The organism is Coprococcus sp. HCN-4056 (genome assembly GCF_037892645.1).
Lineage (GTDB): Bacteria > Bacillota > Clostridia > Lachnospirales > Lachnospiraceae > Coprococcus > Coprococcus ammoniilyticus.
On record NZ_JBBKBL010000003.1, the window covers coordinates 173,015 to 288,357 of the forward strand.

The following is a 115,343-nucleotide window of genomic DNA, read 5'->3' on the forward strand; positions in this document are numbered from 1 at the left end:
CCCGTGTTTACATAGTCGTATATCTCCCCCTTCTTATAAAGAATCTATTCCATTCCACTTTATTAAGGAGTGGAAAGCATCTATTCCGTTATAACAACACTATATCATCCAAAATCTCTTTTATCATATTTATATAATTTTTCAATATAAATACAGTCAGGAAATTCCGTATTTTTAACTCAAAAGCTTTGTTTACATCTGTATCATAATACTATAACTTTGAATAAACTATTTCTATGAATGATCAATATCATAAGTTATAATCATTTTTTCTATTTCTTTATTCAGTTCATATAACCATTTAGCATTTCGAAATTCCTCTTCTGACATCTCTAAACTTATATCATATTTATTTATATACCTTGTATAATATTGTCTCCATCCTTTTAATATATTGGCTCTATTTTCATCATTTTTCAATTTACTTTCTAAATCAATTTCTTGATTGGTCAGCATCTTTTTTCTATACATTCCCTTTTTCCCAGATTCTATCAGTCCCTTCTTATTTTTTAGATAATTTAGCACAACATATATAAAATTATCGTTCTCTAATAAACTGGAGTCTATTTCATAAATTTTTGCTTTTATTTCCTTAATAGAATGTAAATTATTATCACTCAATAATTCAAGTATTATATCCTGTGTTGTTGCCATTTTATTCATAATTTTTTTCTCCTATATATACAATGTAATTTATAATTAATATTTGCTTTATTTTCTAAATATTAGTCTACTTCTTAATTAAATCATTTAAATCAATATTTAAGATTAAACAAACCTTACAAACTGTACTAATTTTAGAATCTGATGCTCCCGTTTCCAACCTTTGAATCTGACTTCGTGAAATATTCGCGAGCTCGCTCAGCTTATCCTGCGACATATTTAATTCAATCCTTTTGTTTTTTATCATTTCATAATCAATATTTAAATTATCTTCTATCATGGTCACATCTCCTTTTTAATTTTTAAATATTATATCAAAAGATAAAAAGTATGTCAGTATCTTATACGATACATTAAAAGGTTTGTATAAATTAAAAAAGTTTTTCAAATCTAAATTAATGTATTCTTATCTTCCTTTGCCTTACTTTCTATATCAAACTAAGTAATGATTTTTGATATGTTGCCCTCAACAGGGCAAATAAAAAAGCCAGAACTGCCTCCCCTTATCAATTCAAGGTTCCGCTATTCCAGCTTAATCTTGTTTATCTTCTATTAACCACCAATCAAACTATATAACATCCAATTAACTTTATATGGATTATTGATATGCCTTTTCATTTGTTTACTATTCGCTTTCTCCTTACCAAAAACATATTTATATCTATAATACTTATAATTATATCTTCTGTTTAGGTATAAACTCAATCTTGAGAGTCATCCCCATACCCTCTGCTAATCTTTTTAATAAATTAACAGAAGGATTTCTCGTTCCATTCTCAAGCTTACTGATATCTGCCTGATTAATGCCTGTACGCTCTGCAAGTTCTTTCTGCGTCATATTCTGTGAAGTTCTCGCATCTACGATAGCTCTTATAACATCCATCTCTGGCTGAATAGCTTCATATTCTTTTCTAAATTCTTCATCCTGCAATTGTTTAGAAAGCATATCATCAAATGATCTCATTTTTCATCATCCTTTCTATAAAATCTTTTCTTCTCTCTTTTGCAAGCTGTATTTCTTCTTTTGGAGTTTTCTGTGTTTTCTTCACAAATCCATTTGTCATTATAATTTTCCCCTCATAAAAGAAAAAATATAAAATTCTGATAATATCATTGCCAAATTGACAACGTAATTCAAATATACCATCGTCCAAATGCTTGCTATATGGTTCCCTAAGCATATTTCCCTTTTCTTGTAAAATTTCCATTAATCCATACAATTTAGCTCGCATCTTTGGATTAATAGAATCGAGAAACTCCTCTACCGGAACTTCCCCATTTTCTTTTTCATATGCAATCAATTTAAATCCCCTCATATAATCTCCTTTGTAATCATTGTATGGCATATATGCCATAATGTCAACCATTCCTTTATAACAACATCCAATATTATACTATCATAAATGATATTAACATTTAGCGGATCTATTTTTAGATCCGCCTGCATTACTATTCCGTTCCATCACATACCTGTATCTCAATATGTTTCCCCAGTGCCCATGCATATTTCTGTAAAACAACAAATGTTGGAACCCTTGCTCCGCTTTCAAATCTGGCTATATTAGACGCCATCATTCCTGTCAAATCCGCCATATCGCATTGTGTTAAGCCTTGTCTATGCCGTTCTTCTACCAGTACTTTAACAATATCGGACGTCTGGCTCTGTACCTCCTGCTGAATTCCATTCGCATAAGCCGTCAGCCTCTTAACTCTTTCTTCTCGCTGTTTCTCATACTCTATTCTATTATCCTCTATGAACATGAAATAATCCTCCATGAAAATTCTATCTTAATGGTTAATCAAAATTATATCATCAATGATAGTGTTTTACAAGTCTAAAGCAATTTGCATAAATCACATTCATGAAGTCCAGCATCTAATAATTATTTTATCTGTCATAATAAAATAATTCATTCCCCATTAGTCAAAGCAAAGAAACTAAAGAGAATCATTTTTACTTTCGTTGTGAATATTAATATCAAATAATTTTTTATATTCTTGATACTTTTCTTCTCTCACTTTCGTCTCATATCTGTTAGCAAACTTTTCTAATATATTCATTATAACTTTTTTCTTTGACATTAATAAATCAAATAAAGAATATGCTGAGACCGCCGCCAAAAATGCATTAGGAATCCATAACCAATCCGCCCCTTGAAATACCGTTGTATATATTGTAAGAAAAATAAAAATAACTATTGCAAAACCTATAAAAATATTGACTATCATCTTTGCTTTTTTTAATATTTTGTCTCGTTCCTGCTTCGCTATTTCATCAATTTGTTTTCTTATTTTTTCCTGATGTTCCTTTTTACTCTTTTTTTCTTCGTCTTTATATTGACTAAACTCTCTTTTTACTCTACTTGTTTCTTCCTGCGACTCTATTATATTCTGCTGTAACTTTTCTGTTTTGCGAGCATATTTTATATCTTTTTCTTCTAACTCTTGATTTAATTTGCTAATTTGTATACCATAAGCACTGTCTTTATCTTCCAATTCTTTCTTGTGCTTGTCTGTTTCTTCTTTAATTAGTTGCTCTTCGTACTTCTTTTGCGCTTCTTGTACGGTCAACTCACTTATATTATCTACCTCCCCATAAGAATTTTGCCATATTTCATTTTTAAAGCATCTACTTGCCCTCAATACTACAACTTGCTCTGGAGTTATCTGTCCTTGTGATTTCATTTTTTCAAAAATATCTTCTACCTTAGCCATAATCTCAGGTATTGGCTGCATTGCAACATATGCATTTTTTAATAATTGTGTCTCTGATATATTTTCTATCTCTCCACTTTTAACCCAAGTAATAGCAGATAAATTACTATCTGATATAACAATTGGAAACATCTTTTTATTAACATTATCTCTATAGTATATGTTAAATGCATATAAAAAATCCGTATTATTGGTCACAAATAAAAAACGACTTGATTCAACAGTATCACAACTTATCCCTGCTCTTAACCTATGAACTGCCAATGCTGAATTAACATCATTTTCCAGATTATCGTCCAAATAATGTTTAGTATTATCCTTAATATATTGCTTAATTTCTTCTTCGCCTAATATTTTGCTTTCATCGACGGTTTCATCTGATTTCTGCTCGTATAATGGCATAGGATATTCTTCAATTTTAAATTTATTCTCCAGTTTAGTACTTAACAAGCTTATTTCTCTCTCGACATCTAAGGCTTTGTAACCTTTATCATCCAATCCTTCCAAAGTTCTGGATTTGCTTGATTTCTTACTTCCGTCTAAACTATGCTTGTAAGCAGTAAGTATGCTTATAATCTCATCTTTTATATGCGGAAAATAACATATTTTTCCATTCTGTCGTACAATCGCCTTATGTAACGCTAATGCACTATCTTCCCTTTCCTTTCCACTATATCCTAATAAATCTAGCAATAATGGTGTGTCATAAATAAAAATGGTATCTTTATATGTAGCGGAAGCAATATTACCATCTGTAGGTTGAATATATATAGCTAATCTTAAAAAATAGCCTTTTACAAGATCAATAATTTTCTGATATATTGCATTATCCCTATCTTTATTTTCAAAAATAAACTGTGCTATATAATAGTCTATCTCGTATTCCTTAGGCGAAATATGTACATCAGCTAAGCTTTCAATTCCTACCTGTAAACCATATCTTGAAAAAAACTGATGTAACATATTTACTGCATCATTTGGATTTAACTTATGCCCTCTAACTTTACAATGCATATTCAAATATTCTGATAGCTCTTTCCCCAAATCGTCTATTGATTGTTCACATTTTTGACTCCGAAGCGACATATTTTCAACTTCTGAATCCAGGTTTTCTGTCAGATAATATTTTAACTTTTTTCTACTTATCTTGGATGATCTTTCCAACCCTCTCTTTATAATTTCCTCTGGCATATCAGGATATGCAAAATTCTTTTGAACATAATCCAAAACCTTCTTTGTATCTATTTGTTCTCCAGGTGCTGTCAACGTCCCTGTTGCATATAATATAAATGGTGATATCAAATCTACCATATCTTTCTTTCGACTCGCCCACATTGATTCTAACATAACAGCACTTATCATTGCTTGATTATTATTCATAAAGTCCTCTTTTTCTTATATTAATTTATATATTTTCTCTTGATGGATTTTAATTAGATTTGTCCCTTAAAAAGCATAAAGAAATCCCCCCTCTATTCGATTATTTATATTTTACATATTACCCCTATTTATACGCAAAGTCAACATCATTCGACATGTTAACTGCACTCACATTCATACCAAATAAAATTTGGAACAACTTTTCTCTGCAAACTCCTTATGTGTTACAAATAACACATCTTATTATTACCAAGAACGTCTATATTCTTGATACAAAAACTCACTTTAACCTACAAACTATCACTCACAAACCTGTATTTGAATATTAACATTTCGTTTATGAGACTAGTGCTATGAAATGATAAGGGCAATATAACAAAAATACTAATTAATTGATACGCCCCACGGAATCTGATCTTTTCCTTTTCCATCCGGTTTGTTTTTCCATGATGTAAACAGAAATTTATCGAAGGCAGCATATTTGGTTTCCACATAAGGATACTGTCTATCATAATTTCCTATATTCGTAATAAATTCCGTTGATGCGCAACGCAATTCATAATCTCTATATGTAAGTGATGCACACAATTGCTTGTACAAAGCATAGTTAAATGCGTCATCCATTTTCATATGCTTAATAAGCTCTGAGTAATCACCCTTATAATCTACAAAAAGTGCAAGATTAATTGCGCATTGCGCAAATGTCTCATCATAAACTCTTTTAGAATAATATGCTACTCCATCATATCCCAATCTTTTACATGCCATCATTATCGATTGTGAAATAATATACTCTGACTTAAATGTTCTTCCCGTTTCTTTAATTCTGTATGAAGTAGCGATTGTGAGCATATATAGTTTCAACCAACAATGAACTCTACTTTCTTCAAAATTGTTCAAAGCATGAAAATTTCTTATAGAAACCGCTAGATTAAAAACTTTTTGCGTTCCATCCAGAAGAACTGGCGACACATTAAAATCATTTTCAGGTGGAAAACCCATTTCTATCCAGCATCCATATGAAGAATTTGCCAAATATAAACTAGGATTTCCCGGAATACTAAAACGATAATTGCCCGACTTTGCTCTTAATTTTAATGGTAAATGTAGCATATCTTTTGCTAAATAAGCATTAGAAGGATTTCCCGTTCGACCTCTAAAAAACTGTATCTCTGTTCCCGAAATACCAGGGAAAGCACAGCTCTCATTCAATGAACTAACTGCAAATGAATTTTCACCTATATCCTTGATAAGATTTCTTATGATCGTATTACATTTTTCAATATCTGCTTGATAATAATACTTTAATGCCTCCAATATCTTATTTTTGAACTTTTTAAGTATCTTAAGACTCTCCCTATCAGCTTCTGCATCTCCTGCTTGTTTAAGCACAATCTCATATTTCTTTTTCAGATCATCAAGATAATCTGAATCCTTTTCCAACACAAACGGTGCATACAAATCCTTACAAATAAATCCATTGTTCATCCATGTTAAGTCCATATACTATCCTCCTCTTAATAATTTTTGTTCATGAGTTCTTGCATAGCCCCGATGTTATACACTTTTATGGTTACAACAGTATTTTCAGCATCAACAAATGTATTATATCTATTTCTATTCTTTTGCTAATATGTATTGCAAAATTCTCACAACAGAAATAAACATTGATTCAAACTAAAATCTGTCTGACAATATTAATTTAATATAATGAAATAATATCATTACTCCTGCCCAATATATACAGATAAATATTGTAAATGCCCCATATATCGATACCCTAATAAAAAAGCTAGCCCAGCCTCCCCTCTCCACTCCAAGTTTCCGCCGTTCCAGCTCAATCTCATTTATCTCTATTAACCACCAATCTATATATACCTCTGCATATGCTCACAATCATGATAGCACTCACATACCCCAGCGCATCCAACGCCAGATCAAAGGAATCAAAATGTCTTCCGGCAATGAATATCCTAACTGACTGATCGCACAATGATATACAAATACAAGTTAATACTGCCAACACCAACATAGTCCATATATTCTCCGTTGCAAATTTATAAAAAATACTAACACACATACCAATGATCAGGAATTCAAATACATGCGCCCACTGACGTACTGACCAATCAACAAATACGCCGACCCAATTAAGGAAATTTTCCACAAAAGGCAAATGTCCTACTCTTTCCGAAAGGGCAACCGTATCATCCGGTGTCTGGAATGTCAGGTAGAACAATATACATAAAGTAATCAGAACAAATGCAAGTGAAATGACCAATGATATTCTATTATCTACTATCCTCTTCCGCACATATTCTCCCTTCTTTCTTTTACAACACACTTATCTCATAATATAAACCATCTATCCTGCCGGCTCAACACTCCGCAATTCTTATGGTCTTGTCATTACCGGAACATGCGACAAATTCAAGCTCGATTGATTTATCTTCCTGCAGCTGTGCATTCTTCCAATCAACAATCGCCTTGTCAGGATCCTTGAGCTTTGCATTTTGAAGATTCACCCTTATAGGAATCTGTTTCAGTTCCACGTTCTGGATTGTCAGATCTACGAGAACACGATATTGAATATCTATCCCCGCCTTTCGAAATTCATCTTCTGAAGCTGCCTGATTCTGAAATCTGGCTGTCATCTTAAAGGATTCCCATGTGCAATTCTCCGGTATTCCTCGAATACTGTTTGCCAAGAAATGGATAGCTGCCAGATCTTCCTTTTTTAATGGTTCACTAACAGAAAATGTCACACCATACTGTGCTTCTACCAACATAACCGCTTTGATCATATCTAATTCATTTTGCAGATCCTTCATACTGCAGCCGGATATCGAATGTTCAAGTACCGATGACATCAGCTCCTGATTATCCTTCTTTACCCGAATAGACATGGTAGCTCCACGAACAGCCGCCATCTCAAATTCAAGAAATTTCCTACATTCTCTCCACGTCTGACAATTGATCTTATACGAAAAATTCATCTCTCCTGTGTCAGGGTGAAATATTATTTCAGACAAGAAGCCCTCATGTATCTGTTCTGTTACAAGATGTAAAATATGTGCAGCCGGATCTACCGGCTGTATCTGGTATGACAACTGATATGTATCATTCCATCCGGAAACGCCAAGTTCACATTCAATCGGCTTTGGTAATGGTTCCGGAACAATCTCAAAATGAGCTTCGCTCATTTCTTTCTGAAAACCTTCTTGAAAAGGATCCGGATCATCCCCTAACATCTTTGTAATGACTGCTTTATCAATGGGAATCGGGGTCTGTGATATATAAGATTGTCTCTTATAATCATCCAATGAAATTCCTTCCGGAACAGTAATCGTAAACTGACCTTTTACGGACTCCGGATACCTCTCTTTTGCTTCCGGTATCAACGCTTTACTATACAGATAATTTTCACCTTCACACTCCTGTATACCAACTCCGTAATATGGATACAGTGCATGACTCTTCTCCAAAGATCCATTCATATTCCTCATAAACTTCTGAAGCGCGGCCGGATCTCCTTTCAATTCACAAATTACATCTGCCGGATCCTGAAGCACAGTATAGTGAACTGAATTATCTATAATCGTACTTCCCTGCACGATATCTCCATGCATCTCTCCTATACGAATTTGGTTCTTCGTCTTTTGTTTATCGTTCCACATCCTGCCAGATATCCCCCTTTACCTTTTGTACCATAATTGTGTTCTTCTCTGTACTATTTGTCTGTTTCTCATTCTTTTGTTTGTCCGCACCATTTCTTACATTCTGACAAATATTTCCCTGCACCCGGTCAGCCTGAATCTTATTACTCTTGTGACGTTCATATCGTCTGCCACCAATAAATGTACATATCAATCCCGGAACCAGGCTGATCAGAAATGCCTCTAATGCTTTATTCGGATCAAAGAAATTTGAAAACTGCTCATATAAAAAATGAAATATATCCTTCATGATTTCCCCCATATCTACTTTACATTTATACAGCTATGTTTTACAGAATTTTCTATATCTGCACATCCGCAAAAAATTTGTCCATTGGATGAGTATCCTATGTACAAATATCACTAGACTCATACGCATATAGGTAGAAAAACATTGCCAGAAATGACAGCAGGAGTGAAAACCCAAACGGCTCGTACAAAGCAGTCAGGATGTTTGTGAGGATTTTGGTTAATACCTTTATTGCTTCCATTACAGATCACTGAATAGATCAGCCTTGTACACACCGTTCTCCAGCATCTTCTTAAAGCTGTCCTTTACTGCTGCGACATCTTCATGGTAGGTCATACCATACCATGTATCGTTGGTTTTCAGAACTTTCACTGACATCTTTCCTTGCTCCAGCAGTTCGCCGATGAAGATAGGGATCAGATACTCTGCTTTCAGCGGATTGCCCGGTACTTCTTTCTCAAAGAACTCTTTGAAACCTTTCTCCAGCACGTCCAAGAAATCAGAAGTCAAGCCCCACATATTCATGGATACCAAAGAATTTACATCAACAACCACGCCATCTGCCTCTGCTCCATCTGCAGTCTTGGCGATATTCTTTGTCTCAACAACCTCGGTCAAGTTTCCATTCTCATCCATCTTGCAGATGCCACGGGTCACGCCACCATTATCGGACAGAGTATTCTTCAGCACGAAGCCAGCCATACAGGACTTTCCGCCATTCACCAGATACTCATAGACAGCCTTAAAGCCCTCCTTGCCGTAGTAATCGTCTGCATTGATCACAATGAACGGTGTATCAAGAACTTTCTTTGCTGCAAGCACAGCTTGACCAGTTTCCCACGGCTTTGTACGGTCTTCCGGCAGAGTGCCAGGGATATCATTAATATCCTGGAATGCATAATCCACTGTTACGTTATGAGAAGAGCAAATGGAGGCAATGCGATCACCGATAACCTCTTTGAACTCCTTCTCGATATCCTTACGAATGATAAACACCACATGATTGAAACCAGCTTCAATTGCATCATGGATTGAGTAGCCCATGATGATATGGTTTGCATCATCGACCGGCTCCAACTATTTTATTCCTGTCCCAAATCGGCTGCCGATTCCGGCCGCCATAATAAGTAATGCTGTGTTTATTTTTCTATCCTCTTATTGTGCTTTTGCTGCTTTTATCGGACATACCTTAATGCATTGATAGCAACGCACACACTTACTTTCATCAATCTGAGGATACTCAAATCCTTCTTCATCCTCTACCATAGAGATAGCTTCTTTCGAACAGATTGCATAACAGGCAGTACATCCACAGCATTCTTCTTTTCTTTTATATAATACTGGTGCTTCCTTCATCTTTCTTCTCCTGACAATCAAACACGAAATACAAAGAGTAGTCCATATTCTTCATTGTGTTTATACTCTCTGCCCCCCCCCGATTACTCGGAGCATGGATTTAATTATATTTTTTACTTTGGTTTTAAGCGGGACTTTTATCGGCGCAGCATACTTCTTTTCGAGCTCTTCAAATTTCATACTTTGCATATCATCAAAAAAAGTATTTCTCTGAATTGGCCTAGCACATGACTTGTATTCTGCCGGATTACTCCGCACGCCATCTTCATATGAAACTTCTTTCAACTGGAAATCGGTAGCAATTTTCTCAAATATTTTTCTTCCAGCATCTGTCCGAATCAAGATAAGAGACGTTCCATTTCCATCATTCATTTCAGGAGCCACATCATTGATTCCCCAAAAATCGGCAATCGTCATGTCTGCTTTCTTTACATTTTTTGCTGTACATTCATAACATGATGGTCTAAGACAATAGTCGCGTAAAAACATTGTCATATACGGATCTTTATCTTTTGAGACGTAGATTTTCTTCTGGTTCCCCTGTGGTATTCCATCCAAAACTTCTTTCATGCCAAAATCTGTCCAACTGTCATCTTTGCACCGAAAATTAATGCCTCTCAGTTTTCCGCCTAGCTTTTGTTCCTGATGCTCAGCATACTTTCTCCACAACGCTGGAGAAGGGGCTCCATGACAAATCACGTCTACACATAGCAGATTACTATATTCTTTTCCCAAAAAAGCTTTGAGTCCATTTACTTGGCATCCTGTACCACTAAACAGAACCAGCTTATCTGCCAATAAATCTTCCTTGACCTGTTTATATGTATTTCCAACTTTAGCCTGTAAATATTTTGAGCCTCGAAGTTTAGCAAGTTCCAAACTATCTGATACTCGTGTAAACTCTGCTGAATAGCAATCTTCTGACATTTTTACGCCATATACGATGCCCTGCTGTTTAAGCACATACCCTGCCAAAGAAGAAAAGACCGCTCCGGAAGAGCTACTCATACGCATATCTTGATTCTTACTGTACCCTGCATATACTTTCATCGGTTCCACGTACAAACTCCTTTCCTTTTTAGCATTCTGTCATCCCTAATTTAGAAAAAAGACCCTTTAGTTTTCCCTTAGTCATTTTGTTTATCAAAGTAAGAGAATCCTTGAATTCCATTTTCTTTTTATAAGCAGCCAAATAAATAACATTCGGAATCAAAACGCACACAATACCTCGAACGATAAGTGTCGTGAGCAATCCAAAGTTGATTTTTGCACAAATAGCATAAGTTACAACGCAACTGATAAGGATGATGATGCAATAGTATAAAAGTTTTTTCAAATAATCCAGAAGGTACTTTCTTTCAAAAATCACAGTAAATAGATTGTGCAAAAGCCATGGCATTCCAACGCAAATAATAGCAACAACAGTCGAAATCAAAATGCCATAAATGCCAATAAACTGAACAAGGATTAGGTTTAGAATCAAATTTGTTAATGCCGCAACCAATGGTCGGAAACGGTCTTCATGCCACATTCCGGATGCGTCTTTATACATATTAAAAAGAGAATTCATCTGCCTTACAAAGAAATACACTACAAAACAAATAACTGCTGAGAAAGAAAGCATCAGATTCTTACCAACCCACAGTTCCATAAAAGGCTGATACAGGCAAAGTAGACACACCGAACAGAATCCAGCCCCCCAGCAGATAATAAAGGTGAACTTATTAAAATCCCTGTAGTTTTTCTCCTTTGTTTCCACAACAATGCTATTTCCTATTCCCGCTGTACAGGCAAAGAAAACAACTGTAATCAAACTAGTAATAGCGTTGAGAATATAAAAATAATTCTGATATACCGCTAATGCAGTAAGTCCCAAAAAGGAAGAAATCACGATCGTATCCGCAGAATCATATATAATACTACCAATCTTTGAAGTAAAGAGGTCTTTGATTCTTCCATTAATAGCTTTCTTTTCTTCCGTTGCAACCTGACCGGCTGGTTTGAATTGTGGATATAACTTATCCGCGCAAATTGCGGTTGTTATATTGGTTAGAGCCTGGATCGCCAGTAAAACTACTACATACAAATAATAGTTTTTAAATGCCCATAACACAAGTAGCTGCAATGCATATTGAACCGTACTTGTAACAAGCGTCACTTTGCTTACAACATCCACTCTCTGATGTGCCTGCAAAATACTGTTTTTATAAGCAAATAACCAATAGGAAAGTACGGTTGCACCCAAATTCAGGAGATAGAGCACATATATGTTTATCCCCTGTGGGACATCCCCGGAAATCAGTTTAGGAATAAATGGAGTAAGAGCCAGCCCCACTGCAGCAATAATAAATCCAATTATTCTATAATAGGTTCTATATAACTTCATCAATGCGCATATAGCTGTATTGTTGTCTTCCGCAATCGGCTTATACATACTATAAATCATTGCTGATCCAACACCCAGTTCTGCTAGATTAAGAACCTGCAGAACAGAAGCAAATAAAGAATTCAGTCCCAAGTACTGAACTCCCATAAGGTAAATCATAGCTGTGCGCATTAAAAATGGCACAAGTATCTGATACACCTTTAGTATAACTCCAAATATAATATTTCTAGTTGCATTCTTTGTTCTCTCTATCTTTGCCACAACTGAACCTCTTATTCTTGTCTATTCAGTGCTTCCCTTAAAAAGTTCACTGAATCTTTCTTCCTTTTTTCAAGTATCTCATTTACTTTTGAGGAATCACAATCCATCTGAATTTTTGAAAGTTGCTCCATACAACTCACCCTATGTTTTTCTAATTCAAATGTCTCAAGTAATGTATCCAGCCTTGAAGACATTTTACCATAACCATCTTCATACGGTCTCTCAAACACAATAAACGGCTTATGGAAAAGTATTGAAAATACTGTGCCGTGAAAAGAATCTGTGAATACGGCCTCACTATAATATAATAGTGAAACAAATTCTGCCGGACCGATTTTTCTTTTTTGATCTTGGGGAAGCTGCGCAATATCGATCAAATCCGCCTTCATTTCTATTGATTTTTGAGTAATATACGCATCATATTCTGCCGTGCGAATCCCAAGAAAATATGCTACAACATATCGTCCTTTTATCCTCAGCTTACTTTGATTAACAATTTTCTTCCAATCTTCTTCATTTAAAAGCATTGTAGGGTCTAATACCACTTTTGGTCTAGCGCATCCCAAGTTTTCAATAATATCAGCTGCCGTTTTCTCTCGAACCGATACATTTTTAAACGATGAAATATACTTTCGATACCTATTCATCTCATTAATGGGCAATTCATCTAAGCCAATACTAGCAGCATAAGCAAATTTTTTTTCGTTTGCTGTAAAAGTAAGAAATTCTCTATCAGAATTGCACTCAAATAACGGATTCCAGATTTGATCACTTCCAGCAATAAAATAATTATAATGTTCGCTGATATTAGAACTCTCTATCGTGTACTTACTCCATTTTATATTTTGATCAAATATTCCCCAACAAACATCTGAATACTTTTTTATAAAACCAGACGCAACAGTCTTTATCCAAAGTTTTATCTTTCCTTTTATATCGTACTTTATTCTAATCGGTATCGTTTCAACATGGGCATCAAGTTTCTTTAAAGTTTCTTGTAATGCATAATTCTGCAATCTATTTCCATAGTTATTACTGATAATCGTTACTATTGCAACGTTTTCTTTTAATTTCTTTTCCATTTTTTCAAAAAACCAAACCTTATAATATTTATCTTATCTTTTATTGAACACTTTTCATTTAGCAAAACACTGCATCCATATTTACGGCAATTTTGCGTTATTGCGCTAGTTATTGCTTGAAACTGTTTTTCTGTAACATTCTCCACCTTCGAAGCACCAGCTTTTTCAATTGAACGACCTGCATAAACAGACTGTAATACCAATTCTTTTTGCGCCAATGGAATTACCGCGTGTAGGTTTGTGTCCTTTAGTAAATTCAATATTTTTGCTCTAGCCAAAACATTAGTTAACTTTTTCCATGAAAAATCACCAGCGGACAAGCTGCCTTCTTGATAAATATAGTTGTATAAAGCTTTCCTAATATACACAATTTTCTTGCAATGTAATAGATACTCAACAACGAACTCCATATCCTCACAATAATATACTTGCTCGTCAAAGCGAATATTATATTTCCTAATTATTCTTAAATCAAACATCTTGTTCCACAAAAAGCCGCCAACTGTACCATCTGTTAAACAGTGTTGAATGGCTTCTATTTGATTCCAAGCCTCAATATCGCCATCAACTGATGCTACTTTATTGGTAGCTCCATTGTCAAACGAACAAACTGATAGTTGGCATTTCATTTCATGCATGAAACGACTCAATGTACTTATCATTGTTTTTTCCATTGTATCATCTGCATCACAAAACACTACATATTTTCCTTTTGCACGATCCAAACCATATTGTCTGGCCGCCGATGGTCCACTGTTTTTTATAGAGTATACTGCCAATCCTGTGATTCTTTTTTGTAAATTTTCACATATTTCTTTTGAGCTATCTGTAGAGCCGTCATTTACCAATATAATTTCTATAGATGTATACTCTTGTTGTTGTAGAGAATCAACCGTTTTCTCTATCGTATTTTCCGCATTATAAACCGGAACAATCACCGATATTAAATCATCCATTTTCTGCCACCTCTTTTCTATTTTCAATTATCAAAAGCGACAATAAGAAATAGAAATAAAAACCAAAAGTAATTTCAATGACTCCAGCAAAAATAAATGCTATTATATAATAAATTACAGGTCTTATGTCATAGCCATTTTTTTTGATTGCAGATTTAATGGATGATATTGTCATCATAATAAACGCAACCGCTCCAATAACGCCAAATTGAACAATTATATGAAGCAAAGCGTTTTGTGCATTTCCTGCAATCACTTTTGCCACAATATTTGAATTGTATCCATATCCAAGCCACATCTTTTGGCTTATTATATTCGGCAAATAAGTATAAATCTTTGCTCTGCTCTCAATAGTTCCAACTTCACCAACATCATGTAAGAATGTGCTTACTGTTTGTGATGAAATTATATCATCAAATTTCAAGATAATTGCTGTTGTAAAAATTATTAGTGCAAATATAATGAACTTGATATGCTTTAATATGAAGTTCTTTTTGCTTACGCAAAAATGCAATATGCTAATGACCAGCAACATAATAACTGCTGTCGAGCATTTCATTATTAATACTGTTATCAGAGAAAAAAGCCAGCAAAGCCCCCATAACAAACGCGTTTTTTTATTTGGGTTTCTCATTCGCTTCAAATCAAACAAGCAGGTCAGAATAATATAAAAATATGATGCATTAAATTTATTTCCAATAAAATACGGATTATACTCTCCAGCGTCAATTCCCACTTGTGTATAAACCGACACCGTTAAAAAGGCAAGCCAAATCAACGAATAAAATGTAAGCCATTTTATTAGTTCTTTTTCCTTTTTTATTGAAACTAGCACATCCGGTATTAAAAAAATATTCAAAACAAATAGTCCAGGTATAATAATATTTAGTATATTATTTACAGATGTATGCGGATAATTAAAATAAGAACTCAGTACTATAACGGCTATATACATCAAATGCCATACATATTTTTTGCATTTAATTATATTTATATTTGTTAATATATAAGCCGTCCCTAAGCAGACCGCTATAGTCCTTGAATTTGCTGCCATTGCAGTTCCCCATATATATATAGGAAACAAAGAATAAAACAATGTACCCACAGCTAAAAATGGAAGTATATTGCTTTTTTTTATTTCAATCTTCATCTTCATGCTTTCCTTTTTTACATAACGGTAATTAACTTGTCCCTCATGTCACTTTATAGTTCATCAAATATAAACATTTTACAAATAACAGAATACATTATTTTTTCTATTTGCCCCATATCGTGTGCAATAAATATATTAATGCTGTTTATACTCGCTCTATTGTCTTCCATTGATTAATCTTTCGTCTTATGCCTTTCATTCTTCTAAACTCGCGAAAGCAAAGTAGCCTGCATAAACACGTCACTTTTTTTAGCTTATTATCTGCCAAAAATCGTTTTCTATCTATGTCTGCTATGTTTTTATATGTTTCTTGGATTTTTTTGTATTTCGAGCTTGACAAATATGACTGATATTCATCTATTTGGGTTTCTCTTCCACCCCTATAATTTTCTGCTAGCAATTGTGTTATGGCATATTGCTTTCCGCTTTTCTCATGAGAAATACTTTTAGGATTATCTCTATATCGGAAGAGGACTTCAGGTACATTTCCAATTTTATACCCAGCCAATGACGTTCTTATAAGAAAATCATAATCTTCGCATGCATCAAAATTCCTATATCCTCCAAGCTCATCAAATACTTTCTTTCGCACTAGCCATGCTGGATGTGCTGAACAACTCTCATATTGAAGAATTTTAGCACATACCTCACTAGTTTTTGCCACTTCAGCTATGCGTAAAACTCTCTCCTCATAAAAGACTTCATAGAAGCATCCTACAAGATCATATTTTTCTTTGTTCATATACTCAATCTGACGAGTTAATCTTTCCGGCAACGATATATCATCAGCGTCCATTCTTGCCACATAACTACCATTGCATAATGATAACGCTTTATTTAAGCTTTCTACTAATCCAATATTGGAATCATTAACTACAACTTTAACTCTATCATCCTTATCTTTGTAGTTATTCAGTAAAGAAATCAACTCTTTATACGTAGGAGCATCTACAACAATTATAAATTCCAAATTTTTATATGTTTGGTTTAAAATTGACTCTATTGCCCTTCGTATCCATTCAATGGGTTCCTTATATGTACTCATTATAACGCTAATTTTATCCACGTATCATTTCTCCTCTTCTATCCCACACCATTTCAAAAAGCTATCAATATCTGAAAATTGAGGTTTAGATTCCTTATAATACATTTTGCATGTTTCTTCTACTGATGTATCTTTCATCAGCATTTCTAATGACTCCGGTATCTTATTTCTATCTGTAAATATCATTTGATACTCTCTTAATACTTTTTCATCTGGTTTTTTATGGAACTTCTCATAATAGGCTATCGCAACACTTTTAGCGGCTTTCAATTCGTCTCCTTTTCTCTTTTTATAAAGCGATTCTATCGTACAAATTTTAAGTGCCGGAACTCCTGCATAAACGCTATTACTATCACAGTCTTTTGTCACAACAGCTCCCGCCCCGATAATTACATTATTTCCTATCGTTACACCTTTCAAGATTATAGCATTTCTCCCAATAAAAATATTAGAACCAAGAGTCGTTTTCTCAACGCTTCCAACTATATCGCCTTCGACGCATGCTAAAACTGACAAACTGTAATCATGTGTCAAAATTGTTGTTCCAGCTGTAATTCTGACATAATCTCCGATTTCAAGCATTCCAGGATTTTGAGTATCAATATGTGTAGATCTCGGATCATAAACTGTGCACCCTTTACCAATTGTTACACCTTGTCTACGCAACCAATTAATATAATTTTCCGAAGAACTTTTTTCTCTATAAATAGCTTTCTTCAATAATTGTTTTAACAGCATGTATTCCATCTCCATTTAAAGAATACACCTGGATTTTTGTCATAGAATTCCAAAGCAAAATGTTGCTACTATACTTCTTTTGCTGGCACGCCTACAAGACAGGCTCCTTTTTTAAGCAGCTTTTAACCACAACAGCTCCTGCACCAATTTCAACATTATTTCCAATGTGGGGTGCCTTCAACGATACTCCATCATTACCAATGCAATTATTTCCGTGTAATTTGCATCCACATCCTACTACAGCATCACTATTAATGATGATTGAGCCATGATGGTAAATAATTGTTCTCGCTCCAAGAGTATTCGGATTAATATAGAATCCAAGTGTGTTTTCTAATTTATTTTTTCTTCTCGAATATATGAACTCCATCACTTTATTGAATACATGAAGTCCCCCCCCCCGCAGATTTTTTGCGATAATATTCTTCATATCTCAGTAATCTCATATACTTGTTAATTACATAGAAATGACTATTAGTTAAAATCATTTTAATATGTGTTTTTTTTGAATAAGAATTATAAAAAGCCACATCCTTTTCTATGATACTTTTCAATTCATTCCTTGTCATTTAATTTTCTCCTCACGAGATCTCGTTCATTTTTTAAGATTCTTTTTCAAGATCTGCCTAATATCATTTAATAGCAATGCTACTCCATAGTGACCTTTCTGCACTGCCACCTGAAAGATTCTTTGCTGTAAAGGCAAAGTATCAACAGGATACCCTTTCCAGCACTCTTGAATCACCTTGGATTTGGCATATGCATCAACAAAAGTCTTTTTTTCTTTGAGTGAAATCGATGAATCAGCAACCTGTCCAACGTACAACCTACAAATATTCATCGATGCCCTCTTTACACGCATAAGACAATCCGGATCATTTTCCTGTTCTGCTATTTCTTTTAAGGCCACTAAGTAGTCTTCATATTTTTTCAATTTGCTTTTCGAAAAACTTCGCATTATAGATGCTTGGTTTTCATTTCGATAGCAATAATCTGTATCACCTGTAAATGTAATTTTCCTAGCAAATTTGTACGCCGAAATGTTAAATATAACATCCTCCGAAATAATATTTTGAAAATTCAAGTGATAATTGTCAATCAATGTCTTTTTATATATTGCGATCCAAACAGACATTGGAAAAGCTTCTGTTTCCTTATCATTGATGCTACGACCATATAAATTTTTCCGTATTTCATCGATTTCGGATCGTTTTGTTACCGTACTACCTGCTAATGGATGTCGTTTTGTTCTTATTACCTTTCCATATCTCCAATCACAATGTCCACTAACAGCAATATCTGCATCATTTTGTTTTGCCGCATTATAAAGCATTTCAAACATACAAGCATTTGTCCAATCATCCGAATCTACAAATCCTATATATTCGCCTTTTGCGGCTGCCATTCCTGTATTTCGTGCAGGACCAAGTCCGCTGTTTTTCTGATGGATCACTTTAATGCGATTATCCTTTGTCGCATATTCTTCTGCAATTTCTCCACATCTATCCGGTGATCCATCATCAACTAAAATAATCTCAATATCGTGTAATGATTGCACTAACAAACTATCGACGCATTTATTTAAAAATTGCTCCACTCCATACATGGGCACAACAATACTAACCTTTGGAATCATCTATCTCTCTCCAGTTTTCTAATCTATCTTCTCTATAATTTTCAGTTCAAACTATCAAACACACTCCATTAGCAAAGTTCTCCACCTAGCATTTTTCCCCAATATGTACTTTTATCGTCTATAACTTTCTGAAAGTTTATCTTCCACGTCAACTTAAACAACATTGTATTTTCTTTAAGCTTTTCCCAATCTTCAGAATTGTAAACTGTCCCCAGTATTATCAAAAGTTCGTCACAATTTTTATTGTTTGGAATAATTTCATTAAATGCCTGATTTACATAAGCATTTTGCTTTCTTGCAAGAACAATCAAGTAATCCAGAAACAAATAATCTATCATATAATCATATTGCTTCCAGTAATCCAAAAGATATTCCCGCAGAATGGCAAAAACCTTCCGGTATTCAGATGTACATCCGAATGAGTAATTTGCAAACTCTCCACAAGAAACAGAAACATGGCGGTAATCCGGGCGCTTAATAGACCATATTGGTGATTTAAAGCACGGCTCCAAATTCCCTGTGCAAAAGAATGTAGAATCCAACCAAACTCCACCATACCGTGCTAAAAGAGAAATTCTCAACAAATCCGAAAGATGAGTTTTGGTGATAATTCCTCTCGCGTATTTTTCTTCAATCCACGCCGGAAAGCTGATAAATTCCTTATAGTTTTCATCGGTAATCATGATGACTTTATGGTTCCCGGCGTGTTTTTGAATAGATGCCACGCATCTTTTTACAATTTCAGGTGCATTTCCCAGTCCTTGCCACCAGCAAATCCATATGCAATCCTTATAGTTCTCATCCTGTTTTGGAATGTCGAGTGTTCCAATGCGTTCGGCCGTCATCTCTGTAAACACCTTTGCAAAATAAGCATTCATAGCCTCATGCTTTTGCATCAGGTGCTTTTTTATCCTAGGATATTCTATATGTCCATTATGAACCATAATCTGAATATCCACCTTACCTCTAAAAGTTGCAAATGCCCCCTTAATTCCCACGACTTTTGCAACCTCTATCGTTGATTCAAACTCTTCTTTTATACGATGTGATATTCTTTTTAGATTCATATGATTAGCCGACATAATCCAATTTATCCTTTCTATTTTTTATCGCATTTTTCAATGCCACCCTCAATTTTCTCGGAATCGCATTATAAACTCTGTGCATAATAATTTGCTTCTTGTATTTTTTACGAAACCATTTTTCCACACCGTCATATCCGAATTTTTTATAGATTTCCATAACAGTCTTCCGACGTTCAGATTTAGCCGATGGATGATCAAGCTGCCCATTTTTCTTTGCAATCTTCATGAACGAGCTTTCATATAAATACATCCTATCTGACAGCTTTTCACACAATTCAGCAGCTTTTTGAGTATTTACCAGAATGCAGGAGATTCCCTTTTTTTCATCAAACTCGCTCTGTTTTAACAACTCAGGGTGCTCTCGTTCAATTCCCCAGAAATCCCCAATCGTCATATCAGATACGCGCTCTTTACGTGCATACGGGCATGCATAACAATTTTCTCTGTAGACATCACCATCTAAGAACAATGTGTTATATGATGTTAGTCTTGCCGGGATATAAGTACTTTTTTCTTTGCCCGATAAATATCTCAGGTCCAGTCTTGCGTTCATTCCCCAGCCACGTTTTTTATCACGGAAAGAATAACCAGTCGGGACTCCACCTCGTTTTTTTCCTTCTATACTGAGATAATCATCAAAAAATTTTAAATTTGGAACACCATGGCATATCACATCAATTGTCCAAAGATTGGCATATTCTTTTTTCAGATATCCATACAGCCCCGCAATTTGACACGGTGTCCCTGAAAAAAGAACCTTTTTCCCTGCATCCAAATTTTGTTTTGCCTTCTTATATGTTTGCTCGACAGCGCTTTGGACATACTTTGATCCTTGAAGTCGCCATAATTGACTTGCATCATCAATCCCAACCAAGTGAGCTATTGGATGCCCTCCTTCAAAGTCAAGTGCAGCACCGTATACTACGCTTTCGTTTTTCAAGAAGTATGCTGCGACCGCAGAAAAGGCACCGCCAGAAGCTGATTTTTCAAGCTGCTGCTGCGTTTTATTTACTGCCGCATAAGCACGAATCGGTTCATGCAATGAAATGCCATTTTGATACGAGCACACTTTTTTGCATGCCCCACATGAAACGCAACGACTCGAATCGACAACTGGATAGGCATATCCCCATTTATCCGGTTTCATTGTAATTGCCCCTTTGGGACATATATTTGCGCACGCACCACAGCCGCAACACGATTTTTTATTTTCAAAAAGTTCTATTCCCATAATTCCATCCAGCCTGTATATTTTTTATCTTAGTTACCTACTGAATCGCTCTTCTAAGAAACTCTTTGCTCTTATTTCTTCGCTCTTCAAATTTTTTTTCTACCGTAATATAGTCTATCTCATTAGCAAGTGTTTTAATAATTTCAGACGCTTTTCCTTCGCAGCGCCTATCCGTCAAACCGAATTCTTCAAGAAGCGATGATACTTTTCGTATTCTGCTCGGATTCGTCAAATAACAAGCGAACTGACGATGATTCAACATAGAGAACACGGCTCCATGAAAAGTTCCGGTTACTACACAAGCAGCGTTTCGGAACATCCAGACCCATTGGAAAGGTGTGAGATTTACGGTTATATCCGAATACCGTTTATCACATTCACCTGCTCCATACACAGCCATTCCATTTTGATGAGCATAGTCAATAAGTCTCTGCTTTTCTGCCTCAGGCAAACCATCACAATAATAAAACAGCATATACGGTTGTGACACGCTCGAAACTATCTCATCTGGAATATGTACAAGAAATGTTGGGTCTGTAACTCGCTCAATTCCTTCGTTGCGAATTTCTTCTGCTAATTGCTCTGTTAGTTGATCTCTTGCGGAAACTGCTTTAAACTGTAAGATTCCCTCTTTTACATATTCTGGAACATTTAATTCATGCGTTTGCCCCACACTTGGTGCATAGGCAACCAATTTCTCGTTATTTAATCCAATGCCGAACTTAACCCTTGCATTGCCCTTGGTTTCTCGATAATTCCACACCTCGTCACTGCCAACTACAACGTAGTCTAGTCCGAGCTTTTCGATATCTTTTGCCTTATAACATATAGGCGTGAGATTCATATATTTCTTTCGAGCTTTTGCAAATGTTATAGGTAGCCTGATTTTCTGTACCCAATCGGCTAACGACTCTTTATTTTTATAAAATCGGAACCATCCACCAGCATTGATGATAAAATGCTTCAGATTTACATAATCTATGATTTGTACTTCATCATTCGGAAACAATTCTGCAATTGCTTCCCGTAATGCCCATGCCTGTAAAAATGCGCCGTAATTATTGATGTATTGATGTGTTAAAATTCCTATTTTCATTCCACTTCTCCAGCCAACTGTAAATACTGCTCCTGCAATTTTTTAGCCTCAATTTCAATGTTGTAGTGATGTTCCGTTATCAACTTTGTGTTATCGTTACGTTCATTCTGCTGTAAGGCATTACATATTTCAGTTGCCCAAATCGAAATTTCTGCTGTAAGCGGGATAAATTTTGCACGATCTGACAAACCAACCTCACGTGTTACAGCAGAAGAAAAAATGCATGGCAAGTCTGCCGCCTGAGCCTCAACGCCAACAACAGGGAGTCCCTCCCATACCGATGGCAGTATAAAGCAGTCAAATGCCTGATACCACTCATTTGCATTGCCTACATTTCCAACAAATGTCACTCGATCTTTTATTCCAAGATTACTTGCTTTTTCTTTCATGGCATCCATCAGCTCACCGTCACCCAGCAGCACAAGATGTGCTAACGAATCCCTTTTGGAAACCTCAGCAAAAACATCCAGTAAGAATGTGTGATTCTTCTGAGACATAAAGCGTCCGACGTGACCAATGATATGTTTATTTTCCAAATGATTGTCATGTCGGATTCTATTTCTTATCGTTGGGTCGAAAACAAACCGGCTCACCTCGATTGCATTTGGAATCAATTCATAATCGTTTCTTTCTACAATCTTTTCTCCGAAATAGCATCTGGCTGCTTCGATTCCGCAAGAAAAGTGCTGATTCATATTGGACGGCAGCAACGCTTTGCAAACAAGTTTGATTGGCAATTTCCAGTCTTTTGTAATGCTTGCGCCATGTGCGTGAAAAATACGCACTGGGATGTGATTAACTTTTGCAGCATGAAGTGCATATACTCCAAGAGCTCCGTTGTGCGCTTCTACAATTTTGTATTCCGGATGCTCTTCAAAAATCTTCTTCATACATTTTAGATACGAAGAATACTTCGCCGGATTCAAGCCAGGTGTATGATAGATGTTGCCGCCCATTTCCTTTATTTCGGCATCATATGCACCAGGTTTTTTCTTATTGCATAAAAAGTCAAATTGTATTTTTGATCTGTCAATATGGCGATAATAATTCATCAGCATTGTTTCGATGCCGGCACGATCCATATTGCTGACAGAATGAAGGATTCTTATCATTTTTCCTCTCCTATATATTCTTTTGCTTGCAATACAGAACTCCGCATTGCCACGTCTACTACACATTTTATCTGCCAACTTAAATTGCGAATTTGTGACGTTAATACTTGAATATGTTATTTCTATAATCTTGGCGTATCAAATTCTTTGCATTCAACTATTCACTAATATAAAAAATCGGGTTTTACCCCTGAATCAATGCGTTTTCTCATAACGCAGGTATCGTTGTTTTTTCTCCGTGTTCCTCGCTCTGTTTCCCATCCTGCGTTCGTATGATATAGTCATAGTCGTTTCCGAATCTTAATGATTACCGAGGTGCTATATCATAATGCAGGGTGTGATACTTAAAAAGGCTGATGATAACATCATCTGCTCTATACGAAAGTAGGTAGTGATACTGAAAAGAGGTATGCTCGTCTCGCAAAGCCTTTGTTTTTAGCGTATTATCGCTATTTTTCCGCCATTTTCACTATGTACATCTCACTACCTGTGTTTGGTTAGAGAAGATTATTAATCATCAATATACGCATAATTATTACCTTCTATATAGTTGCAATGTTTTATCTACTATCTCATTCCAATCATATTTCTTACATATATAATCGGCTGCCTGCTTCTTATAATTGTCAACCAACTTACTATCATCACATAATTTCTGTAATTTATCCTGCAAGTCTTTCACATCTGATTTTTTAAATGCAACCGCTTTATTTCCAACAACTTCTGTACATTCCTTTATATCCGAAGTAAGACAACAGTTACCATAACTCATTGCTTCTAACAGACTAAGCGGCATACCCTCAAGATCACTTGGAAGTACATATACATAGGCATTACTATACAATTCCTGTAATAGCTGTCCCTGAACAAATCCGGTAAATACAATTCTATCATCCTGTCCAGCCATCTGTTTTAACTTGTCCATATATTCATCTGTATCAGAAGATCCACCGGCTATCAGAAGTCTCTTGTCTGTATCTATATTCTTAAATGCCTCTATCAGATAATGCTCACCCTTTTCTGGTACAATCCTGCCCAGATACAATATATAAGAACCTTTTTTCAAACCAAACTTTTTCTCTATTAGATCAGCTTCTATCTTATCTGGTCTGGTAACACCATTGGGTATATATCTTGTCTTTCTTCCATATGTATCTTTAAAATACTTTTTGACTTCACTGCTAAGCACAATAATTTCATCTGCATATTTGACTGCCATTTTCTCTCCAAAATGAATATATTTGGAGCCAAATCCTGCCTTCCATTTTTCTCTCTGCCAGTCTAATCCATGAACCGTTACTATAACCTTTTTTCTAAATATCTTTGGTATAAAACAAAAAGCTGCTGGGCCTTCTGCATGTATATGCACGACATCATATCCTCCAAATGCACTGCAAAGTGCTGCAAAAAATGACGACGATACTGCCGCAAGTCCTTTCTTTTCTATAGTAGGAACAGATTTGATTCTAACATTCTTATATTCTTTTTTCTCTTTTGTATCATACTCAGAACCACTCACATGATGTCCACGTCTGTTATAGCAAGTCACATCATGCCCTGCCATAGCCATACGAGTGCTAAGTTCTTCTACAACTATCTCAACCCCACCTTCTCTTGATGGAATTCTTTTTTGTCCGAACATCGCTATCTTCATCTGTTCTTATTCTCCACATATGTATTTATCTTCCATATTATATCCAATCAGAATCACATCGACCCTTCGCCCTTCAACACAACACCCACTGTCTTGAACAGTATCTTGATATCGTTTACAAGACTCCATTCATCGATATACTTACGGTCTAATCTTACAACCTCATCGAAATCCGTGATATTACTTCTTCCGCTGACTTGCCAGAGTCCTGTGATACCCGGTTTGATCGCCATACGTCCTCTATGATGGGCGGAATACTTCTCCCATTCGTCCTCTGTTGGCGGTCTGGTTCCGATCAGACTCATATCACCCTTTAACACATTGAAGAACTGCGGGAATTCATCGAGTGACCAGTCACGGATCCGGTTTCCGATGCCCTTCTTGATCGTACCATCCGGCAGCTTCTTGCAGCCAATGATTCGCGGATCATATTCCATCTTGAACATCATGCCATCCTTAACCTGATTCTGCTCCATCAGCTCTGCTTTTCGTGCTTCAGCATCCATATACATACTTCGGAATTTATAGATCTTGAACTTCTTGCCATTCTTACCGATACGGTACTGGGAGAAGAAGATCGGTCCCGGTGATGCGATATAGATACATGGTGCAAGAATGATCGTAAGGATACCTGTAAAGATACATCCTACGATTCCGCCTAAGATGTCTATTGCACGCTTCACAAATGCCTGGTAGGTTGTTATATATGTAGTACTAACGGTCAATACATGATGACCAAGCTGTTTATCGAATACATACTGATAATCGGAGAGCTCTGCCGGAACACGGACACGTACATGAACCGTAATCCCCATATCTGCGAGTTGTCCCAGAAGATTTTCAGGGATATGCCTCTCAAATGGTATATTCACATAGACCTCATCTACCCAGCCATGCATGATCTGCTCCAGAACTTCATCTGTATATGCATATATACCAAGCTCCAGATCCGTATATTCTGTATTATAGCTTTCTGCCTCATCCTCAGTTGCATCTAATAATACTATACCTGCAACCCGATACAGATTATAGTATTCTGTATCCATTTCTGCAAGCAACGCATCCAGATATTCTTTGACTGTCACGATCACAATAGATTTCTTTGCCACACGATGTCTTCGTATATATTCCTTCCAGAGAAGTGTGACCACATAACCTATGACCAGATAAATCATGCCAAACAAAGCCATAACCTTTCTGGAATAGGCCGCACCCATTTTCATCATGAACAGAACGAATACTGCCAGAAGTACAACCAGTACAGACTGCTTCACGGATGCGATTGCTTCACGGAAATGTCCACGTTTCAATACGCCTTTATATATATGACATACTATGGTAACCAATAATTGAAATAATGTCAGAAGTACGGCTATTGTCCGATATAACTTACTATGATACGGATTCTCTGTTCCCATCCGTATAAAATACGCCATACAATAAGATGCATGCAGTGCTACCAGATTCAGCACTGTAAAATCCAGATGTTTTAACCAGCCCTGCGGCCCTTTTCTATACATTCTATTCCCTCATTTCCCTCATAAATGTGTTCATCATGTATCTTTATCAGGTCAAATTATATAAATATAGTTGTTAATGGTTTAGAAATTCTTAACGCTTCTTAACCACTAACAACTATAATTCAATTCCTATTAAAAGTCAATTTTCTAAGCTTAAGTTGAATGTAGAAATTTCTGAAAATAATACTGTTATTTTAGGCAATTTTTCCAAAGTATTCGACGCAGTTCTACAACTTATATCCATTCTTCTTTAACAGCTCTCTCGCCGTCTCCGGTGAATCCACGCCCTCTGCATTCTTGATCGGTGCAAATTCATACTCTCTGATAACTTCAAATGGTAAGCAGTCATTCATAAACTGAAGCATATCAAGTGCAAGGGTTTCAAACTTATAACCATTCGGCTCCGTTGGTTTCACCAGTTCCTGATTCTCATTCATATAAGGTATCGCCTTTTTTGCCATATGAAGCGGCATTTTCTGATTCAAAAGCTGTTTTAACTGATTAACCGGGAAGATATAATTTAAGATCACTCCATAATTATAAGCATACTCGCCCATAACCGTTTTCTTATACCGCATCTCATCTGACAATTCATAATATTCTACTATGTAAGGCTTATTGTCTTTCTTACACAGCACGCCTACCCGTTCATATGGATCTGCTTTCTTTACGACTTTTGCCGCCGACTGGTAATCTTCCATCATCATCGAACCAAGGAATACCGGATCTGCAATCTTCTGTAACACATTGTCCACGGCAAATACATTGATGTACCGAATGCCCTCTTTATCAAGCTGTTCTACCAGTCCTGCCCGTTTCATGGATGAGAACCAGCCACCATTTCCATTTGGTGACAGGCAGATCTTTGATGGTGCTTCCATCAATATCTTTCCATTAAAATCAACGGATGGTACAAGCTCCTGTTTGAAGAAATGCAGATACTCCTCCTTATATCCAAAATTCTTATGCTCTACAAAGAAGGATGTCGTTGCTTCGTAGTTCTTATCACTGGTCATGATATAGAGATGGATCCATCGTCCAAGTGTCCTCACAACAGTCAGGATCGTTTTCACCTGACATTCGAATATATAGAGGTCCCTTGTCTGCCCAAGATTATAGGTTCCTTTCGGTCCGTCAAACCCCAGTCTGGTGCCCTGACCTCCGGCAAGCATAACAAGAGCGAGCTGTCCTTTCTGGATCGCCGTTTCACCAAGCACCTTATAGGCAAATTCATATTCCTTGATCGTGTCAAGTGTCAATGCCTCTGTTGGTGTGATCGTTTCTTCCTTACCGGCTGATTCTTTCTCTTTTAATACATCAAATATAGAGAAGTCGATCTCTTCAATCTGGGAAAGCAGGCTCTGCTTCTCTTCATCGTTTAATTCATCATAATAGGCAAGCACATGCTCCTGCCCGTACTTTTTTAGCACTTCTAAAGCGTTTTCATATGTCATATAATTTTCCCTCATTTCACACTATCTATAATTTTTAACTCGTTTCTTCACCGCAACCGTCTCACCAAACACTTTGAATACATCCTTTAACCCGATCCTTCTTCCGCCCTTGCTGTCATCCCGGCTGTAGTTCAGCTCGATCGGAGCTTCGCAGATCTTTCTGCCATCTTTTGCTGCCATGGCAAGGATCTCAATATCAAATGCATATCCTTCTGCCTGCATCCGGCTGACGATCGGTTTGATCACTTCTTTTTTGAATAACTTAATACCGGTCTGTGTATCGTGGGTGTTCAGATGGAACATCATCTTTAACATCAGATAATATCCATAGCTCATGATCTTACGCAGCATCGGATAATGGAGCTTCGACTCCGGATGCAGCTTGGAACCGATCACGATATCGGCATCCTGCTCCTTCATATCCTTTAAGAATCGTTTCAGCAGGATCGGTGGCAGTTCCAGATCGGAATCCAGAAATGCGATGTATCGTCCCTCTGCTGCTGCGATCCCTGTCCGGATGGCATGTCCTTTTCCACCATTCGGCTGATATGAGATTCCTCTGATATGAGTATCCTGCATTTCTGCCCGGCGGATGCACTCTGCGGTGTTATCTGCACTTCCGTCGTCAACTGCTATGATCTCATACCGTTTGACGAAACCGGACAACACCCTGCTGGTTTCAAGCAGATTATCTGTTATATGTGCTCCTTCATTATAGGCGGGCATGACGACAGATAGTGTCACATCCCCTTCCTTATTTGTTTCCATGGTCAACGTTCTCCTGTCTGACAGTCTTATTCTTCTATGTTCGCCTGTTTTACGATACCGTAGACTGCCTCTCTGACGATTTCCGACATGGATACGCCCTTCTGCTTTGCATATCTTGAAAGCAGTTCATGTGTATCTGTGTCGATCCTAAGTCTTAGAATTGTGTCTTTCCGTTTATCGGTCGGTCTTCCCGGACCTCTCTTGATTTCCTCTGCCATCTCCCTGCTCCGTTTCTTTTTATTTAAAGAAAATATTTCTTTACTCCATGTATCGCATATCCTGCAAAATATCCAAGTGACCTCACTGTTCCAAATCCCATCTTCCGGTATACCTGATATGTCATCTTTGCAGAATGTAATTTGGAACCTGATTTACTGTTCTTCACCATCCGGTAAAGCAATAACGGTTCATTGATGCCTGCTGCCTTCCCGTATTTCTTAAGGATTTGCAGCCAGCAGATATAATCCTCGTGAGCATCATCATCCCCCATCGGGAACTCTGCTGCCACCTCCCGCTTCATCACTACGGATGAGCAGTTGATCACATTCCCATACAGTAGCATCTTGTAAGTGATGTTCTCCGGTACCGGTAAGATCCGTCCGGTATGGGTTCCGTCCTCTTCCATCAGTTCTCTGGCAGTTGAGGATAATACCACTCCGGTCTTCTTCATAACAGCAAGCTGCTTTGAGAGCTTTCCCGGCCGCCAGATATCATCGGAATCTAAGAATGCTACATATTCGCCCTCTGCAAGCTGTACGCCCTTATTTCTCGTTGCTGCTACACCAAGATTGGTTTCATTCTTATATAGTCTGACCTGTGGATTGCTTTTATATTCTGCCAGACACTCCGTCAGATCCTCCGGTGAACAGTCGTTGATCACGATGATCTCTGATATCACATCCTGACAAAGTGCGGAATCGATTGCCTGTTTAATTGTTCTGCTGCAATTATATGCCGGAATGATCACGGATACTTCTGGTTTCATTTATTTCTTTTCCTCTACACTATAGAAGGCATCCTCGGCTTCATCATGCGGATGCTTGATGCCTGTTTTCTTTGTCTTGTCTTCGCGGATCGCTGTCGTCTGATTTGCATCAATTCCCTCTGTATTCTCCTTCTGGAATAAGATCTTGAAGGTCAGCAGGATCAGCTTCAGATCCAGCCATAAGGAATACTGCTCATAATATGTCAGGTCAAGCTTCACCTTATCTCTCGGTGTGGTGTTATATTTACCGTAAACCTGTGCATATCCGGTAAGTCCGGCCTTCATCTTCAGACGATAGTCGAATTCCGGGAAAGTCTCCCTATACTGTGCTGCGATCTCCGGACGCTCCGGTCTAGGGCCTACGACTGACATATCGCCCTTTAAGATATTAAAGAGCTGTGGCAGCTCGTCTAAGTGTGTGGCACGGATCACACGGCCAACCGGTGTGATTCTGTCATCATGCTTTCTTGCAAGCTGTGCGCCATGTTCCTCGGAGTCCATCCGCATACTTCTGAATTTCATGATCTTGAATACCCTGCCATTTAAGGTCAGACGATCCTGTTTATAGAATACAGGGCCTCTGTCATAGAGCTTGATCGCAAGTGCGATCAGGATCATAAACGGTGAAAAGATAATGATCATGATCAGGGATACGATGATATCCATCAGACGCTTGAAGATCATATCTTCTCCTGTCAGTCCCTGGTTTCTGGATAATAATAACGGTGTATCAAACAAATGGATCGGTTCTGCTCCTAAGATAATGATATCCGATAACTTCGGTACCACATACGAACGGATCGAATGCTCGAAGCAGTATTTTACCAATTCGTTTCTGATATATGCCTTTGTCTCACAAAGGATAATACCATCGTACTGTAAGATTTTTTCTTTTAATGCTTTCTCACCTTCACTGACATGAATACGGTCAGCAATGATGTATTTGTCTTTTCTGGCATTGATCTTATCAATGAATTCGGTCGGTGTCTTATATCCGTAGACAAGCAGTAAATGTCTTGGAGGATAAAACTTACGGTACATCATCCTACAGACAAATACCCATATAAATATAACTATGATCTCTAAGAATGTAAGCTCGATCATGTTCAGTGCCGGCAGATAATTACGGGCAATGATACACAGCTCGACATAACCTACGATATTTGCACAGACCAATGATAATATCTGTGAAAAGAGAACATCCATCACCCGGAGGAAGCCTACTTTATAACCACCATACAGCTTCGTAAATAGATAAATGATAATCGCATACATACCGATTACCGCCCAGTTACCTTTGTTCCAGAACGGAATCTGGATAGCCTGAGTATTATCTGCATATTCGGTATACCACATTCTCGCAAACAGCAGTACTTCCGCAGCTAACAGAAGCACGCCTTCCGAAAATGTGATAATACGTTTGTAAATGTCTCTCTTTCTCACATGTCTGGTTTCTTCCATATCAATCTCCATCCCACCATGAGAGGTGGTCATCAGGTGGATATGCCACCTGCTTTCTCTTCATTTTTTTCTATTGGTATCGATTATTTTAACAGTTCACGGAGCATCTGGTTTACGGATGCCGGATCTGCCTTGCCCTTCATTGCTTTCATGGTCTGTCCAACCAATGCGCCAAGTGCTTTTTCTTTTCCGCCACGGAAGTCTTCGATTGCTTTTGGATTATTGGCAATAACTTCTTCTACGACCTTGCGGAGTGCACCTTCATCATTTACGGTGGCGAGTCCATGTTCTTTTACATAGCTTTCCGGTTCAATATCATCTGTAAATATCTTCTCAAATACTTCCTTTGCGACATTGCTGTTGATGGCTTTCGCATCTACCATCTGTATCAGCTTTGCAAGGTGCTCTGCGCTAAATGACAACTCATCTGCATCGATGGAATGTTCTTTCATCAGACGCATGGTCTCTCCCATCAGCCAGTTGGATACCTTCTTCGGATTTGCTCCGAGAGCGATCGTCTCCTCGAAAAGGTCTGCCATCTTCTTTGTATTTGTAATGATATCTATATCATAGTCTGGGATATCATACTCTTCTTTATACCGGATCTTTTTCTCATCCCGGAATTCCGGCTGACGGCTTCGGATCTCCTCCATCCACTCGTCACTGATCTGTACCGGTACAAGGTCAGGATCAGGGAAATAACGGTAATCCTGTGCATCCTCTTTGGAACGCATCGGATATGAATATTCCTTGGTATCATCCCATCTTCTGGTCTCCTGTACAACCTTTTCGCCTGCTTCGATCAGATCGATCTGACGTTCTCTCTCATTCTCGATCGCATGGGCGATAGCCTTGAATGAGTTCAGGTTCTTTGTCTCTGTTCTTGTTCCGAATTCTTCTGCTCCGACTTCACGAACAGACAGGTTGACATCGGCACGCATCGAACCTTCATTTAACTTACAGTCTGATGCTCCGAGATACTGGATGATCAGACGTAATTTCTCAAGATAAGCAATTACTTCTTCCGCAGAACGCATATCCGGCTCAGATACGATCTCGATCAGAGGTACACCGGAACGGTTGAAATCGACCAGTGAACTGTCTGTATATGGATCATGTACCAGTTTACCTGCATCCTCTTCCATATGGATCTCATGGATCCTTACGAATTTCTTCTTGCCCTCTACTTCGATCTCTACCTTTCCATTTCTGCAGATTGGGTAGTACAGCTGAGAGATCTGATAGTTCTGTGGGTTATCCGGATAGAAATAATTCTTACGGTCAAATTTACAGTTCTGTGTGATCGTACAGTTGGTTGCAAGACCGACAGCAACTGCTTTTTCTACTACCCCTTTATTCAGTACCGGAAGGGAACCCGGCATACCGGTACAGACCGGACATGTATGTGTATTCGGTGCACCACCAAATGCGGTACTGCAGCCGCAGAATATCTTCGTCTTTGTCGCAAGCTCTACATGAACCTCCAGACCGATCACGGTTTCGTATACTTTACTCATCTTACAGACCCCTTTCTGCTACAGCGGCAGGCTGCTTGTACTCTCTTGTCTGCTCAAATGCATATGCCGCCTGAATGATTGCTTTCTCGTTAAATGCATCTCCTACCATCTGGACACCGATCGGCATGCCGTCTTTGTCGTACCCGCATGGAAGGGAAATACCCGGAAGTCCTGCAAGGTTAACCGGAACGGTGTATACATCGCCCAGATACATCTTGATCGGATCGGATAAGGATTCACCCATGGTCAGTGCCGTTGTCGGAGCAACCGGGCCGAGGATGATATCGTATTTTGCAAATGCTTTATCATATGCCTGTTTGATCAGGGCTTTTACCTTAAGTGCTTTTACATAGTATGCATCATAGTAACCGGATGACAGGGTAAAGGAGCCTAACATGATACGTCTCTTTACTTCTGCGCCGAAGCCTTCGGAACGTGTCTTCTTATACATGTTGTGAAGGTCTGTGTACTCTGCTGTACGATAGCCGTATTTTACGCCGTCGAAACGTTCCAGATTCGAGCTTGCCTCTGCGGATGCAATGATATAATATGCAGGAATTGCATATTCTACCATACCAAGGTCAAATTCTTCCACGATCGCACCTTTTTCTTTTAACACTTCAGCTACATGGTACACAGCATCCTTGATCTCAGGATCCAGTCCTTCTGTGAAATAGTCCTTTGGAAGTCCGATGCGCATACCTTTTACATCGTCCTTTAATGCGCTTGTAAAATCATTATCCGTACGTTCTACAGATGTAGAATCTTTCTTATCATACCGGGAAATGATCTCTAATATCGTTGCACAGTCTGTTACATCCTTTGCAAGTGGTCCGATCTGGTCAAGAGATGAACCATATGCAACCAGACCGTATCTGGATACTCTGCCGTAAGTTGGCTTGATTCCTGTTACACCACAAAATGCTGCCGGCTGACGGATCGATCCACCGGTATCGGAACCGAGTGCACACGGTACTTCTTCTGCTGCAACAGCGGCTGCTGATCCACCGGAAGAACCACCCGGAACTTTATTTGTATCCCATGGATTCTTTGTCTCGCCATAATAAGAAGTCTCGGTTGTACTTCCCATCGCGAACTCATCCATATTTGTCTTGCCTACGATCACGGCTCCTGCTTCCATTAATTTCACAACAGCATCTGATGTATAGGTCGGTACGAAGTTTGATAAGATCTTGGATGCGCAGGTGGTAAGTACACCGTTCTGACACATATTATCCTTGATCGCGATCGGCACACCTGCCAGCGGGCCTGTCAGCTCGCCGCTGTCGATCTTCTTCTGTATTTCTTCTGCCTGTTTGAGTGCACCTTCTTCATCTACGGTGATAAAACAGTTATATTCTTTGTCGTATGTCTTTATATTCTCGATGCAGGCTTTGGTTGCTTCCATAACGGAGACTTCTCCGGCCTTGATCTTCTTTCCAAGCTCTACTGCTGTCATACTCATCATATCCAATGTCCGTTACCTCCTAATCAAATGTTCTTGGCACCTTATAGCAGCCATCTTTCTGCTCCGGTGCATTTGACAGCATATTCTCTCTGTCGTCGCCATTTGTTACTTCATCTTCACGGAATACATTATTATAAGAAAATGTATGGCTCATTGCTTCCACATTCTCAGTGTCCAGTTCGTTTAACTTACTTACATAGTCAAGCATATCTGACATATCTTTCTTTGCCTGCTCCTTCTCCTCATCGGAAAGCTCAAGCTTCGCCAGAATACCTACATAATCGATTGTTTCGTCTGTAATAACCATGGTATGTCTCCTTGTCTGGGTTTTATTAGGCAATTGCAATACTACTCTTTACTATGTTTGGATACTTTTGACCTTACCAATCAGGGGACGCTTTCGCTCGTTTCGGTCTGCAGCGGTACTAAGATGCCGCTTAATGCGCCATCTAAGGACCGGCGACCTCAAATGCCCCTGTATTAGTAAGTCAAAGTATCCAAACAACATTCAGACTATTGTTTTCGCAATTGCCTACTATTATTTATAGTACCACAAAATTAGTTAGAGTGTACCACATAACTCCGTTGTTTGCAAGTCTACATAAAAAGGAAGGCATACTGCCTTCCTTTTTTCTGTCTTTGTAGCCATTCACACCTCATCATATGCAAAGAGGAGTGTGATGAAAACCACACTCCTCTTTGTATTCTTCATAAAGAGTTTTATGCTGGTTGCCAGCCTCGATATCCAGTTAAGATATCTAAATTGGCGTGGAAATCATTAAGTCCCCCACGTGGACTACAACCATATCCTGATTGCACGGCTCGATATCAATTAAGATATCTAATGAAATGGATTTTTTACCCTGCTCCATTTGCAGCCCAACTTTTTACGATGCTCTTTCATCGAGAATATCTCTATTCTTATATTTATTATACTCAAATCATATTATAAAAACAACATTTTTATAGTTATTTTATAACATGCCCTCTAAGGTCTCACGGATTGCCTTGATGAAGTTCTCGCTGTTTAATACAGTTGGATTCTCAAGGGTTGTGATAAGTGCAAGATCCTTTGTCATCTTTCCGGATTCGATCGTTGCGATCGTCGCTTTCTCAAGCTTGTTTGCGAAATCAACCAGAGCGTCGATGCCATCCAGTTCACCACGTTTTCTAAGTGCGCCTGTCCATGCAAAGATTGTTGCAACAGAGTTTGTGGATGTTTCTTCACCCTTTAAGTGCTTGTAGTAGTGTCTCTGAACTGTTCCGTGTGCAGCTTCGTACTCATACTTTCCATCTGGGGAAACCAGTACAGATGTCATCATGGCCAGTGAACCAAATGCAGATGATATCATATCACTCATTACGTCACCATCGTAGTTCTTGCATGCCCAGATGAATCCACCCTCGGATTTCATAACTCTTGCTACAGCATCATCAATCAGTGTATAGAAATATTCAATACCTGCTGCATCGAATTTCTCTTTGTATTCTTTATCAAAGATCTCCTGGAAGATATCTTTGAATGTATGGTCGTATTTCTTTGAAATCGTATCCTTGGTTGCAAACCAGATTGTCTGCTTGATATCCAGCGCATAGTTGAAGCAGCATCTTGCAAAGCTTTCGATTGACTTATTGATGTTGTGCTGTCCCTGGATCACACCCGGTCCGTCGAATTCATGGATCGTCTCTTTGATCACTGTACCATCTGCACCTGTAAATACCAACTCAGCCTTACCAGCACCCGGAACCTTGATCTCTACGTTCTTATATACATCACCATATGCATGTCTTGCGATTGTAATAGGAGCCTTCCAGTTCTTTACACATGGCTCAATGCCCTTTACGATGATCGGTGTACGGAATACAGTTCCGTCGAGGATTGCACGGATCGTTCCATTTGGACTCTTCCACATTTCTTTCAGGTCATACTCTGTCATACGTGCAGCATTTGGTGTGATCGTTGCACATTTAACAGCTACGCCATACTTCTGTGTTGCATATGCGGAATCAAATGTTACCTGATCATTTGTCTCATTTCTATATTCAAGTCCCAGATCGTAATACTCGGATTTCAGATCGATAAATGGATAGATCAGTTCATCCTTGATCATCTTCCAGAGAATCCTGGTCATCTCATCTCCATCCATCTCTACTAAAGGGGTAGTCATTTGAATTTTTTCCATCTTGCTCGTTCCTCCATGTTCTTTTATTATAGTTCTAATTACTTACCTGTTTTTATACACGCCTAGAATTATACATGAAAAATGTTGCTATTTCCAGTTTTTTGAAAGTTTTTTACACATATCCGTAAATTCCGCGCACGGACACTTCCCCGGATATAATGATCGACTCCTGTCCATCTTTATCCTTTACACGAAGTCCTCCATTTGGTGCAAGTCCGAGGGCTGTGTATTCTGTCCGGTTATATCCTTCGATCACATAGACCTGTTCATCCTTGTTCACAAGGATGGAATTATATTCATCCAGCATGAACTGAAGATCCTGACATTTGACAAATGCGTCATACAGCTCTTCAAAATGATTTGCCACACTGGCGACCAGTTTGCTTCTGTCACAGCCGGTTCCGTTTTCCAGCTTGATCGATGTCGCCTTATCTGCCAGTTCTTCCGGAAATTCCATCATGGATACATTGATACCGATACCTACAACTGCATATTTGATATCCATACCTTCCGAACTCATCTCTGTAAGAATGCCACAGATCTTCTTGCCGCCGACTACAACATCATTCGGCCATTTGATCTGTGCCTGTAAGCCCGCTGTATCGGCAAGAGCACGCGCCGTTGCAAGTGCCGAAAGGATCGTAAGTCTGGATACATTCTCGATCGGCACATCCGGACGGAGCAGAAATGTCATGGCTATGCTGGTTCCCTTCGGGGTGCTCCATGCCCTTCCTCTTCTTCCTCGTCCTGCATTCTGTTCGTTTGCAACAAACAACGCTCCGTGTGTTCCATCTGTCTCTCCTGCAAGCTTTGCCCGTATATTTGTGGAATCCGTCTCATCATAATAATACAGTTCTCTTCCGATCACCGATGTCGTGAGTGCTGCCTCTATCTTCTCTTTCGTAACGATATCCGGCTCTCCGACCAGACGATAGCCTTTATTATTTACAGCATCTATAATGTAGCCTTCTGCCTTTAAGGCATTGATGTTTTTCCAGACAGCGGTTCTTGAGACACCTAATTTCTCACAGATCGCCTGACCGGATATATAATCACTGCTTGTCCGAAGCAACGCAAGGATTTTTTCTTTCATGATTTACCTTCTTTCTGTCTCACTTTCCTGATAAATTCCCATCTTCTTTAATAAATGATAATAGATTGCATCGCACTTATCACGTTTTCCGCTGAACGGCAGTACGAATTGCTCTTTTCCTATATCAATCTTCAATATGTAATATGGCAAATGCGGATCCGGAATGACCAGATTCACATTTGTAATCTTCTCATATGGTGTATGATAAGATTTCTTTCCCTTTTCTATGATCAGTTCATCGTCTTCAAAATGATAGGTCAGATCAAATGCCGATTTTCGAAATGATGATTTCACCAGCACCAGTCCGTATACTCCAAGTGCAAGACCAAATGCCAGCTTAAAAATACGACCACCGGTACTGCCATGGGATTTGATCATCAACAGGATAAATGCTGCTCCGATAACAACAAAAAATACACCAACCATCCGGTATGCAATTCTGGTTGCTCTGTTTTTCTTTACGGTATGCTGCATGTGTTTTCCTCGTTCTTTCTGTATATTTTCTGTTCTCTATTATATTTTCTACAGTCATAAAAAGCAAGCCGGAGTAAACATGACATTTTGCACTAAAACCCCCGACAAAAAACATGATTTTTACCAGATTGATTTTTCTTATAAAAAGAAGTAATATCCAGTATGCATTTAGAATATGGAAGTCGTTGCGGGCAGTTTATTTAATAGAATCATACGACTTGCCAATACAGGGACATTTGAGTCCGCCGGTACTCGATGGCGCATAAGCGGCATCTTAGTACCGCTGCAGGACTCAACGAGCGGAAGCGTTCCCTGTTGGCAATGTCAGTATGATTCGTAAATAAACTGTTCGCAACGACTAAACTAACACAAGGAGGTAAAATCATTGAAAAACTTACTGAAAAAAATTAACGGTTCCAAGGATCTGACTGAAGGCAATCCTATGAAACTGATCTTGAACTTTGGACTGCCATTATTATTTGGGCTTTTATTCCAGCAATTTTATAACATGGTCGATACAATCATCGTTGGTAAATTTCTGGGTGTCGATGCACTTGCAGCCGTCGGCTCAACCGGATCGATCAACTTTATGATACTCGGTTTCTGCATCGGTATCTGCAATGGTTTTGCCATCCCGGTTGCTCAGGCCTTTGGAGCAAAGGACACTGATAATATGAAGAAGTACATTACAAACTGTGTCTGGGCTTCGATCTTCTTCGCTGCCGTTATGACAGTTGCAGTCGGAATTCTTACCAGAAATATTCTGATCTGGATGAAGACACCGGACAGCATCCTGGATCAGGCATTTATCTACATATTTATTATATTTATGGGAATACCTGCAACCTTCCTTTATAATATGGTTTCCGGTATCCTGCGTTCTCTCGGCGACAGTGTAACCCCTGTTGTCTGTCTGATCGCATCCTCCCTGTTAAATATCGTACTGGATATCCTGTTAGTTCGTCCGATGGGTGTCGCCGGTGCTGCTGTTGCAACCGTTGTTGCACAGGCAATCTCCGGTATCGGCTGTCTGATCTATATGTGTAAGAAGCTCGGATATCTTCATTTTACAAAACAGGACTGGGCATTTAGTATGCGCCACTGTCTGACCTTATGCGGTATGGGTGTTCCGATGGGGCTTCAGTACTCGATCACAGCGATCGGCAGTGTTATTCTTCAGGCTGCAGTTAATTCGATGGGTGAATCCGTTATCGCTGCCGTATCCGCCGGAACAAAGATCTCCATGTTCCTCTGCTGTCCGTTTGATGCCATGGGATCGACAATGGCAACCTACGGCGGACAAAATGTCGGTGCTAAGAAAATGGATCGTGTGGATGCCGGCTTAAAGGCATGTATCAAACTCGGTATTGCCTATGCGATTCTTGCATTTGTATTTATCCTGTTATTTGGCAAGAATCTGGCACTGCTCTTCCTGGATGCAGAAGAGACAAAGATCATCAAGCTTGTATATTATTTCCTGCTTGGCAACTCAGGAGCTTACATCCTGCTTGCCCTTGTAAATATCGTCCGGTTTATGATTCAGGGGCTCGGCTATTCCGCCTTTGCCGTTATCGCAGGTATCTGTGAAATGGTTGCCCGTACGATCGCAGGCTTTATCCTGGTACCAAAATTCGGTTATGTCTTTGTAGCACTTGGCAGTCCGCTCGCATGGATATTTGCAGATATCTTCCTGATTCCTGCCTATATCTATGTTGTAAAACGTCTTCGCCGCAAGTTCGGTCAGGAGACCCCGGCGATGCTGAAGCGTTGTCCAAAGAGCCTTGCATAATATATTCTAATACAGATTTTTCTATATAATCAAAAAACCATATCGGCAGCATATATATTTTTTATGTGATTTACCTATTCACCCAAATATATATGCTGTCGGTATGGTTTTTCTTTTTATTTATTATTTATTTCTGTAGATAATATCAGTTCTCTTTGGTCCGTTTGAAACCATAGTGATCGGATATCCGATATGTTTCTCAATGAACTCAATGTAGTTTCTGCAGTTCTCCGGAAGATCTTCGTAGTTCTTGATACCACGGATATCTGTCTTCCATCCCGGCAGAACCTCATATACAGGCTTTGCTTTCTTTAACTTAGCTGTTGTAGGGAAGTCTGTTGTTACTTCACCATCAATATCGTATCCGACACATACAGGAATCTCATCCAGATAACCCAGTACATCAAGTACGGTAAATGCTACATCTGTTGTTCCCTGCATACGGCAGCCATACTTGGAAGCTACACAGTCGAACCATCCCATACGTCTTGGACGTCCGGTTGTTGCACCGTACTCACCGCCATCACCACCACGACGTCTTAACTCATCTGCTTCATCTCCGAAGATCTCGCTGACGAACTCACCGGCACCTACAGCACTTGAATATGCCTTTACTACTGTTACGATCTGCTTAATCTCATATGGAGGAATACCGGCACCGATCGCACCATAAGCAGCCAGTGTAGATGATGATGTAACCATAGGGTAAATACCATGATCCGGATCCTTTAATGTTCCGAGCTGACCTTCTAACAGAATTGTCTTGCCTGCTTTGATCGCTTCATGGAGATATGCGGATACATCACATACATATGGCTCTACGATAGCCTTGTACTCCATCAATGTTTCATATACTTCATCTACTGTAAGAAGTGGCTTCTTATACAGATACTCAAGCAGAACATTCTTGGATGCGATAACTCTGCTGATCTTATCCTTCAATTCTTCCTCTGTGTCAAACAGTTCGCTTACCTGGAAACCGATCTTTGCATATTTGTCTGAATAGAATGGTGCGATACCTGACTTTGTAGATCCGAATGACTTACCGGCCAGTCTCTCCTCCTCGTACTCATCAAACAGAATATGATATGGCATAACCATCTGTGCTCTGTCTGAGATCAGGATCTTTGGCATTGGAACTCCCTTTTCTACGATGCTGTTCAGCTCTTTGAACAGAACCGGGATATTTAATGCTACACCATTTCCGATAACACTTGTTGTATGATCATAGAAACAACCGGACGGAAGTGTATGCAATGCAAATTTACCATAGTCATTTACAATTGTGTGACCTGCATTTGCACCACCCTGAAATCTGACAATAATATCAGATGTTTCCGCCAGCATATCTGTTATTTTACCTTTTCCTTCGTCGCCCCAGTTGGCTCCGACAACCGCTCTTACCATATTTTTATCCTCGCTTTCATGGCATTTTTCCGGAAATATCTTCCGAAATTGAACTCAATTACTTTTACATTATAGCATGTATGTATTATAAGTAAAATCGATATTAATTATATATAGCATAAGTAGTGCTTATATTTATTCTTTACAAATACATTGATTCGGTTTACACTTTCAATATAACAATTAGCATAACTGCATTTCTATATTTGATATCGTGTATACATATACCCAATATATGCATATGCATGGCCTTAATAACGTTTTTACAATTATCTGTAATAAAATTAACCGGGAGCTTCGATTATGAATATTAATTATGAATATTATAAAATCTTCTACTATGTGGCAAAGACAGCGAGTATCTCTGCTGCCGCCAAAGAGCTGTGCGTATCCCAGCCCGCTGTCAGTCAGGCGGTCAAATCTTTAGAACAGGCAATCGGTATCAACCTGTTTATCCGGACGAAAAAAGGTGTATCCCTGACAGGTGCAGGCGAACTTCTCTACAAACATGTAGCCGAAGGATACGAGGCAATCTCCATGGGCGAACAGCAGCTTGCCCGATTGATGCACTTGGAAACCGGCGAGATCCGGATCGGAGCCAGTGATATGACACTCCAGTTCTATCTGCTTCCGCATCTCGAACGCTTCCACCAGCTCTATCCCGGCATCAAGGTACATGTAACAAATGCTCCGACCCCAAGTACGATCGATCACTTATTTGCAAATAACATTGACTTCGGTATCGTTACAACTCCTCTCCCACAGAATCCGAACATGGAGATTCGAAACGCACGGGAGATTGAAGATATCTTTATAGCCGGTCCAAGATTTAACGACCTGAAAGGTAAAGTTCTCGACTATCCGGATCTGCAAAAGCTTCCGATCATCTGTCTGGAAAATGACACCAGCACAAGAGCCTATGTGGATCAGTTTCTTGCAAATGAAGGCGTCACGCTAACCCCTGAATTCGAGCTTGCAACCAGTGATATGATCGCACAGTTTGCAAAGAGGAACCTTGGAATCGGATCGATCGTGGCCGACTTTGCCGGTAACTATATTGACCGTGGTGAGATCTTCCGGTTAAATTTCAAGAAGCACATTCCCAAGCGGAACATGTGCATCATCAGCGACCGCAGACGTGGCATGAGCATCGCCGCTATGAAGTTGATGGAATTGCTGTAGCTTTCCTGTCATCCGATAATTGGTCCTTTAACTGTTAATGAACTTCTGAGCTATATTGATTATAACGCTATAACAAAATATCACATGAATTAATCAGGGATGCATATCCCCTTGTAATGACATTGTGAGGATTTCGTTATGAAGTGCACATTACCAGTAAATGCGAGTGCTTGTTTGAGCCGAAGGCGAGTTAGCACAAGAGCATTTACGAATCAGGTATGTGCACTGAATAGAAACCACAACACGTCATTACAGAGGGATATGCATCCCTAATTGATTCATGTGATATTTAACTTTTATACGTTGATCTCAGCGGTCATGCCAAGTATGTCTTTATTTGCATCAAGTACCGGCTTTACAACCTCTGTGATGAATTCTTCGGTCTGCTCCGGTGCGCGTCCGACAAAGTTCTTTGGCTCAAGGATGGCTTCGATCTCTTCCTTGGTCATGCCAAATGCAGGATCTGCTGCGATCAGATCAACAAGGTTATTTTCCTTGCCCTCTTTCTTTACAGTTGCGCCTGCCTGCATGGAGTATTCACGGATAAGCTCATGCAGCTCCTGACGATTGCCGCCACGTTTTACAGCATCCATCATGATATTCTCAGTTGCCATAAACGGAATCTCCTTCATGAATCTCTGATAGATAACCTTATCATATACAACCAGACCATCTACAACATTCAGATACAGGTCTAAGATACCGTCGATTGCAAGAAATGCTTCCGGAACAGATACACGCTTGTTTGCGGAATCATCCAGTGTTCTCTCAAACCACTGTGTTGCTGCTGTAAATGCAGGATTTAATGCATCAGCCATAACGTAGTTTGATAAAGATGCAATTCTCTCACTTCTCATCGGATTTCTCTTATATGCCATTGCTGATGAACCGATCTGGTTCTTTTCAAATGGCTCCTCGATTTCTTTTAAATGCTGTAACAGACGGATATCATTTGAGAACTTATGTGCACTCTGTGCGATACCGGAAAGTACATTTAACACTCTGGAATCTACCTTACGGGAATAAGTCTGTCCGGATACAGGATAGCATGCTTCAAATCCCATCTTCTCTGCGATCTTCTTATCGATCTGACGAACCTTCTCATGATCTCCGTTAAAGAGCTCTAAGAAGCTTGCCTGTGTTCCTGTTGTTCCCTTACATCCCAGGAGCTTCTGCTGACCGATCATGTAATCCAGATCAGATAGATCCAACATCAGTTCCTGAAGCCATAAGGTTGCACGCTTACCAACAGTTGTTGGCTGTGCAGGCTGGAAATGGGTAAATGCCAGTGTCGGCAGATCTTTATATTCCATAGCGAACTTGGACAGTTCGTTGATCACATTTAATAATTTCTTTCTGACAAGCTTCATAGCCTCTGTCATAACGATAACATCTGTGTTATCACCAACATAGCAGCTTGTTGCTCCCAGATGGATGATGCCGGCAGCCTTTGGACACTGAACGCCGTATGCATATACATGGCTCATAACATCATGACGAACCATCTTCTCACGCTCTTTTGCTACATCATAATTGATGTCCTCTGCATGTACCTTTAACTCATCGATCTGCTCCTGTGAGATAACCGGCTTGCCGTTTTCAGAAAGGCCGAGTTCATACTCCGTTTCTGCAAGGGCGATCCATAATTTTCTCCATGTCTTAAACTTCTTATCCGGAGAGAAAATATACTGCATTTCTTTACTTGCATATCTCTCGCAGAATGGGCTTGTGTATCTGTCTGTACTCATTTTTACCTCTCCTGTATTTCTTTATTTTACTTTTGAATCTTCACCGCGTTTGAAATTCTCATGTTCTCCGCGGATATCTTCCTTTGGTGGCTCCATCGGATATTCCCCTGTAAAGCAGCCGTGGCAGTACTGTCTTCCACCGGAGATCTCTACCAGCCGCTCCTTGCGAAGATAAGCAAGGGAATCGGCGCCGATAATCTTGCAGATCTCATCAACCGAACGGTTATATGCGATCAACTGCTCTCTATCCGGGATATCCGTTCCAAAATAACAAGGATATAAGAACGGAGGCGAACTGATCCTTACATGAACTTCCTTTGCGCCAGCCTCGCGAAGCATTCCTACGATACGGTCTGAGGTTGTACCTCTGACAATGGAATCATCGATCATAATGATACGCTTGCCCTTTACCGCTTCTTTTAATACATTTAACTTCACGCGGACACTGGACTCTCTCTGGCTCTGCTGTGGCTTGATGAATGTTCTGCCGACATAGCCATTCTTGACAAATGCCGTTCCGTATGGAATGCCGGATTCCAGTGAATATCCCTGAGCTGCTGCATTTCCCGATTCCGGAACACCTACAACCATATCTGCATCTACCGGACTATCCTTTGCAAGACATCTTCCCGCGATCAGTCGGGATTCATAGATTCCCATTCCGTCAAATACGGAATCCGGACGGGCAAAATAGATATATTCAAAGATACATCTTGCATGCTTCTCCTGACACATGTCCTTATAGGACTGAATACCATACTCAGGCGAGATCGTTACGACTTCTCCGGGCTCTACATCACGGATAAATTCTGCACCGATCGTATCAAGGGCGCAGCTTTCCGATGCAAGAATATAGGCATTATCACGTTTTCCGATACAGAGCGGGCGGAATCCAAATGGATCTCTGGCTCCAATCAGCTTTCTTGGACTCATTACTACAAGTGAATAAGATCCCTTCACTTTTCTGAGTGCTTTCATAACTGCTTCCTCGGCACTTGCACTGTTCACACGTTCTCTTGCGATATGATAAGCAATAACCTCGGAGTCGATCGTCGTCTGGAAGATCGCACCTGTAAGTGCCAGTTCCTTACGAAGCTCCGGCGCATTGATCAGATTACCGTTGTGTGCAAGACCAAGTGTACCTTTTACATAGTTTAAGACTAATGGCTGAGCATTTTCTATCGTACTCGCGCCGGCAGTTGAATATCTGACATGTCCGACACCGATATTCCCTTTTAATTTCTCAAAGGATTCCGGTGTGTACACCTCGTTTACCAGACCCATGCCCTTCATGGAGCTTACCTTCCCCTTGGGACCTTCCGTGTCTGATACTGCGATACCACAGCTCTCCTGTCCTCGATGCTGCAATGCAAACAATCCATAATAAATGGAGGTTGCAACATCATTGTTGTCAAAATCATACATTCCGAAAACACCACATTCTTCATGCATCTTGTCATCATTCTCAAAATAATGGGATCTTATATTCTCGTTCATGTTTTGCCTCTCGTATTTTATTTTTTAACACACTAAGACTTTATACGTTTTCTGTTTTTCTGTCAATGTTGGAATGTGAAAAATTATTCCGGAAATTAACAGCCATTTTCTCTATATTGCATAACCTTTCTCTTTGATCAGATCTACCATCTGATATACATATTTGTTGCAGAGTTCATCACTCTCTGCTTCTACCATAACACGAATAAGCGGTTCTGTTCCGCTCTGGCGAAGAAGAAGTCTTCCGTCAGAACCAAGCTCCTCTGCGATCTTCTGATTTAATGCCTGCACATCCGGATCATTCATAACCGCATCCTTACTGGATACCTTTACATTTACCAGAAGCTGCGGGAAGATCGTCAGGCTCTTGAAGCACTCTGATAATTTACATTTGCGTTCCAGAATAACTTCCATGATCTTCAAAGACGTCAATACACCATCTCCGGTCGTTGCATATTTGGAGAAAATGATATGTCCGGACTGTTCGCCGCCGATAGAATATCCATGCTCCATCATGGATTCAAATACATATTTGTCACCGACTGCTGTCTTATCATAAGAGATTCCCTTCTTATCCAGTGCTTTATATAAGCCAAGGTTTGACATGATCGTTGTTACGATCGTATTCTTATTCAGTTCTCCACGTTCCTTCATATAACGTCCGCAGACATACAGGATCTTATCTCCGTCTACTAACTCACCCTTATCATCAACACACAGACAACGATCTGCATCACCGTCATAAGCAAATCCTACATCCAGTCCTTTTTCTACTACAAACTTCTGCAGTCCCTCAATATGGGTAGATCCACAATTTGTATTGATATTGGTTCCGTCCGGATCATTATTGATTACATAGGTCTTTGCTCCGAGTGCATCAAATACTGCCTTTGCAACCTGATAGGCTGCACCGTTTGCGCAGTCCAGTCCAACCCGCATATTCTTAAAGGATCGGGTAGGGATCGTCATCAGGTATCCCATGTAACGGTTTCTTCCCATAGAGTAATCAACTGTGCATCCGATATTTTCTTTTGTAGCCAGTGGAATCTCCGGAATCTCTCCATCGATATAACGCTCGATCTCTTCTTCAACCGCAGCCTCTAATTTGTAACCCATGCCATTGATGATCTTGATACCATTGTCATAGTATGGATTATGGCTTGCCGAGATCATGATTCCACAGTCAAAACCATCGGTTCTGACAATATAGGAAACACTCGGTGTCGGTGTTACATGCATCAGATATACATCTGCACCACTTGCCGTTAAGCCTGCAACCAGCGCATATTCAAACATATAACTTGAACGTCTGGTATCCTTACCGATAACCACCTTTGCCTTGCCTTCCGGATTCTTCTTGCCATAATAATAGCCAAGATAACGTCCGACCTTGAAGCTGTGCTGTACAGTAAGATCCTTATTTGCTTCACCTCTGAATCCATCTGTTCCAAAATATTTACCCATAACTGTAAACCTCTTTCTTTCAACTCAGTTTGAACTACTTAACTTCTTCTTTTTCTTCTTCCGGTGATACCAGTAGAGCGATTGCCCGTCTGTGAACCGATATCTCTGATCTGGTATATTCTCCACCATATTCACCATCCAGGGTCCATGCGATCGGCTCTTCGCTCTCGATCACAACACGATTCGTACGGAATGCCACCATATTCGTCTCATTTGTATTTCCAAGGAGCAGCGAATTGATGATTCTCTGGAGATCTGCAAGATTCTGGATCTTACGGATCAGAACCCCTTCAAACAAGCCATCGTCGAATTCAACTCCATGGCTGGTCAGACTCTTATATCCGCCAACCGATACTGAATTCGATATCATACCGAACATGAACTCACCGGTATATGTCTGGTTATTAAATTCAATCTTCAGATTATATGTCGGAACATTTACAAGACTCTTCATACCCTGTAATACATATGCAGCATGTCCTAAAATATTCTTCATATTCTGAGGGGTTGCATAAGATGTATCCGAAAAAATGCCAAACGCCGCAACATAGACAAAATAATTCTTATTCAGTTCTCCGACATCTACCGAAAAAGGTGCGGCCGCGACAAGCTGTTCCGCTGCCTCGATTGCTTCCTTTGGAATCTCAAGGCTTCTGGCATAATCATTTGTCGAGCCACATGGGATATATCCCAGCGGCCGATTCAGTCCACATTCCATAAATCCTGTAACCGTATTACCAAGAGTTCCGTCACCTCCGGCACATACGATCACATCGTACTTCTCTCCTTCTTCTTTTACGACACGGGCAGCATCGCCGACTCCCTGTGTCAGATAAATTCTGACTTCATATTCTTTCTTGCAAAAGACATCTATCACATCTATAAGACAATTCTTCAAAGTTGTTCGTCCCGCTTTGGGATTTACAATAAACAGCATCTTCTTCATATTCATACCTCATTACTGTTTACAGGAACACATTTATCCGATTGCTCTGTTCCCGTCTGACTTATGCTTTATGCATTGTGATTCTTTTTATATTCCATGTAAAGATCATATCCCTTTTTTCTGAGCTTACAGGATGGACAATGGCCGCATCCTTCACCCGGAATACCATTATAACAGGTAAGGGTCATATCTCTAATAACATCGAGTCCGCCGAGTTCATCTGCCAGCTTCCAGGTCTCCATCTTATCGATCCACATCAATGGTGTGATGATATCGAATTCATAGTCCATCGCAAGATTCAGTGTTGTATTCAATGATTTGATGAAAATATCTCTACAGTCAGGATAGCCGGAGAAATCACTCTGGCTGACACCGGTTATAATGTCGCTGACGCCCTTCTGCTTCGCATAAATCGCTACAAATGTCAGGAATACCATATTTCTTCCATCTACAAATGTATTCGGTGTACCGACCTCCGGTGCATTCTCGTCTACTTTCATCTCACTTCTTGTCAATGAATTTGGTGCAAGCTGATTCAACAGACTCATATCCAGAATATGATGCTCTACTCCAAATTTTTCAGCAATCTTCTTTGCACATTCTAATTCTTTTATATGCTTTTGTCCATAGTCAAATGATACTGCGTATACTTTTTTATACTTCTTAAGTGCCCATAACAGACAGGTCGTACTGTCCTGTCCACCACTGAATACAACAACTGCTTCATCTCTGTTCTTCAAATTCTGCATCTTTCATATCCTCCTATCGGTTCATCATCAATACTTTATTCTGTAAATTCACATCATTCTCAAATGCACCACGGAACGTCGTTGTATAAGTCTTCGTTCCCGGCTTCTTAATGCCCCTTGCTGTCATGCAGCTATGATTTGCCTCGATCAGTACGGCTACATCCGGTGAGCCTGCTGCCTTTCCAACCACATATGCGATATCGGATCCGATCCGCTCCTGAAGCTGCAACCGCTTCGCTACCATGTCTGCGATCCGTGCGATTTTGCTGAGTCCTAAGACCCTGCCATGTGGGATGTATGCCACTGACACCTTCATATCATACATCAGTGCCATATGATGTTCGCAGTAGCTAAACACCTCGATATCCTTTACGAATACCATATCACTTGTATGTGCTGCATCTTCCTCTTTGAATGTCTTGCCAAACATCTCAGCAATCTCATCGTTGGTATAATTCATTCCCTCAAATACTTCTTCATACATTCGCGCAACACGGTCCGGTGTCTCTTTTAAGCCTTCCCGGTCAGGGTCATCACCAAGTGCTACAAGGATTCCACGTATATGCTCCTTTATTGCTTCTTTATCAATTGCCATTTCTACTCCATTCTCTTATTACTCTTAATCTATTATCCAAATAATACGTTAATATCGATACCTGCGGTTTCATCCGTTTTACACTCCGCGCATCTCCGGATCCCAGATATACTTATGAAGCTGTAACTGTAATTTTACACCATTCATTTCATTCTCGATCATAAAATCAACGATATCCTCCGGATTGATCTTACCGTATACCGGACTGATATAGACGTTTGATTTGATATCCAATGCCCATTCATGAATAATGTCTCTTGCTGTTTCCAGATCCTTGATCGAGCCGGATACGAACTTTACCGCATCCTTCTTATCAATGTAGTTATAATTTGAAAAGCACATATTACTTTCCATTCCGCTTCCCGGAAGCTTATAATCAAGTGTAAATGCTACCCGGTCTGTCAGTGCTTTAAACTCTGCGATATCCACACTTCCGTTTGTCTCTACTTCTACCTGAAGTTCCTCATCCATCGCCAGCATCAGGAGCAGCTTATCGATATCCTTCTGGATCAATGGTTCTCCACCGGTTAATGTCACGTTTCTGACTCCGGTTCGCTTAATATAGTCATAGATTTCTTCATCCGTCAGTTCTTCGTATGGGGCATCTGCTTCATTTGCCCATTTGGTATCACAGTAACTGCAATTTAAGTTACAGCCTGTAAAACGAATAAATACCGCCAGTTCTCCGGCTTTTACGGATTCACCGTTGATGCTGACAAATCGTTCCGCTACTTTATATTTTGCCATTTTTATTTCCTTCTTACTTTTTGTATATGGTATTCTTCGATGTCATATCTCTGATATGACACCTTTGATCGATTTCATTTATTATCATTTTCTTTTATTATGCTTCCGCATAAGTTGCTGCATTGGTCGGGGTCTCATAAACTGTGGTACGAAGCACCTGATATCCCTTATCTGCCATATATTCATAAAAATACTTTGCCAGATTCTCTGCTGTCGGACGCATCGGAAGCTCGATGATACGGAACTGTTCTTCTGCCAGTGCTTCCATCGTCTTTTCCTTCAATGTACCTTTCTCCATGATCAGGCAATGATCCATCTCTTCTGTTTTCTCTCTGAGATCCTTTTTCAGATCTCCAAAATCTACAACCATGCCTCTGGTCTGTCCGTCCTGCATCAGCTTCTCGCCGCCGACTTCAACTTCAACCGTCCAGCGGTGTCCGTGCAGATTTCTGCATTTACCCTCATAGCCCGCAAGGAAATGCGCGCTGTCAAAACTTGAATTTGTCTTTAAACTGTACATATCTTCCTCTTTCTTTTATTTTCGAATGTTATATTGCACAGTTGTCAGCTTGTACGATGTAATCGCCCGACTTGTTTCGTTTCTATTCGACCTGCACGCCTATTTGTCAGCAGTCGCCCAAACTCACCCATACGGGTTCAAACATGGGCTTGGTGCTGACAGCTAGTGCAGGTCTCATAACGAAACTACACAAATGTCGATGCTTATTACATCGTACAAGCTGACAGCTGTGCAATATAACATTCCTATGTAAAAAACGCGCATATAGGAAAATGCCCTTCATGCGCGTTTTTCCTAGTTTTGTTTAGTGACAGGATGGTATTAATGAACTGTCAGTTATTCTGTTTCTGTATTGCCTGTCATATCTGACCGGCATCTGTTTTTAGATGTTTAAGAACTTCTTTACGACGCTCTCCATTTCTTCTTTGTCACATACTGTGTCGTGAAGAACAGGAGCTGTACGGATGTCCTCGATTGCCTGTGGAACCTTTACACCGGATAACTTGCAGAGCTCATCGACTAATTCAAAGTCACTCTTTGCCGCATAAGCTTCATCGATAGATTCCATAACACTTCTTGTAAACTTGTATGGGCTTGCTGTAGAAGCGATAACCGTAGGAGTCTTATCTCCTGTTTCTTTTACATACTTGTCATATACGGTTGCTGCTACTGCTGTATGTGTATCCATGATATAAGAATCCGACTCATATACTTTCTTGATCGTTGCCGAGGTTTCTGCTTCTGTTGCATAACCGCCCGCAAATTCAGCAAGCTTTGCTTTCATCTCATCTGTGATCGTATATACACCTTCTGTGCTTAACTGCTTCATCAGTGCTGCATTCTTCTCTGCATCATTTCCTGCGATCTTGTAGATCAGTCTCTCTAAGTTGCTTGAGATCAGGATATCCATAGATGGTGATGTTGTTAAGATAAATTCACGATTTCTGTCATAAGTACCTGTTGTAAAGAAATCATATAATACCTTATTGTCATTTGATGCACATACGAACTTCGCGATCGGAAGTCCCATTTCTTTTGCATAATATGCTGCAAGGATATTTCCAAAGTTACCGGTTGGTACAACAACATTGATCTTGTCGCCAGCCTGGATCGTACCGTCCTTAACCAATCTTGTATATGCATATACATAATAAACCATCTGTGGAACCAGACGTCCGATATTGATTGAATTGGCGGATGAGAACTGATATCCTTTCTCGTCCATGTATGAAGCAAGCTTCTCATCTGAGAACATCTTCTTAACACCTGTCTGTGCGTCATCGAAGTTGCCTGTAATTCCTACGACAAATGTGTTTTCACCCTTCTGGGTTACCATCTGCTTCTCCTGGATCGGGCTTACACCATGCTTTGGATAGAATACGATGATCTTTGTTCCCGGTACATCTGCAAATCCTGCAAGTGCTGCCTTTCCTGTATCACCGGAAGTAGCTGTCAGAATAACGATCTCGTTCTTTACATGATTCTTCTTTGCGGATGTTGTAAGCAGATAAGGAAGAATGGATAATGCCATATCCTTAAATGCAATCGTTGAACCGTGGAATAATTCCAGATAATATGCACCTGCTTTATGTACGAGTGGTGCGATCTCCGGTGTATCAAATTTCTTGTCATATGCTGAATTGATACAATGCTTTAACTCTTCTTCTGTAAAATCCGTAAACATCAGCTTCATTACTTCATAAGCAACCTGCTGATAGTTCATCTGCGCCAGATCTGTAAGACTGACATCAAGAGCAGGAATACTGTCAGGAACAAATAATCCTCCTTCATTTGCAAGACCTTTTAAGATTGCTTCTGATGCGGTTGCTGTTTCATTTGCATTTCTTGTACTTCTGTATATCAATTCCATATGGCACTCTCCTTCTATTTTATTTACTCTTTTGACTTATGCAGGCTTTCCTTTTCTGATGCTTTCATCCAGATATACTGAAATCAACCTGCAAGCGTCCACATTATAGCATACCCATTTTCAAAACACAAGATGGCGGAAGCATCTCTCAAATCTGTTTTTTATATTTTATAGAATTGATCGATCTTCCGCCATCTGTATTGTCTTCTTCCATCTGTTACAAATAGAATAAATTATTTTACCTTAATGGTGATGGTTGCTTTCTTACCACTTCCATCTTTTGCTTTTGCTGTGATCTTAACCGTTCCCTTCTTCTTTCCGGTTACCTTACCCTTAGCTGTTACCTTTGCAACCTTCGGATTGCTGGAGGTCCATGTCACTTCTTTACTGATTCCCTTTGTCGGAGTCAGCTTTGCTTTTAAGGTTATAGACTGTTTCTTCTTGATCGTTACTTTCTTTACTGCCTTTTTCTTCGATGTGATCGTAACCTTCTTAACTGCCTTTTTCATAACCTTAACCGTATAGGTTGCTTTCACCTTGCTGTTGCCAACCGCTGTTACTGTTACCTTGATCGTCTTTCCCTTAGCAGCTTTCTTCACTGTCAGCACACCCTTGCTGTTAATAGATGCATATTTCTTATCCGATTTACAGATCGTCCATTTTACCTTCTTATTTGTCGCTTTCTTAGGTGTAACGGTTGCTTTCAAAGTCAGCTTCTTTCCCGGAGCGATTTTTTTAGTTGCTGCCTGGATCTTGACCTTTGCCGGTTTGACCGTCTTCTTTGGTGCTTCTGTTGTTGGTTCATCGGTCGTCGGCTTTTCGGTCGTCGGTTTCTCGGTTGTCGGCTTTTCCGGATTCGGTGTTGGTGTCGGTGTTACTGTTTCTTTCTTTACCGTAACGGTGCAGGAGCCTGTAACACCACTTCCGTCCTTCGCAGTTACCGTAATAACCGCAGTTCCGGCACTTACGCCCTTCACTTCACCGGTCTGCGATACACTTGCCACTTTCTCGTTGCTGCTCTTCCAGTCAAATGTCTTCCGTGTTGCATTTGCCGGTATAACGGCCGCTACTGCGATCCGTTCTGTATCACCAATATTTAATACCACGCTGGTCTTGTTTAACGTGATCTTCTCGATCAGGATTGTATCCGGGATCTCATCTCCATTTTCATCCTTTGGTTTCGATGAAAAGATATCCTTTGAACCTGAAGAGGATGCTACTGTATTGTCTCCAACCAGAATAATATTGTCTGATTTGATCGGTGGTTTCTTCGTAACCTGATCTGCTCCGACCGTTACCTTGGAATCCTCGATCCGTACAGTATCTGCTTTGATCGCCGTTCCTGTCTCATCTGTTCCTGCAGCAAGCTCTGCATCCCGGATCAGAACTGTACCACCTGCTGAGATACCATCATCAACCGATACCTTTCCGCCTTTGATCGTTATATCTCCTGCTGCAGATATCTTACCGGATACTGTAAGGGATCCATTTCCACTGATCACAAGTCCGCCATCCGTCTCGACATTACCTGCGATCGTTACCGTTCCTTTTCTTATGATCTCCGTCTTACCATCTGCATTTCCGATGATTGCAACGGCTCCAACCTCCGCCTGATCCAATGTGATCTTTGTTGCTCTACCTGCCTTAATAACAAGCTCCTTATTCTTTCCTGTAATCACATAGTCCCTGCCATCTTCCGTAAGTGTGAGAACCGGTTCCGTATAGCTGACTGTTGTTCTGCCATCATCTGTCCGTAATGCATCCTGATATTCTTTGTCCGCAATCTTTGCTATATCGATCGTATTTGGATCCTGAACAAGTGTATATACCGTAAGCAATTCCACTGTTTTTCCTGCATATGCAGTTGCAGTTTCTGCATAGCTGCCTGAAACTGTATACTTTGTAAAGCTTCGTAATCCGGCAAATTCAATTGTCTCTCCATTGGAAGCTGCCCGCTTCCACGTTGTTCCATCCACTGAATACCGGACACCCGCCTGACCGGAGATCCGGATCGTATCCTTTGTTCTTGCAAGAAGTGTCACAGCATCCGGAACTACTGTCTGTTCTGCCTTTCGTACTTTTACAGAAACCATCTTTTTATAAACAGCATCTTCATCAGAGTCCTCGATCTGATACTGTTTTTTGCTTGTATCACTCCATGTAAATACAACCTCATACTGATTGATACCATTTGCTACTTCCTGTTCGCCCATTGTTACATCCGGGGTGCTCCATGCAAATGTTCCATACTCGGTTGAACCGCCTGCAAAAGTAGAATCAGAAAGCTTCTGTCCATATACCAGCTCGGAAGCCTCCGGGAACGTGATAGCCGGAAGTCCTGCTCTGCTGACTGTTACCGTCACATTCTGTGTGATCGTTCCTGCTGCTGCATCATACCCTGTGATCTGATCAAATGCATAATTCTTCTTTGCATCGGAACGAAGGGTTAATACCACCTGTCCCTGATACGTTCCTCGTTCCGGTTTCGCTGCTGCATCTGCCCATACAAATGTTCCATAGGTCTCATCTCCACCAGATAACTTCGACTCGGAAAGTGTCTGACCGGTTACGATCATTCCTGCTGTCGGGAATGTAATACCCGTTACCGGACATTTCTCAACCGTTGCAGATACCGGAATCTGATAGGACTGTCCGTTATCTGCCTCTATCAACAGATTATCACTGTAAGAGCCTGTATCCTTACCTGTCTTTAATGCCACAACCACAGTTGTCTTATCTGACGCTGCAACCTTTATGGATGTATCACCGGATATTTCAAATGGACTGTCTGTGTTTTTTTCTAACTGTATCTTTACAGATCCTGTATCATTTCCCTTATTCTCTAATACCAGTGACGCTGTCGATCCTGCTTCATATCCATAAATAACAGGAGCACAGGTTAAAGCTGTCTGATCTATAACAAATTCTGCCTTTGGTGCAGCCTTTACTGTCACCCTGCAGCTTGCTGTGAGATTTGTTCCATCTGTCGTTGTAGCTGTCACAGTTGTCTCACCTGCTCCGACCGCAGTTACCTTTCCTGTTTCCGAAACAGTCGCTACCTTCTCGTTTTCAGATTTCCATGTCACCTTCTGTTCTGCAGTCTTTGGAGTAACCGTTGCGCGGATCGTAGTATCAAGTCCTTCTGTTAATTCAACGATCAGGCTATCCAGTTTGATGGCTGTTGCCTTTACTTCTTCCTCTGTATCATCACCGGAATTTGTTCCATAATAAGTCTTCACGCCTACAGCAGCAAGTTCTGCCGCAGAGGCTGTCTTTGTACTATAATTCGTTGCATTCTTCCTTGCATAAGATAACTTTACTGTCTTATCATTCTTGTGAACCAGATAAAGTCCTGCTGCCGCACCAACCAGTCCGGCATTATAATCAAGTGCTACTTCATTGCAATAATAATCTCCCTGATCATCTTTATAGGTTCCATCCGCCCCGGGTCCTCCTACCAATGCTCCAAGCAGCGTATAATGATCACTATTTATGATCTTCGAATCTGTCGATCTGGATGCCGCTCTGTGATGCGGATATTTACTGGAGTTCTCGTTATAGCCTACGATATAGCATCGTTTATTCGGATTATCTCCTAACATATAGTTCATCTGACTGGTTGCCCAGTCTGCATATGTTGTTTTTCCTGTCAGCTTATCATATACCAGACCGGTAAACTGCTCTGCTGCACTGTATCTGCAGGAGCCCCAGTCACTAACACAGTTAAATACTCCATCGATGGCACTCTTGCCTTTGCATACATCTGTAATGCTTGCAATCTTTGCAGTATCCTTCTGCAGCATGCATGCCAGTGCTCCGGTATTTGCCCAGTCGATCACCCAGTACTGATTCACACCATTACCGGAATTATCTTTGTATGTATTATAAACTGAATTATAAGAGGTATTGCCTGTAGCAACAGCAAGCGCACTTGCTGCAAGTGCATAGTCATCACCATATGACGTAGACGCATAAAATGATGATGCGCCCTCGGTTGCACATGCTTTATTATTTTTCTCTACAAATGTAAAGAGATCCTTTGCTGTCTTTAAATCCTCATTATTTCCAAAGTTAATATAGTTCAATGCCAGCGCTGCGATCGCAACACTCACTTCATCTGTAGCCGGATTGCTCGCATCTGCAAAGAATGCCGGACGACTGATCGTCTGTCCCTCCGGTGCTGTCCATACACCATGATCTGTATTACCGTCACCTACCTGATAACAGAATGCGATAACCTGATCTCCCTCATACACTGTACACCGCTTAAAGTAATCGCAGAAATAATCCGTGATCTTCTTCAGATGTTCCTTCTGACCAAGCTCGTCAAATGCATCCTTGAACTGATAATAGCTCATTCCAAGCATAGATGCTGCATATCCCTGTGGAAGTCCGAATTTCACATGATCGCCTGCATCATGGAAACCACCGGAAGCATCTACATTGTAGGTTTTTCCATTCTTTGTATATGTTACATTTTTATCATAGGTATGGCAGTTTCCACGCCAGGAAAGTGCACAGGTGTCTTCCAGATAACCACACATATTTGCGTCATAGAAATACAGACTTTCCTGCAATGCCTTTGCATAGTTGAATTCTACATCCAGATCTTTATTCGTTGTGGTATCACCGGATGAGGTTCCACCGGAACCGCCGGAACCGCCTGTATTATCATTCGTATCCCCTTTGGAATAATCCACAGAGGATGAAGTGCCTTTGTTATAATAAACTCCCTTCACCTGAATACTGGATGCCTCTACATATTTTGACGAGAAACCGCCACCCGGAATGTCATTTTTCATTGTTCCTGCTGCAAGAACTGCATTTGCACCACTCTTCATCGGATACATATAGATCGTATCACCATCTGCTACAAAAGTCGCATTCCAACACTTAAATGCCGAAGCCGTACCGGATGGTACCTGCAGCACTACGATCCAGTCACAGATTGATGCTCCCGTATTATTGTTGATCGCCATTTCAAAGCCTGACCAGTCATTGCTTGGTGTTCCCTGATTCTTCACAGTTGCTGTCACACCTGATGAATACTCTCTCTCTGTTCCAAAATCAGAAGAATCGGAACCGCTGCCGGAATCTCCACCTGAACTGCTGCCTGAGTTTACCAGAACCGCCTCTTTAATCTTGTATGTAATACTTGTTACATTTTCAAACTGAAAACCGAAATTATATAACTGACCGGATTTGCTATAGAATTGTGTCAGGTCCAGTTCTACGGTCTGAGTGCCGGAGCCTGCATTCACATTGATCCATTCACCCTTCCATGTTCCTTTCGCATTTACAAATGCCTGTCCGCCAATATTTCCCGTTCCATTGACTGATGATACCTCGAAGCTGACACGAAGCTTGGTAAGCCCCGCACTCTTAAGCTCCGACAGATCGCTGTATCCGCCATTTCCAAGATCAAGGCTGACCTGATTATCCACATTTCCACTTGCTGTCACCTGATCCGTACTGTAAGACAGCGCAATCGTCTCCCCCGCTGCCTCTGTCTTGTCTGAAGGAATCACTACAAGGCTTACTGCCATTGCAAATGACAGCATCCATGCTATGACCCTTGTAACCCATTTGTCCCTTTGTCTGCTCATACCTTCTCCTTCCTTTTTCTCAAAAGCCGTTCCAGCAATACCATCCCCTCATGCCATGATCTCACTGAAACAATCCTTCTTATTCGCAGTTAAACTAATTATACCAATAACTACCGGATCCCACAATGAAAATCCACTATCCATCCTTACAAATATTACTGGGTATTTTGTTCATTTTAATCTGATCTTATTCTATAAACAGACATAAGGTCCTGACTGCCGGACTACTCATATAATAAACAATGACATCTCATCTGTCGGCTCGATGAACATCGGTCGTCATATAGGAATTTATGCAAGTACAATTTCTGCATGATATGTATAACAGATAAAGCCCATATGTAGTAACAGTCTTCTATGATCGGGAATGACATTCATGTAGTTTCGTAATGAGATACACTCTAGCTGTCAGCACCAAGCCCTTGTCCGAACCCATAGGGTGAGTTAGGGCGACTGCTGACAAATAGGCGAGTGTATCGAATAGAAACGAAATGGGTCATAACCGATCATAGAAAGCTGTTACCATACATGGGCTTTATCGTTGCCACACAACAAGAAAGGACAGAACCCAAAGGGTTCTGTCCTGCTCTGTCTGTACTGAATTATTTGACATATACGTCAACAGTTCTTCTTCCGTAGTTTAAAGCTGCCTGATGGCTTGAGAAGAAAATATCGATTCTGTTGCCACGAATTGCACCACCTCTGTCCTCTACGACATATGTGTGACCATCAATGATAAGTTCTGTACCAAACGCAAAATTACTTGGTGCCGCAATGGTTCTTCCTTCTGTAGCATATGTACCGCTGGCTGTAATTCCATCGGACTTACCACAACAGTATGAACATCCGCAGTAAGCTGTTGTTGTGAATGTACCAAGATAAGTTCCCGGCTGATAGCTGTCATCTTCTACAAGAATTGCACCTGCTGTTGCTTCCTCTGTAGCTTCTGTTGCTTCGATTCCTGTCTGCTGCTTTTTATCTGTAGCTTCTGTTGTATTCTTCTTTGATTTCTTACCGTTTGACTTTGCTAATTCTGTTTCTTCTGTAGTTGTTACTTCTGTGTCCTCTGTTGTTACCAGCTCGGTTGTAATATCTTCTGCAGTGATATCTGCGGAGGATGCTTCCTCTGTTGGTTCTTCAGCAGTCTCTTCTGTAACATCCTCTACGAGGTTTGCGCTTGTTGTATCTTCCTTCTCAGCAAAAGCAAGCTCTGCTTCTGTAGCTATTGTGGCATCCTCTGTCGGTACTTCTTCTTTCTTTGCCAATGCAACTGCTTCTGTTACTTTTCCGGTCTTCTCAATCTTAGCTGATAACTCAGCGTCCTTGATTGACTTCTGTAAATCTGTGTATTCAATCTTAGAATATTCAACCTTAGTATCTTCAATTGCTGTAGATTCAAGCTGGGATACAGCTATCATTTTTGCATCGGAATGGAGTTTTGATTCATCGGATGCAAATGCGATCACAGATGCAACTCCAAGGGAAGTGGATACTACAGCAATACCTGCTCTTTTCAGATATTTCTTAAGATTCTCAGAAAACATCTGGCTGGAGCTTGAAAATTTCTTCATAATATTCTCTCCTTAATTTCTTTTCGGTTTCGAAATTGTTACAAAAAGATTAACTCTTGTTTGTATCGTTATTATAATGCCTGACAATCAAAAGGTCAAGCAAACCAGCTATTTTTATTAATTATGTCGTGGCTACAAAATCTATTATCATTATTTTATGGTATTTATAACCAATTTACATATTAATCATTTGTGCATATTATACATTTTAACATCTTAACAATTATGCAACAACTTAGCACATTGGACACTTCCACGAAGGGAATTTCTTAATTTTTAGTATCAAAACTGCAATTTTTCTTAAAAAAACAGAAACAATTCAGAAATATATACGCATATAGCTGTAAATATTTCGAAATCATCTCTGTTTTTCGCAATATCCGCTGGATATATTTTAAAATATTTTCAAAACTGTATCAGAAATGCATCTAAAATTATTACATATCCTCTTTTGCACCTGCTTCAAACAGGGAGCCATCGGTCCATGCATCAAGCAGTTCCACCATCTCGTCATAGCTCTCTACCTGATTGATCAGATTCCGAAGTCTGGAAGAATCATACATACCTGCCGAATACCATGCCACATGCTTCCGCATCTCATGGATTCCTGTAAATTCCCCTTTAAAATCAATCATCAGTCTGGCATGGCGGAGCATCGTCTCCTTCACCTGCTGCTTATCCGGTCTTGCCGGAATCTCTCCGGTCTCAAAGTATGTCTTTAATTCATGGAAGATCCATGGGTTGCCGCGCGCACCTCTTCCGATCATAAAGGCATCACAATTTGTCTGTTCCTTCATCCGGATCACATCCTCCGGTGTCAGGATATCGCCATTCCCGATCACAGGAATCTTCACAGCCGCTTTCACGTCTGCGATCACGCCCCAGTCTGCATGACCATGATAATACTGTTCTCTGGTCCTGCCATGAACAGCCACAGCAACCGCACCGCATTCCTCTGCTATATGTGCGATTTCCGGCGCATTAATATGCCCGCCGTCAAATCCGCTTCGGATCTTGATCGTAATCGGCAGCTTACACGCTTTTGTCATTGCTGATACGATCTTTCCTATTAGCAACGGATCCTTCATCAGCGCAGACCCCTCGCCGTTATTTACAATCTTTGGAACCGGACATCCCATATTCACATCGACAAATGCAAATCCACAGTCTTCGATCTTCTTCGCCATCTCTGCAAGCAGCTCCGGGTCTGAGCCAAATAACTGCACACCGATCGGATCTTCTTCCGGGGAAACCGCAAGAAGCGGAACTGTATTCTTATTATTATAGTACAAACCCTTTGCACTGATCATTTCCGTGTATAAAATATCGCAGCCCTGTTCCTTCGCCAGCAAACGAAATGGCTGGTCACATACCCCAGCCATTGGTGCTAAAACAAGTTTATTCGTAAAATCCATAAATACTCCTATGCCTGTTTTTGTTTATCCATAATAATTCGAAGACCATACAGTGTCAGATCCGGATCATAGGTATCGATGCAGTCGGTATTCTCATAGATCATCTTACCAAGTCCACCAGTCGCAACAACCTTCATATTATCAAAGCCGGATTCCTTCCGCATACGCTTTACAATGTATTCTGTCTGTCCGATATAGCCAAGACATACACCTGCCTGCATACTGGAGATCGTATCCTTACACAGTACCGTATCCGGCACCTTGATCTCAATTTCCGGCAGCTTCGCTGTTCCGCTCCATAATGCATTTGCACCCAGGCGAATACCCGGTGAAGTTACACCTGCTATAAATGAACCATCTCCATTTACCAGATCATATGTGGTTGCAGTTCCAAAATCGATCACCAGCACAGGTCCGCCATACATATGGTACGCTGCTACCGCATCTACGATACGGTCTGCACCAAGCTGTCTTGGATTTGGAATCGTAATATTAATACCTGTTTTTACCCCAGGCTCCACGATCAGAGGATCTAACTTAAAATATTTTCTTATTCCATTTGTCAGGGAATGCATCACATTTGGTACTACAGATGCAATAATAACTTCATCAATTACATCTAACGGAAGATTTCTCATTCGAAGCAATTCTCCCAAAAATACACCAAACTCATCTGAAGTTCTCGATATTCCCGTCGTCATACGGAATGTCTTCTCTAACTTTTCTCCGTCAAATAATCCCATCGTGATATTCGTATTTCCTACATCAATTGCAAATAGCATCTCTCACCTCTAATAGTCTTCCAGATAAAATACCTTATAAAACAATTCCAGACTGGAAAACAACTGCTGCTTGTCCTTCTGTAACTGCTTGATCTTCAACTCACATCCGATCTCATCATATAACAAATCCTCATCAAATGCTTCTGTTACAAGATTCAGGCTTCCCTCCTGGTCAAATTCAAGCCTCAGTATACCACCTACATCCTCTGTAAACAATACACACATGATTTTTAATTCTTTTTTTATTTCTTCCGGAAGTCCTTTAAACTCCTCATTCAGATAAAATTTCTGTTCGTACTTCGAACTAGCACATAATACAACCTTTTCTGGTTTCATTGTTTCTCCTATCCTATCACATCTGCCATATCATACATGCCTGCCGGTTTTCCTGCCAGGAATTTTGCGGCTTCTACTGCGCCCTTTGCAAATACTGACTTGGAATATGCTGTATGCTTGAACTCGATCACTTCATCGATTCCCGCAAAGATGACCTCATGTTCTCCAACAATCGTTCCGCCACGAACGGCTGAGATACCAAGCTCTTTCTTATCTCTCTTTTTTCTGACCTGACTTCTGTCGTAGACATATTCATATTCTCCGCCTCTTGCTTCATTAATAGAATCCGCAAGTGCTATCGCTGTTCCGGATGGTGCATCTACCTTCTGGTTATGATGCTTCTCAACGATCTCGATATCATAGCCTGCCGGTGCAAATACATTTGCGGCATCCTTTAACAGCTTCATCAAAGTGTTAATTCCAAGTGACATATTGGCTGACTTTAAGATTGCAACCTTTGCACTGCATTCTTTTACCTTTGCAAGCTGTTCATCACTTAAACCGGTTGTACAGAGAACTACCGGGATCTGTTTTTCCACGCTGTAATCAAGAAGTGCATCCACTGCTACTGCTGCTGCAAAGTCAACGATTACATCTGCCGCCACATCACACTTTTTAATATCTGTAAATACCGGATATCCGTTATCTCTGTTATCTGCGATATCAATGCCTGCAACGATCTGTGCATTCGGATCATCCGCTACAAGTCCTGTGATCACCTGTCCCATCTTACCATTACATCCATGCATTATAATTCGAACCATTTTCTTTTCCTCCATTTATCCTGTGTTTTTCTCATTCTGCCGTAGCAGCCGCCAAATCTCTCATGCAGACATGAGCTTTGGCTGAGCACCCGCAAACTAAACAAAAATCCCGCAGAACCTGCGGGATTTTATATACTACAGACAGATTCCTGTATCCCTTCTGTCCATCTTTGTTTATATCATACAGCCTAATCCTCTACCGGATCATCTGTATTTTCTTTTTATTCTAAAGTAAGCCGTACGCTGTCATTGCGGCCTTTAACTTCTCTACATGTGCAGGCTCCATCTCTGTTAATGGCATTCTCATTGTTCCGCCGCATAAGCCCATAAGCTCAACTGCTTTCTTAACAGGAATTGGATTTACTTCACAGAACAATGCCTCACACAAATCGATCGTCTTTAACTGGATATCAAGACTTCCCTTTACATCGCCGTCCATGAATTTCTTAACCATATCATGTACATCTCTTGGAGCAATATTTGCTGTTACAGAGATAACACCCTTTCCACCTAATGACAGGAGTGGTACTACCTGATCATCGTTACCGGAATAAATATCGATACAGCCATCTGCCAGTTTTGCAAGCTTAACTACCTGTGCGATATTACCGGACGCTTCCTTGATACCTACGATATTTGGTACAGTCTTTGCAAGTGTAACTGCTGTCTCCGGCTGAATGTTACATCCTGTACGGGATGGTACATTGTATAAGATAATTGGAATCTTTACAGAATTCGCAATAGCTGTAAAGTGTGCGATCAGACCATTCTGGGTTGCCTTGTTGTAATATGGTGTTACTAACAGTAATCCATCTACGCCATAGCTCTCTGCCTCTGTAGAAAGGTAAATAGCTGTTCCTGTACAATTAGAACCTGCACCTGCGATAACAGGGATTCTGTGATCTACATATTCTACACATGCCTTTATACATGCGAGATGTTCTTCATGTGATAATGTAGATGCTTCACCTGTTGTTCCACATACGATAATGGCATCTGTACCATTTGCAATATGGAATTCAACAAGTTCCTTCATCTTATCGAAATCAACCTCGCCATTCTCCTTAAATGGTGTTACTAACGCTACACCTGAACCTTCAAAAATTGACATAAATTTTTCCTCCTTAAAATCTAAAACCTGTAAATCCTCGTGGAATCAATTTTACTTCTTCTATACAGTATAAAAGGCCGGCACGCGAGCGCCGACCTTTAGAAATAATATACTTTCTGAAAAAGTAGCCCTCCATCTGTGACGATGACAGTCATACAGTTATTCGCTGCACAACCAGGTTACAGCCCTATGGATAACTGCTTCCTTCGGCGGTATCCCCTTTCAACACATATCATCTACCTCCATATATATCCATATATTTACTGATAAATACCGCGCCTCTACTGAATTTTCTTTTTTCCATTAGATAAAATTACTATATCATTCCTGTCTGTTTCTGTCAATATGTAACAACTTCTTTTCCCTGCCTGTTCATTGCTTTACCGTCCCTTTGCCATGCTACTCCAGACATTCCATTTTGCTGACAGATACCTCATAAGCCGTCTTGCTGATGATCTGGTCATTCCCGATCCGTTTCTGATATTCCCGGCTCTGGATCCTGCCCCAGACCGCAACATGCTCCCCTACCTTCAGCTTCCCTGCAAATCTTGCATTTCTGCCCCAGCAGATACATGGAATATAGTCACTCTTGCCATATGCCCGGTTAACTGCAAGCAGAATATCTGCAATCTCTCTTCCAAGTGGTGTCATACGGTACACCGGCTCCTTGCAGATATAACCATCCAGATAAATCTGATTTGGTTTGTTTTCCGCTTCGCCCTCCTCATCATCCAGTACCGATATCTCCCTGACAAATACCGATAAGATCAGACGGTTTCTCGTCTCCTCATGTTTGTTATAAGAACGGAACTGTCCTCTTGCAACCACCTTTTCCCCAATATGGGAATTTTCTACATCAAATAACCGGTCAGATACCATAAGTGGTATTACGTCATAGGTATCACTCAGTCTGGCAACAACAAGATCCACCATATAAAATCCCTCTCCGAAGATCTCATGACTGAACGTAAAGTCTGACGCGATCTCCCCCGCTACGATCACCTGGTTATTGTTTAATGTTTTTTCCATGCTTTTTCTCCCTTCTGGTATATCCCTTCGAATGTATACCATAAAATATATTCTTATATACCAGAAGATATGCTGCCTTTTTTTGTCTTGTTTTGTCTATTATCCGATCATTTTCGCTGCCTGTATGCTTCATATGCAAGAAGTGTCGCTGAAATTGCAGCATTTAAGGATTCCACCTGACCCGCCATCGGAATACGGATCAGGCGGTCAGCCTTTGCAGAAAGTTCATAGGTCAGACCGTTTCCTTCATTTCCGATCAGGAATGCATTGTTCTTTTCAAGTTTTCCCGCGTACAGATCCTGTCCGTCCAGATGCGCCCCATAGACAACAATTCCATGTTCCTTTAACCGGTCAACCGTACCCATGAGATCATCCACATAGACAAATGGCACCCGGAAGATCGTTCCCATTGTAGATCGTACCACCTTAGGATTGTATATATCACAGGAATCCCCTCCAATGATAATACCTGTAACGTCAGCAGCCTCTGCTGTCCGCACGATCGTACCCAGATTACCGGGATCCTGTATGGATTCCAGCACCAAAAAAGTGTTTCCACCCTCATGTTTAGCCATCGCAGAAATCAAATCATCCATCGTGTAATGATATCTATCCACGACAGCAAGAAGTCCCTGCGGGGTTTTCGTCTGTGACATCGACTGAAACACACTGTCTGATACAACAACCAGTCGTCCGTCCTGTTCTGTGATCCCTTTTACAGAAAGCTCCGCTTCATATTTTCTATATGCCGTTTCCGATACAAACACCTGCTTTACCCGGTCAACCGGAAGTTCCCGGAACATACGGCTTCCTTCTACTATAAATACCTGTTCTTCTTTGCGGAATGCCGCATTTTTATTTAACTTGTTGATATTCTTTATCTTAGGATTTGAATTTGCAGTAATGATCTCCATACCTGCATCCTCCTGTCATTTTCTTTTCCAGCAATCCTTCAGGATCTGCCATGTAAGCAATCCAGACACGAACGCTGCTATTTCTTCTTATTCGGACGAACGGTTACACGGCTGACACCATATTCCAGCTTCAGCCGGTCTACGATACCGGAAGCTCCGTCTACCATAAAGCCCCTTCCCATATTCTTGTATTGCTTTTCCTGTTTGATGAATATATATACCGGACAGTTTCCTTTATATTCTTCCAGGATTGACAGGAACTCTTTCTCCAGCTCATCATATTCTTTTCTATCATCAAAGCATACCCAGACCTGCAGATCACCCTCTGTAAATTCCGGTTTTCCTGTATTTTCTCTGCGAGGCTTCATCCTGCCACTGTTATTATAACGGCTGAAATCATTTCCTGCCGCCACTTCATCAAAGGTCAGGATCTCTTCCGCGATCAGCTTCGCGTCCTCCTCTGAAACCGTCGCCCGACCCTTTACAAAGATCTTATTATCTGCCGTCAGTTTCTCCCGGTAATCTTCATATTTCTTTGGAAATACAATGATCTCCGTCTGTCCGACCATGTCCTCCAACGTAACAAATGCCATGTTCTGATTGTTCTTTGTCAGCTTCACCGTAACACCTGCTACCATGCCGCCAAGAATACAGATACTCTGATCCGGAACTCTTGCCCGTCCTTCTTCCTCATCGATCATGAAATCCACCGATGAAAATGCCGTTTTCTCACTCATCAGTTTCTCATAATCAAGAAGCGGGTGGCCGGATATATAGATACCAAGCACAGATTTCTCAAGTGCCAGCTTCTCCTGCTCGTCATATTCCTCTACATCCGGGAATTTCGTCTTTGCCGCTTCTGCAAACTCACCGCCAAAAAATTCTGCAAATGACATCTGTCCTGCAGATGAATTTTTCCGCTCTTTATAGACTTCATCGATCATCATCGGATATGCCATCATCATCTGGCGTCTCTTCACACCAAAGCTGTCAAATGCACCTCCAAGGATCAATGCTTCTACCGTCTTCTTATTGGTCTCCTTCGGTGTCATACGAACCAGAAAGTCCTTCATGTCTTTATACGGTCCATTTGCCTCCCGTTCTTCTACAATCCGGTCTACTACTGCACTTCCGACACTCTTGATCCCTGACATACCATATCGTATCGCACCCTTGGCTGCTGAGAAGCCGCTGTAGCCTTCATTGATATCCGGCGGCAGGATCTGGATTCCCATCTGGCGGCAGGACTGAATATAACCCGCCACCTTGGAACTGTTATCCTTTACTGATGACATCAGCGCCGCCATAAATTCAACCGGATAATAGCATTTTAAAAATGCTGTCTGATAGGCAACAACCGCATATGCTGCTGCATGAGATTTGTTAAATGCATATTTTGCAAAATCCGTCATATCATCGAAGATTTTATTTGCAGTTGCCTCCGGGATGCCTCTGGCGATACAGCCCGGCACTCCTAATTCTTCATTTCCATATACGAAATACTGGCGTTCCTTCGCCATGACATCTGCTTTCTTCTTTGACATGGCACGGCGCACCAGATCGCTTCGTCCTAATGTATATCCGGCAAGCTTCATAACGATCTGCATAACCTGCTCCTGATATACAATACAGCCATAGGTTGGTTCCAGGATCTCCTGAAGCTCCGGCACGTCATAGGTAATCTTCTCCGGATGTTCCTTACCATTGATATAGTTTGGAATAAAATCCATAGGTCCCGGGCGGTACAGAGAGATTCCGGCTATGACATCTTCCAGACTCTGAGGCTTTAACTCCTTCATGAAGTTCTTCATACCGGAACTTTCAAGCTGGAAGATACCCTCTGTCTTACCTGACGTAATCAACTCAAATACCTTTTTATCATCATAATCGATATGATCGATATCAATATCAACTCCGGTCTCCTGCTTTATAAACTTTACTGCATCCTGAATAACGGTCAGAGTACGAAGTCCAAGAAAGTCCATTTTCAGAAGTCCTAATCGCTCGATCGTTGTCATTGTAAACTGGGTGATGATCGAATCATCACCGCCTCTTGCAAGCGGTACATATTCATCGATAGAATCTCTGCCGATCACAACACCGGCCGCATGCATACCGGTATTTCTTGGAAGTCCCTCTAACTTTCTTGCCATATCGATCAACTGTTTGACATCTGCATTTTCCTCATACATCTCTTTCAGATCCTTGCTGACCTTCAGAGCTGTGTCAATATTCATGCCGATCTCCATCGGGATCGTCTTTGCTACCGCATCACAAAGTGCATATGGGAGATCCAGCGCGCGACCAACATCACGGATAACATTTCGTGCCGCCATCGTCTGGAAGGTTACGATCTGTACGACCTTTTCTTTTCCATATTTACGGACAACATAATCGATAACTTCCTGCCTTCTCTCGTAACAAAAATCCACGTCGATATCAGGCATGGATACACGCTCCGGGTTCAGAAATCGTTCAAACAGTAAGTTATAACGGATTGGGTCAATATTTGTGATCTCAAGGCAATAGGCTACGATACTGCCTGCCGCAGATCCACGACCGGGTCCGACAGCAATCCCATGATCCTTTGCATATCTTATAAAGTCCGATACGATCAGAAAATAATCTACATATCCCATTTTCTTGATCGTATTGATCTCATAGGTCAGACGCTCCATCAACTCCGGTGTTACCGGGTTATAACGCTTCCTGATTCCCTCCATACAGAGCTTTTCCAGATACTCCTCGGCCGTCAGTCCATCCGGCACATCAAATTCCGGCACCTTCTGCTCGCCAAATACGATCTCTACATTACAACGGTCTGCAATCTTCTGTGTATTTGCAAGAGCCTCCTTCGCATAAGGGAAAAGCTCATACATTTCTTCTTTGGATTTCAGATAATACTGTCCACCTGTATAGCGCATACGATCTTCTTCATGTACCTTCCGGTTTGTCTGGATACACAGAAGGATATCGTGTGCCTCCCAGTCCTCAGCAAGGATATAGTGAGAATCATTCGTTACGACCATCGGGATACCCAGCTCTTTGGACAACCGCATAACACCTGCATTTACCGTCGCCTGCTCTGCCAGCCCATGATCCTGCATCTCAAGGAAATAATTGTTTTCTCCAAATATCTTCAAATGACGGAGTGCTGCCTCTTTCGCTCCTTCATAGTTGTTCTTTCTTAAATTGACGGCAACCTCACCCGCCAGACAGGCCGAAAGCGCGATAATGCCCTCATGGTATTGTTCCAGCACTTCCATATCTACTCTCGGCTTATAATAAAAGCCCTCTGTAAAACCTCTGGATACGATCTTAGACAGGTTCTTATATCCCTGATTGTTTTCTGCGAGCAGCACCAGATGATAATATCGTTCCTCACCTCTGGTATTCTCACGGTCAAATCGTGACCCCGGACTGACATAGATCTCGCAGCCTATGATCGGCTTGATTCCCTCTGCCCTTGCTGCCTCATAAAAATCAATAACTCCATACATAACGCCATGATCGGTGATCGCAAGTGAATCATACCCCAGTTCCTTCGCACGCTTTACCAGACTCTTGATCTTCGCCGATCCATCCAGCAAGCTATATTCTGTATGCACATGTAAATGTGTAAAATCCATATTTATCCCTCCGGCTTTTCAGCCTCTCTTCCGTTTGTTTACTTTCTCCAGTCTGACGTTACTGTCAATAACGATCTTATTTCTATTTTTTCTTCGGTCTTTTATTATGCAGTACTTCCCGCCGTATATAGTCAAAGGTATAATCCTCCCCTTTTTCTGCCAGCATCACCAGCAAACTCTCAAGCAATGCATCCGTTTCCGGATGGAGCAGATGATTCTTTCTAGCCTTACCTTTTCTGAAATATTCCAATGGGAAAGAATCGTTATACTTCTCTTTATTATAATTCTTACTTGCTGCAATCCGGTCACAGAACATCTCAACTACATATTTTTCCGGCATTTTACAGCCCGCTAACGCACCGGAATGATCTGTGCTATAATCTACCCAATATTCCAGATGATGCTTATTTCTTCCTTTATGATGCAGCCAGGCACTTGTATAGCCTTTATCCTCTCGTTCCGCATCATTCGGGCTTCGGTCTCCCTGATAATACTTCACCCCCACTGAGAACTCCGTCCAAGAGTATTTGGACAGATCATGCAGCAGTCCCTGTTTATATAAGCCTACCCGGAAGCAGTTTTTCATAACCAGCCACTTATGATGGTTGATCGTTTTCAAATGTTTATACCAGTTCATGTTCATGAAACTTTTCATCTCCGATTTTATTCTAAATATTATCCATCTTTTTATTGTATTTCATTTTTTCCTTTTTGCCAACACCCAAGGAAGCAGTTACCTGAGAAAAATTGCGATTATTTTTATCATCCATTAAAAACGGATAATACTTCCGCTTTATTATAATTTAATTTCATAATTCTGCCCCTAAACTACCCCTAAAACCATTTTAAGACATAAAAATACCCCGAATTCCTTGCTTTCTCTTAGGTTTCGGGGTATAAGGTTCAAAGCCGAAAAAGGGACTCGAACCCTCGACCCACGCATTACGAATGCGTTGCTCTACCAACTGAGCTATTTCGGCGTTTGTTAAAAGTTCCAGATGCCGTATAGCGGAACATTTAAAAGTCCGTTATTCATATACATGTCATCTGTTGAAATTCTGATAGACGTTGCATTGTTATATCTCTGCTTGAACACCTTGGAACTCTGTGCTTTCGTATGTGGCTCTGTCTGTACATCAACCGGTACAACCTCACCATCACCTTCATACACAAAATCAACCTTCGCTGTTGCTGATGATATCCAGAAGAACAACCTGCCAATATTCTTATTCGCATATAATTCTTCCATCGCATACTGCTCGGCTATCATGCCATCCATCGTATCAACGATATTGGTCTGATCTATATCATAATAATGAATGCCTGCCATAATCCTTAAAAGGCCATGATCCAAATGATAGATCTCAAAGGACTTTTCATCCACCTGCTCTGCAAGTGGCAATATACCATGTTTTACACGGTACACCTGACGGACAACTCCGATCCGTACAAGATGGTCAACTGACGACTCATACTCTCTGGCTCTCGCCTTTGGATCTACGTATCCGTACATAAACTTTTTATTCTCTTTGGTAAGCTGAACAGGAATACTGTTCCAGATCAGCATCACCTTTGTTAAAAGTTTCTTCGGTGTTACTTTTACTATATATTCGGTCATCTTGTCAAGTGTTTTTTGCAAAATACCGTCAACTTCTTCAAAATTTTCATTTTTGTAATATGCATTTACCGCTTCCGGCATTCCCCCGGTCACTAAAAATGCATCCAGCATCGTATCTACGCTTGCCCGTACCTCCTCCGGCAATCCTTCCAGTCTCTGGTTCTCAATGTACTTCCAGAGCTTTCTGCCTTTTCCTGCCTTTAAAAACTCATCAAAGGTCATCGGCGTTAACTCATACACAAAGAGATCATCCTGGCATTCTGCTTCACCCGGCAACATTCCATTCACTGTTGCAAGCATACAGATTCGCACGCCGCTGCTTACCCTGGCATATTCTACCAGATTCGGAACCGCCATTGTACTAAGCTGTACATTATCAAAAATCAATAACTTTCCCTGAAAGTCATATTTATCCAATGAAGTTGTTAATTTCGCATGTAGTTTCTCCGGCTTTCTCTCCTTTGAAATATACTGACAAAAATCCGGATACTGCTCCAGATCGATAAGAATGTGTTCATCAAAAAAACCTGTAGCAAAATCAAGGGCTGCCCATGTCTTTCCTACAAACTTTCCTCCTCTAATGAGTGCTGCTTTATTTTCTCCAATCTCATACCATGTTGCCAGATTGTTCATGATATTTCTAAACATTTGTACTCACCTCTACGACAAACACATTTGTCATTTCTACATGCTGCTTCAACAGACACTTGCCCGAAGAATTATTCTCCGGGCAAGATACTGCTTTAAAACATATTGTTCTAAATTCTATTAAGCATCTTTTCCTATCGAAAGGAATCCATTCTCATTTGCCTTAAGAAGGAATGCAAGACCAATGTTCTTTCTGTTTTCACCTGTTGCTTTGTAGATCTCACCAGTCTCAACCAGAGATTTTGCAATCGTGTTCAATACATCTTTGAACTGCATCATCTCCCGTCTGTCCTTCGAACTAAGCTTAAAGATATACTGATTCTTTGAGCTGATCAAAAGAATACTGTATGTATGGATGTTATCCTTCGAACTTCTGATCGCGGAACCGATCATTCTGGAGTTCGCAATAATAACCTCTGCATTCTCATCTGGCAGATATTCTGATACGATCAGTTTATAAATCTTCAGATAATCCTGCTCTGCTGTCGCATTGACAGGCATCTCAGCCACCGCAAATTCAACAACAGAATCGGCGAGCTTGATCGTACCGCCTTCATCATTGATCGTTGCTGAACATTCTTTTGGAACACATAAGCGGAAAAACTTGTTCTCCACAATCTTCTGTCCCTTACCCGGTTCACGGATAATCAGATCTACATAATGCATTTCCAGTTTGTTCATCGCTACGATAGCAGTCTCATCACCAGTCTCTGCTAGCTCGATCAGTGCATCATACAAACTCCAGATCTGCTGTGTTGTAAACGGAACCAGTTCAAACAGCTTTTCGATAGCCGGAACGTAACCCATACTTGCATTTTCGATATAGAGCTTGATAGCCTCTTCGTTATCGAGTCCCTTTTCAACCTTGTAATTAATAACTCTGAACAGATTTTCCTTATCCCAGTCATCAAAGTTCGCATTAAAGGCTTTCTCAAAATACTTGATACTCTTGATCTCGCCCTTATAGTTTTCCTGTTTCTCCTGAAGCTGATAGATACGTCCAAGTTCATATCCTGCTCTGGCACTTCCAAGTCCAAGTGCTTCCAGATATGCTTTCTCAATCTCGTACGGCGTTGCTATATAGAAAATCTGCTGTTGTTTCATCATTGCGATCTTAATTGCTGCAGATTCACTTCCTGCCTGAACCGCTCTTTCCCATTTCTCAACGGCCGTCTGGAGATCTTGACCCTTCAGTTCCTCAAGATCCTTGATATAACCTTCTGCTTCCGGTATACCGTTCTCTCTTGCCTTCTTGAAATATTCCAGAGCCTTTCTTCCATCTCTCTTGGTACGGAGTAATCCATAATAATAAATACGTCCCAGATAGAATGCAACTCGCTTATGTCCCAGCCGTTCTGCATTCTCGTACCAGTTCAAAGCTTTCATGTAATCTTTCATCTGCTGATCGTATACATTACCAATCAGGAACGCAAGTTCCGGATCCTTCGTCGCTTCAAACAACTGCTTTGCATAACTGATCGTCTTTTCCAGATCACGGTATGGGCTGTCCTCATCATAGTATAGCTCTACAAGCAGGTAACTTGCTTTGATGCTTCCAAACTTCAGTGCCTGCTTTGCAGCCTTCATGGCACCTTCATAATCTTCCAGATAGTAACAGTAGATTGCTTCATTGTAATACTGCATATCTCTCCGGTTTGCACTTTCTTCACTGACCAGTGTCGGATCAATAAATGCAAATGAGTTTGCTACCTCGAAGATAATCTCCTCGTACTGTTCAATGATCTCCATCGTTGCACATACGAAACGCATACATGCCAGTCGTCTTCCCTGATAGAACGCAAATGAAACAATACCCTTTTCCATATCCTTATGGTAGTATGTCGTGCAGATACCATCTGCATACTCTGTAATATATGCTTTCAACTGTAAATCTTCGTCAAATGCATCATTACAATATCTCAGATAGTTTTCCAACGTTTTCTTAGAATCCTTTGGTATACTGTCGTAATAAACATAGATTGCAAAGTCTTTATATGTAAGGCTTGGTGCGTAATATTCTTCACCGGTTGACTCATTAATCGTCTTTACCCAGTCTTTTGGAAGTTTGTGGATATATCCTTCCACCTGATTGTGTACATAGGAATACTGATACTGTAACCTGGATGCCTCGATCACCTTATATCGTGGCTCTTTTCCCTTTTCTTTTCTTCTCTGGGAAATCTCCGTATACAGCTTATCTTTTTCCTCAAATTCCAGACTGTCTTCATGTGTGCTTGCATATAACACGCGCTCATAAGATGCCCTTGCCTTTGCATCACCGGCATCAGCAAGCTTCTTATACCACTGCATTGCCTTTTCCAGATCAACAGGAACGACGAAATCACTCTTATTTCCATATTCATCAATCCGGTTCAGACCGCTTTCATAAATAGAACCAAGGCTCATGTATGCTGCCTTGATACCATAATCCGTTGCTGCCATCTCGAAGTACTTGATTGCCTTTGAAAAATTCTGGATTTCCAGCATCATCTTAGCAAGCTTGTATATCACATCACCATCACGGTTCTGATTCACATACTTCTCGTAGTACTTTGTAGACTTGTTCATATCTACATTTATTTTTGCGTTGCGGTAAACACCCTTTTCATAAAACTCAGCAAGTGCGAGAAGGGCATCATCTCCATATGATTTGTACTGGGTATCCATAATACCGATATCTGCAACCTGTTCCAGTATCTTAACAGATTCTTCAGAATCACCATTATCCATAAGATTCATAGCCTTGTTATACTGTAACTCTACATTATTAACCGGCGCTTTCTTTTTCGAGAATCTGGACACGAAAGGTATTTTCTTAAAAATCCCATCAAAAAATCCCATATCTGCTTCCTCCGATGACACATATCCATTAATAATCTGATTTTATCACATTCAACCAAAGCGTGCAATAAAAACACCAATTAATTAACAGAAGATTTTATGCATTCGCTGTCAGATATTCTGAGATCTCCTTTACTGCTGCTGCTTCATCTTTTCCATCTGCAATGACCGTAATCTCCTGTCCTTCTGTAAATCCCATACTCATCATGCCCATAATGCTCTTGGCATTGATTTTTTTGTCATCTGATACAAGATGGATCTGGCTCTCATACTGACTTGCGATCTGTACAAGTACTGCCACTGGTCTTTCTTCGGTTCCTTCGGTCATGGCTACCTTAACTGTTCTTTCTAACATTTTTTCCTCCTACACATACGACTTTTGTCTTAGGTCTTCTGCTATTTCACTTATTTTTCTTAATCTATGATTGACTCCCGATTTTCCAATGGGAGGATTCATCATCTCGCCTAATTCTTTCAGCGACGCATCCGGTTCTTCCAACCGGAGTTCTGCAAGACTCCGCAGATTATCCGGAAGATATGTGATACCTCTTGTTTCTATCACATAATTGATATCCTGGATCTGTCGGACAGCCGCACTGACTGTTTTATTCAGATTCGCTGCTTCGCAATTTACCCTGCGGTTTACATTATTACTTATATCTTTTAATATTCTCACATTTTCCATATTCATTAAAGAAATGTGAGCGCCCATGATGTTCAACATATCAACGATCATGGTTCCATCCTTTATATAACAGACACTATACTTTTTTCTGGCAATGACACGGCTTTCGATATCAAGCTCCGCCATGATCTTCCCGATCATTCCGGCACGATCCTCATTATTACAGACGATCTCCAGATGATATCCTTTCTTCGGATCACTGACCGATCCGGATGTCATAAATACACCTTTGATAAATGCCCGTTTGCAGCATTGCTGCTGCACAACCATCCGGTTGACTGTCATATCCTGACAGCTTACCTTTGCTACGCCATTCTGAGATATCCCAAAATCAGGCGAGAGCTTCAGTGTCTGCATCATCCGTTCGATCTCCTGTTGCTGATCTAACACCATCCGGTAGATTCGGCTGTTGCTCCCGGTTCTTTTTACGGAACATTCCATACGGATATCAAATAATACCTTGATCAAAGCTGCCATCGTCTTTGCTATAATACTGCGTTCTGTCGTTATACAGAGTTTAAAGAGTGAACCATTCCTGTACCATACATCTGCCACCATCGACATCATTCCTGAAAGCTCTGCGATCCTGCAGTGTCTGGCACTGCTGATATTCTTCGCAAGTTCTGCTTTTACTTCCGAGGAAAAGGACATATGTCTCACTCCTGTTCTACAATTTCTTTACGACTGCATCTTTTCCGATATCACGGTGATATATTCTCACAGTGTATGTGGATTTCTGCAGACGACTATATACTTCATTCGCGATCGTTACAGAACGGTGTTTGCCACCGGTACAGCCGATCGAGATAACAAGCTGGTTCTTGCCTTCTTTAATATAATTCGGAATCAGGAACTGTACCAGATCTATAAATTTATCCAGAAATTCCGGTCCTTCCTTACAGTTCATGACATAATCCTGAATCACCTTATCATTTCCGGTCAGTGGTCTCAATTCTTCATCATAATAAGGATTTGGCAGGAATCTTACATCCTGCACAATATCCGAATCTCTTGGGATTCCATATTTAAAGCCAAATGACATAATGGTAATGATAAAATTCCCATATTCCATATTCTGCACAAAGATCTTATCCAGTTCAGATTTAAACTCCCGAACCAACAAATTCGTTGTATCTATGATATAATCGGCTTCATCCTTGATAAAGCCGATCAGTTCTCTTTCTTTTTTGATACCATCTATGATCCTTCCGTTCTTTGCAGATAATGGATGATTCCTTCTTGTTTCCTTGAACCGTTTTACCAGCTTCTCATCTGAACATTCCATAAACAGGATCTCATACTGGTATCCATTTTCTTTCATGTAATTTAAGCAGGCATTCAACTGGCTTAACGCTCTTCCACTCCGGATATCGACACTGATCGCCACGTTATCAACTTGAATCTGTTCATCATATGCAATTTCCGCAAAACGCTTAATAAGCTGGATTGGGAGATTATCCACACAGAAGTATCCTGCATCCTCCAGCGTTTTCATCGCTGTTGTCTTTCCTGCGCCGCTCATTCCTGTCACAATTACAAATCTCATCCTAGAATGCCCCCAGTGTCTTTATCTCAAGCTCCAGATCCACACCGGAACTGTCTTTTACTTTTTTCTTTACATCGTCTACCAACTGCATGACATCAGCCGCCGTTGCGCCGCCTTTGTTCACCACAAAACCACAATGCTTCTCTGATACCTGAGCTCCTCCTACAGTATAACCGCGAAGTCCCGCATCCATGATCAGTTTTCCTGCAAAATATCCCTCCGGTCGTTTAAAAGTCGATCCTGCCGACGGATATTCCAGTGGCTGCTTTGAGATTCTCGCTTCTGCCAGCCGTTTCATCTCTTCATCTATCTTATCCATATCTCCGGTCTGAAGTTCAATTACAGCTTCCAGCACAACCAGGCCATCCTGTTCTGCCTTACTGTGGCGGTAGCCGAATTCCATATCTGCACCCGCGATCTCATAGATCTGTCCATCCCGATCCAGCACCTTTACAGATGTGATAATATGCTTCATCTCTCCGCCATATGCTCCTGCATTCATATAAACAGCACCACCAACGCTACCCGGTATACCAGATGCAAATTCCATTCCGGTCAGTCCGTGCTGTTTTGCTGTTACCGCAGTTTTAATCAACGATGCACCTGCCTGCGCAGTGATCCTTGTTCCTTCCACCGTGATCCTAGACATTCCATCTGCTATATGAATGATCATTCCACGATAGCCATCATCTGATACCAGTAAGTTGCTTCCATTTCCCATAATAAAAAACGGAACTTTTTCCTTTTTACAGAGGTCTGCAAGCTCTGCGATCTGCTCCGGTTTCTCCGGTTCAGCAATAAAATCTGCTTTTCCACCGATCCGGAAGGTTGTATATCGGTTCAAAGGTTCTTTTGTTTTTATTCTGTTTTCTCCTGTGATCGCTGCTGCGCTCTCATAAAACGATGTCATATAATTTTAAACTCCTGACCTGTTTTTATTCCGGGTTCTCAAGAATCTTATAAACCTGATAGACAAAACAAAGCCTTTAACATAAGGTTTTGCATGCTGTTCCAGTTGATTTCTCAAAATCTCAAACACTACCACACAATATCATACATTAAAGGCTTTTAGAATTCAATATTAAAAATGTATAGAATTTTCAGGGCGTTTCAACCCGATTTATGTAATTTACACATAGTTTACTTAATACTTTTTACTGATTCAGTATACTGCACGCACCACCATACATACCCGCATCGTTACCAAGTGTAGCAAGTGCAAACTTGGTCTGTCTGCATGCATGAAATGCATATTGTGCAAAATATTTTGCAGTTGTATCGATCAGGATATCTCCTGCTCTGGATACACCACCACCGATTACGAAGATTTCAGGATCTACTACACATGCGATCTGGGCAAGTGCTTTTCCAAGAACCTTTCCATGATTTTCTACCAGTGTTGCTGCAAGCTCATCACCTTCTTTTGCTGCATCAAAGATCTCTTTTGCTGAAATGTACTGGATCTGACGAAGCTTGGATGGCTTGTCTGTTGTATTTAAAATGATCTTTGCCATACGAACGATACCGGTTGCTGATGTATACTGTTCCAGACAGCCCTTGTTACCACATCCGCATACTTCTGTCTCGTCGTCATTTACGCAAATATGTCCAATCTCACCGCCTGCACCGTTGGTTCCCGCGAGCATCTTTCCATCTAAAATAATACCGCCGCCGACACCGGTTCCAAGTGTTACCATTACGATATCCTTATGGCCTTTTCCGCCGCCCTGCCACATCTCACCGAGCGCTGCCATGTTTGCATCATTTCCGGCTTTTACAGGAAGGGCTAATAATTTGCTGAGTTCTTCTTCTACATTGAAGATTCCCCATCCAAGATTTACACATTTGATAACCGTGCCGTCTGCCTTTACAGGACCCGGAACACCCATTCCAACACCTGCTACATCAGACTTCTCGATCCTTTTCTCTGCCAGTTTATCTTCAACAGATGCTGCGATATCGCTTAAGATATATTTTCCGCCTTCATCTGTTCTTGTTGTGATCTCCCATTTCTCAACCATCTCACCCTGTGTTGTAAACAGACCGATCTTTACGGTTGTTCCTCCGATATCTACTCCAAATACATAGTTTGCCATTTTTCTACTGCTCCTCCTTATTTGCATTGCCCTTCATAATATTCTGCGTCACTCTGTTATATAATTCCTGTGCCGCATTATATCCCATCTTCTTCTGTCTGTGGTTAACCGCTGCAGATTCAACAATGATCGCGATATTTCTGCCCGGACGGATCGGAATATTATGACTTACGACTTTATTTCCAAGAAATTCTGTGTACTGGTCTTCCAGTCCCAGACGGTCATACTCCGTATCCTTGCTCCACTCTTCCAGATTGATGACCAGATCGATGTTCTGATCCAGCTTTACACATTCTACACCAAACAGTGATTTTACGTCAATGATTCCAATACCACGCAGCTCGATAAAATGTCTGGTAATATCCGGTGCTCGTCCAACCAGCGTCGCATCACTGACCTTCTTGATCTCAACCACATCATCTGCAACCAGACGGTGGCCTCTCTTGATCAGCTCCAGAGCAGCCTCCGATTTACCGATACCACTCTCACCCATGATCAGAACACCTTCGCCGTATACATCGACCAGTACAGCATGTACGGATATTCTTGGTGCCAGTTCTACATGGAGCCAACGATCTACCTCATGTACAAATGCAGATGTAACGGCACTTGATGTGAGGACAGGTACTCCGTGCTTCTTTCCTGCTTCTATAATAAATTCATATGGTTCCAGATCTCTGCAGAATATCAGACACGGCGGCTTATATGAGAAAAATTCATTTATGATCTTGATATTTTCTTCCTCTGTATGCATCGCTGCAATATAGGCATGTTCTACATTTCCGCATATCTGGATACGTCCTGCATCAAAATGTTCAAAGAATCCTCCAAACTGTACCGCCGGGCGGTTCATACCCGGATCCTGGATCAGCACCTTATCGGTATCGATCTCCGGTGTATAATTCTTCAGATTCATTTTCTCTATGAGTTTGGATACTGTTATACTATAAACCATCTTCTCCTCCTGTTTTCCCTAGTTTCAGTTCTTGTTTCATTATATTCTACAACCTATTTATCGTCAATTCATCAATTTATTTTTTCAGGAAAAAAGCCACCTGTTTTCTGAATCTTATGTTATACTGATTTTTATGTGTGAATCTGCTGTTTTTAGAATACGCAGCGGAAAGGATATGAATTCAAAGTATGTTTAATTTTGAAGAAGAATTAAAAAAACTGCCTCATACACCGGGTGTCTATCTGATGCATAACAAGACCGATGAAATCATCTATGTCGGCAAAGCCATTGATCTGTATAACCGGGTACACCAGTATTTTCAGTCAGGATATAAACGCTCACCTAAAATCGAAAAAATGGTCAGCCACATCGCGTGGTTTGAATATATCATCTGCGAATCTGAAATTGAAGCACTGGTGCTGGAATGTAATCTGATCAAAGAACACCGTCCGCACTACAATACAATGCTTACGGATGACAAAAGCTATCCATACATCAAGATCACAGTCAACGAGGATTTCCCTCGTATTCTGTTCTCGCATCAGATGCACCGGGATCATGCCAGATATTTTGGTCCTTATACTAATGCAGGTGCTGTCAAGGATACCATTGATCTGTTAAAAAAACTATATCATCTGCGAAGCTGCAACAAAAAGCTGCCACAGGAAACAGGGCTGGATCGCCCATGTCTGTATTACCACATCGGACAGTGCAAGGCTCCCTGTCAGGGTTACATCTCAAAAGAGGACTACAGCAGACAGGTGGAACAGGCAATCCATTTTCTGACCGGGCATCACCAGCAGACGGTAAAGGAACTGGCAGAAAAGATGAAACAGTTGGCAGCCGATATGGAATTTGAACAGGCGGCAGAGGTTCGTGATCTGATCGAAAGCATCAAGCACATCGCATCAAAGCAGCGTGTTGACAACACAACAACCGATGACCGTGACGTGATCGCGATGGCTACCAACAACATGAACGAAGGCGTTATCTCGGTCTTTTTCATCCGAAACGGCAAGATGATCGGCAGAGAACATTTTCATATGACCGGTGTGCAATCGGAATCTTATGGAGATATTATGGCTGCATTTTTAAAACAGTATTACGCTTCTACTCCATTTCTCCCTAAGGAGATCATTCTGGAGCATGAAGTAAATGAGCAGGAGCTGATCGAACAATACTTAAGCGAACGACGGGGAAATCTGGTACACATCCTCACACCTCAAAAAGGTGACAAAGCCAAGCTGTTAAAGCTTGCGCGTGACAATGCTTTTCTTGTTCTGACACAGGATACTGAAAAGCTGAAACGGGAGCAGGCTCGAACAGAAGGTGCTGCAAAGGAACTGGCAGAACTGATCGGTGTCCCATCTGCCAAACGGCTGGAAGCCTTCGATATCTCGCACATCAGTGGCTACCATTCGGTTGCTTCGATGGTGGTCTTTGAAAATGGAAAAGCCAGACCCAATGAATACCGCAAATTCAAATTAAGAACGATCGACGGACCGGATGACTACGCCAGTATGCGCGAGGTTCTGACAAGACGATTTACCGATGAACGTTTTAAGGTCTATCCTGACATCCTTATGATGGATGGTGGTAAGGGACAGGTCAACATTGCCCTGGAGGTTCTTGACGAACTGCATCTGAATATTCCGGTCTGCGGTATGGTAAAGGATGACTACCACCGGACCAGAGGACTGTATTATAACAATAAAGAAGTGGAATTTCCAAAGAATACACAGGCATTTGACATGGTTACCCGTTTGCAGGACGAAGCCCACCGTTTTGCCATCGAATATCACAGAAGCCTCAGAAGCAAATCTCAGGTACATTCTATCCTTGAGGATATACCGGGCATCGGCCCTGCCAGACGAAAGGATCTGATGGGGTACTTCAAGGATATTTCAAGGATCCGGGAGGCATCCATCGAGGAACTGATGCAGGCGCCATCCATGAACCGGAATGCCGCCGAAGCGGTGTACGGATTTTTCCACAAGGAGTGAGCTAACCTGTGAATATATCTGCAAAAGATGGAAATAGCATAATATATTTGGACACTTTTGACCTTACCAACCAGGGGACGTTCCCACTCGTTTCCACTCTGTGTAACTTCGAACTAACCTCGGCTAAGCCTCGCTAAGGTCTCAGTTACTCCTGCAGCGGTACTAAGATGCTGCTAATGCACCATCACACCACAGGGGTGCGCTTTCGTTCTAAGCTCGTGCAAGCACTCACTAAGTACGAAATGTGAGTACCGGCGGACTCAAATGCCCCTGTTTGGGTAAGTCAAACTGTCCAAATATAATTTACTTTCTTATTTTTTTGCAGATATATTCACAATTATTTAATAAGGAGATAAAGATGGAATATAATTTTTTTGCTATGATTTCAAGGATGAAATACATCGACCGCTGGGCGTTGATGCGGAATACAAGGGAAGAAAATCTGTGTGAGCACAGCCTGGAAGTCAGCATTATCGCTCATGCACTTGCCGTGATCGGCAATACCTATTATGAAAAGGATCTGAATGCAGAGCGGGCTGCTCTGATCGGACTTTACCATGACGCTTCAGAGATTATAACCGGTGATATGCCAACTCCGGTTAAGTATTATAACGATGATATCAAGGGATCCTTTAAAATGATCGAAAAAACAGCCTGCTACAAGCTGTTAAACAAACTGCCGGACGAAATGAAACCACAGTATGAACCACTCTTCTTCCGCCAGTCCGGAGATGAATATATCTGGAAGCTTGTAAAAGCGGCAGATAAACTGTCTGCTCTTATCAAATGCATGGAAGAAACCTCTGTCGGCAATCCGGAATTCTCCAGCGCCTATGAATCCACAAAGGCCGCTGTCGACAAGCTTGCTGCCGACCTTCCGGAGGTTGAACGCTTTCTGTCCGACTTTCTCCCTGCCTACGGCAAAAACCTCGACCAGCTTCAGTTTTAAATAATTCTTGTTTTCAGATAGAACCCAACAGGCATAAAAAACTGAATGCAACAGCATTTTCAGATAACAATATCAAAAGTCACCGGCATATATCACAGCATACACTGTTATGAAGCAAGCCTTTCCGAGCGTCGGTACTTAAGTTGCGTCTTTTGCAACTTTATGTACCGCTACGCCGAGGAACAGAGCGCAAGCGTCTTGCGGAATAACATGTGTATACTGCGATATATGGCAGTGGCTTTTCGTTAATCATTAGCAAATGCTGTTGCATTCAGTTTTTTTATTTATCTCTGTGGTTCCACCTGAGCAAGAATTGACATGAATTCTTTGCCGGTGATCGTTTCATGTTCTACAAGGAAGCTGGCGATAGAATCCAGGGCTGCCATATGGGCAGACAAAAGTTTCTTTGCTTTATTATAGGAATCTCGCAGCATATCACGGATCTCCTTATCAATCTTGGTAGCGGTCTCATCCGAACACTGAAGGGCAAGATTTCGGTCCAGATACTGTCCTTCTATTGATTCAAGCTGCACCATGCCGAATTTATCTGACATACCATACATGGTGATCATGGCTCTGGCTGTCTTGGTCGCCTTCTCGATATCATTTGATGCTCCTGTTGTCACGGAGTCGAATTTCAACTCTTCTGCAGCACGTCCGCCGAGCAGGGTTACAAGCTCTGCTTCCAGTTCTTTCTTGGATTCGAGATATTTCTCTTCTTCAGGAACCTGCCATACATAACCAAGGGAACCCATGGTTCTTGGAACGATCGTAATCCTCTGGATCGGCTCCGTATGCTTCTGGAGTGCTGCAAGCAATGCATGTCCGACTTCATGATAAGCAACGATCTGCTTTTCTTCTTTACTGAGCAGACGATCCTTTTTCTCTTTTCCGGCAAATACAACCTCTACCGCACCGATCAGATCCTGTTGGGAAACAAGACTTCTGCCATCTCTGACAGCGGCCAGCGCTCCCTCATTTATAATATTGGCAAGATCCGCACCAACCGCACCTGAAGTTGCAAGTGCCAGTTCATGAAGATCAACCGTTTCATCCATCTTGACATTCTTGGAATGAACCTTCAGTGTATCGATTCTTCCCTTCAGATCCGGCTTCTCTACGATAACTCTGCGGTCAAATCGTCCCGGACGAAGAAGTGCCTTATCAAGCACCTCAGGACGATTCGTTGCTGCAAGGATCACAATACCCTTTGATGTATCAAAGCCATCCATCTCTGCAAGAAGCTGATTCAGGGTCTGCTCCCGTTCGGAATCTCCGCCATGCCTGGAATCTCTGCTTCTTCCAATTGCATCGATCTCATCAATAAATATAATACATGGTGCCATCTGTGTCGCCTGTTTGAACAGATCTCTGACACGGGAAGCACCCACACCGACATACATCTCTACAAAGCTGGACCCGGACATGGAAAAGAATGGTACATTTGCTTCACCTGCCACTGCTTTTGCAAGCAGGGTCTTACCGGTTCCCGGAGGACCGACAAGCAGTGCCCCCTTTGGCAGCTTCGCTCCGATATCCAGATATTTCTTTGGATTGTGCAGGAAATCGACCATCTCTGTCAGAGATTCCTTAGCCTCTTCCTCTCCGGCAACATCCGCAAAGGTAACACCTGTTTTCTTCTCAACGTAAATCTTCGCATTTGCTCTACCTACACCGCCGCTTCGTTTCATGATCATCGACAGCAACAGATAGAATGCAACGATCATTACAATGTAAGAAATGATCGTGCCAACCATGGCACTTCCGCTTTCATCTACACCTTCATATTCTGTTCCATATTTTGTCTTTGCCTGACGAAGCTTCTCTGCCAGACTGTCATCCGATATTCTGGTTGCAGTATATTTCGTCTTACTGATCACCTTATCATCGGCATTATTTTCAAATACGATCTTACTTCCGTAGATCTTTACGGAACCAACCTCGCCCTTATCTAACATCTCGATAAACTGACCATATGTGACTTCCTCTTCCCTGCCGGATGACACCCGGTCAAATACGCGCCAGAATAAAAATGTCAGTAAAATGGAAATAACCAGGATCACCATGATCGAGCGATTGTTTCTTCCCTTATTTCCATTATTATTGTTATTATTGTTATTATTGTTGTTATTACTGTTATCAGGTAAATTGTTGTCCAATCAGAACCTCCTTTTTATACAGCCTGCCTGCTGTATTCTTCTTTTGTATATATTTCCGGCAATTCCGCATCCATTATAACCACGTTTTTCCCGGCTTTCAAGATGGTACTGCTTTTGTTCATGAAGATTTAACCTTTCTATTCACCCAGATAGTCCATCGCAATACCAAGAGAGGTTTCTCCTCTGCTGATCGTCAGGCTCCATTTTCCGATCTGAAGGTCTGTATAATTTGCACTGGAATCATCCGCAGAATACTCCTTTTCCTGATAGGAGCGGATCATCTCTGTTGTCCGTTCCAGACTGTCGCCCTGAAGCGTTTCATCCTCAAGTGCCATTACCAGATCTTCATAGATCTGATCCAGACAGAAACCATCATCGACATCCGGCGGATACTGCCATATTCGGACAGAGTGGATCGCCTGTGTATTCAGATCACTGTTTATGCTCACATCAATGCCATATTCGTCATCTGAAATATACTTTTCTTTATTATAGTATGTAAATGTATCTCCGTTTTGATACGAGTATTCATACAAACTCAGATTCCCGGCAGTCCCTGTACTTGTATCTTCAAATAAAATGTCATCTTCCTCTGCATTCTGTAAAAAAGCAGCCTCCAGCTCATCACTGGTGACGCCCTCATAATGAGCCACACCATCACAGGCTTCTCCCCGGTCATACACTTCATCGGCTGATAAGCCAACCAGACTGTCTGTGCCATAATCCGTGGTTTCTCCCGGCTGATAGATATAGCGGTAGCTGTATCCGTTCTCATCTACATAGTTTTTCTCATCCTGTTCATCCAGCATCTCATGTAATTCATCCAGAGATTCCTGCATCTTCTGCTTATCCCGGTACTGCTGCCATGCATCCCACAAGCTGCTCATCCGGAAGCATACTCCAATCGCAGCCAGAAAAAGCAGGCCAGAGATCACACTCTCTGCTTTTTTCGATTTCTTTTTCTTTGTCGTATAGGTCGTATCCAGATTCGGCATAGGGTTTGCCGATGTCGGAGTCCGATTCGCCCATTTCGGAAGCTCGGTTTCAAACTCATCATGGCAATCCGTTACTTCATCCTCAACTTCAGGTTTGTCCGCACTGTAGTCCGATACATCCCCACTATATTGATACTCTCTCTGATAATCTTCAGGCTCTCGTCTTTCGTTCAGATAAAAGCTGTGGCTGGTTTCTATCGGTGTTACAAACCGTTTACAGGTTTTACAAAAATTAATACTGTTTACTTTTCCATCACATATCGGACAGATCTTTGTTCCCATAAGTACCTCCTCTTTCTTTTCGATACTTTATTTCTAACGCTAACTTTATATTCTTTTTCGGCATCCGTCAATATTCTTTTCTCCGGCTTGACATCCCCATGGAAACTCACTATTATTTTTTTAACTTATGATCTACAGGAGGTTTATGTCACATGCCCGGTTTTCTGATGCATCTGATCGAGGGTGAAATGATAATCAATAAAATAAATACAGGTGTAACTTCCGCAGCCGATTCCCGTCTGTTGGCAATAAAGGCCGACCCGGAACAGTTTCTCCTCGGCTGTATCCTGCCGGATATCACGGATAATAAAGAAAGAACGCATTTCCGTCCGGCATGGCAGAAGAATCTGATCACTAAATATCCGGATCTTGATTATATCCGTGCTCTCTACCCGGATGATGCGATATTGTCACCGGCTGACTATGGCATCCTTGCACATCTGCATCTGGATACCCACTATGTGACTGATTTCTGGCCGGACTATTTTACTATAGAAAATACCGCAGGGAATACCTGTTTTGATACAAGACAACCTTTGTATGTTCACATTTCCTCACAACCGGAAAAAAAGATTCCTCTGGCAGAATTTTTCTCTGACCGGTACTTTTATGGAGAATATGATAGGATCAATCCACGTCTACTAAAGGACTTTCATCCATATATACCGGAACAAATCACTTATCAGCCGGAGCTTGTACATATTACAGAATGCCGGCCGGAGGATCCGTCACAGATCACAAAAGCTCTGCAGACGTACATTATTCAGAATCCGTCACCTGCCCCGGAAGCTTCCGTCACCCGTGCTGAGATTTTTCCATATGATGCAGTCATTGAATTTCTGGAACATATGGCAGATACATTTTTTACAGAATTCATTTAACCTGTCTTCCATATCAGCAGCCAAAATAATATTTATAATTTCACCCATAACAAACAGCCATCGATGCATCGGAAACGGATCCGTATATGGATCCGGCTTCCTTTTCATCAATGGCTGTTTTTTTATTTTCGGCTTATTTGATCTTCGCTTTTACTTTAACGGAATAAGCACCATGTGTTTTTTTCTTATTCAGAGTTTTGTATGCTCTGACCTTGAAATAATATGTCTTTCCTTTTTTCAGGCTCTTCTTTGTCAGATTCAGCTTCTTTGTATCGCCGATCTTCTTATACTTACCTTTCTTTGAGGTTGCCATATATACCTGATATCCACTGGCACCGGCTACCTTCTTCCAGCTTATCTTACATGCCTTTGATTTCGCTGTCGTCTTTACTGATTTTACCTTTGATGGCTTCGTTACAAATGCCTTACTCTTCTCTTTGCCCTTTATCTTAGAGTTTCCTGACTTCTTATAAGCATATACACTATAAGTGTATTTGGTTCCTGCTTTCAGCTTCTTCGCATTGTAAGAAGATGCATTCTTACCCACCGTTTTTATAAGTTTCTTCTTGCCGGAGCCCTGCTTCTGGTAGATCATATATCCATCTGCATCAGATACCTTCTTCCATGTGATCTTTGCAGAAGTTGTCTTGATCTTGCTTACTGTAATCTTTTTCGTTACACCAGGCTTCTTCACATTCGGTGTGGTCTTTGCCTTAATCGCAAATGTCTTTGACGCACTTCCTGTATAATTGCCTTTTCCGGTTATCACAACCTTCGCTGTACCAACATTTGTATTGTTGGAATATGCTGCCGTGTAATCTGTATTCAGCTTCAGCAGCTTACCCTTTAATGTAACAGCAACTGCAGGTGTTAACGCTTTTCCGGTGTAAGTCTGATCTGCCACCGTTATAACTGCCGCAGACAGATCTGTCTTTGTAACCGGTGTCGTCTGTTTTACAATTGCAAAATACTGTGTCAATGTACCGGTGTAATTTCCATTTCCTGTAATCTGTATCACAGCCTTGGTTGTCGGCTCTGTATTCGACTGATACGATACCGTATAGTCTGCAGATGCACCAGCGCTCAGCACTGCATTTCTTGCTGTATCCTTGACAATAACGGAAGGTGTGACAGCCTTTCCTGTATAGAATGTGCTCTTTGTATAGGACACTTTACATTTCTCTATCTGCTTTGGAAGGATCGTAAAAGTTCCATATCCTGTATTTTTAAAGGAATCCGAAAGACCATTTACCGTGATCCTTGCAGTTCCGGCATTGATATTTTCAGAATAGAGCACACTGTATTCGGATGGATCGATCACTCTGCCGGATACCTTTACTGTAACAGCCGGCTTCTGTTCCCTGCCGTTATAAGTCTGGTTCTCGGCCGTTATCTCTGCATCCTTGAGATTGATCTCCTGTTTCTGGATTGAGAAATACCGGTCTATTGTTCCTGTATAATTTCCTTTTCCTGTGATCCGGATCCGTGCAGATGTTGTCACTTCTGTATTGTTCTGATAGCTGACATCATAATCAACATTTTGCTTCAGCTCAACTGCTCCATCCATTACCTTTACTTCCGGACAAACCTGCTTTCCTGTATATGACATCAGATTTGCATAAGTCACAGAAGCGTCTTTCAGAGGCTTCGCCTGAATCGTAAAGTTTTCAGTTATCGTTCCCTTATAATTGCCTTTGCCTGTAACTGTGATCGTTGCAGTTCCGACATTGATATTGTTGGAATATGCCACGTCATAGTTTGCAGCCGCCAGTGATCTTCCACTTATCAGAACAGTGCATCCCGGTTTCAGTTCTCCTCCTGTATAGGTATATGGAGAACCTGTAACCATGATAAAACCGCCATTATTTATATCAAAAGGCTGAATGGTAAAGGTCTTTTCAACTGTTCCATCATAATTGCCAAGACCTGTAATCTTTGCTTTTGCAGTTCCGGCATTGATGTTATTTGTAAATGCAACTGCATAATCCTTGCCCTTTGTAAGCGTTTTGCCGTTAAAGGTTACTGTAATATCCGGACTTAACGCTGATCCTGTATAAGTCACTGTACCCACATTCATTACCAGTGAATCATTCAGCGATTTCCGCGTGATCGCAAAAGTTCCGGTTGTGGTTCCCTTATAATTACTGCCGGTTCCGGTCACAGTAACGGTTGCCGTTCCGACATTGGTATTGCCGGAATATGAAACACTGAATTCTGACAGATTTGTGATCCGCTTTCCACCTGTGGTTGTAAGGCTTACAACTGCCGGTGTAAATGCCGCACCTGTATATTCATATGACCGCTGTACAAGTGCTACTTCTGCACCTGTAATATCTGCTGCCACGATCTTAAATGTCAGGGTTCTTGTACCTGTATATGCTCCGATGCCCTGGATCGTAATGGTTGCAGTGGAACCGACCGTCTTATTGTTGGTTACTGTTACAGTATAACTCTCACCTTCTACCAGAGTAACTCCATCCCGTGTGATCCTGAGCTTCGGAATAATGGCTTCGCCTCCCTGATACTCCTGATCTCCGATCGATGCTATGCTGATTGAACTGTCATTGATGTTTGTTACGATCTTTGTGATCTTAAATGTACAGGCCTGTGTACCGCTGAAATTTCCATTTCCTGTGATCCGGATCGATGCACTGTCTGTTTCATTTATATTATTGCTATAGGAAACAGTGTAATCCGTTCCTGCCTTCAGTTCATAGGAACCATAGGTCAGTTTTACAGAAGGTTTTACCTCGGATCCGGTATATACCATCTCTTTGCTGTATTCTGCTTTACAGCTTGAAATAGCTCTGGCTGCGATCGTGAAGGTCGTCTTTGAACTTCCGCTATAGTTACCTTTTCCGGTTGCTGTAATCGTTCCTGTACCGGCATTGATATTATTTTTATAGGATAATTCATAATCTGCATTGGCAGCTAAAGTCGTAGTTCCAATCTTTACGGTTGCTGTCGGCTTCTGTTCACTTCCTGTAAATGTACATGCTGTAATATTACTGAAAACCGCTCCGTTGATCGATTTCTTTGTAACAGTAAATGTTCCCACTGCATTTCCTGTAAAGTTTGCATTTTTTCCTTTTATAGTTACCGTTGCCGTTCCACAGTTTGTGTTGTTCGAATAATTCACAGTGAAATTCGTCATACTGGTGTAGGTCTTTCCGGATACCGTTGTAAAGGATGTAACACCCGGAGTCTGTGGCATGCCTGTATATTCATAACTGTCTGCTTCCAAAACAACCTTTGCATTTGTCAGATCAAGTGCAACAACATTAAAGGTTACTGTTCTTGTTCCTGTATAATCATTGATTCCCGTAATGGTTACTATTGCTGTAGATCCTGCAGTATAATTATTGGTATAAGTAACCGTATAATCTGTATTCAGAGTGAGGATCGTACCACCATTTCTGACTGTAACAGCAGGTCGGAGTCCCTGTCCTGCATTGTATTCCTGGTCTGCGATCGCATCGACTGTAATCGTTGAAGCATTGACGTCAGTACGATCTCTGGTGATCTTATATGTCAGTACTTTTCTTCCTGTAAAATTACCTTTTCCTGTCACTGTAGCAGTCGCTGCCGTTGTCTCATTTATATTATTGGAATAAGCAACGGTATAATCCGTACCCTCTATTAAGAGCTTCTGACCATATGTGATACGGATATTCGGCGTTACGGCACTTCCTGTCCATTTTACGCTCTCATCATAACTGAACGAGCAATCTGCCAGCGCTCTTGCACTGATCTTGAAATTTATAGATTTCGTTCCACTGTATCCATTCTTTCCGGTGATCGTAACCGTACCTGTACCACAGTTAACATTTGCGCCATATGAAACGGTGTAATCGCTGTCCTTCGTCAGTGCTTTGCCATCATAGGTCACTGTAACCTCCGGTTTGATCTGTACTCCGGTATAGGTCTGATCTGCAATTGTACTGCACACTGCCCCTGACAGATCCGGCAGGGAAGAAGTGATCGTAAAGTACACAGTTTTGGAACCTGTATAGTTTCCCTTGAACGTAACAATTACCTTTGCAAGATTGCCGGCTGCTACATTATCTTTATAAGATACCGTATAATCTATTCCTTTGGTCAGTGTATATCCATCTGAAGTGACCGACATTACTGTCGGTCTGATCTCTGCACCGGTCTGATCAAAGGATGTCTGATTCAATGTTACCTTTGCTGTATTCGTCACATCCAGAGGATTGACAGTCAATGTACCGGTAACGGTTCCTGTATAATTGCCTTTTCCTGTCGCACTGAACGGTACCGTTCCTGCTGTCTTTGCTACATAGCTTGCAACTGTATAATCGGTTTTATTCGTCAATGTTGTTCTCAGTTCGCTGTCATAAACACTGATCTTTGGTGAAAATACTTCTGCTCCATATTTATATGTTGCAGGCTCTGCCGTCAAAGTCGCCTTTGAAATATCTCTTGGATTGATCTTAAAAGTGAGGGACTTTGTATTTGCATATTTGCCGCATCCACTGATCAGAACCGTTCCATTTCCTGCATTTGTATTTGCGGAATAGGATACCGTATAATCCGTTCCCTGCTTTAATGTCGTGCTTCCATCCTTTACCGTGACAGCCGGTGTCTGTGCCTGTCCATTATATGTACATGAAGCTACCGTTACCGTTGCTGTTGAGATATCTTTTGTCTCTGTATCTCCACCACTGCTGCTGTTTGATTTGATCGTGAAATATACTGTCTTTGACCCTGTATAGTTTCCTTTGAATGTGACAATTACCTTTGCCGCAGTACCAACCGCAGTATTATTCTGATAGCTTACGGTATAATCGGTTCCTGCCGTTAATGTATGTCCGCCTGCTGTTACTGCTGTAACGGTTGGCTTGATCTCTGATCCTGTCTGCGTAAATTCTGTCTGATTTAATGTAACTGCTGCTACACTTGACACATTCAGTGCATTTACCGTAAAGGTTCCGCTGACCGTTCCGGTATAGTTTCCTTTTCCGGTTGCTGTGATCGTTACATTTCCAACATTTACTGCATTATAACTTCCTATCGTATAATCGGTATTATTCGTTAATGTTCTTCCGAGTCCGTTATCTTTGACTGTGATATTAGATGATGTAACTGATGCTCCGTAATTGTAGGTTTCTGTCGCTGCTGTCAGCGTTGCATTCGACAGATTTCTTCTTGCAATTGTAAATGTCGCTGTCTTCGTATTCCTATACTTGCCGCATCCGGTGATCGTCACTGTTCCGGTTCCGGCATTGGTATTGGATGCATACTGTACGGTGTAATCCGTTCCCTGTCTCAGTGTTGTACTTCCGTCTTTTACGGTAACTGCCGGTGTCTGAGCGGTTCCGTTATAGGTACAGGATGCTACCGTTACGCTTGCTGCCGAGATATCTTTCGTTCCTGTATCTCCGCCACTGCTGCTGTTTGTGATCGTAAAGTTTACTGTCTTTGTTCCTGTATAACAATTTATACCTGTAATTGTTACAGATGCCGTTCCTGCATTGGTATTATTGCTGTAAGAAAGAGTATAGTCAACACCTTCTTCCAGATACTGATAATCATTATTCTCATCCAGCCAGGAGTTCACATCGGCAATCGTTACCGATGGCTTCTTTTCCTTTCCATCATAGCTGTAATTGGAATTGCTTAGTGTGATGATCTGATCCTGGATATTGGCAGCCTTCAGATACCAGGTATAGGTTTTGGAACCACTGAAATTATTCATTCCCTTAATCGCTGTCGTTCCCTTAGAACCAATCTTCAGATAATTCTCTGAAAGAGTAACATTCTCATAATAATCTTTCTCTGCTACCAGAACCTTTCCATTCCAGGTAACCGATTCGACTGTCGGAGAATTTGCCAGATTCTTTACATATGGAACATAATACTTGCCGGATACAAGTGTCGTATCGGATGCAAATTTGACCGTTGCTTTATTGATCGGTGTGACACGGATCTTGAATTTTGCCGTATTGCTTCCTGTATAACCCTTTTCCGGTTTACCGGTTATCGTCGCCACGGCAAGCTCAGTTGCAGTTGACACGTTCACGTTGTTTGTGTATACCACATCATAACAGTCTGACGGTACTTCCTCCCCATCTACCTTTACCGTAACCGGTGCTTCGATCGCCTCGCCGGTATAATAATTACCAAGACCGGTTTCCGTCGTCGCTACAACAGTAACCTTATGTGCTCCATCCTTTCCGGACAGGTCGATCAGATCCGCTGCCTTCACCCGACCTGCAAATGGAATTCCTGCCCCGCCATACGGCACGATCATCGTGATGACCATGACAACGGTAAGGAACCATGCTGCTGCTCTTTTTCCATGTTCTCTCATGCTTCTAAAATGCCCTCCTTGCTGTTATGCCCGCTGTATTATACACTTTATACAAGATGTCTCTACATTTGTACTGCCCCTCTGTGCATATTTTTCATTTCATCCTGTCTCTTATGATATTGCATAAAAAAATACCCCAAATGCAGTTCCGCGCAAACAAAATTTAAGTGAATTTTACCATTTTTTGCATGCCGCTTCAATCCGCATTTGGGATATTTTTAATTTTTATTTTATATAATATGTCACACTAACTGGTTGGAATATAGAAAATATCCAGCATCTCTTCTACCAGACTTCCCGTATCCACCTGATACTCATCAAAATGAGCAGGGCGTTCATACGTTCCCGGAAGCTTCTGTATATCCTTCTCTGCAACTGCTATATCCATTCCACGCATTCTGCTGAACAGATACAGGCAGGCATCTCTGTCCAGATTCGTCTGCAGATATGGACTTGCTGCCTCGTATACCTTCTTTATGATTCCCTTATCATCGGAATAGCACTGTTCAAACCGCTCCAGCCAGCCTGCCAGATACTGACTCTGACGTTCCATCCGTCTGCCATGTTCGCCGACTGCATCCGTTACCGTATCCATCTTTTCCAGATACCGGTATGCGTCATTGCCCTGTAAGGTGACTACATCCTTCTCAAAGACATTCTCACTGATCGTATCTCTGGCTGTCAATGTTACCCCGCTCAGGACGTCATTGATATCTGCCATTGCATCCATGTCAAGTGCCACATAACCGTTGATTGGAAGATTATACATCAGTCCGGATACCGCATGTGTAAAATTCTCACAACTGACGATCTCGCCATCCCCATAACCATATGCCAGTCCGATCTGCATCCGGTCTGTAAGTGCTGTTTTTCCTTCTATGGTTTTAATATCCACATCTGTCATACTGTCACGATTTATATTAATAACGTGAAGCTTATCATTTCGAAGATCAAATACCATCAGGAAGCACAGATCGATCCTTCCGCCATACCGGACATATTCAGAACCATTTGCATCCGAATAAGTCAGGGCATCATCTCTGTCTCTGAGATCAGCTTCCGTCGTAGCTTCTGTATCCTCTGAGGCTTTCTTTGATTTTTTCTTTGACTTCTTTGACTTTTTGGACTTTGTTTCTTCCGTTGCCGCCTCTGTCGTCTTCGGTTCTTCGTTCTTTTCCGGTTCCTTCGGCACATACTCGGAATTATCCACGCCAAATACCAGAATCGATACGGTATCTGTATTATAAACGTAGTTCTTTCCTTTATATGTGATAGCCGTTGAAGAAGATCCGTCTGTATGAAAACTCACCTTTTCTCCCTGCGCATTTTCTGCCAGCCGGTTCTTTCCATTCATATACATTCTGGCAAATATACCGGCAGGGATCCCGGTCACAACCAGTACAACAACAAGCAGGATCACACAGACCTTTTTCCTGAGACTCCATGGATCTTTCAGCTTTTTGGGTGCATATACCGGTCTGGATTCCAGTTCCGGATCCAGCTTCTTCTTTTCCCGTTTCGCTTTCTCTGCCTTCTTCTGAAAAAATTCTTTTCTGATATCCTCTGTCTGGATACCTTCGGCAGCGATCTCTTCCTGTGTTTCCTGCACGATCTCTTTTATAAGCTGATCGACTGCTTCCTCACCAGTCTGCGGAACCGGAGCAGCAACCGGTTCTTCCGTCCGGCTGACCGGACGGCTGTTTTCGGTTTCCTGTTTTACTTCTGTCTTTTTTTCTTCTGACTCTTTTTCTTCTGACCGTCCATCCTGCAATGCTTCTGCAAGCCGAATCGCTTCTAACAGCTTCTCGTCAAATAAATCTTCCATATAACAACCTTATGCATACAGTGGATACTTCTCTACAATACTCTTAACAAGTGCTTCTGCTTTTGCCTTGTCATCATCAATCACTGCTGCCTTGATCGCCTCAGCAATTGTCTCCATATCAGCTTCATTTGCACCTCTTGTTGTAACCGCCGGTGTTCCGATACGGATACCGCTTGTTACAAACGGAGATTTTGGATCATTTGGTACTGTGTTCTTATTTACAGTGATATGAACCTCATCTAAAAGCTTCTCTACTTCCTTACCGGTACGGTCCAGATTCTGAAGATCCACCAGCATAAGGTGGTTATCTGTACCACCTGATACGATATTGAAGCCTCTTGCCATTAATGCAGATGCAAGTGCTGCTGCATTCTTTACAACCTGTGCCTGATACTCCTTATATTCCGGCTGTAATGCTTCCTTTAAACATACTGCCTTACCTGCGATGACATGCATCAGAGGTCCGCCCTGGATACCAGGGAATACTGCCTTATTGAAGTTGAACTTCTCATTGATCTCGTTGCTGCACATGATCATACCACCTCTAGGTCCACGAAGTGTCTTATGAGTAGTAGTTGTTGTAACATGTGCATATGGAATCGGGCTCATATGAAGGCCTGCTGCTACAAGACCTGCGATATGTGCCATATCTACCATCAGATATGCACCAACCTCATCTGCAATCTCACGGAATCTCTTGAAATCGATTGCTCTTGCATATGCAGATGCACCCGCTACGATCAACTTTGGCTTGCATTCCTTTGCGATCTCAAGAACCTTGTCATAATCTATAAAGCCATCATCATTTACACCATAAGGTACACAGTGAAAATATTTACCGGACATATTTACAGGTGATCCATGTGTCAGATGTCCGCCATGATCCAGATTCATTCCCATAAACGTATCGCCAGGATTTAAAATAGCAAAAAATACTGCCATATTGGCCTGTGCTCCGGAATGTGGCTGAACATTTACATATTCACATCCAAATAATTCTTTTGCACGCTCTCTGGCAAGATCTTCCACTACGTCTACATACTGGCATCCGCCATAATATCTCTTTCCAGGATAACCTTCTGCGTATTTGTTAGTCAGATGGCTTCCCATGGCTGCCATAACTGCCTTTGATACGATATTCTCTGATGCGATCAGCTCCAGATTGTTATTCTGTCTGTTCAATTCATCCGTCATTGCTGCCGCAACTTCAGGATCTACTTTTGTAATTTCATCAAATCCAAACATTTTCTTACCTCCTGGTATGTAATAATATATAACGCATTAATAGAAACAGTATACCATGTCCTCCCTTTCCATACAAGCCAACAAGTAATAGAAATAGGATAGAAATAAAATTGCTGGGAATAAGATCAGATCTTATTTTTCAGAAATGGAAATATTTTCACTTCGCCCCTTGACAAATAAATTTCTCTATACTAATATTGATGAGTATGTTTACATTGAATTGTCCGTGTCCGGTTTTAATGTAAAAACCTTATTATAATCTATAATTCAAATGGAGGTAGAGAATTTTGGCTAACATCAAATCTGCAAAGAAAAGAATTGAAGTAATTGACAAGAAGACTTTAAGAAACAAGATGATCAAGTCTAAGGTTAAGACAGTTATCAAAAAGGTAGAAGCTGCTATCGCTGCTGGTGACAAAGAAGCTGCTCAGGCAAATCTTCTGGTTGCTATCTCAGAGATTAACAAGGCTGCTTCAAAGGGCGTTTACCACAAGAACAATGCTTCTCGTAAAGTATCACGTCTTACAGCCGCTGTCAACAAGATGGCTTAATCTGACTCATATATATTTTTATAATTGATTACATATGTAAGGCTGCACATATATAATCAAAACCGTCAAAAAAACAGAACCCATTGAGGTTCTGTTTTTTTTGTAATAATTCCGGCATCCAAATCGCAATACCTACGGTATGTTTTGACTCACTGCATTCCTGCGCGTCACATACCAGCTACCGACTCAATGATATTAACAACACTTCCACTGCCACTACATCCGATGCCTGACTCGTCTTTAATTTATAGTCAGTATCCTGACAGGCTTCCATGATCTTCTTCAGTTCCTGTTCTGAATAATTCCGGCACTGTTCCGCATATTTCTTCACCGACCATGACGGAATGCCTAGCACCGATGCCGTATCTGCATAATTTTTATTCTCGGCAAGACACATCTTTGTTTTTAATAACAGATCATACTGTCTGGCGATCAAAAACAGAATTCGCATCGCAGGCTCCCTGTTTTCAAGCAGCTCATGATACAGGTGAAGTGCACGATCCTGCTGCTTTCTGGATATGGCATCGATCATCTCAAATATATGTCCCTCCGAATTGCCAACGCAGAGAGCTTCCACATCGGATACAGTTACATCCTCCCTGTCTACCGTATAGCTTATCAGCTTATCAATCTCATTCTTGATCGAATTCATATCTGATCCGGTATGCTCGATCAGGGAACGGATCGCATCATCGGTTATCCGTTTTCCTTCTCCCTTGAACATTCCCTTAACCCATACAGCAAGCGTCTTCTCATTTGGTGTTTCAAAGCACAGGGCTTCTCCCAGCTTATCAACGGTTTTATATAATTTATTTCTCTTATCAACTTCTGACTCAACAAACAGGATCAGCGAAGTATCCGGCAGCTCTTTGATCCGCTCCGCAAATTCCTCACAGCTCTTTTTAAACAATCCGGTCCCTTCTGCCAGCACCACACGCCGGTCAGCGAAGAATGGCATTGTCTCACAGAAGCCTATGATCTCCATCGGGTCGATCTTCTCTCCTGCAAACTTTGCAAAGTTCATATTGTCCTCACAGTCTGTTACCGCCGAAAGCAATTTGTCTCTGTACTGGTTCACAAGATATGTTTCATCTCCGTATAACAGATATACCGGAGCATAGCTTTCATTCTTTATATGCTCGTTGATAACCGCCATTGCATCCTTACCGCTCTGTTTTTTTCCTGCTGCCATAGCTATGTCTCCTTTCTTTCCTGTTCCAGTCCATTATGCCAAATACCGATTTGATTTTCAACACCTGTCTATGATATTCTTCCGTAATAACAGGATCTGCAGCAAAACCAGCACAACATGAAACAGGATAGTTGCGTTTCCCATCTCCATACCAAATACACAGGTAATCGTATATGGGATCGAGCTTACCGGCGATACCCCAAGGTTTGATTTTACCGATACGGCTATTCCTGCCGTCATGATAAATAAGCCTACCAGATATGCCACCAGCCGGATTCCCAATCGATCTTTCCACTTCATTTTCTCTCACCTTTCTCTTTCTGACTTTAAACCACAAAAAAAGTCTGGTATCATACATCTACCAGACTTTTATCTACTGATCTATTGTAAGAAATGGCACTGGCAAAGTCAAACGGCTTTGCGTATAGTTTGTGAGATATTACCAAATCCAGACCGAAATTCAGACCGTGATCTCGATCTGATTATCCTCGATACCTAGAACACAGCTCTCATAATATCCATCACCTGTCACCCGGGGTCCGCTGACAACTTTATATCCGTCCTCTTCCAGTCTTTTCGTCAATGCATCGACTTTCTCTCTGCTTCCAACTGAAAAAGCGAGATGAATATACCCTGTTCGTGCCAGCTCTTTTCTCACATTGGATACCCGTGGTTTCTGCATGATCTCCAGTCTTGCTCCATCCTCAAAGCTTAAAAAATACGACTGAAACTCTGTTTTCGGATTATAATACTGTTCTCCCGCAGCAGCATCAAAATACTTTATAAAAAATTCTTTTGTCTTTTCCAGATCCTCTACATACATTGCAACATGCTCGATCCGCATTTCTGATATCCTCCTGTTTTCTATGTATTTTAAAAATATAACCTAAATATAAAATTTACCCAATCCGAATTATCCAGGTTGTCAATTCAACTCTTTTCTGTTATAGTAGCAAAGGTTTTTGAGAATATCAAATACCAAAATCTAAAATTCGATTTTCAAACGGAGGTGAATTTTCATGGATAGTTGCGATCGTATTGGACGAAGTAAAATATGCGATGTTATGATAAGAAAGCATAAATGGATGTGGCTGTCTATGAAGATCCGATAACCCCATCTTATATTGTTGTGTGCCTTTTCATACATCGCATCAGACGATCCTGACCATCCGGTCTTCACACTGAGGCGATGTATTTTTATGTCTGAAAACAGGCAGGAAGGAGGTCACAATGACAAAAATCACAGTATTTAAAAAAGATTATGTAACAGAACTCGTAAAAATCATCCGTAATGCAAAGAACGCACAGGTATTGCAGAAGCATTTGGCAAACTATCACGACAAAGATGTCGCAGAAGCAATCACACGGCTAAACGAAACAGAACGAATGCACCTGTACACTATGATCGGCACCCCACGGCTCGCAGAGATCTTCTCTTATCTGGATGATGCCAAGCCGTATCTGGATGAACTGTCACTTGATAAAGCCGCAAGAGTCATATCCGATATGGATGCGGATGATGCTCTGGATATTCTGGATGAACTTTCCGCCGAACAACAACAGGAAATGGTTGCCCGTCTGGATGATGATTCCCGGAGAGATGTAAAGAAGCTGCTTTCTTACGAAGACGATGAGATTGGAAGCTGCATGACGAACAATTATATCTGTATTCCGGACACCTTATCCATCCGTGAAGCTATGAGTACACTGGTTCGGCAGGCAGGAGAACATGACAATATCTCGACGATCTATACCACTGATATAAATGGTCAGTTTTCCGGTGCTATCGATCTGAAAGATCTGATCATCGCACGGGAAAATGACTCTTTGTCAAATATTATCAGCCGCTCCTATCCGTCTGTATATGAGCATGTGAAGATTGCAGACTGTATCGAAGATCTCACCGATTATGAAGAGGATTCCATCCCGGTTTTATCGGAAAACGGAACCATTGCCGGTATCCTGACTGCAAATGATATCGTGGAACTGGTGGATAATGCTATGGGTGATGACTACGCAAAGCTCGCCGGTCTTACATCCGAAGAAGACCTGAACGAACCAACCTTTACCAGCATGAAAAAACGTCTGCCATGGCTCATCATCCTTCTGTTCCTTGGCATGGCGGTATCCTCTGTGGTAGGATTGTTTGAATCCGTTGTTGCGGTGCTTCCAATCGTAATATGCTTCCAGTCCCTTGTCCTTGATATGGCTGGAAATGTCGGCACACAGTCCCTCGCTGTTACGATCCGTGTACTTATGGACGAAGACCTGAGTGCTAAAAAGAAGCTTTCCCTTCTTATCAAAGAAATGAAGATCGGCTTCTTAAATGGTGCAAGTCTTGGAATCATGGCACTCCTGTTTTTAGGAATCTATATCCACTATTTTAAGAAATATATATGGGCATCTGCATTCCTGATCTCTGGCTGTGTCGGCATCTCGCTGATCGTTGCAATGGTGATCTCAAGCTTTGTCGGAACTATCATTCCTATGTTCTTCTACAAGATCCATATTGATCCTGCGGTTGCTTCCGGTCCACTCATTACAACGGTCAATGATCTGGTTGCCGTGATCACCTACTACGGACTGGCAATGGTATTTTTGATCAATATTTTTCATATTTAGGTTTTGAATCTTCATCGTTCCGGCAAAAGACAGGTTGTTTTCTATAACAGAAATCACTTCTCTTTTGCCAGGACTTTTTTACATCGTGTTTCTGTTTTCTTTTACCGGAACTTTTTTACATCATGTTTCTATCTTCTTTTGCCAGAACTTTTTTACACCAGGTTTTTGTTCCACATTTTGGACATTTCAAATATCTTGTTGAAATCATATGCATTCCCATTGTATATGCACCAAAGGTCGGAACAAACAGCTCATTGCAATGACGGCATTTGTAATAACCGATGGTGCGCTCACCTTCCATCGCAACCATAAGTCCACAACCAAATATAACACATGCGATCACTATCAGTAATATCTTAACCGGTACTGCGATCACCTCTGTATACACTGCAACAACCATGATCAATGTAATAAATGATATCGTTGCAATTAAACCCGTTATAATTGTAGGAATTAATTTCTTCTTGTTTTCTTCTCTTTCTTTAATCATATTCACCATATTTTCCTCCGCTTTCTTTTGATATTCTTCCTCAGACACTCTTGCACCGGACAACAGTTCATTTACCGTAATGTCCAGTTCCTTACATAAAGGTAATAACAGAGACACTTCCGGGAATCCCTTTCCACATTCCCATTTAGAAACTGTTTTATCACTGATATTCAGTTTTTCTGCAAGCTGCTTCTGTGTACAACCTTTTCTTTTTCTTTCTGCTGCAATAAACCTGCCTATACTGATCTGATCCATATCTGCCTCCTTTCTGACCAGATTATTACATACCTGCATCCGGCATCATACCCATAAAGCGTAGAAAATGGTGAATTTCTGCGGATTCTACGCACTGTAGAGTATAGTTTGCCACTTCTTTATACTAATTATATCATGTGCTTCGCACATTCTATGCATTCCGCAAAATCAGCATCCTTGCGAGCAAATAATTTTGCGTTCATTATATCAAATGTGTCATTTATCCGAAATAATATTCTGCCACTTGCTCTATTCTTTCCATTCCGATAGGACAAGCACTGGTTTCATATGTCATAATTAAATTAATAGATGGTATTATTCCATTATCACAATATGTTTTTATTTTCCTGCAGGCATGACTCGCATATTCCGGATTGTCCATCATACCGAAATGTTCCCAATAATAATACTCTCCTGTTTTTGGATGTCGAATCGTAAAATCCGGATACATTACTATCCCATCCAGCACCAATTGATTTTCATATCGAAATGGTATTCTTTCCCGGAATAAAACATTATCGATCATTGCTTCTGATTTAGAACGAAGATACTTGCCCTGCGTCCCTTTTATATTTAAATTCTCCGGATATTTCTTATTTGTTTCATATTCTTCTGTCATCCATGCTTCTAAATTTTCTGAATGCGGTCCAAATGCCTTTCCCAGCAATTCAATGTAACCATCATGTTCCAATAACATATCAGATGCATTATTTTCCTTTTGCACTTTTCTTATATACGCATTACACGCTTCAAGCTCGCACATTAAATCCTGTTTTCTTAACATATAATACTTTTTCATAGCAAGTTTTTCAGCCAAGAGTCTCTCTTTCTTTGACAGATATATTGACTTTCCTGCACTCTTCAAATACCATTTATATCCTTTTCCATTTTTGGCACATATTAATTCTTCTTTCGGAAATGTTTTCTCTAATATCTCTATCTTCTGTATTTCTTTTTTCAATTTGACGATTCTCTTTATTATTATATCTTTAATCATACGCATTCTCCTCGTTTCTTTTATGTTCTTTTTCTGCAATATTTTTATTGGTATAATTTCCATTTTTATTTGTTAATACCCCCGGAGAACACTTCTCCCATGGTATCAGGCTATTTCCCCACTTTGCATACCCTTCTGCTCATCCTGTTTGTGGTATATTGTCTAATTTTCTTTATCCATACCCTTGTTCAATCCGCTGTAGCGGGTATTATATTAGCTTGCTTTCTTCCATACCCTCGCCAATCTATTGTAGCGGGTATTATATTAGCTTGCTTTCTTCCATACCCTCGCCAATCTGTTGCTTCGGGTATTACACTTATTTGCTCTCTTCCATACCCCTTGCACCGACATTAGCCTTGGTATAACAGTTCATTTTCTTGAATAATACCCAAAATTCTTCTTTCATCGATGGTATTATCCAAATCTTTTCTCTCATATACCCATCATTTCATTTGGGGCTTGGTATCAATGCTTAATTTTATCCCCCGTACCCATGAAGCATAATTTTTCCTGCCCGTATCTGCAAAATTACAGCGCCGCTGCTGTCGGTGCGGTAAACCTCCGCACCAGCAGCCTGCAGTCTCTCCAGCGTTTCTTTATGCGGGTGACCATACCGGTTCTTTTTTCCACAACTAATCACCGCATACTGCGGCTTTATATATTGAAGAAATGACTCCGAGGTTGCATATCTGGAGCCATGATGCCCTGTTTTTAAAACATCAACCGCATCCAATCTTCCAGTCTCTGTCATCTGCTGTTCTGCTGTTTCCCCTGCATCGCCTGTAAACAAAAGACGAAAAGAACCGACACTTGCCTGCAGCACAAGAGAGGCTTCATTTGCATCTGTGTGAACATCCGATTCTCCCGGATATATGCATGCGATCCGAAATATCCCGGAAGCTCCGGCTTCCGGTTCAGAAAATATGCTACCCGCATCCATATATAAAACCTCAGTTCCATGCTGTTCTGCCTGATTGATCAGTTCCAGCAGCCGCTCCCGGTCGCCATATTCCGCCACAACAAGATTCCGGATCCGAATCCCGGTATGCTCCAGCTCATATAATTCCTGAAGCCCGGATATATGATCTTTATCCCCATGTGTTATAAAAACATAATCCAGTTCTGCCATCCCATAATACCGAAGAGCAGGAAGCAGAACATATTCTCCTACCTTCTTATTATCCGATGAGCCACAATCGATCATAATATTCGTTCCCTGTTCCGTCCGGATCAGTATGCCATCCCCCTGCCCGACATCCAGAAAGGCAACCGTAAATGAATGGTCGAGCACGCTTCTTGCATATATACAGAATATCAGCACGACAAAAATCTCTGCGATCCCATACCGGATTTTTCTGTGTTTCCGTTCCTTTATCGTCTGCTGATCACACTTTTCTTCCACTGCCTGATTTCTACGGACCTGCCATTTTGACTTTTTTACGATTTTTTGAGTCTGTTTGCCTTCCGTTCTGTTTCCTCTATCTGCTCTCATCCTGGTCATAAAATATAAGGATATCAGTAACGCAATATAATAACCCACCACCAGCTTCACCGGAATATGTCCGATATTGATACAGGCTCCGGGAAGCTGTTCCATCCCCTGACACAACATTTCATATAACCACAAAATCCCCTTCACCGGAATCGTAAGCCATCCGGCCGCCTGAAGTGACATGCAGCCACAGATAACCGTTCCGATCCCACCGGTCAGGACGACCGATACACATGGCACAACGATCAGATTTAATAAAATACCATACAATGGAAACTGGTAATAATAGTAGACGATCACCGGCAAGGTCGCCAGAAAGGTTGCCATGCTGACAGTAAGCGATTGCCGGATTTTCTCCCCTGCGCCAAATATGTGTTGCAACACCGTCCCTGCACCAAGCTTATTGATTAGGTCAGCACTTCCCCTTTTGCTAAATACCTGTTGTAACACCGGCACGATCACAGCTATCCCGGTTATCGCTGCAAATGAAAGCTGAAATCCGGCATCTAATACAACATAAGGATTTATCACCGACATCCATACCCCGGCAATTCCTGTTGAGGTCAGAAGATCCACCGAACGCCCAATGGCTTTCCCAAATAACAGGAGCCCCATCATAATGATCGCCCGCATCGTTGATCCTGCAAGTCCGGTCATCTGTCCATACAGAATAACCAGAATACTGCATCCAATTCCCGCACTCCAGTAGGAAACTCCCCATTTTCGCATACGCCGATACAAGGTCATACCAATGATCGCAATATGTAATGCCGATATTGCAAGAATATGTGCAATACCATTCAACTGATACATCCGTTTCACGTCACCGTCCATCCCCTGCCGTTCACCCAGAAGCATCGCCCGTATCACAGATGCATCCTCCTCGCCGTATAAGTTACCAATTACATCTGATATCCGTTTTCGGAGCTTCCGGAGCCCCGCCCGTATATGCGAGTACTGTTTTCCTGTTTTCTGCAGCTCTGCATCTGAAAGTATAAGAAAGATCCCCTGGCTCCTGTAGTATCGATATGCATCAAAGGCTCCCGGATTTCCCGCATGCTCCGGCTGTTCAAATCTGCCGGCAAATACTGCCTCCTGTCCCGGATACAAGGTTATACCTTTCTCCACATACACAAGCAGCTTCATATTTTCATGAAACCCAGTCCATTCTTCACCGGACATTCCTCTTGCATCCACGATCTTAATAAAGACCTGCTGCCTGTTTTCCGTTTCCTTTATCTCGTATATCGTTCCGGAAATTGTTCCGGAACAACCGTTCAGCCGGGAAGCATATTGTTCCTGCTCATGCAATATGTTGATATTCATATACCCCATTCCGGCAAACAGCACATATATGAGAATTCCGACAGTTATTCTTACTGTTCGTTTTACATCCACACTCCGCTTTGTCTGTCTTCGCCTGTCCGACATCCGTATTTTTTCATCCCGGCCGGACTCTTCTTTCTGTTTTTGCTGTTTTTGCCTTTTTCCCTGTTTTTGCCCTTTTTCTCCCGTAAACAGAAAAAAGGCTGCAACTATCATTGCAGCCAAAGTAAACCACCTGCTGCCAGCAATCGCCTCCGCCTCTCCAAGCATAAATGCACATGCGGCCCAAAATAGTGGTCTTTTTATTTTCTTTTCCTCCGCTATCTGTCAGTACCTGTCTAATTACACATTGAATAATTCGCTGTGTATGTCTCTGAGAAATCCAAATTCTCTCCATATACAAGATCCTGACTGCCTTCTACCTCAAATACAACACCATCCACATCTGACAGCTCTGTCAGAGAATCAACCAGCGAATAAATGATCACTTTGTCATCATAATCACCGACATGATCCAAAAAGGTCTTGCTGAAATTAACATAACACACCCGATCCAACACATAGATATCAAGAATATCTACATCCTTATCGATCGGACTCTTCCATTCCTGGGAATTTCGAAGTGCTTCCATGATCTGTTCCTCCGGTGCTTTGTAAGACAACGCATCAATCTCCGTCGTATGCTTATCCAGCCGTTTTCCGGTATTATCCGGCGTATAGATCGTCACGGAATAAGAAGCCTCCATAAAATTATCACCGATCGTTGAAAATGATTCCGCATTGTAAACACTTGTATCTACCTTCTTCTCTCCAATCAGATCCGACAATTCAAATGAAACCCCTGAAATACCATTTACCTGACACAGGGTTTTTGTAAATGCCATTTTACACAACAGGATCTGATAATTCTCTGCGGTATCATAATCCAGATTGAACATGATCGTTACCAGTCCTTTTCCATCATAAGAATATCGCTGATAGGTCATTCCATCTGCAACCGGAATCTTATAAAGCTGCTCGTCTTCTGTTGATATCAACAGATTCATCAGCTTATCTATCACATTTTCCGTTGATTCCAACTGATCGATCTTCGTATCATAGACAGAAAACTCTGTCCATTTCTGATTCATATAATATACGGAATATGTCTGCATCCCGGCATCCGTACCGGTATCTGTTCTCTGACTCTCCGCATGTCCATTTTTCCCACATCCGGTCATAAACAGCAGAGCCACAACTAACAGCATCCCGCTTATAATATGCATGATCCGTTTCTCCATCTTCTGCTCCTTTATTTCACATAGTTCATCGGAACACGTACTGTAAATGTGGTTCCCTTTCCAGGCTCACTGTACACATTTATAATACCCTTATGCATAACGATAATATTCTTTGAGATTGCAAGTCCAAGACCGGTCCCTCCGGTATCCCTGCTTCTCGCCTTATCTACTCTGTAGAAACGTTCGAATATATGCTCTACACAATCCTCCGGAATACCAACACCGGAATCGGCAACCTTAATATACAGATTCTTATGATCGGCATTCAGGGATACGCGGATCCATCCGCCATCCACATTATATTTGATTCCATTTTCGATCAGATTGGAGATTGCCAGCGTAAACTTCACCTTATCAATATCAGCTTCCACTTCCCGGAAGCTTTCAAATGTGATCTCAATGCTTCTCTTTTCTGCCAGAGGCGTCAACCGTTTCAGAATAACCTCCATCAGCTCATTGATATCCACCCGCTCGATATTCAGGCTGTCTGATCCCTTATCTGTCTTGACCAGCGTCAGCAGATCACTGATGATCTGCGCTTCACGGTCAATCTCTAAAACAATATCGTTCATGAATTCCCGGTACATCTCAACCGGAACATTATCCTGCATCAAGATCGATTCTGATAAAACCTTCATTGAAGTAATCGGTGTTTTCAGCTCATGTGATACATTTGATACAAATTCCTGCCGGGATTCCTCCAACAACTGCGATTTGGCAAATATCCCATTCATATTGTCAACAACGCTCCCAGCTTCTCGCCATAAGCCATCCGATGAAATCTGTCCCAGAAATCCATCCTTCATATTTACAAGTTGACTCTTGATCTTTCTGGTATCACGAACCGCCATATAAGAAATGAAAAATGCTGTCAGCACCCCGATCACCATAAAAATACAGATCAAGATATTGGCACGGTATGACAAATATCCTCTTTCATTTTCCATGCTTTCCAGACTGACTGCGATCACAGCTACATCATCAATATAACCTTCCCGGTTCACCACAGGAAACATATACTCAATGTAGGACTGTTCCCGTACCAGCCGTTCGTCTCTGTCTCCCTTCATGATCTCATAGATATCATTATTCATGATATAGGTATCCTTCAACAGACGAAAGCTGTCATAGGCTACCCTGTAATCAGTATCTACGATCATAACTCTGGCAGACAGGCTGTACGCCAGAGTGTTCATACCATGAAAAGTCTTGCTTGTACCTTCTGTTTCCGAATTAATATCATTGATCAGATATTCCAGATTTTTTGCGTTTTCCTGCAACAGTGTTTCACAATCACTATATCTCTGATTCAACATCAACTGCAGCAGAACCGTTTTCATACTGATTGAGATCAGATAAAAACCTGCCATGATCATTACAAAGATAACAACCTGAAGACTGATCCTCCGCCTGCTGTTTTTCCAGACATTTTTATTCTTATTTTCTACATTTTCATCTTTACTTTTTTCCATTCCAAAAAAATCCAGTAAGATAGGAATGCTTTACGCATTCCCTGTCTCATCATCCTTTAAAATAGTAGCCAACGCCCCATTTTGTATGAATATACACCGGCTCACCCGGATTCTCCTCAATCTTCTCACGAAGTCTTCTTACATGAACATCCACAGTTCTGGCATCTCCCGGATATGTACTGCCCCAGATCGTATCTAACAGTTCATTTCTGGAATAAACCTTATTCGGATGCGCCATCAGAAGCTCAAGCAAATCGAATTCTTTTGCTGTCAGATTCAGTTCCTTTCCATGAACAAATACACGGCGGCTATCCAATTCTACCTTCATGCCATTGATTTCTAAAATATTTACCGGTTTTACAGGCTCTGCCTTTTTTCCGCTTCTTCTTAAGATAGCTTTGATCCTTGCCTTTACCTCCAGTATGTTAAATGGTTTGGTGATATAATCATCTGCACCATATTCAAGACCCATGATCTTATCCATATCCTCACCCTTGGCCGTCAGCATAATGATCGGAACATTGGAAAATTCACGCACCATCTGACATACTTCAATTCCGGTATAAACCGGGATCATGATGTCTAACAGAACGATATCATAATCATTGTTTTTGATCTTCTCAAACGCCTCTCCGCCATCATATGCCACGTCTACTTCCATATCATCCTGTTCCAGACTGAATTTCAGACCTTTCACGATCAGTTTCTCATCATCTACGACCAATACCTTTTTCATACCAGATTTCCACCTTTCCTTTGTTTCTATATCTCTACCGACCCACGCAAATATCGTTTTTTATCTTCTGATATAAATTCTCTCCGATACCATTCACATTCATAATATCTTCTGTTTTTTCAAATGCACCCTGTGTCTCTCTGTAAGTTATGATATTCTCCGCCTTTGCTTCACCAATCCCGGACAATGACATCAGTTCCTCTTTCCCGGCAGTATTGATATTCACTACTCCCGCTTCCATTGTCTGTCCGTTCGTTTCTGTTTCCGGATCCTGCCAGCGTTCTGGCTGCTCCTGCACCTCTTCCTCCGTCGGAAAATAAATCCTCTGTCCATCCTCGATAAAGTCTGCAAGATTTACCACCTGCTCCGCAGCATTCTCTGCAAATCCGCCTGCTGCAAGAAGTGCATCATTGATCCTTGCACCTATCGGGAGTTCATATACCCCTTCTTGTTTTACTGCCCCACAGACAAATACACAGATTCCTGTGTCTTTTATAGCTTCTGTGTCTTTTATAGCTTCTGTGTCTATTATGGCTTCTGTGTCTTCCTGATCCCTTTCTGTAACAGAACCTACCACGGCGTCTTCGGCATATGCCGTATCATTCTGTGAACCGGTATTCTGCTCTGTTGTCTCAAGTATCATGCCATTTTTCCGACATCCGGCCAGAGTAATCTCGGACAACAACATCCATCCGGCAAGTCCTACATATAACAGTTTTTTCTTTATTATCATACCTGCATACCTCCTTGATATGCCGGTACACTCATGCACACCCCCATTTTAACGAACTTCGATTCCTTTTACAATAGCAAAATAGAAAAAGACCAGTCCTGCGGCATCCGATTTTTCTCGTTATCGGTGCACAGCTCCGGTCTTTTTCTGTTTTACTTTTAACTTTTCATTGAATGTGCTTCTTAGAATAATGGCTCTTTTAAGATTGCAGTACCGATACCCTTCTGAGTAAAGAACTCAAGAAGCAGGCAATGCTTCAGGCGACCATCCAAAATATGAACTCTTGATACACCATTTTCCATTGCTGTGATACAGTTATTAAGCTTTGGAAGCATACCACCGCCGACAACACCTTTCTCAATGATATCCTTTGCCTCATGGATATCCATTTCTGAGATCAGGGTAGACTTATCTGTCGGATCGATAAATACACCTTCAATATCTGTTAAGAATACCAGCTTTTCTGCCTTTAATGCTGTTGCAACAGCACATGCAGCATCATCAGCATTAATATTATAATCCTCATATTCTTCACTGACACCGATAGGAGCGATAACAGGTATAAAATCCTGATCGACCAGTGCATCGATCACCTCTGTATCAACCTTTGTGATCTCGCCTACATAACCGATATCTTTTCCGCCCGGCAGACGCTTCTTAACGGTAAACAGTCCACCATCCTTTCCACTGATACCCACAGCCTTTAAACCAACCTTCTGCATCATGCTGACAAGACTCTTATTTACCTTGGATAATACCATCTCGGCAATCTCCATTGTCTCCCCGTCTGTTACACGAAGTCCATTGATAAATTCAGGCTCTTTTCCAATCTTCTCTACCCATTTGCTGATCTCCTTACCGCCACCATGCACGATAACCGGTTTCAGTCCAACCAGCTTTAATAATGCAACATCTTCGATCACATTGTATTTCAGATTCTCATCCAACATAGCACTTCCGCCATATTTTACAACAATTGTTTTCCCCTGAAATTTCTTGATATAAGGCAAAGCCTCGATCAGTGTCTGTGCTTTTGATATTACCTGATCTACTGTATAATCTCCCTTTACCATCTTATTTACTTCCTCACTTTCTATACTCTGCATTTATCTTGATATATTCATATGTAAGGTCACAGCCCCACGCGGAAGCTGTCTCTGTACCGGCATGCATATCCGCATGAAAACATACCTGATCCGGCGACAGGATCTCCGTCGCTCTTTCTTCATCATAATCGGTACAGACCCCGTTTTCAACTATTTTTAAGGAACCGGCCTCACTGGATATTATAATATCTACCTTATATGGATCAAAAGCGATCCCGCTCTGTCCCATCGCGCACACCAGACGTCCCCAGTTCGCATCCGAACCGTATACGGCGCATTTTACAAGGTTTGATGTCACCACGGATTTTGCAAGCTTTCTTGCGCCCTCCTTGGATTCCGCCCCTGCTACCTGTACCTGAAACATCCTCGTCGTTCCCTCGCCGTCCGCTGCGATCAGCTTCACGAAGTAGGTATTGATATATCGAAGTGCCTCCGCAAATGCCGGATAGTCCGCATCCGTTTCAAGCAGCTCATCATTTCCTGCCATGCCATTTGCAAATATCATAACGGTGTCATTCGTTGAAGTATCCCCATCGACAGATAACATATTATAAGTGTCTATGACATCATTTCTCAGTGTTTTCTGCAATAACTCCTGACTGATATTCAGATCCGTTGTCAGGAATCCAAGCACCGTTCCAAGATTCGGATTGATCATACCGGAACCTTTGCACATGCCTCCGACGGTAACTGTCTTCCCTTTGATCTGCAGCTTTACCGCGATCTCTTTCTTATATACATCGGTCGTCATAATGGCTTCCGCCGCATGACTTCCACTTTCCAAATCATCGGAAAGCATTCCTGAAAGTTCGCGGATTCCATGCGCGATCGTCTCCATCGGAAGCCTTATACCTATTACTCCGGTCGAAGCAACCGCAACCTGATCAGCCGGTACCTGAAGTTCTACTGCCGCAAGCTCTGCCATATGCGCCACATCAACATCTCCTGCTTCTCCGGTACATGCATTTGCCACTCCACTGTTTACAACCAGTGCCTGACATAAGCCGATATCGTCACATAATGCTTTGTCCCACATAACAGGTGCAGCCTTGACTACATTCTGTGTAAATACTCCAGCTGTCTTCGCCGGACACTTGCTGACTAGCAATGCCATGTCTTTTTTCTTTTTATTTTTTCTTACTCCGGCGTGCATACCTGCTGCCAGAAATCCGATTGGAGCTGTCACTCCGCCGGAAATGATCTCCATACCGATCACCGCCTTATATCATCTGTTCTTCCACGATATCCGATGCCGTTACTCTTTATGGGAATACCGGAGCCATCAGCAGTCCTTCTTCTTCCGGAAGTCCAAACATAATATTCATATTCTGAACTGCCTGACCGGCTGCTCCCTTTACCAGATTATCAAGTGCTCCCATTGCAATGATACGTCCGGTTCTTTCATCAATCTTAAAGTTGACATCTACATAATTGCTGCCCTCTACCCAACGTGTCTCCGGACATACATCCTTGTCAAGAACACGGACAAATCTCTCGTTTGCATAATATTTGTCATATGCAGCACGAACAGTATCGTAATCTACCTTTTCTTTTAATGAAGCATATGCCGTAACCAGAATACCACGATTCATCGGAACCAGATGTGGTGTGAAATTAATCATGATCGGACTGCCGTATGCATATCCCAGCTGTTCTTCGATCTCCGGTGTATGGCGATGAGTCGTTACTCCATATGCCTTAATGCTTTCATTTACCTCACAGAACAGGTTCGGGATCTTTGCTCCTCGTCCTGCTCCTGATGTACCGGACTTAGCATCTACAATGATCGTATTCGGATCAATCAACTTCTCTTTTACAAGCGGATATAAGGAAAGAATAGAGCAGGTTGTATAACAGCCCGGATTTGCCAGAAGTCTGCATCCCTTTACCTTATCTCTGTTGATCTCACACAGACCATATACGGCCTCGTCGATAAATTCCGGACTCTTATGCTCGATCTTGTACCACTTCTCGTAAGTAGCAACATCCTTAATTCTGAAATCCGCACTCAGATCAATGATCTTAACCTTTGATAAGATATTCTCATTTACAAGAGAAGAACATAAACCCTGTGGGGTTGCAGTGAAAATAACATCCACTTTCCCAGCCAGTTCATCCATGTTCTCGCCCAGACAGGTTGCATCCACGATCTGAAACATGTTTCCAAATACTTCGTAATATTTCTTATCTATAAAACTTCTGGAACCATACCAGACTATTTCCACATCCTTATGTCCAAGAAGAATTCTTACTATTTCCTGACCGGCATATCCGGTTGAACCAATAATTCCTGCTTTTATCATATCTTACTCCAATCTGCTGCAACCGGTCATTTTCCGTTACAGCCATCGTCCTATTTGTATTTCTACACATTCACTTATCTTACTCTCTGCATTTTCTTCCGTCAACCGCTTTCATAGGAAAATACAGTTCGTATAATCTTCCATGATTATACAGTTATTATGTATAATATTCAAGCATTAATTAATAAATATGCAAAAATATTTTTTATTTTTATATCCCAGCATTGCATTCTTAATTTGATCATACATGTTTTATATATTTTTCAAATTATTATATTATGCAGAAAATGTTATATTTAAGGCAGCATTATTGCATTTCTCATAAAAATCAAAGCCGGCAGAACAGGATATCTTCCTTCTGCCGGCTTTATGCATGTCATGTATATTTTGTGTATAATATTAATCCAGTGCTTCTTTCTGAGGTACGGTTACTGTCGCTTCATAGCAGGAGAAGATCTCCTCTACGTGCTTCTGATCCGGTTTCTTTGTGATCAGACTGACGATCGGAACAAGGATCAATCCACCGATCATCGCTACTGCACCACAGTTTACAGGTGACTGTAATGCCTGTGGAAAACTAAATAACTGCCATGTATTACTGATAAAGTTCAGTGTCATGATGCCTACGCCCCAGATAAAACTAACAAGGCAGGCTGCCACTGTCGTGCGTTTCCAGTACAGACCATATAAAAACGGAGCCAGACAGGCACCTGCGATCGCACCCCATGAAATACCCATAAGCTGTGCGATAAATGCCACCTTGCTGGAATACTGAATGACTGCAATGACCGCCGATAATGCGATAAATACTACCAGCATGATCCGCATTGTAAGGACCTGCTTCTTCTCTGACATTTTCGGTGCGATCGATGCTTTGATAAAGTCGATCGTAAGTGTGGAGCTTGAGGTCAGAACCAATGAAGATAAGGTAGACATCGAAGCAGATAATACAAGGATAACCACCAGTCCCATCAATACTTCCGGAAGATTCTCAAGCAGGTGTGGAATGATCGCATCAAATCCTTCTGTTGCTACATCCGTCTCGGTCAGACGTCCAAAACCACCAAGGAAATAACATCCTCCGGCTACGATCGTTGCAAATAAAGTAGATACGATCGTTCCAGTCTTGATTGATTTCTCATCTTTGATCGCATAAAATTTCTGGATCATCTGAGGAAGGCCCCATGTTCCAAGTGAGGTTAATATGACAACACATACCAGATTGAAGATATCCGGTCCAAGGAAGGATGCAAATACACCCGGTGTATCCGAAACCGCCGGATCATTTACACGAGCCAGCTTGTCTAACGCACCTGTAAGTCCGCCTCTCTCGTTTAATACTGCATAGATAACTGCTACTATACCAACCAGCATGATCAGTCCCTGAATAAAGTCATTGATCGCTGTCGCCATATACCCGCCAACAATTACATAGATACCGGTAAGAACTGCCATAGCAACAACACAGATCTTGTAATCAATGTCGAACGCCATTCCAAACAATCTGGAAAGACCGTTATACAATGAAGCCGTATATGGGATCAAGAATATGAATATGATCCAGGAAGAAATGATCTTCATGGATTTGCTGTTATATCTTCTCTCAAAGAATTCCGG

92 protein-coding genes, 1 tRNA gene, 1 pseudogene and 1 riboswitch (1 of these 95 cut by a window edge) are annotated in these 115,343 nt (G+C 41.1%); of the genes and pseudogenes, 7 read left to right on the top strand and 87 right to left on the bottom strand.

Annotated elements, in window-relative coordinates:
• Positions 1–234 precede the first annotated feature (234 nt).
• From WKT03_RS05905 to WKT03_RS06090, 38 genes and pseudogenes are all read right to left on the bottom strand, one after another.
• On the bottom strand, positions 235–663 hold the full coding sequence (locus tag WKT03_RS05905) for a hypothetical protein (RefSeq protein WP_340391173.1): 429 nt from the start codon (positions 661–663) through the stop codon (positions 235–237).
• A 67-nt stretch (positions 664–730) separates the two neighbouring features.
• Positions 731–943: a helix-turn-helix domain-containing protein gene (locus WKT03_RS05910; RefSeq protein WP_340391175.1), complete on the bottom strand. Its 213-nt coding sequence runs from the start codon at positions 941–943 to the stop codon at positions 731–733.
• A gap of 396 nt (positions 944–1,339) precedes the next feature.
• Positions 1,340–1,627: a helix-turn-helix domain-containing protein gene (locus WKT03_RS05915; RefSeq protein WP_340391176.1), complete on the bottom strand. Its 288-nt coding sequence runs from the start codon at positions 1,625–1,627 to the stop codon at positions 1,340–1,342.
• The gene (locus WKT03_RS05920; RefSeq protein WP_340391311.1) at positions 1,614–1,979 is read right to left on the bottom strand and encodes a type II toxin-antitoxin system RelE/ParE family toxin; all 366 of its coding nucleotides are present in this window, start codon (positions 1,977–1,979) and stop codon (positions 1,614–1,616) included. Before WKT03_RS05920 ends, WKT03_RS05915 begins: the two co-directional genes overlap by 14 nt.
• Before the next feature lie 133 nt (positions 1,980–2,112).
• Positions 2,113–2,424 carry a helix-turn-helix domain-containing protein gene (locus WKT03_RS05925; RefSeq protein WP_340391177.1) on the bottom strand — a complete coding sequence of 104 codons (312 nt, stop codon included), beginning with the start codon at positions 2,422–2,424 and terminating at the stop codon, positions 2,113–2,115.
• A gap of 177 nt (positions 2,425–2,601) precedes the next feature.
• Positions 2,602–4,758: a hypothetical protein gene (locus WKT03_RS05930; protein WP_340391179.1), complete on the bottom strand. Its 2,157-nt coding sequence runs from the start codon at positions 4,756–4,758 to the stop codon at positions 2,602–2,604.
• A gap of 384 nt (positions 4,759–5,142) precedes the next feature.
• Positions 5,143–6,261 (bottom strand): RES domain-containing protein, encoded by a 1,119-nt coding sequence (locus WKT03_RS05935; protein ID WP_340391181.1) that lies wholly within the window; start codon positions 6,259–6,261, stop codon positions 5,143–5,145.
• Positions 6,262–6,601: 340 nt separating this feature from the next.
• Positions 6,602–7,072, bottom strand: a complete 471-nt coding sequence (locus WKT03_RS05940) for a VanZ family protein (protein ID WP_340391183.1) — start codon at positions 7,070–7,072, stop codon at positions 6,602–6,604.
• A 64-nt stretch (positions 7,073–7,136) separates the two neighbouring features.
• Complete coding sequence (locus WKT03_RS05945; RefSeq protein ID WP_340391185.1) at positions 7,137–8,435, bottom strand: hypothetical protein; 1,299 nt, start codon at positions 8,433–8,435, stop codon at positions 7,137–7,139.
• Positions 8,422–8,724: a hypothetical protein gene (locus WKT03_RS05950; protein ID WP_340391186.1), complete on the bottom strand. Its 303-nt coding sequence runs from the start codon at positions 8,722–8,724 to the stop codon at positions 8,422–8,424. The genes WKT03_RS05945 and WKT03_RS05950 overlap by 14 nt, the downstream gene beginning before the upstream one ends.
• 240 nt (positions 8,725–8,964) lie before the next feature.
• Positions 8,965–9,867, bottom strand: a pseudogene (locus WKT03_RS05955) (nucleotidyltransferase family protein).
• 12 nt (positions 9,868–9,879) lie between these two features.
• Positions 9,880–10,080, bottom strand: a complete 201-nt coding sequence (locus tag WKT03_RS05960; RefSeq protein ID WP_340391187.1) for a 4Fe-4S dicluster domain-containing protein — start codon at positions 10,078–10,080, stop codon at positions 9,880–9,882.
• A 60-nt stretch (positions 10,081–10,140) separates the two neighbouring features.
• Complete coding sequence (locus tag WKT03_RS05965) at positions 10,141–11,130, bottom strand: Coenzyme F420 hydrogenase/dehydrogenase, beta subunit C-terminal domain (RefSeq protein ID WP_340391313.1); 990 nt, start codon at positions 11,128–11,130, stop codon at positions 10,141–10,143.
• A gap of 28 nt (positions 11,131–11,158) precedes the next feature.
• Entirely contained in the window at positions 11,159–12,727 is a 1,569-nt protein-coding gene (locus WKT03_RS05970) for a lipopolysaccharide biosynthesis protein (RefSeq protein ID WP_340391189.1), read from the bottom strand.
• Positions 12,728–12,738: 11 nt separating this feature from the next.
• The gene (locus tag WKT03_RS05975) at positions 12,739–13,809 is read right to left on the bottom strand and encodes a polysaccharide pyruvyl transferase family protein (protein ID WP_340391190.1); all 1,071 of its coding nucleotides are present in this window, start codon (positions 13,807–13,809) and stop codon (positions 12,739–12,741) included.
• Positions 13,794–14,765 carry a glycosyltransferase family 2 protein gene (locus WKT03_RS05980; protein WP_340391191.1) on the bottom strand — a complete coding sequence of 324 codons (972 nt, stop codon included), beginning with the start codon at positions 14,763–14,765 and terminating at the stop codon, positions 13,794–13,796. Before WKT03_RS05980 ends, WKT03_RS05975 begins: the two co-directional genes overlap by 16 nt.
• Positions 14,758–15,915, bottom strand: coding sequence for an O-antigen ligase family protein (locus WKT03_RS05985; RefSeq protein WP_340391192.1), 1,158 nt, complete (start codon positions 15,913–15,915; stop codon positions 14,758–14,760). Before WKT03_RS05985 ends, WKT03_RS05980 begins: the two co-directional genes overlap by 8 nt.
• Before the next feature lie 148 nt (positions 15,916–16,063).
• Positions 16,064–16,984 (bottom strand): glycosyltransferase, encoded by a 921-nt coding sequence (locus WKT03_RS05990; protein ID WP_340391193.1) that lies wholly within the window; start codon positions 16,982–16,984, stop codon positions 16,064–16,066.
• Positions 16,985–16,987: 3 nt separating this feature from the next.
• Positions 16,988–17,716 carry an acyltransferase gene (locus WKT03_RS05995; protein WP_340391194.1) on the bottom strand — a complete coding sequence of 243 codons (729 nt, stop codon included), beginning with the start codon at positions 17,714–17,716 and terminating at the stop codon, positions 16,988–16,990.
• A gap of 76 nt (positions 17,717–17,792) precedes the next feature.
• The gene (locus WKT03_RS06000) at positions 17,793–18,131 is read right to left on the bottom strand and encodes a hypothetical protein (RefSeq protein ID WP_340391195.1); all 339 of its coding nucleotides are present in this window, start codon (positions 18,129–18,131) and stop codon (positions 17,793–17,795) included.
• Between the two features lie 165 nt (positions 18,132–18,296).
• Positions 18,297–19,337, bottom strand: a complete 1,041-nt coding sequence (locus WKT03_RS06005; RefSeq protein WP_340391196.1) for a glycosyltransferase — start codon at positions 19,335–19,337, stop codon at positions 18,297–18,299.
• 68 nt (positions 19,338–19,405) lie between these two features.
• Positions 19,406–20,419, bottom strand: a complete 1,014-nt coding sequence (locus WKT03_RS06010; protein WP_340391197.1) for a capsular polysaccharide synthesis protein — start codon at positions 20,417–20,419, stop codon at positions 19,406–19,408.
• Positions 20,409–21,653 (bottom strand): Coenzyme F420 hydrogenase/dehydrogenase, beta subunit C-terminal domain, encoded by a 1,245-nt coding sequence (locus WKT03_RS06015; protein ID WP_340391199.1) that lies wholly within the window; start codon positions 21,651–21,653, stop codon positions 20,409–20,411. Before WKT03_RS06015 ends, WKT03_RS06010 begins: the two co-directional genes overlap by 11 nt.
• A 37-nt stretch (positions 21,654–21,690) precedes the next feature.
• Positions 21,691–22,749 (bottom strand): polysaccharide pyruvyl transferase family protein, encoded by a 1,059-nt coding sequence (locus WKT03_RS06020; RefSeq protein WP_340391200.1) that lies wholly within the window; start codon positions 22,747–22,749, stop codon positions 21,691–21,693.
• The gene (locus tag WKT03_RS06025) at positions 22,746–23,939 is read right to left on the bottom strand and encodes a glycosyltransferase family 1 protein (RefSeq protein ID WP_340391201.1); all 1,194 of its coding nucleotides are present in this window, start codon (positions 23,937–23,939) and stop codon (positions 22,746–22,748) included. The genes WKT03_RS06020 and WKT03_RS06025 overlap by 4 nt, the downstream gene beginning before the upstream one ends.
• 457 nt (positions 23,940–24,396) lie before the next feature.
• Positions 24,397–25,515: a glycosyltransferase gene (locus WKT03_RS06030; RefSeq protein ID WP_173788963.1), complete on the bottom strand. Its 1,119-nt coding sequence runs from the start codon at positions 25,513–25,515 to the stop codon at positions 24,397–24,399.
• A 53-nt stretch (positions 25,516–25,568) separates the two neighbouring features.
• Complete coding sequence (locus WKT03_RS06035; RefSeq protein ID WP_117823405.1) at positions 25,569–27,035, bottom strand: sugar transferase; 1,467 nt, start codon at positions 27,033–27,035, stop codon at positions 25,569–25,571.
• Between the two features lie 227 nt (positions 27,036–27,262).
• Positions 27,263–28,489 carry a UTP--glucose-1-phosphate uridylyltransferase gene (locus WKT03_RS06040; RefSeq protein WP_117823403.1) on the bottom strand — a complete coding sequence of 409 codons (1,227 nt, stop codon included), beginning with the start codon at positions 28,487–28,489 and terminating at the stop codon, positions 27,263–27,265.
• A gap of 21 nt (positions 28,490–28,510) precedes the next feature.
• Entirely contained in the window at positions 28,511–29,257 is a 747-nt protein-coding gene (locus WKT03_RS06045; RefSeq protein WP_117808460.1) for a glycosyltransferase family 2 protein, read from the bottom strand.
• A gap of 26 nt (positions 29,258–29,283) precedes the next feature.
• Positions 29,284–29,475: a hypothetical protein gene (locus tag WKT03_RS06050; RefSeq protein ID WP_117823399.1), complete on the bottom strand. Its 192-nt coding sequence runs from the start codon at positions 29,473–29,475 to the stop codon at positions 29,284–29,286.
• Between the two features lie 23 nt (positions 29,476–29,498).
• Positions 29,499–30,242, bottom strand: a complete 744-nt coding sequence (locus WKT03_RS06055; protein ID WP_340391204.1) for a glycosyltransferase family 2 protein — start codon at positions 30,240–30,242, stop codon at positions 29,499–29,501.
• A complete protein-coding gene (locus WKT03_RS06060; protein ID WP_117785109.1) occupies positions 30,243–31,703 on the bottom strand; it encodes an exopolysaccharide biosynthesis polyprenyl glycosylphosphotransferase in 1,461 nt (486 codons plus the stop codon).
• Between the two features lie 83 nt (positions 31,704–31,786).
• Positions 31,787–33,220, bottom strand: a complete 1,434-nt coding sequence (gene gatB / locus WKT03_RS06065; protein ID WP_008401386.1) for an Asp-tRNA(Asn)/Glu-tRNA(Gln) amidotransferase subunit GatB — start codon at positions 33,218–33,220, stop codon at positions 31,787–31,789.
• 1 nt (position 33,221) lies between these two features.
• The gene (gatA, locus tag WKT03_RS06070) at positions 33,222–34,685 is read right to left on the bottom strand and encodes an Asp-tRNA(Asn)/Glu-tRNA(Gln) amidotransferase subunit GatA (RefSeq protein ID WP_445293046.1); all 1,464 of its coding nucleotides are present in this window, start codon (positions 34,683–34,685) and stop codon (positions 33,222–33,224) included.
• 22 nt (positions 34,686–34,707) lie between these two features.
• Positions 34,708–34,995, bottom strand: a complete 288-nt coding sequence (gene gatC / locus WKT03_RS06075) for an Asp-tRNA(Asn)/Glu-tRNA(Gln) amidotransferase subunit GatC (RefSeq protein ID WP_008401384.1) — start codon at positions 34,993–34,995, stop codon at positions 34,708–34,710.
• 667 nt (positions 34,996–35,662) lie between these two features.
• On the bottom strand, positions 35,663–36,871 hold the full coding sequence (locus WKT03_RS06080) for an NADP-dependent isocitrate dehydrogenase (protein ID WP_008401383.1): 1,209 nt from the start codon (positions 36,869–36,871) through the stop codon (positions 35,663–35,665).
• A gap of 112 nt (positions 36,872–36,983) precedes the next feature.
• On the bottom strand, positions 36,984–37,964 hold the full coding sequence (locus WKT03_RS06085; RefSeq protein WP_117808465.1) for a biotin--[acetyl-CoA-carboxylase] ligase: 981 nt from the start codon (positions 37,962–37,964) through the stop codon (positions 36,984–36,986).
• A gap of 3 nt (positions 37,965–37,967) precedes the next feature.
• Positions 37,968–38,438: a hypothetical protein gene (locus tag WKT03_RS06090; protein WP_021944860.1), complete on the bottom strand. Its 471-nt coding sequence runs from the start codon at positions 38,436–38,438 to the stop codon at positions 37,968–37,970.
• 442 nt (positions 38,439–38,880) lie between these two features.
• On the opposite strand from WKT03_RS06090, the gene WKT03_RS06095 reads away from it, so the two are divergent.
• Positions 38,881–40,227 carry an MATE family efflux transporter gene (locus WKT03_RS06095; protein ID WP_340391314.1) on the top strand — a complete coding sequence of 449 codons (1,347 nt, stop codon included), beginning with the start codon at positions 38,881–38,883 and terminating at the stop codon, positions 40,225–40,227.
• Positions 40,228–40,350: 123 nt separating this feature from the next.
• Here the strand turns inward: WKT03_RS06095 and WKT03_RS06100 are convergent, their stop codons facing one another.
• Positions 40,351–41,634: an adenylosuccinate synthase gene (locus WKT03_RS06100; RefSeq protein ID WP_021944858.1), complete on the bottom strand. Its 1,284-nt coding sequence runs from the start codon at positions 41,632–41,634 to the stop codon at positions 40,351–40,353.
• Between the two features lie 303 nt (positions 41,635–41,937).
• On the opposite strand from WKT03_RS06100, the gene WKT03_RS06105 reads away from it, so the two are divergent.
• Positions 41,938–42,816 (top strand): LysR family transcriptional regulator, encoded by an 879-nt coding sequence (locus tag WKT03_RS06105; protein ID WP_340391210.1) that lies wholly within the window; start codon positions 41,938–41,940, stop codon positions 42,814–42,816.
• A 296-nt stretch (positions 42,817–43,112) separates the two neighbouring features.
• On the opposite strand, the gene purB is transcribed toward WKT03_RS06105, so the two are convergent.
• The 29 genes from purB to hprK form a co-directional block, all read right to left on the bottom strand.
• Positions 43,113–44,564: an adenylosuccinate lyase gene (gene purB, locus WKT03_RS06110; RefSeq protein WP_118674915.1), complete on the bottom strand. Its 1,452-nt coding sequence runs from the start codon at positions 44,562–44,564 to the stop codon at positions 43,113–43,115.
• 21 nt (positions 44,565–44,585) lie between these two features.
• The gene (gene purF / locus WKT03_RS06115) at positions 44,586–46,061 is read right to left on the bottom strand and encodes an amidophosphoribosyltransferase (RefSeq protein ID WP_008401375.1); all 1,476 of its coding nucleotides are present in this window, start codon (positions 46,059–46,061) and stop codon (positions 44,586–44,588) included.
• Between the two features lie 111 nt (positions 46,062–46,172).
• Positions 46,173–47,525 carry a phosphoglucosamine mutase gene (gene glmM, locus WKT03_RS06120; protein ID WP_008401374.1) on the bottom strand — a complete coding sequence of 451 codons (1,353 nt, stop codon included), beginning with the start codon at positions 47,523–47,525 and terminating at the stop codon, positions 46,173–46,175.
• Positions 47,526–47,559: 34 nt separating this feature from the next.
• Entirely contained in the window at positions 47,560–48,471 is a 912-nt protein-coding gene (locus tag WKT03_RS06125; protein WP_021944853.1) for a diacylglycerol/lipid kinase family protein, read from the bottom strand.
• Between the two features lie 68 nt (positions 48,472–48,539).
• Positions 48,540–49,220 carry a 7-cyano-7-deazaguanine synthase QueC gene (queC, locus tag WKT03_RS06130; RefSeq protein WP_021944852.1) on the bottom strand — a complete coding sequence of 227 codons (681 nt, stop codon included), beginning with the start codon at positions 49,218–49,220 and terminating at the stop codon, positions 48,540–48,542.
• A 13-nt stretch (positions 49,221–49,233) separates the two neighbouring features.
• Positions 49,234–49,815 (bottom strand): GTP cyclohydrolase I FolE, encoded by a 582-nt coding sequence (gene folE / locus WKT03_RS06135; RefSeq protein ID WP_008401371.1) that lies wholly within the window; start codon positions 49,813–49,815, stop codon positions 49,234–49,236.
• A 78-nt stretch (positions 49,816–49,893) separates the two neighbouring features.
• Positions 49,894–50,562 carry a putative 7-carboxy-7-deazaguanine synthase QueE gene (gene queE, locus WKT03_RS06140; RefSeq protein ID WP_118674917.1) on the bottom strand — a complete coding sequence of 223 codons (669 nt, stop codon included), beginning with the start codon at positions 50,560–50,562 and terminating at the stop codon, positions 49,894–49,896.
• Between the two features lie 97 nt (positions 50,563–50,659).
• A complete protein-coding gene (gene queD, locus WKT03_RS06145) occupies positions 50,660–51,082 on the bottom strand; it encodes a 6-carboxytetrahydropterin synthase QueD (RefSeq protein ID WP_118674919.1) in 423 nt (140 codons plus the stop codon).
• 382 nt (positions 51,083–51,464) lie between these two features.
• Entirely contained in the window at positions 51,465–52,952 is a 1,488-nt protein-coding gene (gene thrC / locus WKT03_RS06150; protein ID WP_118674921.1) for a threonine synthase, read from the bottom strand.
• Between the two features lie 233 nt (positions 52,953–53,185).
• Positions 53,186–58,558, bottom strand: coding sequence for a glycoside hydrolase family 9 protein (locus WKT03_RS06155; RefSeq protein WP_340391214.1), 5,373 nt, complete (start codon positions 58,556–58,558; stop codon positions 53,186–53,188).
• Between the two features lie 602 nt (positions 58,559–59,160).
• Positions 59,161–60,129, bottom strand: a complete 969-nt coding sequence (locus WKT03_RS06160) for a 3D domain-containing protein (protein WP_243100470.1) — start codon at positions 60,127–60,129, stop codon at positions 59,161–59,163.
• A gap of 437 nt (positions 60,130–60,566) precedes the next feature.
• Positions 60,567–61,544, bottom strand: coding sequence for a tRNA dihydrouridine synthase DusB (gene dusB, locus WKT03_RS06165; protein ID WP_340391215.1), 978 nt, complete (start codon positions 61,542–61,544; stop codon positions 60,567–60,569).
• An 8-nt stretch (positions 61,545–61,552) separates the two neighbouring features.
• A complete protein-coding gene (locus WKT03_RS06170; RefSeq protein WP_021944847.1) occupies positions 61,553–62,326 on the bottom strand; it encodes a type III pantothenate kinase in 774 nt (257 codons plus the stop codon).
• Positions 62,327–62,335: 9 nt separating this feature from the next.
• Entirely contained in the window at positions 62,336–62,662 is a 327-nt protein-coding gene (locus WKT03_RS06175) for a DUF6145 family protein (protein ID WP_008401359.1), read from the bottom strand.
• Between the two features lie 8 nt (positions 62,663–62,670).
• Positions 62,671–63,426, bottom strand: a complete 756-nt coding sequence (gene dapB / locus WKT03_RS06180; protein ID WP_021944846.1) for a 4-hydroxy-tetrahydrodipicolinate reductase — start codon at positions 63,424–63,426, stop codon at positions 62,671–62,673.
• A 226-nt stretch (positions 63,427–63,652) separates the two neighbouring features.
• Positions 63,653–64,537 (bottom strand): 4-hydroxy-tetrahydrodipicolinate synthase, encoded by an 885-nt coding sequence (gene dapA, locus WKT03_RS06185; RefSeq protein ID WP_021944845.1) that lies wholly within the window; start codon positions 64,535–64,537, stop codon positions 63,653–63,655.
• A gap of 117 nt (positions 64,538–64,654) precedes the next feature.
• Positions 64,655–64,829, bottom strand: a riboswitch (Lysine riboswitch).
• A gap of 107 nt (positions 64,830–64,936) precedes the next feature.
• Entirely contained in the window at positions 64,937–65,566 is a 630-nt protein-coding gene (locus WKT03_RS06190) for a single-stranded DNA-binding protein (RefSeq protein WP_021944844.1), read from the bottom strand.
• Positions 65,567–65,673: 107 nt separating this feature from the next.
• Positions 65,674–66,474, bottom strand: coding sequence for a 23S rRNA (guanosine(2251)-2'-O)-methyltransferase RlmB (gene rlmB, locus WKT03_RS06195; protein ID WP_118675115.1), 801 nt, complete (start codon positions 66,472–66,474; stop codon positions 65,674–65,676).
• Positions 66,475–66,557: 83 nt separating this feature from the next.
• Entirely contained in the window at positions 66,558–70,109 is a 3,552-nt protein-coding gene (locus WKT03_RS06200; RefSeq protein WP_118674931.1) for a DNA polymerase III subunit alpha, read from the bottom strand.
• A gap of 82 nt (positions 70,110–70,191) precedes the next feature.
• The gene (locus WKT03_RS06205) at positions 70,192–70,746 is read right to left on the bottom strand and encodes a DUF5662 family protein (RefSeq protein ID WP_117785204.1); all 555 of its coding nucleotides are present in this window, start codon (positions 70,744–70,746) and stop codon (positions 70,192–70,194) included.
• Between the two features lie 270 nt (positions 70,747–71,016).
• Positions 71,017–71,089: transfer RNA gene (locus tag WKT03_RS06210), tRNA-Thr, on the bottom strand.
• A gap of 5 nt (positions 71,090–71,094) precedes the next feature.
• Positions 71,095–72,375, bottom strand: a complete 1,281-nt coding sequence (locus WKT03_RS06215) for a DUF4143 domain-containing protein (RefSeq protein ID WP_226801065.1) — start codon at positions 72,373–72,375, stop codon at positions 71,095–71,097.
• Positions 72,376–72,495: 120 nt separating this feature from the next.
• Positions 72,496–75,216, bottom strand: a complete 2,721-nt coding sequence (locus tag WKT03_RS06220; protein WP_340391219.1) for a tetratricopeptide repeat protein — start codon at positions 75,214–75,216, stop codon at positions 72,496–72,498.
• A gap of 97 nt (positions 75,217–75,313) precedes the next feature.
• Positions 75,314–75,571, bottom strand: a complete 258-nt coding sequence (locus WKT03_RS06225) for an HPr family phosphocarrier protein (RefSeq protein ID WP_021944838.1) — start codon at positions 75,569–75,571, stop codon at positions 75,314–75,316.
• Positions 75,572–75,580: 9 nt separating this feature from the next.
• Positions 75,581–76,552, bottom strand: a complete 972-nt coding sequence (gene whiA / locus WKT03_RS06230; RefSeq protein ID WP_021944837.1) for a DNA-binding protein WhiA — start codon at positions 76,550–76,552, stop codon at positions 75,581–75,583.
• 16 nt (positions 76,553–76,568) lie between these two features.
• Positions 76,569–77,447 (bottom strand): RNase adapter RapZ, encoded by an 879-nt coding sequence (rapZ, locus tag WKT03_RS06235; protein WP_340391220.1) that lies wholly within the window; start codon positions 77,445–77,447, stop codon positions 76,569–76,571.
• A gap of 1 nt (position 77,448) precedes the next feature.
• Positions 77,449–78,357, bottom strand: a complete 909-nt coding sequence (murB, locus tag WKT03_RS06240) for a UDP-N-acetylmuramate dehydrogenase (RefSeq protein WP_340391222.1) — start codon at positions 78,355–78,357, stop codon at positions 77,449–77,451.
• A 244-nt stretch (positions 78,358–78,601) separates the two neighbouring features.
• Positions 78,602–79,543, bottom strand: coding sequence for an ROK family glucokinase (locus WKT03_RS06245; RefSeq protein ID WP_118675036.1), 942 nt, complete (start codon positions 79,541–79,543; stop codon positions 78,602–78,604).
• 4 nt (positions 79,544–79,547) lie between these two features.
• The gene (hprK, locus tag WKT03_RS06250; RefSeq protein ID WP_008401344.1) at positions 79,548–80,498 is read right to left on the bottom strand and encodes an HPr(Ser) kinase/phosphatase; all 951 of its coding nucleotides are present in this window, start codon (positions 80,496–80,498) and stop codon (positions 79,548–79,550) included.
• A 188-nt stretch (positions 80,499–80,686) separates the two neighbouring features.
• Here hprK and uvrC point away from each other — a divergent pair, with 188 nt between their 5' ends.
• Both uvrC and yfbR read left to right on the top strand, forming a co-directional pair.
• On the top strand, positions 80,687–82,501 hold the full coding sequence (gene uvrC / locus WKT03_RS06255; protein WP_021944833.1) for an excinuclease ABC subunit UvrC: 1,815 nt from the start codon (positions 80,687–80,689) through the stop codon (positions 82,499–82,501).
• Positions 82,502–82,859: 358 nt separating this feature from the next.
• Positions 82,860–83,450, top strand: coding sequence for a 5'-deoxynucleotidase (gene yfbR / locus WKT03_RS06260; RefSeq protein WP_340391223.1), 591 nt, complete (start codon positions 82,860–82,862; stop codon positions 83,448–83,450).
• 284 nt (positions 83,451–83,734) lie between these two features.
• Here the strand turns inward: yfbR and ftsH are convergent, their stop codons facing one another.
• Both ftsH and WKT03_RS06270 read right to left on the bottom strand, forming a co-directional pair.
• Positions 83,735–85,516, bottom strand: coding sequence for an ATP-dependent zinc metalloprotease FtsH (ftsH, locus tag WKT03_RS06265; protein WP_445293047.1), 1,782 nt, complete (start codon positions 85,514–85,516; stop codon positions 83,735–83,737).
• Positions 85,517–85,746: 230 nt separating this feature from the next.
• The gene (locus WKT03_RS06270) at positions 85,747–86,886 is read right to left on the bottom strand and encodes a hypothetical protein (protein ID WP_117808483.1); all 1,140 of its coding nucleotides are present in this window, start codon (positions 86,884–86,886) and stop codon (positions 85,747–85,749) included.
• 152 nt (positions 86,887–87,038) lie between these two features.
• Between WKT03_RS06270 and WKT03_RS06275 the strand changes: the two genes are divergently transcribed.
• Positions 87,039–87,767: a hypothetical protein gene (locus WKT03_RS06275; protein ID WP_117808484.1), complete on the top strand. Its 729-nt coding sequence runs from the start codon at positions 87,039–87,041 to the stop codon at positions 87,765–87,767.
• A gap of 133 nt (positions 87,768–87,900) precedes the next feature.
• Here the strand turns inward: WKT03_RS06275 and WKT03_RS06280 are convergent, their stop codons facing one another.
• The 3 genes from WKT03_RS06280 to glyA all read right to left on the bottom strand — a co-directional run bounded on the left by WKT03_RS06280 (position 87,901) and on the right by glyA (position 97,171).
• Positions 87,901–94,101, bottom strand: coding sequence for a fibronectin type III domain-containing protein (locus tag WKT03_RS06280; protein WP_340391227.1), 6,201 nt, complete (start codon positions 94,099–94,101; stop codon positions 87,901–87,903).
• A gap of 247 nt (positions 94,102–94,348) precedes the next feature.
• Positions 94,349–95,926, bottom strand: coding sequence for an LCP family protein (locus WKT03_RS06285; RefSeq protein WP_340391228.1), 1,578 nt, complete (start codon positions 95,924–95,926; stop codon positions 94,349–94,351).
• A 9-nt stretch (positions 95,927–95,935) separates the two neighbouring features.
• Positions 95,936–97,171 (bottom strand): serine hydroxymethyltransferase, encoded by a 1,236-nt coding sequence (gene glyA / locus WKT03_RS06290; RefSeq protein WP_021944825.1) that lies wholly within the window; start codon positions 97,169–97,171, stop codon positions 95,936–95,938.
• A 287-nt stretch (positions 97,172–97,458) separates the two neighbouring features.
• Here glyA and rpsT point away from each other — a divergent pair, with 287 nt between their 5' ends.
• On the top strand, positions 97,459–97,722 hold the full coding sequence (gene rpsT, locus WKT03_RS06295; protein ID WP_021944824.1) for a 30S ribosomal protein S20: 264 nt from the start codon (positions 97,459–97,461) through the stop codon (positions 97,720–97,722).
• Positions 97,723–97,900: 178 nt separating this feature from the next.
• Here rpsT and holA read toward each other — a convergent pair whose 3' ends face one another.
• The 3 genes from holA to WKT03_RS06310 all read right to left on the bottom strand — a co-directional run bounded on the left by holA (position 97,901) and on the right by WKT03_RS06310 (position 99,758).
• On the bottom strand, positions 97,901–98,914 hold the full coding sequence (holA, locus tag WKT03_RS06300) for a DNA polymerase III subunit delta (protein WP_340391230.1): 1,014 nt from the start codon (positions 98,912–98,914) through the stop codon (positions 97,901–97,903).
• A 57-nt stretch (positions 98,915–98,971) separates the two neighbouring features.
• Positions 98,972–99,214: a hypothetical protein gene (locus WKT03_RS06305; protein WP_340391231.1), complete on the bottom strand. Its 243-nt coding sequence runs from the start codon at positions 99,212–99,214 to the stop codon at positions 98,972–98,974.
• 160 nt (positions 99,215–99,374) lie between these two features.
• Positions 99,375–99,758 carry a VOC family protein gene (locus tag WKT03_RS06310; RefSeq protein ID WP_021944821.1) on the bottom strand — a complete coding sequence of 128 codons (384 nt, stop codon included), beginning with the start codon at positions 99,756–99,758 and terminating at the stop codon, positions 99,375–99,377.
• A 386-nt stretch (positions 99,759–100,144) separates the two neighbouring features.
• On the opposite strand from WKT03_RS06310, the gene mgtE reads away from it, so the two are divergent.
• Positions 100,145–101,536 (top strand): magnesium transporter, encoded by a 1,392-nt coding sequence (gene mgtE / locus WKT03_RS06315; protein WP_340391233.1) that lies wholly within the window; start codon positions 100,145–100,147, stop codon positions 101,534–101,536.
• A gap of 115 nt (positions 101,537–101,651) precedes the next feature.
• Here mgtE and WKT03_RS06320 read toward each other — a convergent pair whose 3' ends face one another.
• The 11 genes from WKT03_RS06320 to WKT03_RS06370 all read right to left on the bottom strand — a co-directional run.
• Complete coding sequence (locus WKT03_RS06320; RefSeq protein WP_340391234.1) at positions 101,652–102,281, bottom strand: helix-turn-helix domain-containing protein; 630 nt, start codon at positions 102,279–102,281, stop codon at positions 101,652–101,654.
• A 220-nt stretch (positions 102,282–102,501) separates the two neighbouring features.
• Positions 102,502–103,278 carry an ATPase gene (locus WKT03_RS06325; RefSeq protein ID WP_340391236.1) on the bottom strand — a complete coding sequence of 259 codons (777 nt, stop codon included), beginning with the start codon at positions 103,276–103,278 and terminating at the stop codon, positions 102,502–102,504.
• 478 nt (positions 103,279–103,756) lie between these two features.
• Positions 103,757–106,312, bottom strand: a complete 2,556-nt coding sequence (locus tag WKT03_RS06330; RefSeq protein ID WP_340391315.1) for a DNA internalization-related competence protein ComEC/Rec2 — start codon at positions 106,310–106,312, stop codon at positions 103,757–103,759.
• A 122-nt stretch (positions 106,313–106,434) separates the two neighbouring features.
• Positions 106,435–107,376, bottom strand: coding sequence for a GerMN domain-containing protein (locus tag WKT03_RS06335; protein ID WP_117785135.1), 942 nt, complete (start codon positions 107,374–107,376; stop codon positions 106,435–106,437).
• A gap of 11 nt (positions 107,377–107,387) precedes the next feature.
• Positions 107,388–108,848 (bottom strand): sensor histidine kinase, encoded by a 1,461-nt coding sequence (locus WKT03_RS06340; RefSeq protein WP_117785136.1) that lies wholly within the window; start codon positions 108,846–108,848, stop codon positions 107,388–107,390.
• Between the two features lie 49 nt (positions 108,849–108,897).
• Positions 108,898–109,584: a response regulator transcription factor gene (locus WKT03_RS06345; RefSeq protein ID WP_117808803.1), complete on the bottom strand. Its 687-nt coding sequence runs from the start codon at positions 109,582–109,584 to the stop codon at positions 108,898–108,900.
• 34 nt (positions 109,585–109,618) lie between these two features.
• Positions 109,619–110,317, bottom strand: a complete 699-nt coding sequence (locus tag WKT03_RS06350; RefSeq protein ID WP_340391240.1) for a helix-hairpin-helix domain-containing protein — start codon at positions 110,315–110,317, stop codon at positions 109,619–109,621.
• A 182-nt stretch (positions 110,318–110,499) separates the two neighbouring features.
• On the bottom strand, positions 110,500–111,390 hold the full coding sequence (gene argB, locus WKT03_RS06355) for an acetylglutamate kinase (RefSeq protein ID WP_044945251.1): 891 nt from the start codon (positions 111,388–111,390) through the stop codon (positions 110,500–110,502).
• A 13-nt stretch (positions 111,391–111,403) separates the two neighbouring features.
• Positions 111,404–112,630 (bottom strand): bifunctional glutamate N-acetyltransferase/amino-acid acetyltransferase ArgJ, encoded by a 1,227-nt coding sequence (gene argJ, locus WKT03_RS06360; RefSeq protein ID WP_021943283.1) that lies wholly within the window; start codon positions 112,628–112,630, stop codon positions 111,404–111,406.
• 55 nt (positions 112,631–112,685) lie between these two features.
• Positions 112,686–113,726 (bottom strand): N-acetyl-gamma-glutamyl-phosphate reductase, encoded by a 1,041-nt coding sequence (gene argC / locus WKT03_RS06365; RefSeq protein WP_021943282.1) that lies wholly within the window; start codon positions 113,724–113,726, stop codon positions 112,686–112,688.
• Between the two features lie 399 nt (positions 113,727–114,125).
• On the bottom strand, positions 114,126–115,343 hold the 3' portion of the coding sequence (locus tag WKT03_RS06370; protein ID WP_262529735.1) for a sodium:solute symporter family protein. The gene runs 324 nt beyond the window's last position; the window shows 1,218 of its 1,542 coding nt (coding positions 325–1,542); the start codon falls outside the window, past its right edge; its stop codon occupies positions 114,126–114,128.

Coding starts and splice junctions, on each gene's coding strand:
- WKT03_RS05995 (WP_340391194.1), bottom strand. CDS start 17,716: ATGGAGATGGAATACATGCTGTTAAAACAATTATTGAAGAAAGCTATT.
- thrC (WP_118674921.1), bottom strand. CDS start 52,952: ATGGAATTGATATACAGAAGTACAAGAAATGCAAATGAAACAGCAACC.
- yfbR (WP_340391223.1), top strand. CDS start 82,860: ATGGAATATAATTTTTTTGCTATGATTTCAAGGATGAAATACATCGAC.
- argJ (WP_021943283.1), bottom strand. CDS start 112,630: ATGGAGATCATTTCCGGCGGAGTGACAGCTCCAATCGGATTTCTGGCA.
- WKT03_RS06045 (WP_117808460.1), bottom strand. CDS start 29,257: ATGGAAACAAATAAGGAAGGGGATGTGACACTATCTGTCGTCATGCCC.
- WKT03_RS06305 (WP_340391231.1), bottom strand. CDS start 99,214: ATGAAGTGGAAAGATCGATTGGGAATCCGGCTGGTGGCATATCTGGTA.
- WKT03_RS06220 (WP_340391219.1), bottom strand. CDS start 75,216: ATGGGATTTTTTGATGGGATTTTTAAGAAAATACCTTTCGTGTCCAGA.
- WKT03_RS06050 (WP_117823399.1), bottom strand. CDS start 29,475: ATGGCAGAGGAAATCAAGAGAGGTCCGGGAAGACCGACCGATAAACGG.
- WKT03_RS06015 (WP_340391199.1), bottom strand. CDS start 21,653: ATGGGAATAGAACTTTTTGAAAATAAAAAATCGTGTTGCGGCTGTGGT.
- WKT03_RS05945 (WP_340391185.1), bottom strand. CDS start 8,435: ATGTGGAACGATAAACAAAAGACGAAGAACCAAATTCGTATAGGAGAG.
- argB (WP_044945251.1), bottom strand. CDS start 111,390: ATGGTAAAGGGAGATTATACAGTAGATCAGGTAATATCAAAAGCACAG.
- WKT03_RS06035 (WP_117823405.1), bottom strand. CDS start 27,035: ATGTATAGAAAAGGGCCGCAGGGCTGGTTAAAACATCTGGATTTTACA.
- WKT03_RS05935 (WP_340391181.1), bottom strand. CDS start 6,261: ATGGACTTAACATGGATGAACAATGGATTTATTTGTAAGGATTTGTAT.
- WKT03_RS05980 (WP_340391191.1), bottom strand. CDS start 14,765: ATGGATGATTTAATATCGGTGATTGTTCCGGTTTATAATGCGGAAAAT.
- WKT03_RS06320 (WP_340391234.1), bottom strand. CDS start 102,281: ATGGATCAGATCAGTATAGGCAGGTTTATTGCAGCAGAAAGAAAAAGA.
- whiA (WP_021944837.1), bottom strand. CDS start 76,552: ATGTCCTTTTCCTCGGAAGTAAAAGCAGAACTTGCGAAGAATATCAGC.
- WKT03_RS06005 (WP_340391196.1), bottom strand. CDS start 19,337: ATGATTCCAAAGGTTAGTATTGTTGTGCCCATGTATGGAGTGGAGCAA.
- WKT03_RS06270 (WP_117808483.1), bottom strand. CDS start 86,886: ATGGGAACAAAGATCTGTCCGATATGTGATGGAAAAGTAAACAGTATT.
- mgtE (WP_340391233.1), top strand. CDS start 100,145: ATGACAAAAATCACAGTATTTAAAAAAGATTATGTAACAGAACTCGTA.
- WKT03_RS06345 (WP_117808803.1), bottom strand. CDS start 109,584: ATGAAAAAGGTATTGGTCGTAGATGATGAGAAACTGATCGTGAAAGGT.
- WKT03_RS05965 (WP_340391313.1), bottom strand. CDS start 11,130: ATGAAAGTATATGCAGGGTACAGTAAGAATCAAGATATGCGTATGAGT.
- WKT03_RS06190 (WP_021944844.1), bottom strand. CDS start 65,566: ATGGAAAAAACATTAAACAATAACCAGGTGATCGTAGCGGGGGAGATC.
- WKT03_RS06175 (WP_008401359.1), bottom strand. CDS start 62,662: ATGAAACCAGAAAAGGTTGTATTATGTGCTAGTTCGAAGTACGAACAG.
- WKT03_RS06225 (WP_021944838.1), bottom strand. CDS start 75,571: ATGTTAGAAAGAACAGTTAAGGTAGCCATGACCGAAGGAACCGAAGAA.
- WKT03_RS06330 (WP_340391315.1), bottom strand. CDS start 106,312: ATGATAGTTGCAGCCTTTTTTCTGTTTACGGGAGAAAAAGGGCAAAAA.
- WKT03_RS06100 (WP_021944858.1), bottom strand. CDS start 41,634: ATGGTAAGAGCGGTTGTCGGAGCCAACTGGGGCGACGAAGGAAAAGGT.
- WKT03_RS06105 (WP_340391210.1), top strand. CDS start 41,938: ATGAATATTAATTATGAATATTATAAAATCTTCTACTATGTGGCAAAG.
- WKT03_RS05985 (WP_340391192.1), bottom strand. CDS start 15,915: ATGAAGATTGAAATAAAAAAAAGCAATATACTTCCATTTTTAGCTGTG.
- WKT03_RS05930 (WP_340391179.1), bottom strand. CDS start 4,758: ATGAATAATAATCAAGCAATGATAAGTGCTGTTATGTTAGAATCAATG.
- dapA (WP_021944845.1), bottom strand. CDS start 64,537: ATGTCAATTTTTGAAGGTTCAGGTGTAGCGTTAGTAACACCATTTAAG.
- purB (WP_118674915.1), bottom strand. CDS start 44,564: ATGAGTACAGACAGATACACAAGCCCATTCTGCGAGAGATATGCAAGT.
- folE (WP_008401371.1), bottom strand. CDS start 49,815: ATGGCAATTGATAAAGAAGCAATAAAGGAGCATATACGTGGAATCCTT.
- WKT03_RS06275 (WP_117808484.1), top strand. CDS start 87,039: ATGCCCGGTTTTCTGATGCATCTGATCGAGGGTGAAATGATAATCAAT.
- queE (WP_118674917.1), bottom strand. CDS start 50,562: ATGGCAAAATATAAAGTAGCGGAACGATTTGTCAGCATCAACGGTGAA.
- gatB (WP_008401386.1), bottom strand. CDS start 33,220: ATGAGTAAAGTATACGAAACCGTGATCGGTCTGGAGGTTCATGTAGAG.
- gatC (WP_008401384.1), bottom strand. CDS start 34,995: ATGGTTATTACAGACGAAACAATCGATTATGTAGGTATTCTGGCGAAG.
- dapB (WP_021944846.1), bottom strand. CDS start 63,426: ATGGTTCGAATTATAATGCATGGATGTAATGGTAAGATGGGACAGGTG.
- holA (WP_340391230.1), bottom strand. CDS start 98,914: ATGGCAGCAGGAAAAAAACAGAGCGGTAAGGATGCAATGGCGGTTATC.
- queC (WP_021944852.1), bottom strand. CDS start 49,220: ATGCAGAATTTGAAGAACAGAGATGAAGCAGTTGTTGTATTCAGTGGT.
- ftsH (WP_445293047.1), bottom strand. CDS start 85,516: ATGGTGATCCTGGTTATTTCCATTTTACTGACATTTTTATTCTGGCGC.
- WKT03_RS06310 (WP_021944821.1), bottom strand. CDS start 99,758: ATGCGGATCGAGCATGTTGCAATGTATGTAGAGGATCTGGAAAAGACA.
- hprK (WP_008401344.1), bottom strand. CDS start 80,498: ATGGTTTATAGTATAACAGTATCCAAACTCATAGAGAAAATGAATCTG.
- WKT03_RS05920 (WP_340391311.1), bottom strand. CDS start 1,979: ATGAGGGGATTTAAATTGATTGCATATGAAAAAGAAAATGGGGAAGTT.
- WKT03_RS06125 (WP_021944853.1), bottom strand. CDS start 48,471: ATGAAGAAGATGCTGTTTATTGTAAATCCCAAAGCGGGACGAACAACT.
- WKT03_RS06325 (WP_340391236.1), bottom strand. CDS start 103,278: ATGATTAAAGATATAATAATAAAGAGAATCGTCAAATTGAAAAAAGAA.
- WKT03_RS06160 (WP_243100470.1), bottom strand. CDS start 60,129: ATGAAGAAATTTTCAAGCTCCAGCCAGATGTTTTCTGAGAATCTTAAG.
- glmM (WP_008401374.1), bottom strand. CDS start 47,525: ATGGGTAAATATTTTGGAACAGATGGATTCAGAGGTGAAGCAAATAAG.
- rapZ (WP_340391220.1), bottom strand. CDS start 77,447: ATGAGATTTGTAATTGTGACAGGAATGAGCGGCGCAGGAAAGACAACA.
- WKT03_RS06245 (WP_118675036.1), bottom strand. CDS start 79,543: ATGGCAAACTATGTATTTGGAGTAGATATCGGAGGAACAACCGTAAAG.
- queD (WP_118674919.1), bottom strand. CDS start 51,082: ATGTACAGTTTAAAGACAAATTCAAGTTTTGACAGCGCGCATTTCCTT.
- WKT03_RS05905 (WP_340391173.1), bottom strand. CDS start 663: ATGAATAAAATGGCAACAACACAGGATATAATACTTGAATTATTGAGT.
- WKT03_RS06340 (WP_117785136.1), bottom strand. CDS start 108,848: ATGGAAAAAAGTAAAGATGAAAATGTAGAAAATAAGAATAAAAATGTC.
- WKT03_RS06200 (WP_118674931.1), bottom strand. CDS start 70,109: ATGGATTTTACACATTTACATGTGCATACAGAATATAGCTTGCTGGAT.
- WKT03_RS05950 (WP_340391186.1), bottom strand. CDS start 8,724: ATGAAGGATATATTTCATTTTTTATATGAGCAGTTTTCAAATTTCTTT.
- WKT03_RS06085 (WP_117808465.1), bottom strand. CDS start 37,964: ATGAAAGAAAAAATCCTTGCGTTGCTTCGGACAAGCAGTGATTATATA.
- WKT03_RS06215 (WP_226801065.1), bottom strand. CDS start 72,375: ATGTTTAGAAATATCATGAACAATCTGGCAACATGGTATGAGATTGGA.
- WKT03_RS05975 (WP_340391190.1), bottom strand. CDS start 13,809: ATGGAAAAGAAATTAAAAGAAAACGTTGCAATAGTAACGATTATCAGT.
- uvrC (WP_021944833.1), top strand. CDS start 80,687: ATGTTTAATTTTGAAGAAGAATTAAAAAAACTGCCTCATACACCGGGT.
- WKT03_RS06010 (WP_340391197.1), bottom strand. CDS start 20,419: ATGTCGGCTAATCATATGAATCTAAAAAGAATATCACATCGTATAAAA.
- WKT03_RS06280 (WP_340391227.1), bottom strand. CDS start 94,101: ATGAGAGAACATGGAAAAAGAGCAGCAGCATGGTTCCTTACCGTTGTC.
- WKT03_RS05925 (WP_340391177.1), bottom strand. CDS start 2,424: ATGTTCATAGAGGATAATAGAATAGAGTATGAGAAACAGCGAGAAGAA.
- WKT03_RS06090 (WP_021944860.1), bottom strand. CDS start 38,438: ATGCAGCATACCGTAAAGAAAAACAGAGCAACCAGAATTGCATACCGG.
- WKT03_RS06335 (WP_117785135.1), bottom strand. CDS start 107,376: ATGGAGAAACGGATCATGCATATTATAAGCGGGATGCTGTTAGTTGTG.
- argC (WP_021943282.1), bottom strand. CDS start 113,726: ATGATAAAAGCAGGAATTATTGGTTCAACCGGATATGCCGGTCAGGAA.
- WKT03_RS05910 (WP_340391175.1), bottom strand. CDS start 943: ATGATAGAAGATAATTTAAATATTGATTATGAAATGATAAAAAACAAA.
- murB (WP_340391222.1), bottom strand. CDS start 78,357: ATGACATCGTTTTATGAGAGCGCAGCAGCGATCACAGGAGAAAACAGA.
- WKT03_RS06030 (WP_173788963.1), bottom strand. CDS start 25,515: ATGAAGATAGCGATGTTCGGACAAAAAAGAATTCCATCAAGAGAAGGT.
- WKT03_RS05915 (WP_340391176.1), bottom strand. CDS start 1,627: ATGAGATCATTTGATGATATGCTTTCTAAACAATTGCAGGATGAAGAA.
- WKT03_RS06000 (WP_340391195.1), bottom strand. CDS start 18,131: ATGAAGAATATTATCGCAAAAAATCTGCGGGGGGGGGGACTTCATGTA.
- WKT03_RS06080 (WP_008401383.1), bottom strand. CDS start 36,871: ATGGAAAAAATTCAAATGACTACCCCTTTAGTAGAGATGGATGGAGAT.
- WKT03_RS06155 (WP_340391214.1), bottom strand. CDS start 58,558: ATGAGCAGACAAAGGGACAAATGGGTTACAAGGGTCATAGCATGGATG.
- dusB (WP_340391215.1), bottom strand. CDS start 61,544: ATGGATTTTACGAATAAACTTGTTTTAGCACCAATGGCTGGGGTATGT.
- WKT03_RS06350 (WP_340391240.1), bottom strand. CDS start 110,317: ATGATAATAAAGAAAAAACTGTTATATGTAGGACTTGCCGGATGGATG.
- purF (WP_008401375.1), bottom strand. CDS start 46,061: ATGAACGAGAATATAAGATCCCATTATTTTGAGAATGATGACAAGATG.
- WKT03_RS06060 (WP_117785109.1), bottom strand. CDS start 31,703: ATGGAAGAAACCAGACATGTGAGAAAGAGAGACATTTACAAACGTATT.
- WKT03_RS06170 (WP_021944847.1), bottom strand. CDS start 62,326: ATGCTATTTGCAATTGATGTAGGAAATACGAATATCACGATGGGATTA.
- WKT03_RS06205 (WP_117785204.1), bottom strand. CDS start 70,746: ATGAACTGGTATAAACATTTGAAAACGATCAACCATCATAAGTGGCTG.
- WKT03_RS06285 (WP_340391228.1), bottom strand. CDS start 95,926: ATGGAAGATTTATTTGACGAGAAGCTGTTAGAAGCGATTCGGCTTGCA.
- WKT03_RS06020 (WP_340391200.1), bottom strand. CDS start 22,749: ATGAAAATAGGAATTTTAACACATCAATACATCAATAATTACGGCGCA.
- WKT03_RS06095 (WP_340391314.1), top strand. CDS start 38,881: ATGAAACTGATCTTGAACTTTGGACTGCCATTATTATTTGGGCTTTTA.
- WKT03_RS06055 (WP_340391204.1), bottom strand. CDS start 30,242: ATGAAACCAGAAGTATCCGTGATCATTCCGGCATATAATTGCAGCAGA.
- glyA (WP_021944825.1), bottom strand. CDS start 97,171: ATGTTTGGATTTGATGAAATTACAAAAGTAGATCCTGAAGTTGCGGCA.
- gatA (WP_445293046.1), bottom strand. CDS start 34,685: ATGAGTATGACAGCAGTAGAGCTTGGAAAGAAGATCAAGGCCGGAGAA.
- WKT03_RS06040 (WP_117823403.1), bottom strand. CDS start 28,489: ATGACATATGAAAACGCTTTAGAAGTGCTAAAAAAGTACGGGCAGGAG.
- WKT03_RS05960 (WP_340391187.1), bottom strand. CDS start 10,080: ATGAAGGAAGCACCAGTATTATATAAAAGAAAAGAAGAATGCTGTGGA.